At 38.2% G+C, this 89,947-nt stretch carries 68 protein-coding genes and 1 riboswitch (1 of these 69 running past the window's edge); of the genes, 43 read left to right on the top strand and 25 right to left on the bottom strand.

Features of this window, described 5'->3' with window-relative positions; translation table 11 throughout:
- Window positions 1-303, top strand: a 303-nt coding sequence (gene tnpA / locus GWJ01_RS08365) for an IS200/IS605 family transposase (RefSeq protein ID WP_161710604.1), incomplete at its 5' end; no start/stop codon positions are given.
- A gap of 117 nt (window positions 304-420) precedes the next feature.
- On the opposite strand, the gene GWJ01_RS08360 is transcribed toward tnpA, so the two are convergent.
- The 4 genes from GWJ01_RS08360 to GWJ01_RS08345 all read right to left on the bottom strand — a co-directional run bounded on the left by GWJ01_RS08360 (window position 421) and on the right by GWJ01_RS08345 (window position 4,844).
- A complete protein-coding gene (locus tag GWJ01_RS08360) occupies window positions 421-1,980 on the bottom strand; it encodes a sulfatase-like hydrolase/transferase (RefSeq protein WP_109401518.1) in 1,560 nt (519 codons plus the stop codon).
- Between the two features lie 326 nt (window positions 1,981-2,306).
- The gene (locus GWJ01_RS08355) at window positions 2,307-2,798 is read right to left on the bottom strand and encodes an N-acetyltransferase (RefSeq protein WP_161710958.1); all 492 of its coding nucleotides are present in this window, start codon (window positions 2,796-2,798) and stop codon (window positions 2,307-2,309) included.
- 234 nt (window positions 2,799-3,032) lie between these two features.
- The gene (locus tag GWJ01_RS08350; protein ID WP_109392828.1) at window positions 3,033-3,782 is read right to left on the bottom strand and encodes a YadA-like family protein; all 750 of its coding nucleotides are present in this window, start codon (window positions 3,780-3,782) and stop codon (window positions 3,033-3,035) included.
- 234 nt (window positions 3,783-4,016) lie between these two features.
- Window positions 4,017-4,844 (bottom strand): MurR/RpiR family transcriptional regulator, encoded by an 828-nt coding sequence (locus tag GWJ01_RS08345; RefSeq protein WP_109392829.1) that lies wholly within the window; start codon window positions 4,842-4,844, stop codon window positions 4,017-4,019.
- Window positions 4,845-5,858: 1,014 nt separating this feature from the next.
- Between GWJ01_RS08345 and GWJ01_RS08340 the strand changes: the two genes are divergently transcribed.
- The 5 genes from GWJ01_RS08340 to tehB all read left to right on the top strand — a co-directional run bounded on the left by GWJ01_RS08340 (window position 5,859) and on the right by tehB (window position 10,470).
- The gene (locus tag GWJ01_RS08340; RefSeq protein ID WP_109401519.1) at window positions 5,859-6,413 is read left to right on the top strand and encodes a cytochrome b; all 555 of its coding nucleotides are present in this window, start codon (window positions 5,859-5,861) and stop codon (window positions 6,411-6,413) included.
- 33 nt (window positions 6,414-6,446) lie between these two features.
- Complete coding sequence (locus GWJ01_RS08335) at window positions 6,447-7,025, top strand: YceI family protein (RefSeq protein ID WP_109401520.1); 579 nt, start codon at window positions 6,447-6,449, stop codon at window positions 7,023-7,025.
- Window positions 7,026-7,256: 231 nt separating this feature from the next.
- Window positions 7,257-8,342, top strand: coding sequence for a linear amide C-N hydrolase (locus GWJ01_RS08330; protein ID WP_109401521.1), 1,086 nt, complete (start codon window positions 7,257-7,259; stop codon window positions 8,340-8,342).
- 22 nt (window positions 8,343-8,364) lie between these two features.
- Complete coding sequence (locus GWJ01_RS08325) at window positions 8,365-9,537, top strand: NAD-binding protein (protein ID WP_109401522.1); 1,173 nt, start codon at window positions 8,365-8,367, stop codon at window positions 9,535-9,537.
- A 78-nt stretch (window positions 9,538-9,615) separates the two neighbouring features.
- Window positions 9,616-10,470, top strand: coding sequence for an SAM-dependent methyltransferase TehB (tehB, locus tag GWJ01_RS08320; protein WP_161710957.1), 855 nt, complete (start codon window positions 9,616-9,618; stop codon window positions 10,468-10,470).
- Between the two features lie 69 nt (window positions 10,471-10,539).
- Here tehB and clcA read toward each other — a convergent pair whose 3' ends face one another.
- On the bottom strand, window positions 10,540-11,961 hold the full coding sequence (clcA, locus tag GWJ01_RS08315) for a H(+)/Cl(-) exchange transporter ClcA (RefSeq protein WP_109401524.1): 1,422 nt from the start codon (window positions 11,959-11,961) through the stop codon (window positions 10,540-10,542).
- Between the two features lie 195 nt (window positions 11,962-12,156).
- Here clcA and GWJ01_RS08310 point away from each other — a divergent pair, with 195 nt between their 5' ends.
- Window positions 12,157-13,557, top strand: coding sequence for an alanine/glycine:cation symporter family protein (locus GWJ01_RS08310; protein WP_109392837.1), 1,401 nt, complete (start codon window positions 12,157-12,159; stop codon window positions 13,555-13,557).
- Window positions 13,558-13,746: 189 nt separating this feature from the next.
- Here the strand turns inward: GWJ01_RS08310 and GWJ01_RS08305 are convergent, their stop codons facing one another.
- Window positions 13,747-15,228, bottom strand: coding sequence for an aldehyde dehydrogenase family protein (locus GWJ01_RS08305; protein WP_109392838.1), 1,482 nt, complete (start codon window positions 15,226-15,228; stop codon window positions 13,747-13,749).
- Between the two features lie 494 nt (window positions 15,229-15,722).
- Between GWJ01_RS08305 and hcp the strand changes: the two genes are divergently transcribed.
- The 4 genes from hcp to mgtE all read left to right on the top strand — a co-directional run bounded on the left by hcp (window position 15,723) and on the right by mgtE (window position 20,580).
- Entirely contained in the window at window positions 15,723-17,375 is a 1,653-nt protein-coding gene (gene hcp, locus GWJ01_RS08300; protein ID WP_098942158.1) for a hydroxylamine reductase, read from the top strand.
- 58 nt (window positions 17,376-17,433) lie between these two features.
- A complete protein-coding gene (gene hcr, locus GWJ01_RS08295; RefSeq protein WP_109392839.1) occupies window positions 17,434-18,438 on the top strand; it encodes an NADH oxidoreductase in 1,005 nt (334 codons plus the stop codon).
- 269 nt (window positions 18,439-18,707) lie between these two features.
- A complete protein-coding gene (locus GWJ01_RS08290) occupies window positions 18,708-19,043 on the top strand; it encodes a DUF6694 family lipoprotein (protein ID WP_109392840.1) in 336 nt (111 codons plus the stop codon).
- A 215-nt stretch (window positions 19,044-19,258) separates the two neighbouring features.
- A riboswitch (M-box (ykoK) riboswitch) is annotated at window positions 19,259-19,430 on the top strand.
- A gap of 76 nt (window positions 19,431-19,506) precedes the next feature.
- Window positions 19,507-20,580, top strand: coding sequence for a magnesium transporter (gene mgtE / locus GWJ01_RS08285; protein WP_109392841.1), 1,074 nt, complete (start codon window positions 19,507-19,509; stop codon window positions 20,578-20,580).
- 70 nt (window positions 20,581-20,650) lie between these two features.
- Here the strand turns inward: mgtE and GWJ01_RS08280 are convergent, their stop codons facing one another.
- Window positions 20,651-21,166: a SprT family zinc-dependent metalloprotease gene (locus GWJ01_RS08280; protein WP_138158011.1), complete on the bottom strand. Its 516-nt coding sequence runs from the start codon at window positions 21,164-21,166 to the stop codon at window positions 20,651-20,653.
- Window positions 21,167-21,271: 105 nt separating this feature from the next.
- Here GWJ01_RS08280 and GWJ01_RS08275 point away from each other — a divergent pair, with 105 nt between their 5' ends.
- Genes GWJ01_RS08275 through GWJ01_RS08265 form a run of 3 tightly spaced genes read left to right on the top strand, consistent with a single transcriptional unit; the run spans window position 21,272 to window position 22,457 of the window.
- Window positions 21,272-21,595 carry an ArsR/SmtB family transcription factor gene (locus GWJ01_RS08275; RefSeq protein WP_036912417.1) on the top strand — a complete coding sequence of 108 codons (324 nt, stop codon included), beginning with the start codon at window positions 21,272-21,274 and terminating at the stop codon, window positions 21,593-21,595.
- 3 nt (window positions 21,596-21,598) lie between these two features.
- Complete coding sequence (locus GWJ01_RS08270; RefSeq protein WP_109392842.1) at window positions 21,599-22,039, top strand: YeeE/YedE family protein; 441 nt, start codon at window positions 21,599-21,601, stop codon at window positions 22,037-22,039.
- Window positions 22,040-22,043: 4 nt separating this feature from the next.
- The gene (locus tag GWJ01_RS08265) at window positions 22,044-22,457 is read left to right on the top strand and encodes a YeeE/YedE family protein (RefSeq protein ID WP_109392843.1); all 414 of its coding nucleotides are present in this window, start codon (window positions 22,044-22,046) and stop codon (window positions 22,455-22,457) included.
- Window positions 22,458-22,540: 83 nt separating this feature from the next.
- On the opposite strand, the gene bcsC is transcribed toward GWJ01_RS08265, so the two are convergent.
- Genes bcsC through bcsR form a run of 5 tightly spaced genes read right to left on the bottom strand, consistent with a single transcriptional unit; the run spans window position 22,541 to window position 31,738 of the window.
- Entirely contained in the window at window positions 22,541-25,861 is a 3,321-nt protein-coding gene (bcsC, locus tag GWJ01_RS08260; RefSeq protein ID WP_161710956.1) for a cellulose synthase complex outer membrane protein BcsC, read from the bottom strand.
- 3 nt (window positions 25,862-25,864) lie between these two features.
- Window positions 25,865-28,186: a cellulose biosynthesis cyclic di-GMP-binding regulatory protein BcsB gene (gene bcsB, locus GWJ01_RS08255; protein ID WP_161710955.1), complete on the bottom strand. Its 2,322-nt coding sequence runs from the start codon at window positions 28,184-28,186 to the stop codon at window positions 25,865-25,867.
- A 59-nt stretch (window positions 28,187-28,245) separates the two neighbouring features.
- Window positions 28,246-30,831: a UDP-forming cellulose synthase catalytic subunit gene (gene bcsA / locus GWJ01_RS08250; protein ID WP_109401527.1), complete on the bottom strand. Its 2,586-nt coding sequence runs from the start codon at window positions 30,829-30,831 to the stop codon at window positions 28,246-28,248.
- Complete coding sequence (locus GWJ01_RS08245) at window positions 30,831-31,568, bottom strand: cellulose synthase operon protein YhjQ/BcsQ (RefSeq protein ID WP_109392847.1); 738 nt, start codon at window positions 31,566-31,568, stop codon at window positions 30,831-30,833. The genes bcsA and GWJ01_RS08245 overlap by 1 nt, the downstream gene beginning before the upstream one ends.
- Window positions 31,569-31,576: 8 nt before the next feature.
- Window positions 31,577-31,738: a cellulose biosynthesis protein BcsR gene (gene bcsR / locus GWJ01_RS08240; protein WP_227003111.1), complete on the bottom strand. Its 162-nt coding sequence runs from the start codon at window positions 31,736-31,738 to the stop codon at window positions 31,577-31,579.
- An 890-nt stretch (window positions 31,739-32,628) separates the two neighbouring features.
- Here bcsR and bcsG point away from each other — a divergent pair.
- Window positions 32,629-34,374 carry a cellulose biosynthesis protein BcsG gene (gene bcsG / locus GWJ01_RS08235; protein ID WP_161710954.1) on the top strand — a complete coding sequence of 582 codons (1,746 nt, stop codon included), beginning with the start codon at window positions 32,629-32,631 and terminating at the stop codon, window positions 34,372-34,374.
- A gap of 170 nt (window positions 34,375-34,544) precedes the next feature.
- Here bcsG and metK read toward each other — a convergent pair whose 3' ends face one another.
- Window positions 34,545-35,699 carry a methionine adenosyltransferase gene (gene metK / locus GWJ01_RS08230; protein WP_075670747.1) on the bottom strand — a complete coding sequence of 385 codons (1,155 nt, stop codon included), beginning with the start codon at window positions 35,697-35,699 and terminating at the stop codon, window positions 34,545-34,547.
- 689 nt (window positions 35,700-36,388) lie between these two features.
- On the opposite strand from metK, the gene speA reads away from it, so the two are divergent.
- From speA to GWJ01_RS08215, 3 genes are all read left to right on the top strand, one after another.
- Window positions 36,389-38,296: a biosynthetic arginine decarboxylase gene (speA, locus tag GWJ01_RS08225; RefSeq protein WP_109392850.1), complete on the top strand. Its 1,908-nt coding sequence runs from the start codon at window positions 36,389-36,391 to the stop codon at window positions 38,294-38,296.
- Window positions 38,297-38,399: 103 nt separating this feature from the next.
- Entirely contained in the window at window positions 38,400-39,320 is a 921-nt protein-coding gene (gene speB / locus GWJ01_RS08220) for an agmatinase (RefSeq protein WP_036912424.1), read from the top strand.
- 333 nt (window positions 39,321-39,653) lie between these two features.
- Complete coding sequence (locus GWJ01_RS08215) at window positions 39,654-40,433, top strand: acetoin reductase (protein ID WP_109401529.1); 780 nt, start codon at window positions 39,654-39,656, stop codon at window positions 40,431-40,433.
- An 88-nt stretch (window positions 40,434-40,521) separates the two neighbouring features.
- On the opposite strand, the gene mutH is transcribed toward GWJ01_RS08215, so the two are convergent.
- From mutH to leuA, 6 genes are all read right to left on the bottom strand, one after another.
- Window positions 40,522-41,199, bottom strand: a complete 678-nt coding sequence (gene mutH / locus GWJ01_RS08210; RefSeq protein WP_161710953.1) for a DNA mismatch repair endonuclease MutH — start codon at window positions 41,197-41,199, stop codon at window positions 40,522-40,524.
- A 623-nt stretch (window positions 41,200-41,822) separates the two neighbouring features.
- Window positions 41,823-43,502 carry an HTH-type transcriptional regulator SgrR gene (gene sgrR / locus GWJ01_RS08205; RefSeq protein ID WP_161710952.1) on the bottom strand — a complete coding sequence of 560 codons (1,680 nt, stop codon included), beginning with the start codon at window positions 43,500-43,502 and terminating at the stop codon, window positions 41,823-41,825.
- A 291-nt stretch (window positions 43,503-43,793) separates the two neighbouring features.
- On the bottom strand, window positions 43,794-44,399 hold the full coding sequence (gene leuD / locus GWJ01_RS08200; protein WP_088494910.1) for a 3-isopropylmalate dehydratase small subunit: 606 nt from the start codon (window positions 44,397-44,399) through the stop codon (window positions 43,794-43,796).
- A gap of 8 nt (window positions 44,400-44,407) precedes the next feature.
- Window positions 44,408-45,817: a 3-isopropylmalate dehydratase large subunit gene (gene leuC / locus GWJ01_RS08195; protein WP_109401532.1), complete on the bottom strand. Its 1,410-nt coding sequence runs from the start codon at window positions 45,815-45,817 to the stop codon at window positions 44,408-44,410.
- Between the two features lies 1 nt (window position 45,818).
- Complete coding sequence (leuB, locus tag GWJ01_RS08190; protein ID WP_109401533.1) at window positions 45,819-46,910, bottom strand: 3-isopropylmalate dehydrogenase; 1,092 nt, start codon at window positions 46,908-46,910, stop codon at window positions 45,819-45,821.
- Window positions 46,911-46,912: 2 nt separating this feature from the next.
- Entirely contained in the window at window positions 46,913-48,472 is a 1,560-nt protein-coding gene (gene leuA, locus GWJ01_RS08185; RefSeq protein ID WP_161710951.1) for a 2-isopropylmalate synthase, read from the bottom strand.
- A gap of 869 nt (window positions 48,473-49,341) precedes the next feature.
- Here leuA and leuO point away from each other — a divergent pair.
- From leuO to lpxC, 19 genes are all read left to right on the top strand, one after another.
- A complete protein-coding gene (gene leuO / locus GWJ01_RS08180; protein ID WP_109392856.1) occupies window positions 49,342-50,286 on the top strand; it encodes a transcriptional regulator LeuO in 945 nt (314 codons plus the stop codon).
- 519 nt (window positions 50,287-50,805) lie between these two features.
- On the top strand, window positions 50,806-52,611 hold the full coding sequence (locus GWJ01_RS08175; protein ID WP_109401534.1) for an AMP-dependent synthetase/ligase: 1,806 nt from the start codon (window positions 50,806-50,808) through the stop codon (window positions 52,609-52,611).
- Window positions 52,612-52,834: 223 nt separating this feature from the next.
- Window positions 52,835-53,842, top strand: a complete 1,008-nt coding sequence (cra, locus tag GWJ01_RS08170; protein ID WP_075670767.1) for a catabolite repressor/activator — start codon at window positions 52,835-52,837, stop codon at window positions 53,840-53,842.
- Window positions 53,843-54,526: 684 nt separating this feature from the next.
- Window positions 54,527-54,985 (top strand): division/cell wall cluster transcriptional repressor MraZ, encoded by a 459-nt coding sequence (gene mraZ / locus GWJ01_RS08165; protein ID WP_075670769.1) that lies wholly within the window; start codon window positions 54,527-54,529, stop codon window positions 54,983-54,985.
- A gap of 3 nt (window positions 54,986-54,988) precedes the next feature.
- Window positions 54,989-55,936, top strand: a complete 948-nt coding sequence (gene rsmH, locus GWJ01_RS08160) for a 16S rRNA (cytosine(1402)-N(4))-methyltransferase RsmH (protein ID WP_098942181.1) — start codon at window positions 54,989-54,991, stop codon at window positions 55,934-55,936.
- A complete protein-coding gene (gene ftsL / locus GWJ01_RS08155) occupies window positions 55,937-56,254 on the top strand; it encodes a cell division protein FtsL (RefSeq protein WP_023581490.1) in 318 nt (105 codons plus the stop codon).
- A gap of 11 nt (window positions 56,255-56,265) precedes the next feature.
- A complete protein-coding gene (gene ftsI, locus GWJ01_RS08150) occupies window positions 56,266-58,062 on the top strand; it encodes a peptidoglycan glycosyltransferase FtsI (RefSeq protein ID WP_109392858.1) in 1,797 nt (598 codons plus the stop codon).
- A complete protein-coding gene (gene murE, locus GWJ01_RS08145; RefSeq protein ID WP_109392859.1) occupies window positions 58,049-59,536 on the top strand; it encodes a UDP-N-acetylmuramoyl-L-alanyl-D-glutamate--2,6-diaminopimelate ligase in 1,488 nt (495 codons plus the stop codon). The genes ftsI and murE overlap by 14 nt, the downstream gene beginning before the upstream one ends.
- Window positions 59,533-60,915: a UDP-N-acetylmuramoyl-tripeptide--D-alanyl-D-alanine ligase gene (gene murF, locus GWJ01_RS08140; RefSeq protein ID WP_109392860.1), complete on the top strand. Its 1,383-nt coding sequence runs from the start codon at window positions 59,533-59,535 to the stop codon at window positions 60,913-60,915. The genes murE and murF overlap by 4 nt, the downstream gene beginning before the upstream one ends.
- The gene (gene mraY / locus GWJ01_RS08135) at window positions 60,909-61,991 is read left to right on the top strand and encodes a phospho-N-acetylmuramoyl-pentapeptide-transferase (protein WP_023581493.1); all 1,083 of its coding nucleotides are present in this window, start codon (window positions 60,909-60,911) and stop codon (window positions 61,989-61,991) included. Before murF ends, mraY begins: the two co-directional genes overlap by 7 nt.
- A gap of 1 nt (window position 61,992) precedes the next feature.
- On the top strand, window positions 61,993-63,303 hold the full coding sequence (murD, locus tag GWJ01_RS08130; RefSeq protein ID WP_161710950.1) for a UDP-N-acetylmuramoyl-L-alanine--D-glutamate ligase: 1,311 nt from the start codon (window positions 61,993-61,995) through the stop codon (window positions 63,301-63,303).
- Complete coding sequence (gene ftsW, locus GWJ01_RS08125) at window positions 63,303-64,496, top strand: cell division protein FtsW (protein ID WP_109392862.1); 1,194 nt, start codon at window positions 63,303-63,305, stop codon at window positions 64,494-64,496. Before murD ends, ftsW begins: the two co-directional genes overlap by 1 nt.
- Complete coding sequence (gene murG, locus GWJ01_RS08120; RefSeq protein ID WP_109401537.1) at window positions 64,493-65,575, top strand: undecaprenyldiphospho-muramoylpentapeptide beta-N-acetylglucosaminyltransferase; 1,083 nt, start codon at window positions 64,493-64,495, stop codon at window positions 65,573-65,575. Before ftsW ends, murG begins: the two co-directional genes overlap by 4 nt.
- A gap of 41 nt (window positions 65,576-65,616) precedes the next feature.
- Entirely contained in the window at window positions 65,617-67,080 is a 1,464-nt protein-coding gene (gene murC / locus GWJ01_RS08115) for a UDP-N-acetylmuramate--L-alanine ligase (RefSeq protein WP_109401538.1), read from the top strand.
- A 5-nt stretch (window positions 67,081-67,085) separates the two neighbouring features.
- Complete coding sequence (locus tag GWJ01_RS08110; RefSeq protein ID WP_109401539.1) at window positions 67,086-67,442, top strand: hypothetical protein; 357 nt, start codon at window positions 67,086-67,088, stop codon at window positions 67,440-67,442.
- Window position 67,443: 1 nt separating this feature from the next.
- On the top strand, window positions 67,444-68,229 hold the full coding sequence (gene ftsQ / locus GWJ01_RS08105; protein ID WP_109401540.1) for a cell division protein FtsQ: 786 nt from the start codon (window positions 67,444-67,446) through the stop codon (window positions 68,227-68,229).
- 45 nt (window positions 68,230-68,274) lie between these two features.
- Window positions 68,275-69,531, top strand: coding sequence for a cell division protein FtsA (ftsA, locus tag GWJ01_RS08100; protein WP_098942190.1), 1,257 nt, complete (start codon window positions 68,275-68,277; stop codon window positions 69,529-69,531).
- Between the two features lie 70 nt (window positions 69,532-69,601).
- Window positions 69,602-70,768: a cell division protein FtsZ gene (ftsZ, locus tag GWJ01_RS08095; RefSeq protein ID WP_023581499.1), complete on the top strand. Its 1,167-nt coding sequence runs from the start codon at window positions 69,602-69,604 to the stop codon at window positions 70,766-70,768.
- 98 nt (window positions 70,769-70,866) lie between these two features.
- Window positions 70,867-71,784 (top strand): UDP-3-O-acyl-N-acetylglucosamine deacetylase, encoded by a 918-nt coding sequence (gene lpxC, locus GWJ01_RS08090; protein WP_036913397.1) that lies wholly within the window; start codon window positions 70,867-70,869, stop codon window positions 71,782-71,784.
- Between the two features lie 34 nt (window positions 71,785-71,818).
- Here the strand turns inward: lpxC and GWJ01_RS08085 are convergent, their stop codons facing one another.
- Window positions 71,819-72,334, bottom strand: coding sequence for a DUF721 domain-containing protein (locus GWJ01_RS08085; RefSeq protein WP_161710949.1), 516 nt, complete (start codon window positions 72,332-72,334; stop codon window positions 71,819-71,821).
- A gap of 45 nt (window positions 72,335-72,379) precedes the next feature.
- On the opposite strand from GWJ01_RS08085, the gene secM reads away from it, so the two are divergent.
- Together secM and secA are read left to right on the top strand one after the other, a co-directional pair.
- Window positions 72,380-72,907 carry a secA translation cis-regulator SecM gene (gene secM, locus GWJ01_RS08080; protein ID WP_075670795.1) on the top strand — a complete coding sequence of 176 codons (528 nt, stop codon included), beginning with the start codon at window positions 72,380-72,382 and terminating at the stop codon, window positions 72,905-72,907.
- A gap of 98 nt (window positions 72,908-73,005) precedes the next feature.
- A complete protein-coding gene (gene secA / locus GWJ01_RS08075) occupies window positions 73,006-75,714 on the top strand; it encodes a preprotein translocase subunit SecA (RefSeq protein ID WP_098942193.1) in 2,709 nt (902 codons plus the stop codon).
- Window positions 75,715-75,808: 94 nt separating this feature from the next.
- On the opposite strand, the gene cueR is transcribed toward secA, so the two are convergent.
- The 4 genes from cueR to GWJ01_RS08055 form a co-directional block, all read right to left on the bottom strand.
- Window positions 75,809-76,258, bottom strand: coding sequence for a Cu(I)-responsive transcriptional regulator (gene cueR / locus GWJ01_RS08070; protein ID WP_109392868.1), 450 nt, complete (start codon window positions 76,256-76,258; stop codon window positions 75,809-75,811).
- 107 nt (window positions 76,259-76,365) lie between these two features.
- Window positions 76,366-78,855 carry a heavy metal translocating P-type ATPase gene (locus GWJ01_RS08065; protein ID WP_109401542.1) on the bottom strand — a complete coding sequence of 830 codons (2,490 nt, stop codon included), beginning with the start codon at window positions 78,853-78,855 and terminating at the stop codon, window positions 76,366-76,368.
- A gap of 291 nt (window positions 78,856-79,146) precedes the next feature.
- Window positions 79,147-83,880 (bottom strand): calcium-independent hemolysin HpmA, encoded by a 4,734-nt coding sequence (hpmA, locus tag GWJ01_RS08060; protein ID WP_109401543.1) that lies wholly within the window; start codon window positions 83,878-83,880, stop codon window positions 79,147-79,149.
- 33 nt (window positions 83,881-83,913) lie between these two features.
- Window positions 83,914-85,599: a ShlB/FhaC/HecB family hemolysin secretion/activation protein gene (locus GWJ01_RS08055; RefSeq protein ID WP_109401544.1), complete on the bottom strand. Its 1,686-nt coding sequence runs from the start codon at window positions 85,597-85,599 to the stop codon at window positions 83,914-83,916.
- An 828-nt stretch (window positions 85,600-86,427) separates the two neighbouring features.
- Between GWJ01_RS08055 and tnaC the strand changes: the two genes are divergently transcribed.
- The 4 genes from tnaC to mutT all read left to right on the top strand — a co-directional run bounded on the left by tnaC (window position 86,428) and on the right by mutT (window position 89,873).
- Window positions 86,428-86,532 carry a tryptophanase leader peptide gene (tnaC, locus tag GWJ01_RS19040; protein WP_088494935.1) on the top strand — a complete coding sequence of 35 codons (105 nt, stop codon included), beginning with the start codon at window positions 86,428-86,430 and terminating at the stop codon, window positions 86,530-86,532.
- Between the two features lie 115 nt (window positions 86,533-86,647).
- Window positions 86,648-88,051: a tryptophanase gene (locus GWJ01_RS08045; protein WP_109392872.1), complete on the top strand. Its 1,404-nt coding sequence runs from the start codon at window positions 86,648-86,650 to the stop codon at window positions 88,049-88,051.
- A 72-nt stretch (window positions 88,052-88,123) separates the two neighbouring features.
- Window positions 88,124-89,374, top strand: a complete 1,251-nt coding sequence (locus tag GWJ01_RS08040) for an aromatic amino acid transporter (RefSeq protein ID WP_109401545.1) — start codon at window positions 88,124-88,126, stop codon at window positions 89,372-89,374.
- A 106-nt stretch (window positions 89,375-89,480) separates the two neighbouring features.
- Window positions 89,481-89,873 (top strand): 8-oxo-dGTP diphosphatase MutT, encoded by a 393-nt coding sequence (gene mutT, locus GWJ01_RS08035; RefSeq protein WP_109392874.1) that lies wholly within the window; start codon window positions 89,481-89,483, stop codon window positions 89,871-89,873.
- A gap of 61 nt (window positions 89,874-89,934) precedes the next feature.
- Here the strand turns inward: mutT and yacG are convergent, their stop codons facing one another.
- Window positions 89,935-89,947 carry the 3' portion of a DNA gyrase inhibitor YacG gene (yacG, locus tag GWJ01_RS08030; protein WP_088494938.1) on the bottom strand. Its footprint extends 200 nt past the window's final position, so 13 of the gene's 213 nt are visible here — the last part of the coding sequence; its start codon lies off the right edge, out of view — the gene reads right to left on this strand; it ends in the stop codon at window positions 89,935-89,937.

Genomic DNA, 89,947 nt, shown 5'->3' with positions numbered 1-89,947 from the left:
GAAATAATCGAAGGGCACCTTATGCCAGATCATGTTCATATGTTAGTGAGTATTCCACCGAAGATATGCGTATCAAGCTTCATGGGATATTTGAAAGATAAAAGTTCGTTGATGATCTTTGATAGACATGCCAATCTCAAATATAAATTTGGCAACAGAAAGTTTTGGGCGGAAGGGTTCTATGTCACAACAGTTGGACTCAATGAAGCCACAATTCAAAAGTATATCAGAGAGCAAGAAAAGTCGAATTTAATCTCGGATAAATTGAGCAATAAAGAATATGAAAACCCCTTCAAGGGGTAAGCCAAAGTAGCAAAGACACTGAGCTTGAACGAAGAGAAAGCAGCGTCATTTAGGCGCAGTCGGTAACAAGCCCTTATAGGGCAAGAGCAAACCACCCGTTTTACGGGTGGTTATGATTTATTTTTCTTTACATGTCGATATTGTTTTATTTAATTTATTGGTTGTTGCCGTAATAAATTCAGTGGCGCGCCAAGAATCTCCTGTTTTTTCCAACCAAGGGGTTAATTCTTCTTTAATTAATTTCTCAATTAAAGGCATATTATCTTTGGCAATATTTTTCATTTGATATGGATCGTTCACATTGTCATATAAAGTATATTTCAATGGTTGCCCATCTTGTCTATCTATAACCAAAGTATGAGTTTTGGTTCTTACACCTCGTTTACCAAATGAAGGTTCACCATAAGGAATAAAGAGATAAAGCTGAGAGTTTGCTGTGTCGCCTTTGCCTGTGACTACTCTATCTGCAAGATCAGTACCTTCTACTGAATCAGGGATCCATTCTGATAAACCAAGTAGCCCTAAGATTGTCGGATAAATATCAGGTGCTGACATTAATGCATCGTCAGTACCTGGTTTAATTTTACCTGGTAAACGAAACATCATAGGAACACGCATGGATTCTTCATAAGGATTATTTTTTGTTGCTTGTCCATTTGCCCCTAAGCAACTACCATGATCAGAGAAGAAAACAACGAGAGTATTATCAGCAAGGCCTTGTTTTTCTAATTCATCTACGATGCGACCAAATTGCTCATCAACACCGTTGACCATTGCCATATATTCTTTGAAATATTGAGGGCCATAGCCTTCTTGATATTCAGTATCCCACTGTACATTAGGGCGTGTATTGAGCTCTTTTGATGTCTTACCTTGATAAGCATCGAGGTATTTTTTCGGTACTTGATCATAAGGTGAATGAGGTGGATTCATTGAAACCACTAATGCAAATGGTTTTGAATTATCTCTAAATTGATTGTTTTCATTTTTGAGGAACTTGATTGCCATATCAGCTTCATGTTCAGGCCCCCATTGATCAATGTAAATTGGTTTATCACGAGGTGTATCGTTTGCCCAATACATTGGTTTTAAATGTAAATCGTAAGTACCATAAGAATACCAAAAATCAAAACCATGGCGTCTATCTGGTGCAGCCCATTCATTCCAATAACGACCTTCCATTGGGTTGTTGTAACTTTCAATAAATGGTTCGTAAGGTGCATCAAGGTGCCATTTTCCGATATAGCCTGTGCTGTAGTCGAGTGATTTTAAAACATCAGACCAACATTTTGCATAAGGAGATAAATCAATACCTACTTTGCCACCATAATCGTGAGCATTTCCTGTAATACCATTACGAACAGGGTATTGACCTGTCATAAACATGCCTCGGAATGGAGAACAAAGAGGGTAGTTTGAAGCCATCTGCGTCATTACTTTGGCTTGCTTCGCAAATTTATTCAAATTAGGTGTAATTGAAGGGTCTTCCCCCATAAACTGTAATGCGTGAGCACGCATTTCATCTGGGAAAACAATTAATAGATTAGGGGCATTCTCTGGACGCGATCGCGTGTTAGAAGCTGAATTTCCTGAATTAGCAATAACAGGGGTAGAAACAGTCATTGCTGCACCGCTGGCTGCGAGTCCTTTGATAAAAGTTCTGCGGGAAACAGTCATTGCTTCCTCCTATTTTACGTTTACTTTCGAAATGGTGTCTTTTATCTTATTTATACTTTTGTATAAGATCAAAAAGTAAGTTAACGAAAGATCAAGAATTGAAAGGGAGATCACAGAATGATGTCAAATTGTAAGCAATTTGACAGCCAAAATAGGAGTTGGAATATTGTTAAGAATAGATTAACTTTTTATTGTTTTATGTATCGTACTGATTTATATGGTTATTGTTTGTTTTGTGATGGCGATAGCAAAAATACTTAAAAGCCTCCATTTTTAGCTAGAAAACTGAATAAAAGAAAGTGTAAGTATTTTTCTTTCGTTTGTTTTCATTGTCCTTTAATGACCCACCAAGATGTGCCTTTAAACTCAAAATTTTTAATGATCTCCATACCTAGTTTTTGATGTGCTTTTAGTGATCGAATATTTTCACTATTCACAAATGCAATAGGATGCCCGCCATGTAAAGAAGAGATTTGCTGGTAGAGATCTTTTAATAGAGATTTTCCACGATGCAATTTATCTATACAAACAGGACCGTAAAACCAATTATTTTGTGTTATTTCTGGAAAGTGTTGATTAATAGCTTGAGCAATTGGAGGGATCGAAAAAGAGGTAACAGGAAAGCTAAAAACAACAGCCACAATATTTGCTTGATAAAGTGCAATGATGGCGTTAGTGCTACTTTGATACATCGCCTCAACTTTATTTAGAGGGTATTCGCCATATAATCCACCTTGCTGAGATTCAGAATTTGCCTGTAATAATAGTGCGACTGCATTAATATCTTTAGCGGTCATTTTTTGAAATATATAATTCATTTTTTATTCCTTTTTTCTCTAGCTTATAATCCTAGTATATAAAAAATAGTCTATATTACAAAAAATATATTAGAGATACTAAAGTTAAACTTATCGATCTCTCTTTAAATGGCTCATTTTTATTAAATTGCTAATTACGTTTTTTATAAACAAGCGGTAATATTACTTAGATATTACCGCTTTAATTATAAAGTTATTTTTTAATAATATTCTGATTATAGAAAAGAAAATCGATTACCAACCATAAGCTAATCCACCACCAATAATAATTTCCTTTTCACTATTAATGGAGGAGTTTAATCGAAATGCAATATCATTATTCGGTTTATATTGTACACCTCCAGCAAATGCTGTGCCTGTTCGATAATTACTAATACCGATTCCGCCACTTAAGGTGTGATGAGTAAGATAAGGAATGCTAGTCATTGCAACAGATGAAGCAATGCCAGCAAATACTTTCTTCTCTAACGCGATAATTTCTTTATCTAAATTTGCAATTGAATCTGTGATTTCAGCTTGTCTTTTTCTATAATAATTATCAAAATCATTAACATGGGTTTTAAGATCACTGATATCTGTACTGACAGTTCTTTTTAATTGATTAATGGCGTTAGTTGTTGTTATTCTATTTTTATCTACCAATTTCTTAGTTTGAATAAGATTTACTGCATCTGTATTATTTTTACCATCACTAATATTGACTAATCGAGAAGTATGATTATTTTCAATATTACCAAATGACACTGTGTTTTCTTCAGTTGCTAATGAATTAGCTCCTATAGCAACTGAATGTGTATTTTTAGCTTGGCTATTTGTTCCTATTGCAATTGAACCGTTACCAGATGCTTTACTTTTTTCGCCTAATGAAATACTGGGAATATTTACGATTATTGGTTCTTCTTTATTTTCTTTTATTGAATGCGTATTTGAATAGGAGAAAGCTGGAAATAAGAAAACAATTAAAAATAATTTTTTAAATAGCATTTAATTTAATCCTTTAATGATCTTTGGTGGTATGAATTAATGCTAAATGATTGCTTTTCTCATCACAAATGAAACATTCTGGATTTACTCTTAAAAATAGTTTTCAATAAGATACTAAGCTATTTAATATTTGATTAATAGTTGAGATAATATTCAATTAAATAGCATTTTAAAAATTATTTATTTTATGAAAAACTGCACCTTAATTAAGGTGCAGTTTGGGGTAAAATATCATTAACGTTTTTTTCTAAAAGCAAAAGCGACGGAAATTGCTTGTAGTAAACACATTGTTGACGTTTGAGAACGAAAGGTTTTTATTTGAGCTTCTTTAACTGTTAAACAAACATCGCTTAGACTCGCTAATGGGCTAATTGGACTATCAGTAACAATAATCTGTTTTGCTTCTTTGTAAGTCGCCATTTCACACATTTTTTGCATTTCATCTGAATACGGGTGGAAGTGAATGCCAAAGAGCACATCACGATGTGTAATATTTCTCAATTGCTCTTTGTACATCCCTCCTAAACTGTTAACAAAAACAGTCTCACAAGAGATATGCGAGAGAGCATGAAAAAAATAACTTGCAGCACTGAATGAGTGATGAAAGCCACAAATATAAATTGTTTCAGCGTGTTCCAGTAATTGTAATGTTTTATTTAACATTTCTCTGTGAGTCTGATTTGCCAATTGTTGCAATGAATGGCTATTTGCTTGCGCAAATTCTTGCAAAATATAGGCAGGCTCATTCAGATTAGGAGGCTCCTCTTTATATTTTTGTTTATAAGTTAAATTTTCATTTTCGTTTACCATTTCATTCATCAGATGATTTTGAAATAATTGTTTCATTTCATTAAAGCCATTGAAATGAAAAGCATTGGCAAAACGAATTAATGTCGATGGAGGAACATTTGCTTTATCTGCAAGGATCGCAATTGTATCAAATGCCACACTGTTTTTATTATCAAGTAGATAATGTGCAACCTGCTGTAGCCTTTTACTTAATCCATTATAGCGGGAGCGAACTTGTTCCTGTAGTTCATTCAGATTTGTTGCAGTAGACATGGTGCCCTCAATAAAAATACTATTGTAATTGTAGTGTTTTTTGCTTGGGATTTGAATGTTTTTAGCTAATAGTAATTAAAATGAAATATAGAGTTAATTCCAATTAAATGAATGACCTAAAGGTAATTATTTGATGTTTAAAACTCTATTTTATTTATTCTTTATTGCTTTTATTATCACTTTGTGAAATTAATTTTCTTTATTTGAAATTAAATGAAATTATTATTTCGTTCGTCTAAGGTGATATTAATAAGGATATTGTATTTAGTTGAATGGATTATACGTATTTGACATTATTCATTTTATATTATTGGGAATTTAACTTAAATTTTTATTTTTATTTGGTAATGTTGTCTCTATTTAAAATGTGAAGTGTTTTAATATCTTTGTGCGCGATGATTGATATTTATAATACGACGCTTGTTTTATTTGTTAATGATAGTAATTTATCACTATCTTAATTTAAATTTATTTTTATTGGTTGAAATTTTTATATGCAAAACGATCACTCGTGGATTAATTTATTAATGCACTATTGTCATGATCACTACTCAGAAATGATGCCTGTTATATTTTTTGTTTGTATTGTTGGTATTATTTTTGGTGTTGTACGTGAAATGCGCTGGTTATCCGTTTTTTTTACGGTCCCTCTCATTATTATCGTATTTTGTTTAATAAGTTCTAATTTAGAATAAGTGAAAAATACAATTGTTTTTATGGTTGGACAATTGTTGTATTGATCTTATTTAGCTTCTTATTTTTACTTCTCTATTTATTCTTTTTATTATGTATATAAACACCTGCTAATACACCTATCTTATTGTGAAAAAAACTGATCCAACAATGTCATTGATTAGATAATCAACAGAGTGACTAATAAGAGCTCATTACTTATTGATTATTATTGATAATGATAAGCAAATTATTTGTTGAATTATGGGCTAACAATTTATTCTCAATACACTAAACTAGATAACATTATTTTAATGAATTAGAAACTATTGGGTTTTTATTATGCAATGGCGAAATAATGTGTCTCGCTATGGTCACTTATCACTCCTTTTACACTGGGGGTCTGCGCTGACTGTCTATGGCATGTTTGCTTTAGGGCTGTGGATGGTGACGTTAGGATATTATGATAGCTGGTATCATTCTGCACCTGAAATACATAAGAGCATTGGTATTCTTTTATTTATTATTCTGATAGTACGTGTGATTTGGCGTTGGGTCTCACCACCTCCTAAAGCTTTATCAAGTTACAGTCAATTGACACGCATTAGCGCTCATATTGCACATATGCTTCTATATTTAATCTTATTTTCTATTCTGATTAGTGGTTATTTAATTTCAACCGCAGATGGACAAGCTATATCTGTATTTGATTGGTTTTCTGTACCTGCCATTTTTACAGGGGAAGCCGAACAAGCGGATTTAGCTGGTGATATTCATCTTTATCTAGCTTGGGCAGTGGTTTTGTTATCGCTGTTACATGCGGCTGGTGCTTTAAAACATCATTTTATTGATAAAGATGTCACGTTAAAACGCATGTTAGGAATGCGAACTAAATAATTAAACTTATAAAACGAAATTATGGAGATAACAATGTTTAAGAAAGCTTTATTAGGTTTAACCGCAAGTGCGTTGTTATTTAATGCAAGTACTGCTTTAGCAGCAGATTATGCTATTGATAAACAAGGCCAACACGCATTTGTACAGTTTCGTATCCAACATTTAGGCTATAGCTGGTTATACGGCACTTTTAAAGATTTCGATGGTACATTTAGTTACGATAAAGAAGATCCATCGAAAGACAAAGTTGATGTTGTGATTAAAACAGGAAGCTTAGATACTAATCATGCAGAACGTGATAAGCACTTACGTAGCGCTGATTTCTTTAATGTAAGCAAATATCCTGAAGCTCGATTTGTTTCAACTCAAGTCATTCGTGATGGCGAAAACTATGTAGTTACAGGTGATTTAACATTAAATGGTGTGACTAAACCTGTTTCATTAAATGCAAAATTAATTGGCGAAGGAACTGATCCTTGGAAAGGTTATCGCGCTGGTTTTGAAGCAACAGGTAAAGTGAATCTGAAAGAGTTTAATTTTAAATCAGATTTAGGACCAAAATCACAAGAAGCAGAATTAATTATCTCTGTTGAAGGTGTAAAAAAAGCGTAATTAAATGCTTTTTTAAGGCAATAAAGCCTCTTATTGCCTAGATGATTTATAAACCGATACTTTAACGTATCGGTTTTTTTATGCACAATTATGATGAATGATCTTATACTTAAATAATAATTCTTATTTTTTAATAGGATTAATATTTATGTTGAGGCTTTATCTATTCTAAGTCGGTGCAAAGAAAGGTCATAACAAAGAAGCCATCCATTCGTTTAACAGGAAAGAATCATAATGAAAAAATTACGCCATACTTTTTTGGGTACTCTACTTATCTCTGGTTTTTTCACAGTAGGTATTACTGATGTTGATGCATGTACTCGGCTTGTTTATTTAGGCGACAATAATCAAATTATTACAGCTCGCTCGATGGACTGGAAATATGATATAGGAACAAATTTATGGGTATTTCCACAAGGAATGCAACGCTCTGGAGAAGCTGGCGATAACTCGATAAAATGGACATCTAAATATGGAAGTGTGATTGCATCAGGTTATGATATTTCTACGACCGATGGTATGAATGAAAAAGGTTTAGTGGCTAATTTATTGTGGTTGGCTGAATCAGATTATCCAGCGTATACCAAAGAAAAACCGGCGATTTCAATTTCTGCATGGGCGCAGTATGTATTAGATAATTTTGCTTCAGTTGAAGAAGCTGTCAATGCATTAGACAGTGAGCCTTTTATTGTATTAACAGATAAAGTTCCTGGACAAGATAGAATGGCAACGTTACATCTCTCGCTTTCAGATGCAACGGGAGATAGCGCTATTATTGAATATATTAATGGTAAGCAAGTGATTCATCATAGCAAAGAGTATCAAGTGATGACGAACTCTCCTATTTTTTCAGAACAATTAGCGTTGAACAGTTATTGGCAACAAATTGGTGGAACCGTGATGTTACCGGGGACTAATCGAGCCTCAGATCGTTTTGCTAGAGCTTCTTTTTATGTGAATGCCATTCCTAAAGCTCAATCGAGTAAAAAATCGCTTGCCAGTGTATTTGGTGTGATCAGAAATGTATCTGTACCTTATGGACTAAGTACGGCTGAATCACCAGAAATTTCATCCACACGCTGGAGAACTGTCGCTGATCATAAAAACCAATTATATTTTTTTGAATCAGCATTATCGCCAAATACCTTTTGGGTTAATTTAAAGGAAATTGATTTTTCAAAAGAGAGTGGGAAAGTGATGACATTACCATTAGGTGAAGAGCAGTCGATAATCTATTCTGCAAATGCGACAAGTCATTTTAAACCCGCAGAACCTTTTAAATTTCAAGGATTAGATAATATTCCTTTAAATAACTAGCTGAGTATTTACGATATCTAATATGAAATTATCCGCAATACTGAATGTAATAGAGACATCTAAAGTGACAAGAAAAATGATGTCTTTATTACTTATCTTAAATGGTACTTTTATCATTTACTCTATTTTGCTGTCTCGTGGTATTTATCTGGATTGGGAAATCCATGGGGTTTCAGCATGGCTTAAATCTTTAGGTGTATTAAAACTTCTTGATATACCCAAGGTCATGTTAGCTTGTGCCTTAATCTTGCTTTCAATATTTATGTATCTGGGCGCTAGAATTGCGTGGTGCGTCTCGTTGATTTTATTAGCCACCATTATTTTTCTTGATGTTGCTGTTTATCAGCAAATGGGTTTTCAATCCTATTTTTCTTTTATTTTAGCTATTGGGTTGCTGATGAGTTGGCGTGCATTTCCGCATCATAGTTTAACTAGTGCTGGCTTTGTGGCTTTTATCTGTATCCTTTCTTTGCTGTTATTCTCAATGCTGGGAAGTCTTTATATTGGTGATGAGTTTAAGCCACATATAACAACGCTGATGGATGCGTTCTATTTTTCTATTGTCTGTATGACGACGCTAGGATTTGGCGATATTGTGCCAGTTAGCACGAATGCACGTATTTTTACTCTTACTGTTGTTATCTTGGGAATAACTGTTTTTACCACGTCCATTGTGTATGTCATGGGATTTCTTGCGCGTGGTACTCGCGATATTGTTAAGAAGAGGATAGCTAAAATGCATAATCATTTTATTATTATTGGTTCATCGGTATTAGCTTCTCAATTAGAAAAAGGGTTAAGAGAGCAAGGGAAACAGGTTATTGCGATTTGTACCGATAAAAGCAAAGCTTCTTATGATGCGCAAGCCAATATTATTGAAGGCGATCCTACTAATCTTAAAACATTACTATCTGCCAATATTGCAAAAGCGAGTTGGGTGGCGACTTTATCTGAAAGTGATGCAGAAAATACCTTTATTTTACTGACTATCCAAGAATGTTCTAATGTTAATGCCAAATTGATCACTATTATTAATCAAGATGAGAATAGAGATAAAATCAGTCGGTTACGCCCAAATATGCTGTTTTCTTTAGCATCATTAGGTAAAGAAATTATGATGAAAGTTTTGTGTGGTGAATCTATTTCTTCATCAGATGTGACTGATTTGCTTTTAAATAAATATTTAAAATCATAATTTTGATAAAACCTTCTTTACGAAAGATAATGATTACCATAAGATGTATTTAGAATGCATCTTAATTGAGGTTGAATTATGGAACTTGTAAGTTATAAAACAATGCCTGAGTGGACTCGTACATCCATTCCTTTAGCGTTATTAGAACGTCACAATACAAAGGAAGGCACTTATGCCCAAATGCGGGTATTGCAAGGTAACATGACATTTGTTGTTTTTAATGATGATGGTTCACAGATTTCAGTGGAGTGTGATACTGACAATCAGCCACCTTTAATTCAACCTCAACAGTGGCATAAAATAGATAAAGCGAGCGATGATGTTCGTTGCCAACTCTCTTTTTTATGTGCTCCAGAAGATAAGCTATTTAAAGAAAATGACTTATCATTACCACATTCTGAAGTACGTTATATGGCAACATTTACCCAGCCTTGTAAGGTGTTAGATTTAGGTGCTGGTCGTGGTCGAAATAGTTTCTATTTGGCATCTCAAGGTTATGATGTAACAGCGTTAGATATTAATGCCTCGCATATTGATGCTATTGAAACTGTTAAAACCAAAACAGGGTTAGCGGTAAAAAGCGGCTTATATGATATTAATGAAGCTTCACTGACAGATAAATACGATATTATTCTTTCAACTGTTGTCTTGATGTTTTGTCAACGAGAACGTATTGAAAGTATTATTAAAAATATGCAGAAATGTACCAACTCTAATGGTATTAATGTGATTGTTTGCCCTGTTAAAACGCCAAATAGTGATCCTGCTGAAATTCCATTTAAAACCTTTTTACGTCCAAATGAATTAGCTGATTATTATAAAGAATGGGAGATTATTAAATATAATGAAAACCCAGGGCATTTACATAAAACAGATGCAAATGGCAATCGTATCGCCCTAAACTTTGCTACTTTAATCGCACGTAAAAAATAGTTAAGTACAATCATCTCTTTTTAAATACCCCAAATAATTGGGGTATTTTTTTATCTGTTTAAGCGAGTTTTATTGTTGTGGTAATTTATCGTTTTTAATGTCATTGGCTTTGTTTGTTTGCTCTTTTTCCTCAGATTTTTGCAATATTCGTTCTAATAAAACGGTATAAATAGGGCGACCACCTAATAGTTGTGCCAACATTGTTGCACCTAAGCAGGTAATGATCATCGGTAGGATAAGTTGATAATTATCAGTCATTTCTAATACGAGGACGATCCCTGTTAGAGGTGCTCTTACGGTTGCTGCAAATAAAGCTCCCATTCCAGCAATGGCAAATGTACCAATTTGAATTTGATAATCAGGGAAAAGTAAGGTTGCAGTTAATCCGAAGGCGCTACCAAATAACGTACCTAATGCCAGAGTTGGGGCGAATATACCGCCAGGAGCACCTGAAGCAAAACTGATAATGGATGTTATGGTTCGTAAAACAAAGAAAAGTAATAGGGCGATAAGAGAGTATTGTCCTGTGCTTAATGCTGGAATAATACTAAATCCACCACCGGTTATTTCAGGAATAATTAATGCTAATAAGCCACAAAGCCCGCCGATGATCCCACCTGTTAAAACAAAACGTGATGTTTTATCTTGATAAAAATGTTGAAACTGGGTTTGAATATAAAAAAGTAATTTACTGAAAATAACGCCAATAATGCCAAATAACATACCCAAAACTAAATATAACCAGAGTGTGTTTAGTGGTGCAGATGAAAACTTACCGATATGAATAATACCGCCTTCACCATTAAATAGGCGAAAAACAATGCAAGACATAATAACGCCAATAAAAACTGCTTTAATTGAAATAAGGCTGTATTTAAATTGAGGACGCATCTCTTCAATAATAAATAAAATACCAGCTAGAGGGGCATTAAAAGCTGCGGTTAATCCTGCTGCGGCTCCGGTAGCTAATAGAGTATGGCGTGACTCTTTATCTTTTACTTTAGAAATATCATTTACGAGCTGGCCGATATTGGCACCCAATTGTACTGTTGGGCCTTCTCGTCCTAATACCATACCAGAACCTAACGTCCCAATACTGGCAATAAATTTTACAGGCAATACTCGCCACCAACGAACTGGGCGAATATCTATCATGGCCCCTTCAATTTCAGGTATTCCGGATCCCCCTGATTCGGGTGAAAATTTCTTGACTAAATAATATCCAAGCATTGCCAGAATAGAGGAAAAAAGTAATGTACAGATTGCTAGGATATAAGGATTAGTAAAGGTTTTAATAAATTCTTCTTGTCGAAAATGAATCACCCAACTAACACTTTTTTCAAATAAAACACCCACTAGTCCAGCCAAAGAGCCAACTATAGCGGACAATAACAGGATTTTTAGTGGTGCAAGATTGGTTTCTTGCGCTTTTCTGAACAGATTAAAGCGTCGTTCATTTTGGCTGTTTTGTACTGATTTATGATTATGCATAACTTTGATTGAAGTATTGTAACGATGAACCTAATGATAGCGTAATTTAATAATGAAGTGATATTTCTCACATAACTAAGCCAATTTTAGAGTTAGTTGTTTTTTTTTCTAGCATATTTTCCTTTTTTCATCTTTAGTGTAATTGATAACAAAAAATACATATTTAGATAACATTTGGACGAGAAAGGGTAAATTATGGATTTCATCACAAATATATTAAGCGCTATAAATGGCGTGGTATGGGGAGTTCCGATGCTTGTCGGCATTCTCGGTATCGGCCTTTTTATGCAGTTTCGACTTGGCTTTTTACCTATTAGGAAGTTAGGAACAGGGTTTAAGCTTTTATTTGAAAAAAATGACAAAAGAGGTGAAGGGCAAATATCGCCATTTAATGCCTTAATGACCGCGCTTTCTGCCACTATTGGAACTGGTAATATTGCCGGTGTTGCAACAGCTGTTGTCTTAGGTGGCCCCGGTGCGTTGTTTTGGATGTGGATGACCGCATTAGTGGGAATGGCAACCAAATATTCAGAAGCCGTGCTTGCTGTACGTTTTCGTGAAGTTGATAAATACGGAAACTATGTCGGTGGCCCAATGTATTACATCAAAAATGGCTTAGGTAAAAATTGGGTTTGGTTAGGCACTGTTTTTGCTGTTTTTGGTAGTTTTGCAGGATTTGGTATTGGTAATACAGTGCAAGCAAACTCTGTCGCTGATGTACTGGAAAGTAACTTTGGTATTTCGACAACAATAACAGCTATTGTGCTCGTTGTTTTAGTCGGTGCTGTACTCATTGGAGGCATTAAGCGTATTGCTGATGTTGCCGGTAAATTAGTTCCTATTATGACCGTTGGCTATTTTGGTGCAGGTATTGTTGTCCTCGCACTGAATGCGACTGCGATCCCAGATGCAATTGTCCTTATTGTTAAATCTGCGTTTACACCTGTTGCTGCTCAAGGTGGTTTCGCGGGTGCAGCTGTTTGGGCTGCGATCCGCTTTGGTGTAGCGCGTGGTGTTTTCTCAAATGAAGCAGGATTGGGTAGTGCGCCAATTGCCCATGCGACAGCAAAAACACAAAACCCTGTTCGCCAAGGTTTGATTGCGATGTTGGGGACTTTTATTGATACCATCATCGTTTGTTCTGTTACAGGATTAACCATTATTATTACAGGACAATGGTTAACAGGGCAAAGTGGAGCAACATTAACCGCCGCATCATTCTCTACGGCTATTCCGGGTGGTAACTATATTGTGGCAATTGCATTAGCCATTTTTGCTTTTACCACCATTTTAGGCTGGAGTTTTTACGGTGAAAAATGTGTGCAATATCTTTTTGGACCTAAAGCGATTATGCCATTTAGGGTTGCATGGCTAATTGCGTTACCAATTGGTGCGACACAATCGTTAGAGTTTGTGTGGTTGTTAGCCGATACACTCAATGCAATGATGGCTATTCCTAACTTAATTGCATTGGCTTTATTAAGTCCTGTTGTTTATCGCTTAACAAGAGAGCATATAAAAGATGTTAACGCCGATAATATTGAATTAGATAAAGAAACTCACTCAGTGAGTAAAAAAGAAGCTGAAGTAGAGTAACTCGTTCTTACTTATGAGCTAACAACACAACATAAAACCGTATGCTTTATAGCGATAAGTATGCGGTTTTTTTTATGGTAATAACGTGGGGTTTGAGGAAATTACAGATAATAAAAAGCCTTCTGGGGAGAAGGCGAAGAGATGAGTATAGATATTATATTTATAAGAATTTAGAAAAGAGAGAAAATTTTATTCTTTCATACTGATAAAGATGTTTTTCACTTGGCTATAAGCATCTAACATCATTTTATGTGTTTCACGTCCTAAACCTGATTTCTTGTACCCCCCAAAAGGCGCGTGAGCAGGGAGTTCGTGATAAGTGTTAACCCACATACGACCGGTTCTTACTGCTTTTGCAACTCGTAAGGCACGGTTAATATCTTGAGTCCAAACACCACCGCCAAGGCCATATTCAGAGTCATTCGCCATTTCGATCACTTCATCTTCATTATCGAATGGAATAACACATAACACAGGCCCAAAAATTTCTTCTCGGGCAACACGCATTTGGTTTGTTGCGTTGATGATGATAGTTGGACGAACAAAGAAGCCGTCATCATAACCTTCACCAGTAATACGCTCACCACCGGTTAAAACAGTTGCACCTTCTTTTTTCGCGAGTTCAACGTAGCCTAAGATGGTATCCATTTGATCTTGGCTAACTTGTGTACCCATTTGTGTATTCGGATCAAGTGGATCGCCGACACGTATACTCTCAAATTCAGCTTTTAATGCTTTCAAAAATTCATCATGAATATCTTTATGTAAGAACAAACGTGAACCTGATTCACAGGCTTGTCCTTGGTTCATCAATATTGCCAATGCTGAATATTTGACTGCTTTTTTCATGTTCGCATCAGGGAACACGATATTGGCTGATTTACCGCCTAATTCCAATGTTGCTGGGACCATTTTTTTCGCAGCAGCTTCTGCTACGGTATAACCCACATTGGTAGAGCCAGTAAACGCAAGTTTATCAATATCTTCGTGTTCTAAAATAGCTTGTCCTACAACAGATCCGCGTCCGGTAACAATATTAATCACACCCGCGGGTAATATTTCATTTAAAATACGACCTAGCTCTAATAATGAAAGGGAAGTCAGTGTTGCTGGATTAATAACCACTGTGTCACCCGCTGCAATCGCCGGTGCTAATTTCCATGCTGCCATTAATAATGGGAAGTTCCATGGAATAATTTGCCCCACAACACCAATAGGTTCGCGAATAACAAGGCTAATGGTATTTTCGTCTAGGACGGCACTTTCATCGGTATGAGAGCGTATCACGCCTGCAAAATATCGAAAATGGTCAATAGAGGCAGGTAAATCTATGTTTTTCGACTCATTGAGTGGCTTACCATTATCTAATGACTCAATCCAAGCAAAGCGTTCTTGTTCTTGCTCTAAGCGATCTGCGATTTTTAATAAGAGGGCTTGACGCTCAGCAGGTGACGTTTTACTCCATGTTTTGAATGCCTTACGTGCAGCACTGACTGCGCGTTCAACATCTTCAGCACTACCCGATTGGTATTCACTTAATAATTCACCCGTAGCTGGGCTATAGGTTTTCGTTGTTTTTTGCGATGTACTAGATACCCATTCTCCTCCAATTAGCATTTTGTAGCTTTCTAGAGGGCGAAATTCTGATGGAACATTATTTAATTTAATCATTTTTAATCTCCAATGTAGGGATGAGTATCATCCAAATGTGTAGTTTCATTTCGTAATACTCGTGCTAATAACATATCTCAATTGAAATAATTTTATTAGCTATTGATGCAATAGGTGATATTAACTATAAAAAATAGTAATGAATATTGCTGTTCTAACAAAAATGAATAAACTTAATCGTTTCATCTCTGAGTCTTTATATGATTAGACAAAAAACAACCATCAATAATTGTTAAATATTCCTTCTCATTTGGTCATCATCGGCACAATGCAATAGCACTCTCTTTTTTGGAAAAATTATTTTGAGGCTTAAGCAAAATCAAAGGATAAAAAAAGAGATATTAAAAGATTTGCTAAAAATTGCGTTAGATCAAACAACATTCAAATTGTTCAATATTGCACTTTCTCTCTTATAAAAATGGCGTATTCTTATGTTGCATATAGAATGCAACTTATAAAAATAAAGCGTTATCTTTTATTAGAAGGAATACGATATGTATTGTGTGCAATGTGAACAAACAATGAAAACGCCTGTAGGTAATGGTTGTGCCTATGCGCAAGGTATGTGTGGTAAAACAGCAGAAACTTCAGATCTTCAAGATTTACTCGTTGCAGTATTAGAAGGACTTTCAGCGTGGGCTTTGGCTGCGCGTAGTGTCGGTATTATTGATCATGATGTAGATAGCTTTGCTCCTCGTGCTTTTTTCTCTACGTTAACTAACGTCAACTTTGATTCTGATCGTATTGTCGGTTATGCGAAAGAAGCTATCTATTTCCGTGAAAGCTTGAAATCTCGTACTTTAGCGAAAAATGCAGCAATTCAAGTCACTAATCCAAGAGCTGAAATTCAATTAGCCGGTAGCGATTTAGACAGCTTACAAAAACAAGCTCAGCTTTTTGCTTTAAATGCAGATAAAGCGCAAATCGGTGATGATCTTCATGGGTTACGTATGCTTTGCCTGTATGGCTTAAAAGGGGCTGCGGCTTATATGGAGCACGCGCATGTTTTAGGTCAGTATGACAATGAAATTTATGCAGAATATCATCGCTATATGGCGTGGTTAGGCACTGATCCTTCAGATATGAATGAGTTGTTAGAAAATGCGATGGGCATTGGTCAAATGAACTTCCGTATTATGGCTATTCTTGATAAAGGCGAAACTCAAGCTTACGGCAACCCTACACCCGTTACTGTTAACGTTCGCCCTGTTGCAGGTAAAGCTATTTTAATTTCAGGTCATGATCTGAAAGATCTGCAAATGCTTCTTGAGCAAACTGAAGGTAAAGGGATCAACATTTATACTCATGGTGAAATGTTACCTGCTCATGGTTACCCAGAACTTAAAAAATACAAACACTTAGTGGGTAACTACGGTAGTGGTTGGCAGAATCAGCAAATTGAGTTTGCAAAATTTCCTGGCCCTGTATTAATGACTTCAAACTGTATTATTGACCCAAATGTAGGTAATTACGGTGACCGTATTTGGACACGTAGTATTGTTGGTTGGCCGGGTGTGAAACATATTACTGGTGATGATTTCTCTGAAATGATTGAACAAGCACAATCATTAGAAGGTTTCCCATACAATGAAATTGAGCATTTAATTACTGTCGGTTTCGGTCGTGAAACACTATTAAATGCTGCTGATACTGTGATTGATTTAGTCTCACAGAAAAAATTACGTCATGTTTTCTTAGTGGGGGGGTGTGATGGTAGCCGTGGTGAACGTAGTTACTACACCGATCTTGCAAGAGAAATTCCACAAGATTGTTTAATTATGACCTTAGCGTGTGGTAAATACCGTTTCAATAAACTGGATTTCGGTACTTTAGAAGGCTTACCACGCTTACTTGATGTGGGTCAGTGTAACGATGCTTACTCAGCGATTATGCTAGCCGTTAACCTTGCTGAGAAATTAGGTTGTGGTGTGAATGACTTGCCACTGTCTTTAATTCTCTCTTGGTTCGAGCAAAAAGCGATTGTTATCTTATTGACTCTGCTTTCATTAGGCGTGAAAAACATTTATACCGGTCCAACAGCACCAGCGTTCTTAACTGACAATCTGCTGGCGGTATTAAATGAGAAATTTGGTATGCGCTCTATTACTACACCAGAACAAGATCTTAAAGATATTCTTTCTGCTTAATGTTTTAAATTCATTATCATTACCGAAGCCTGCGGGCTTCGGTGAAGGATCAATATCCATGACGATGCCTACTTCTCTTTGTCCTAATCGTATGCAAGTTCACTCTATTAATCAGGAAACACCTGAAGTGTGGACGCTAAATTTAATTAATCATGACTTTTATTCTTATAAACCGGGCCAATTTGCACTGGTGAGTATCAATAATAGTGATGAAACATTGCGCGCTTATACCATTTCATCTTCTCCGGGATTAAGCCCATTTATCACCTTAACCGTTCGTCGTTTAGAAAATGGCATAGGCTCAGGTTGGTTAACATCACAAGTAAAACCAGGTGATTATCTTTGGTTATCTGATGCTCAGGGTGAGTTTACTTGTGCGGGTAAAGAAGGTGCGCGCTATTTAATGTTGGCGGCCGGATGTGGTGTGACGCCGGTTATGTCGATGACACGTTGGTTGTTAAATAATCAACCTAAAGCGGATATCACGGTTATTTTTAATATTCGCGAGCAAAGTCAGTTTATTTTTGAGAAAGAGTGGATCGAATTAGCAAATGCATATCCATACAATCTCAATTTTATCATGATGCCAAAATTGCCTGATAATAAAGGGTTGTTTAGTGGACGCATTTCTCAAGAAAAATTAGCTGCATTAGTCCCTGATATTGCGAGTCGTACTGTCATGTGCTGTGGTCCAAATAGCTATATGGAAGACACAGGACGTTTTGCAAGAAATCTTGGTGTACCTGCTGAGAATATCTTTATGGAACGTTTTGGTGATGAGCCTGTTTGTGTTGATGAAAATGAACAATTAACCATGACTATTCGTCATCCATTATCACAAATTAAAGTTCCTGTTGGTGTAACTTTATTATCAGCAATGGAAGAAAATAAAGTTCCTGTCTTTGCAGCTTGTCGTGCAGGAGTTTGCGGTAGTTGCAAAACTCGCATTGCGAGTGGTGATTATGATGTCAGCAGTACCAGTACATTAACGGCTGAAGAGATAGCTCAAGGCTATGTCTTAGCATGTAGCTGTCGTTTAAAAGGAGATGTTGAGCTCGCTTAACCTCTTTTTATTAAGTATTCCCTTCTATTTTCCTGTTTTTTTGCCCTGTTAATTTATTAACAGGGTTTTTTATGTCTATTCCTCCCATTAAAAAAACGAATAATCTGGAAAATGCTTCCCTTTATTTTAAATTAAAGATGGTTTTTATTTATTCAGAATAATAAAAATATTGGAAATGATGACTCATTAAAAATATATTTTAGTTAGTGGGGAGTTTCCTTATAAACATTCTGCTATTATTTAAACTATTGACTGGGTAGGGGGGATATATGAAAAAATTGTTAGTTATTTGTTTGTTTAGTGTCATGTTATCTGGCTGTGAAAAACCTCAACAAACCCTTGATGGCTCTAATGTAGAATCGCTACGTATCTCAATTGTTGAAATGCGCAATTCACTCCCCCTTGATGAACAAACGCGTTTTGATGAAGCAATAGAATTAGCTATTCTTAATGATATTAATTTTAATGATTTAGTTATCGCAGGGCGTCATAAAAATGCGGATATTATCACTCGTAAAATGTGTCAATCATTAGATGGTAAAACGGTAAAAGAGATATTTTTGCAAGCAGAAGAAATAAGAGTACAAAAATTAGCATTTAAATAATCAATTAATAAACAAATTCCTTCTTAGTATACGATTTTAACTTTCGTAGGAAAGCTTCATTTCTTTTTTATATATTAATTTCTAATGGAATTATATTATTTAATTGTATGATGAATGTCGTGAACTATTTTTCAATAGAACTTAAACAAAATCGTTATCGGGCTTTTCATTATATTGTGAGTGGTTATAATGCGCGCCGCATTCGCAAGAAAAGTGCAGTATCTCGTTAGGCGAGGCTCCTATACAAACACAGGTTACTGATCTGACGACGTCGAGAGACGCCCAAGATTAGGACAGGATATATCGACCGAAGGTATATCCCCATGTAACTTCCAGTATTCATCGGATACGTTGTATAGTGCTAAAACCGAGACGTGTAGATAGCTTTTGCATTCTCGCTTCTGGTTTCGCCCCTATGGAGAACTGATTTGCTAAACACAAACAGTAATAGGGAACCACAAAAATGAAATTCAATACTCAAAACAAAATGGATGCTGTATTAGTTGCAGATGCATCCTTAAACACACCTAAAAACAACTCAACTCAAGACCAATACAATCGTTTAAAAGATGATGCAACTGTTAGCGCATATATGAGCCAGTCCTATATTGCCATTTCTGTCGCTGATTCTGTTGAAAATGTGAAAGCTCAATTGGTTAATGATTTAAAAGATGAATTAATTCCAACCTATTTATATGTAGTGGATAAAGATAACTATCTAAATGGGATTTTGCCCGTTAAATCATTATTAACAGCTGCGAATGATCTATTTGTTTCTGATGTGATGCGTCAAACCTTTTTTTCTGTTTCACCAGAACAGAATCGTCATGATGTTTATCAACTGATTAGCCATAGCGGTTTAGACAGCGTACCGGTGATGCATTTTGGAAAGTTAGTCGGTGTTTTACGTCCTCAAGATATTGCTGAATTAATTGAAGATGAAAATACATTGGATGCACAAATGCAGGGTGCAACCTCACCTTTAGAGCAGCCTTATTTAGAAACTAGTCCAGTGACATTATGGCGTAAACGTGTTGTGTGGTTATTGATGCTGTTTGTGGCAGAAGCGTATACTAGTACGGTATTACATGCCTTTGAAGACAGATTAGAAGCTGCGATTTCATTAGCTTTCTTTATTCCATTGCTAATTGGTACAGGCGGGAATAGTGGTACACAGATCACCTCAACATTAGTACGTGCTATGGCATTAGGGGAAGTGAGCTTACGTAATGTTTGGTCTGTATTAAGAAAAGAGATAACCACATCCATAATGGTCGCACTAACTATGGGTATTGCCGGTTTTGTGCGTGCTTGGTTTTTAGGTGTGGGTATGGAAGTGATGATTGTTGTTGGCTTAACTCTCATTTCAATCACTGTTTGGAGTGCGATTGTATCGTCTGTAATTCCAATGGTATTAAAGCGTTTAGGTATCGATCCTGCGGTTGTTTCAGCACCGTTTATCGCAACCTTAATTGATGGTACAGGTCTTATTATTTACTTTGAAATCGCATCTCATGTGATGAGCGAGTTTGCTTAATACAATCCCACATATTTATTATCAAGATAAAGCCGATGTGACTTAATCAATACATCGGCTTTATTTTTATCTACACGAGTTCGTGTTCTATAAATTGTAAAATTGACTGACAATGACGGCAACGATATTGAGTTTCACCACGTAATACCTTGTTATGACGCCGAATTGTAAGTTGATGTTCTTCTTCACATTGGCAAGCATAAGGAAAGGTCTTAGCTTTAACGGCGCTGACATCAAAATGATGAGTACGTTTAGCTGAAACTTGTAATACAGTTTCCATCATCCATTTCCACTCTTTCCCATGAGGTGCTACACGACCAAAATGGCGATTAACTAATAAATGCGCTAATTCATGAGGAATAACTTCTTCAATAAAATTCTGTTTATTTTCAATCAATAATGTAGGATTAATACGGATTTCCCAATTTGCATAATAGGCACTGCCTGCAATAGTTCCTCTCTGATTATAATGTAGAGTAGGTTCTGGGTAATTTGTATTAAGATAAAGATTAGCCTGCTGCAATTTTTCACGCAGTGTTCGCATAACGCTTTGCACTAAGGCAATGGGGACTCTTACCGTTTTCATGTTACAGAGCATATAGCGCCTTATACAAACACGCAATAAAAAGAAAACTTGCACAATATATAAATTAACATATTATTAAAAAGTATATTGATTATGGAGTTTACCATGACACAACGAGTTCAACCTGATTTATTAGATGCAATGAAATTGGCGGCTAATGAAGCGTCTAGTATGCTTAAGACGCTAGGAAATGGCGATCGCCTCTTATTATTGTGTCAGCTAAGTCAGGGCGAAAAAAGTGTGAGTGAATTAGAAGAGAGTTTAGGTATTCGTCAACCGACGCTTTCTCAACAGCTAACCGTTTTGCGTAATGAAGGGTTAGTGAATACTCGTCGTGATGGAAAACGTATCTTTTATTCTATTGCTGATGAAAAAGTTCTTGTGCTACTCAATACGCTTTATCAGCTTTATTGTCCGATAGCAGGTTAATGTATGAATATAGATTGGGTTCACTTTACGCCTTTAAGTGCGGCAATTGGTGGGCTTATGATAGGTGCAGCTGCCGCCATTTTACTGTTATTTAATGGCCGCATTGCAGGAATAAGCGGTATTTTAGGTGGTGTGTTATCAATAAAGCAGCAAGGAAATGGTTGGCGTTGGGCATTTTTACTTGGCATGCTAATCGCACCTACTTTGTTTTATTTTTTTGATAAACCTTTATCACCAGTAATTGAAACGTCGCCTTGGATGCTAATTATTGCCGGGGTGCTGGTGGGAGCAGGCACTCGTTTAGGTAATGGTTGTACTAGCGGTCATGGTATTTGTGGGTTAGCACGATTATCTCGTCGCTCGATGGTGGCAGTTTTAGTCTTTATGGTGACTGCATTTATTACCGTTTATATTCAGCGCCACGTAATAGGAATAGGAGGCTAAGAAAATGACTAAGTTTGTTGCTTTTCTTTGTGGTCTTCTATTTAGTGCAGGATTGATTGTTGGTGGAATGAGCAATCCGCAAAAAATTCTAGGCTTTTTGGATATTACAGGAAACTGGGATCCCTCTTTATTGATCATTATGGGGGCAGGATTGCTTGTCAGTGTGATTGGCTACCAATTAACACGCCGTAGACAGCAAAGTGTTTTAGCGTGTCCTCTAAATATTCCGACCAATAAAGTGATTGATAAACCACTCGTGTTGGGCAGTGTATTATTTGGTCTTGGTTGGGGATTAGCTGGAATTTGCCCAGGGCCTGGTTTGGTATTAGCAGGTGCTGGATTTTATCAAGGTATTTTATTTGTCCTTGCCATGATAGTGGGTTGGTTGCTCGTTGGGCTTTTTCGTAAAACGCAATAATGACAACTTGCTATCATAACTTTAGCGAATATGTTAAACGGGAAGCCTGTGCTTCCCGTTTGTGTATTTAATACATTTGAGCGTTATTTAAAATCTGCATAAGGAATAAGAGGATTTGGCGGTAAATCTAAATCACCATTCCAACCATCAAATGAATAACGTAAGTACATTAATGCATGGCTTGGGGTATAGTTTTTTGCTTGCTGAATATCAATAGCCGCACCAATAAACCAATGCGGTGTAACTCGATGTTCGACTAGTGCTCTTGCGGTATAACCAAAACCATTACTGGAGTCCCCTTCATCAACAGCATCACGCTCTTGATAATAAAGTCTCATCATCTCTTCTCGATCTTCAGGGCTAAATCCATTGATATAGCGATTGAATTTATCGGGCGAAATGAGATTTTGTAAAGGATAGCGCTTCCTGTCATCTGTTTGGGAGTAAGACCAAGAAAGAGAGCCTGATAATTCCCAAGACCAATTTTCAGTGCGTTCACGATAATTAATCGGGATCCCTAAAGAGGCATATTTTTGAGGGCTATAATAACCACCTTGACCTAAAGTGTATCCACTTAAGTCTTTATCATAATGCCAAAGCATTGTGCTTAATCCGACGGAAACGCGGCGATTGTTCTCATTGATAAGTTTGTAATAATAGCCACCCATTCCTCGAACACTGCTATTATCTTCAACGTTTTTACCCGTCAGTTTATCAACAGAAACCTCGCCCCAATAACCGTCTTTTCCGCCTAAGTCATAGCTTCCGCTTAAACGAATACCGGTTCTTCTCACTCCGCCCCATGTTTGGTTAGTCCAAATATCTCGTTGACCAGCAAAAGCCAGCTGAGAGCTATTTACTGGACGACGGTGAACATCAAATGTCCAGCCAACATTAAAAAGATCATGATTATAGGCGATTTTACCGACCCAATCAGTTACTTCGAAACCCAGTGGTGTTGTACCAAAATCCCATTGCCATTGACTATTTTCCCAGCCAATTGCGGGGCTCACACCAAAGGATTTTTGCTCTAACGGGAAACAGCCTGTACGATAACAAGTCCCAAATTTAGAGTCATAAGGTGATGTACCCAGTTTGCCACTGCTGAGATTAACTAAATCTGCCCGCCAAAAGAAACGACCATCATAAACAGGGTGATCGAGTTGTAACATCGTGGTGTGAGCGCGTAGTTTCGAATAACCTTTGCTACCACTAGAGCCCCAATAATCATGTTCAAGAGTAAAACGCCACTCTTGTTGACGATAAAGAGTGTGAGCATCAGCTCGTAGGCTTCGAGATAACCAGTTATCTTTTTCGTCATTATGCATTAATGTGGTGTACTCAATATTATCTTTTGGCAATCTATCTGTTATTCCATCCTTGATCATCGCTTGTTGATAATAATAGTGGGCTTGTTGACTATGTTGCTCATCACGCTGAAAACGAGCAATATCGCGCAATACTAAAGGATCAGCACTGTCCGGCTCTGTTTCGATTTTTTGCGTTAAATACGCAAAGTAATGTTGTGCTTTTTCTGTATTACCCACCTCTTTTTCTGCATTAGCAACGCGTCTAAGAGAATTGCTACTAAATTGATTGGGTGAAAGGGTTTCAATTTTAGCAAGATAATATTTTGCTTGTGTTTTTTGCCCTTGTTCTAAGACAATATCTGTTGCGCCTAATAATGCTGATTCATTGTTAGGCTCTAGATTTAGAACGGTATGATAATAACTTAAAGCTTGTTCAAGGTTATTTCGCTCTTGAGCCCAGTCTGCTAATAGCAAATAAGTCTGAATTTTCTGCTCTGGCGGAATATGAGCAAAAAGATAATCAACAGCTTGTTTTTCTTGTCCTTTTGCGCGTAGAGACTCTGCATGCGCTAATATTTCACCAAAACGTAATTGACTATCTAACGCTTTCATACTCTCACTACGTTGAGACAAAGGAATTGTTTTTAGTGTATTGAGTGCTTGAGGTTCTCGTCCTGTTTTATTGAGATATAGCGCATAGGCGTAAAGACGAGATGGATCATTAGGGAGACGGCGATTAAGTTGATTAAAATACTCTTCAGCTTCAGAGTCTTGTTGAGTTATTAATAAATCATCAGTAAGGCGATAAATATTCCAAACATCATTAGGATAATCTTTAGCAATTGCCTTACGTTTTTCAATCGCACTAAGGTATTGCTCTTTGTGTTCATCATCAGAGGCTAAATCTTGTCTTATGCCTGAGATAATATAGCCATAATCTTCAGCCAAATTTTTATATTGTCTTGGTGTTAAGCTATTAATAAATTGCTGAGCTTTATCATGTGACTGTTGGCGATAAAGTGCTGCGAGACTATGTAAAGTTGCGGGGTGATTAGGATGATATTTTAAGGCTTGTAAATAATGGCTTTCTGCAACATCCAATTGGTGCTGTGCAACGGCAATGTTACCTAAACCAATATAAGGCTCGCTTTCATAAGGACTTAACTTATTGAGTTGATTAAAATATCGTTCAGCTAATTTATAATCTTGCTTTAATAGCGCTTCATCGCCTTTTGAAAGCAAATGCCAATATTGATTAGCCTGAAACATGGATCGCCATTGACCGCTATTATCATGATTGGGTGATAATTTCAGCGCTTGTGAAAGATAATAAATAGCCGCACCACGTTGATTTGCGCGAGAATAACGCACTCCTAAAGCACCTACAACATCCGCATTATCAGGTTGTTGTCGTACTTTTTGTTTTAAAGTCGCAATAGGCAATGAGGCAACATCTGTTTTAGGTTTTACAGTGGAAGCCGTACTGGTTGTGCTTGTTGTAACTGTCGATTTTGATTGTTGCTGATAGAGATTGGCTATTTTCGCATTCTGAGGATATTGGCGATAAATATGATGAAGCCTATCTACCTTATCATCATGAGATGATTGCATAAGCACTTGAATATATTCCAGTGCTAAAGTCTCATCAGGTGGCACTCCGCGATAAATTTCATCGTATAAATTTAGTGCATCATCATATCGTCCAGCTGTACGGTAAAGTTGAGCTCGCTGTAATTTTTGCCTATTAACATCCGTTGTCAGTGATAAAGTTTTTATTGCACGTTGATATTGCTCTGATTGAGGAAACTGAGTACCTAATTGAGTAAATAACTGTTGTGCTTTTGCATTATCTTTCTGTTTAACGGCAAACTGAATTTGCATTAATAAGATATTAGGATCATTGGGTTTAATTAACGCTAAACGATGCAACGATTGAGCCACTAACGCTTCATTTCCCGTGGATGTTCCTAATCTTACTTGCTCTTGCAAAAAGACTTCCGTTGCCTCTTCGCTGGCTTGTGTGACAGGCAAAATGCCTGTCAGCAAAAAGAGAGCAATAACAGAGTGGCGATGTGTGTGACCAAATTGCCACATAGCTTAATCCTTAGCCGCTAAACGACGTTGGCTTCTTATTTTCATTGCTCGCCAAATAAGAAGAGAGACAAGAATAATGCCGATAATTGCCGCTAAACCAAGCCATATAGGGTGAGATGCAAACACATACCAAACTTCTTCCCACCAAGGTAAATAACCGACGAAATAAGTGTCACCCACACGTAAGCTATTTACACCAGACTCTCTGACTAATACCACTGAACCATGCATTGCATCGCGCTTACCGCTATCACTAATTGCCTCATTTAACAGTTTGTAACCTTGTGTACTATCAGCTAATAGAGCGACAACGCTACGTTGTGAAAAGAATGGGGATTGGAAACCAATAATTGCACCCATTGAGCCTTTAGACGTCAGGGAGATACGGCTATCAGGACGTTTATCAGTGGGTTGATAACTTGTGTGGCTAAAGATACTGATCTCACGAGAAGGCAGAGTAATTTCACTACGTGCTTTATCAATCAGTACATTCATCTGTTTATCATTATTTAATGCAGGTGGAATTGTGCCGATAAGTAGCAAATCTACATCCCTTTTTTGCACATCCTCTAATGAATCGGTTAATGAAACATTCAGTGCAGGATAACCTGTTTGAGCACCGATATTCCCGGTTGAAATTAATAGAGTAGACAACTGAGTTGGAGATGGTTGCTGATTAACAAAAATCAGAGTTTCGGACAGATCTGCATAACGGCTAAATGGGAAGCCTGCGTGGCTGTAAACCCGCAAGTCAGGCAATGCAATATAGTGTCGATAATCACCGGTGAAGTTAAAACTAGATAAATCATCAATTGCCACTGCATTTGGAACAGGTTGATAAGTAATACATTGATCTACTGATCCCCCCGGAATTGGATTGGTATAATCAAAGGCAAATGTAATTTGGTTACGTTCACCTAGTTTTACAGCAGGAATATTCAATAAATTCTTATGCTCAATCCAGCCCTGAATAAGCGGTAAATAAGCGATAACAAGATTATCTTTTTTATCTTTCTCAAGAGGATAAGCTTTAATGAAATGGTCGTTTACTGAGATAGACATACGAGAGGCATCTTGAAACGCAGGTGCGGTATAACGATAACGCAATTGCATTTGTAATCCCGTATTATTAAACATAAAGAGATCAGGCGGTAACGTCATATTCAACGTAATAGGATTCGGTTTTAATCCGCGAGATTGCAACTGGCCTTCGTAGTCTTGCAATGTATTAAAATAGATAGGTTTATTCAACTGTACCCATTTGGGCGCATCATAAGGCTCACGAGGGATCAATTTTTCTACTTCATTAATTGTAACGATATTTCCTCTGAAAATAACTTGTCCACGGGCTATTCCGTTTACGGCAGTGATCAAATCATTATCATCCCGTCCCATAATAAGAAGTAATTTAATATAAGGATTGGTTGGGTGTGTCAGTATTTCGATAGTTGGCGCTTTAACATCGGGATGCTGTTTTAAAAATACTGGTTTTTGTTTATTAGTTGCAAAAACAATACTGTGTTGATTTGGTAAAGCATCATAATAAACAGGGTAATTTTGCTTACGCCAATCAACTTGAGTACCAAACCAAGAAGAGAGTATAGCAGCCGCCTTTTGTTGAACTAAATTAGGTGATTGATTGAATACCATCGGCAGTGTTAATTCACCAAAATCACGGCTGTCAAAAAATGGCTCTGGGAAGTACGCTAATTCATTACCTAAACGGAGTGAATGAAAGGTCAAATTTAATTGACTACTTTTACTCACATCAAGCCAGAGTGTCGTATTTGCTTGGTTTTCACAAATTTCACGATAATGGCCAATAAAAGAGAGTTTTATATGATTAAAATCTTGAATAAATAAAGGATCAATTGGGATCGTAATTTGGTTTTTCTTACCTAAATCTTCCTGTTTTAAGGTAATAACTCCCATCAATTCATCATTCAAATAGACATTAAGATGAGATTCCACAGGAAGGAGTGACGGAGATGGTGTAAATTCTAAATCGAGAGTCGCTTTTGAAACATATTCATCACTACGTACACCAAATTCTAAATAGCCGTCAGGGCTAACGCCTGTTAAATGAAGAGCGCCATAACTAGGTGCTGTCTCTGCAAATTTTAATATCTTCTGACGAGTAGAAGGTATGACATCAGCAGAAGGCAGTTGTGTATTTCCAATACCTACTTGAGAAATAACTTCAGGAGATGCTTCAGTTAGTGTAACGGGGGGGGCTGAAATATTAGTTTGCGCCTCTTGCGTTTCATTTCCATGAACCGAAGAAGTGAGCATAAATAAGGCAAATATGAGAAAACGTTTTTTCATTATTGTTACCCATGATCTTATTGTTTATGAATAAATTCCCAGAAAACTGAGTTTTTCCTTCAAGACTGATGAAATATTTGTGAAACATTAACGCGTTGAGGGAGTAACGATGAAAGCCACAGCAAAAACAAACCGAGTAAGCGAAATGTGGCGTAAATAAAGTAAGGTGCACGCTTTAACAAGGTGTTATAACCTTGCATGCTGATAAAAATAATGTTCTTGAGACTGTTTAAAGGCCTGTCGGCTGGGAGTTCGTTTTGCCAATCAGCCCATGTATCGGCTCGCTCAAAAGTACAAGCGGTAAATTGGATAGCTTTTTGTGTTGTCATTTCAAGAAGTTGTAATCCAATAATTTGCCCATCAATACGTGAAATATTGGCATTAAAGGCATGTTCGCGCTGATTTTCACTGAGTAATAGAGTGATGTTTTCATTTGTAGAGAGTGAAAGAGTGACATTATCAGGCAATAGAATGGCACAGCTATTATCAGAAAAATCATAGAGATAACAGCGATAGAGAGAGCCATTATTTAACAGCAACATAGCAGGAACTTTAACGCGAACGCGAGGGAAACGGCGTTGTTGCTTTGTTTCGACAGAAACTGCAATTGCAACACCGAGTAAGATAAGGTTATAGCAAACCCACAATAAACACATCACAACAGCCCAAACTTCATCAGGATCGCCTGTTGCAATACGCCAAAAGGCAAACAAAATACCCAGTAAATTTAGGTTGAGAAAGAGTAAATAAGGGCGGTTAATTCGCCAATCGACAAAGCCTTTTTCCATCACGCCACCCTTGCCAGTAACGTTGAAAGTTCCTTTATGAGGAGAGAAAAGAGTACTCAACACTGGGCGGGTGGTGTACCACGCCAAAATCGTTTCATAAACTTCACCCCAAAATGAGTGGCGATAAGTACCTTGTAACTTCGCACTCGCGAGTGAAATATGGATCAAATACGGCACAACATAGAGGGCGATGGCAACTGCAGGCGCATAAATGATATAGGCATGGAAAAAAAGAAACGTCAGCGGTGCAAGTAAGAAAACCATCCGTGGAATGCCAGAGAAAAAGTGCAACATGGCATTTAAGTAACAAAGACGTTGTGGCAGGCTCAAGCCTTTACCAAAGAGTGGATTATCAAGTCGGAATATTTGCACCATTCCTCTCGCCCAACGAATGCGTTGACCTATATGAGCGGATAATGATTCTGTCGCTAAACCAGCGGCTTGTGGAATACGAATATAAGCTGATCTCCAGCCATGACGGTGTAAACGTAATGAGGTATGTGCATCTTCTGTAACTGTTTCAACAGCAATACCACCAATTTCATCCAATGCACTACGACGTAAAACGGCACATGAGCCACAGAAAAACGTTGCATTCCAAGTGTCATTACCATCTTGAACTAATCCGTAAAAGAGAGTGCCTTCATTCGGTGTTTCACGGAAATTACCTAAATTACGTTCAAAAGGATCGGGTGAGAAAAAATGGTGAGGTGTTTGTACTAAAGCCATTTTTTCATCTTTTAAAAACCATCCCATCGTAAATTGTAGAAATGAACGTGTTGGAATATGGTCGCAGTCAAAGATAGCGACAAATTCGCCAGAAGCGAGTGTTAAGGCATGATTGATATTACCTGCCTTAGCAAAATCGTGTTTTTCTCGTGCGATATAACGAATACCCAATTCTTGAGCAAATGCTTTAAATTCAGGACGATCACCATCATCAAGCAGATAAATAGTGAGCTTATCTTTAGGCCAATCTAAATTTAAGCTGGCATAGATTGTAGGTTTAACAACTTGTAAATCTTCGTTATAGGTAGGAATGAAAATATCAACGCTTTGCCATTGTGTAATGTCTTCAGGCATAGAAACGGGTTTTCGATGCAGTGGCCAAATACATTGCATAAAACTGAGGAATAACACACACCAGGCATAAGTTTCAGCCAATAAAAGCAGTAAACCGCAAAATAAGCTAAAATTATCAATCCAATAAAGGGTTGATTGATAACGCCACCAAATATATCGACATGCAATTGTTAGTGCCAACATAACCATTGCGATTGAAGAGAAACGTCCTGGAATATCACGGATAGCTAAGGCAACTAGCCAAAGGACAATCACAAAAACAAACTGGAACGTAAGATCAAACGGCTGAGTGATACTGAGCAAAATAAAGAAAATGGCAGAAATAGCGATGACGAAATAGAGAGCATACTGCCAAAATGGTGTGGCTTTTTTCTTATAGTCAATGATGTCAATTGCGATAGGAGTGATATGAATAAAGAGTTTTTTGTATGTCTTTCGAATATAGGAAATCAGTTGTGTGGGTTTTTTAATCAGCAAATGCGCGACATAATGACAAGCTAGCCAAATGCTTTGCAACAAATAGCGTAGAGGATCAAAAACTTTGGGGCAACGAGGATCAATATGAGGATATAACTCTCGTTGTTTTCTGGCAATTCTCCGCCAAAAAGGAGATTCCATCCGTAAAAAAAACCACATAATGCCCATAAATAGCTCGCTAATAATAGCCGCGCTACGAGATGCACCGTTATGGCGATAAAACTTGTAGTAACGAATAAGAATATGTTGTGTCATATTCTTTTCGACTTTTTTCGTGGCATCGTAAGATGATGGCATTATGGCTGTCCTTCTTTCCTCTCAAATAACGAAAAACACCATTGAGCGAGTTGCGATATTTCTTCTACTAACATGCAATTAGCTCGATAATCATATAAAGGTAAACGTGAGGCACAGGTTTCTAGCGAGGCTTCATCTCGATGAAGAACGACAGGGCATAATGGAAATGGTGTTGTTTGCCAAAATTGATAAAAATCTTGGTGAATTTGGCTGGTGGCACGAAATTGGTTAATCAGTACGTATTCAGTTTCAATAAATTCGTGCTGGTGAAGGCGAATATGGCAGTTGCTTTCTGCCATTGCTACAGTGAAAAAAATATCCGCTTTTTCTATCCAAGGTGTGAAAAGAGTGTCTTCTACATGCTGTAAATCCATTAAAATAATGGCATCAGGGTGTAACTGAATAAATGTCGTTAAAAAATGGGTAAGCTGTTGTTTTGCTGAAAATGACAATTGTAAGAGCAAATTATCCTTCATATTAACCAAACCAAAAGGTAACACTTGGTAGTGTGGTCGATAGTAAAAAATACTCTCCTCTATTGGTGTTTCTGCTAATAATGCCTGACTTAATGTGGTATTTTTTTGCTGTACAGGAAAATAAAAAGATAAAATATTCTCGGTACAATTATCAATAATAAGCACTTCTTTATTTTGTTGGTTAAATTGTCGAGCAAGGGCAATTGCTGTGGACGTTGTACCCACTCCACCTCTGAGTCCTTTTAATACAATAAGTGGCATAGTTAGCCTCATTTAGTCATGTAATGAAATGCATTAAGTAATGGCCATCGATAAATAAGCACACTATTTTGTTCTTCTTTATTGATATCCTGATAGTGATAATTATTTAATGAAAATAATTTTTTTAGTTTATCAATGTCCTTATTTAGATTATTTTTTTCTATTTTCATATTTGAGTTAATAAAACTTTCATTTTTCATTTTAATAACCTCTGGATAAAAGAAAAATAAATTTCTATCAAAATTAAAATCTCGATAAAATAGTGATTAATTAATGGTGTGTTATATTTATTTAAGCTTTCTATTTTAGAGTATGCTTTAAAATACATTATTTCAATTACGTAAAAACACATAAAATAGATATTTATTGTCTTATTTTCATAAATGATGACTATTGGTTTTATTTTTTATATTTTATTGGTTTTTTTTAATTACGCTCACTAAATAATAACTGAAAGAGTTTAGCTGCAAAATAAAGCAATAAAAAAGAAATGTAAATTAGCTGTTTATAACAATATATTAAATTATTCAAATCCGATAATCGTTATTATGTATTGATCTATATCATTTTTAATATAATAATCATTATTTTTAGTCTTTTAGTGATTGTTTATGTTCTTATATTTGGGTTTTTGTTTACTTGTTGATATTTATGTTTGTTGGTTGTTATGTGTTGTTATTAATGTGTACTTTGTTTTGTGTTTGTTTCGAAATATAAAAATAAGATAACTCTGTGTTTCATTATTTAATGTAAATAATTCATCACTTTTAAAAATAGACGCTATTATATAAATAGAACGTTGAGTGTTTTGTTTTTAAATCCAGCTTAAATAAGTTGGCTATCGCAATTGTCTTTCTTTTATATAAGAGGTCAGTATTTCCTGGCGAGATTTTCTTTTTTGTTGTTTTTTATTTAAGGGTTTTTACTTGGTTTTAAATAAATATTCTCTTATATGTTTATTTAGTAGTTAATTAAATATCAGAAGTAATAAAAAGACAGATGTGAGTAATCATATAACTGTCGAATTGGATTCATTTATACTAAAGAGTAGGAAATCAAAATGAACAAATCTAATACAACCCAGTTCGATTTTTTACATTACTGGCATGGGTTGGGAGCATGGAATTTCTATTTTTTATTAAAGTTTGTTTTACTTTGGTATGGTTATTTAAATTTTGATGCTTTTAGCAATTTACTTTTTCTAGCCTTTTTATTGTTCCCATTACCAAAAAATATTTGGCATAAAATGCGTAATTGGGTCGCTATCCCAATAGGGATAATATTATTTTACCACGATACTTGGTTACCCAGTTTTTCAACGGTTCTTGCACAAGGTGGACAGCTTAAACAGTTTTCCTTTGATTATCTTGTTGAGTTAACTGTTAACTTTATTAATATCAAAATGATAGGTGTCGCCTTTATTTTGTTAGTGGGCTACCTTTTTATTGAACAGTGGGTAAGGGTATCCGTTTTTATTATTGCGGGGGTGTTGTGGTTAAATCTTGGTGGGTTTACTCATTTTTCTCAAGGTGTGGTGCCTGCTGTTTCCGCTAATTCTTTTACGCAAGAAAGTAACATTAGTACAGAAAAAAACACGGTAGTAGCTAAAGATACTGAAGTATTACCAGCATCAGTTGAACCGCAAGTTTCCTCCGAAGTTGTACCAACTAAAGAAGTAGAGACTGTGTCTATTAATACCGTTTATCCACCACAAAAACTGAAGGCCACTAATAAGGTATTGGATGATTGGTTAACTCAGTTTTATGGTTATGAGAAAAAACGTATAACACCATTTCCTGCGCAATTAGCAGCCAATGCTCAGCCTTTTGATATCTTAATTATTAATATTTGTTCACTTTCTACTGCAGATGCGGCAGCTGTTGGACTACAAGAACACCCTATTTGGGGTAACTTTGATGTGTTATTTAGTCACTTTAATACCGTATCTTCTTATAGCGGTCCCGCATCATTAAGATTATTACGCGCGAGTTGTGGTCAGACTTACCACTCTGATTTATACGATCCCGCAGATGCACAATGTTTACTGATGAATAATCTGGCTTCGTTGGGATTTGCCAAGAAATTGGTTCTTGATCATAACGGGAAGTTTGGTAATTACCTCAAAGAAATTCAGCAACTCGGTGATCTTAATATCGCCTTACAAGATCAAGAAAATCTTTCTCATCAAATTACCGCATTTGATGGCACCAAAATTTACAACGATAAGGAAACATTACAACGTTGGTTGAAAGCGCGTGAAGAGTCTAATGAGAGTCGCTCTGTGACCTTTGTGAACTTGGTATCATTACATGATGGTAACCGTTATGTAGGCGAAAATAACACCGCTGATTATGGCAAACGCGCTTCTACATTACTTGATGACTTAGATGGCTTTATGAATGAGCTAGATAAGAAAGGAAGAAAAGTGATGGTGGTGATTGTGCCTGAACATGGTGCCGCGTTACAAGGCGATAAGACACAAATGTCAGGTTTAAGAGATATTCCAAGCCAAAGTATTACTACCGTTCCTGTTGGTATTCGTTTCACAGGAATAAAGGATAGAGCACAATTTTATCCTCCTGTGATTGTCGATGAACCTAGCAGCTATTTGGCTATCTCTGAACTTATTTCTCGTAATGTGAATGGTGATGTTTTTAACCAATCTGTTATTGATTGGAACGCCTTAGCCAGTGAGCTTCCTAAAACTGCCAATGTTGCGGAAAACCAAGCTACGGTTGTGGTTGATTATCAAGGACAGTCTTATATCAAGTTAAATGGAGGTGAGTGGATTAACTACCCTAACTAACTTTTTATAGGAAACAGTTTCATCATAAATCTATGTTCTCGTTTTCTCTTATTGAGATCCCCGTATGATTGCGGGTTTTTTTTTATGAGTTTGATAAATAGAAGCCAATAAAAAGACCACATCTATAAAGATGTGGTCTTATCAATAACGTGATGTTATTGGCAAAAGATTTATTTTAAGCCTGCTGCTTCACGTAAGATTTCAGCTTTGTCTGTTGCTTCCCAAGGGAATTCAGGGCGACCAAAGTGACCGTAAGCAGCCGTTTTTTGGTAGATTGGGTGCAGTAAATCTAACATTTGAATTAATCCGTAAGGACGTAAGTCAAAGAATTCACGCACTAACAGAATCAGTTGTGCTGTTGGAACTTTTTCAGTACCAAATGTTTCTACCATAATTGATGTTGGCTCTGCCACACCGATTGCGTAAGAAACTTGAATTTCACAACGATCTGCTAAACCTGCTGCCACGATATTTTTAGCAACGTAACGAGCTGCATAAGCTGCTGAACGGTCAACTTTCGATGGATCTTTACCAGAGAAAGCACCGCCACCGTGACGAGCCATACCGCCGTAAGTATCAACAATGATTTTACGACCGGTTAAACCACAGTCACCCATTGGTCCACCGATAACAAAACGGCCTGTTGGGTTGATGAAATACTTAGTTTGTTCATTTAACCATTCTGCTGGCAGAATAGGTTTAATGATCTCTTCCATCACAGCTTCATGCAGATCTTTTTGTGATATCTCTTCAGAATGCTGAGTTGATAATACAACAGCATCAATACCAACAACTTTATTGTTGTCGTATTGGAAGGTAATTTGGCTCTTCGCATCAGGACGTAACCAAGGTAAAGTGCCGCTTTTACGCACTTGTGCTTGGCGTTGAACTAAACGATGAGCATAAGTAATTGGTGCAGGCATTAATACGTCAGTTTCGTTGGTTGCATAACCAAACATTAAACCTTGGTCGCCAGCGCCTTGTTCTAATGGATTTGCACGGTCAACGCCTTGATTAATATCAGGTGATTGTTTACCAATCGCACTGATAACTGCGCAGGAATTAGCATCAAAGCCCATGTCGGAACTGGTATAGCCGATTTCACGAACAGTGTTACGTGTAATTTCTTCTATATCGACCCAAGCTTTGGTGGTAATTTCTCCGCCTACCATAACCATGCCTGTCTTAACGTAAGTTTCGCAGGCAACACGTGCTTTTGGATCTTGTTCTAAAATTGCATCCAGAACAGCATCAGAAATCTGATCTGCAATTTTATCTGGATGACCTTCTGAGACTGATTCAGAAGTAAAAAGGTGTGTAGTCATTATATCTCGTTACCTTAATACAAACGGTTTAAGGATGGATGTTTTAACATCTAGACGTCTATTTTATGACTCTTCTCTCTTTAATTCCAGTTTTTTTTAATCAAATATAGGGATAAAGCAGAATCAAACAGTTAATCTTATTTTTTATTGCTCACTATTTTTGTATCAAGAAAATAGGGGGAGAGAAAAAAAAGTTTTTTGTACTTTTTGCTTTGCATTTTTAACTAACTAAAGGTATAACCTCGCGGTTACTGTGAAATCTGAACACAGTGTAAACCGCAGGATTTCTGATCCTGTTTCTCTGTTAGGGAAATGGCTTATAGGTTTAAGCCATGTGTGGAGTGAATGGGTAATGATCCATTGTCTACAGGTTAGTCTTTTCAAAAACCAAAACAGTACTCGTCAATACTATACACGTAGTATATCTAGAGTGATTTCCTCTTTGAGCTCCTTCTCTTTAGAGCGAAGTTGTCTGTTACTTGCCAATAGGTGATTGTGTTAACTCGTTATAGGTTAACTCGAGAACTTTCTACTATTATGTCCTGCGTATAGCTGGATAATCATATAAAAAATATATAGTGAGTCATTACTTCCAACTGTTATTTATCAGTCGTTTCAGATTTTTGTCGGATAATTGACTACTATGATGACAGGCAAGGTATAAACTCATACTCCCTAAGGAGAATGTCATGAATGATAACATCGCTCGTAAGATGCAGCAGACCTATAACATTGCATATTGGGGGGGCGGTTACTATTTAGCGAATAATCGGGGAAATATTAGCGTTTGTCCTAATCCTGATGTTCCTGATGCAACTTTTGATTTAACCGAATTGGTTAAACGAGTTCAAGAAGAGCAATCGAACCTGCGTTTACCAGCGCTTTTTTGCTTCCCTCAAATACTACAACATCGTTTACGTTCGATTAATGCCGCGTTTCATCGTGCGCGTGAATCCTATGGTTATAAAGGTGACTATTTTTTAGTTTATCCAATTAAAGTTAACCAACAACGTCGTGTTATTGAGTCATTAGTAAATGCAGGAGAGCCTTTAGGTTTAGAGGCTGGCTCTAAAGCAGAATTAATGGCAGTACTTGCTCATGCCAATATGACAAGTTCTGTGATTGTTTGTAATGGTTATAAAGACCGTGAGTATATTCGTCTAGCACTCACTGGCGAAAAACTTGGGCATAAAGTTTTCTTAGTTATTGAGAAAATGTCTGAGATTAAAATGGTTCTTGAAGAAGCTGAACGTTTAGAAGTTATTCCACGTTTAGGTGTTCGCGCTCGTCTTGCTTCGCAAGGATCAGGAAAATGGCAGGCTAGTGGCGGTGAAAAATCAAAATTTGGTTTAGCCGCGACACAAGTTCTGCAATTAATTGATATGTTACGCCAAGCTGACCGCTTAGATAGCCTGCAATTACTGCATTTCCATTTGGGATCACAAATGGCGAATATCCGTGATATCGCAACCGGTGTTCGTGAATCTGCACGCTTCTATGTTGAACTGCATAAACTGGGCGTGAATATTCAGTATTTCGATGTGGGTGGCGGTTTAGGTGTGGACTATGAAGGTACACGATCACAATCTGATTGCTCTGTTAACTATGGCCTTAATGAATATGCGAATAACGTTATTTGGGCGATAGGTGACGCATGTGATGAAAATGATTTACCACATCCAACCGTTATTACTGAGTCAGGTCGTGCATTAACAGCACACCATACTGTATTAATTTCTAATGTGATCGGTGTTGAACGTAATGAATTTACGGCAATTACACCACCTGAAGATGATGCTGCAAGACCGATTGCAAGCCTTTGGGAAACATGGGAAGAGATGCAAACAAAGGGGCATAGCCGTTCATTACGTGAATGGTTACACGATAGCCAATTAGACTTACATGATGTGCATACTCAATATGTTCACGGTATGTTAAGCCTGACAGAGCGTGCATGGGCAGAAGAGCTGTATTTGAATATCTGTCGTCGTATTCAGTACGATTTAGATCCAAGCAATCGCGCCCATCGTCCTATTATTGATGAGTTACAAGAACGTATGTCAGATAAGTTCTATGTTAACTTCTCATTGTTCCAATCTTTACCTGATGCATGGGGTATTGACCAGTTATTCCCTGTATTACCTATTGAAGGGTTAGATAAACCACTTGATCGTCGGGCAGTTTTACTCGATATCACTTGTGACTCAGATGGTATTATTGACCATTATGTTGATGGTGATGGTGTTGAAACAACAATGCCAATGCCAGCTTATGATCCTGAATATCCACCAATGATCGGCTTCTTTATGGTAGGAGCTTATCAGGAAATTTTAGGCAATATGCATAACTTATTTGGTGATACGGCAGCTGTTGACGTTTACCTTGATGAGAAAGGCAATCTAACTTACGTGCAAAGTGAAGAGGGCGACACAGTTGCTGATATGCTTCAGTACGTTAAGTTAAATCCTACCGTGCTGTTAGAACGTTTCCGCACCCAAGTAAAAAATGCACAGTTAGATGAAGCGTTACAAGAGCAATTCCTAACTGAATTTGAAAGTGGTTTATACGGTTATACGTATCTGGAAGAAGAAGAGTAATTCTTCACTTTCCAATGCAAGAGTGATGTTATTAAACATCACTCTTTATCTATCATATTGATTTGTATGTTGCTTATTTTAAATAAGTAACAGAGGTAATAGCATGAAAAATAGTACGTTAGGTAATGAGACTGATAATTCATTGATCTCTAATGCATTTGGTTTTTTACGTTTTCCACTGAATTTTCAGCCTTATAGCAGTGATGCAGATTGGGTTATTACGGGTGTGCCTTTTGATATGGCAACATCAGGTCGTGCAGGAACTCGTCATGGACCTGGCGCTATTCGTCAAATTTCAACGAATTTAGCGTGGGAAGGTAATCGCTGGCCGTGGGATTTCGATATGCGTGAACGTTTAAGCGTTGTCGATTGTGGTGACTTAGTGTTTAACTTCGGTGATGCGCAAGATATGAGCGATAAATTACAAGCTCATACAGAGAAGTTATTAGCCGCAGGTAAAAAGTGCTTAACGTTTGGTGGTGACCATTTTGTCACATTGCCTTTATTACGTGCCCATGCAAAACACTTCGGTAAGATGGCATTAGTTCATTTTGATGCGCATACTGATACTTATGGTAATGGGAGTAAATTTGACCACGGTACAATGTTCTTCCATGCACCAAATGAAGGATTAATCGATCCTAACCACTCTGTTCAAATTGGTATTCGTACTGATCATGACAGTGATAATGGTTTCACTGTATTAGATGCTGCACAAGTTAACGATCGTGGTGTAACTGATCTTGTTGATCAGATCAAAGGTATTGTTGGTGATCTCCCTGTTTATCTGACTTTTGATATTGACTGTCTTGATCCTGCGTTTGCACCAGGAACAGGAACACCGGTTGTAGGCGGTTTAACAACAGATAAAGCACTGAAGATCCTACGTGCATTACAACCATTAAATATTGTCGGCATGGATTTAGTTGAAGTTTCTCCAGCTTACGATCAATCGGATATTACAGCACTTGCAGGTGCAACCATTGCTCTTGATATGTTATATCTGCAAGCCGCAAAAAAATAATTTCTGTTAATTTCAGAAAATAAAGACAAAGCGATATCTGTTAGGTATCGCTTTTTTATTTTCCTTCTATCTATGAATAAGTTAAGCATTTTTTGCTAATAAATAAACTTACTTCTCAAATGTCTTTTCTGCTCTTTTTAGTGCTTATTTTATCATTTATAGAGTACTTATTCTAAATGATAATTATTTATAGAGTGTTTAATCGCTATTATTGAGTTTACTAGCGAATGATCGTTATTTTGTCACCCGCCTGTTTAATTGTTACTGTTAATCTATTAACAAAATTCTTTTTTAGAAGAATTTTTTCATCTGTAAATATTCAGGAGAAAGACAATGGCTTTGAATGGTAAAGTAATTTTAGTTACGGGCGCTGCTCAGGGAATTGGCCGTGGCATTGCATTGCGTTTAGCAAAAGAAGGTGCTGATATTGCTCTGGTTGACTTGAAAGCAGATAAGTTAGCGGATGTTGCAAAAGAAATTGAAGCTCTCGGACGTAAAACAACAATTTTTGCTGCTGATATTAGTCATCGTGATGAAGTTTTTGCTGCTGTTGAACATGCTGAAAAGGCATTAGGTGGCTTTGATGTGATGATCAATAACGCAGGTATTGCCCAAGTTAAGCCTCTGGCTGACGTAACACCTGAAGATATGGATAGGATCTTCAAAATTAACGTAAATGGCACCATGTGGGGGATCCAAGCAGCATCAGAGAAATTTAAAGCATTAGGTCATAAAGGTAAAATTATTAATGCTTCTTCTATTGCAGGACACGATGGCTTTGCAATGTTAGGCGTTTATTCTGCAACTAAGTTTGCTGTACGTGCGCTGACACAAGCCGCAGCAAAAGAGTATGCTAGTGCTGGTATTACTGTGAATGCATACTGCCCTGGTATTGTAGGCACAGATATGTGGGTTGAAATTGATGAGCGATTTGCTGAGATAACTGGAGCACCAAAAGGCGAAACCTATAAGAAATATGTTGAAGGTATTGCATTGGGTCGTGCTCAAACCCCTGATGATGTTGCTGCCCTCGTTGCTTTCTTATCAAGTGATGATTCTGACTATATTACAGGCCAAGCAATTTTAACTGATGGCGGTATTGTTTATCGTTAATCAATAAAATAAAAAGTTATTTATCAATACCCTGTGTGATTTAAAATAATGACACAGGGTTATTTATTGCGGGCGATTTATAACGAAATTAAAGCTGAAAATAACGAGCAAGCAGAGGGGCGGTAAAATTCTTTTTTAAATAGAAGCCTCTGGGTAAGGTCATAATACGTTGCCCATCTTCACCAATAGCTTCTGTTAATGCTTTGCTGTTTGCGGCTTTGGGACGGATTTGTAAGACTTGCCCGTGACGTGCGGTAATGCTTTCTACTTTACCTAACACAATCATATCCATTAGCTCTTCCCAATCATGACGTAATAGTTCTTCTTCAGTACTATTAGGGCTCCAAAGTAACGGAGAGGCGACGCGACGTTGTGCTAATGGTATTTTCCTTTCTCCTTCAACAGGCACCCATAACACTTTTGAGAGCTTACGTTTTACATGGCTATTTTCCCATGTAATACCGCTGTTTCCAGTCAATGCTGCGACACAGACAAAAGTGGTTTCTAAAGGCATACCCAATCTATCAATTGGAATTGTTTTTAGTTCAATGCCCAATTCACTGAAATCTTGTTCAGGTTTGCTACCCGCACTTGCGCCTAAATAATATTCCAACAACATACCTACCCAACCTTTATCTCTTTTAAGATCGATTGGGATAGGGAGTTGTGCAAAAGTGGCAAGTTCACCAAAAGTATAACCCGCAAGCGCTTTAGCTCGTTCGAATAAAACCTGCTCATTTTCGGGGGCGACTGGTGGCTTAAACATAGTTATTATCTTCTTGTATAAATAATAGACAGAAAAAACGGGTTGTTGATAACGTATTTAGCTTTATTTTATTTAAATCATAATAGCATGATATATCATCATTTTTTTGAGTTAATTCGCTAATTGAAATTTATAATTCCAAGTTGTGCACGGTTATCCTGAAATCATAAACAGGCTTTTACACTAGGTTATCCACAGCTTTATGGGATAACTCATAGAAAGTGAGATCACTGTTCTGATTTACAGCCTTGACTTTTACAGATATTTGCCAAAATTATCCTATTTTGTCTAACTAATCGGCATAACCTGTGGATAAAACACCCTATGGTTATTTTTTGTACGATTTAAGCGAGAGGGTCTTTTAATTGTTTTATCCAATCGCTGAAATAGGCATTAAAATTTGGCTACTAATTTGAATTATAAGTGATATTTTAAAAATTGTATCAACAGCCTTTCTAACAATACAAAAACTATACCCTGATTATCTCACTCTTTTTCACATAGATATCCACAGAAAAAGTGAATAAATCCCCTAAGTGTTTATGTGGGTGTTTATAACTTTCAAGGTTTCTGTGAATTAACATAAATAATGGTTAATTTGAACACTGAAAAGAGACGATAACCTATTTTAGCTTTGGTGTATCGATATCAGGCGTAAACCATGCTGATTTAAAATCAAACCAGCCAAAGGTATTCATTTTGACACCTCGTATAGTTCTCTGCCCTTGTAGCTCTAATAAATGATGAAATAGAGGATACAGCCAAATATCTTGTGTTAATTGGCGACACCACTCTTCCAGTGGCAAGGATTTTTGGTGCCATAGTGTGAGCTCTTGTGAAAACGATGCTCCCAGACATTGGTGAAAGAGGGGTAATTCATAAAGTGCGGCAAAAATTGAGAACTCTAAAGGTTTATAAAAATTCACTGTCGCTAACCAAATATCACTGTCAGCTTGACCGTAATACCATTGTTCATAGTCAAGCACTTGAATGGTAAGTTCGATCTCATACTGAGATAAAATACTTTTTATTAAATCTGCAATAGTGCTGTATTCATGATGCTCTTTATAAAGAGTGACTGTCAGTTTTGTTAATGAAGCCGGTTTGGGATGTTGGCGGATTAATTTACTGTGATGCCAATGAAGTAATAACCCATAAGCAGGAGACCAATGGCGTTGATAGAAAGGATCACAATGCGTCAGCATATTAACAGGGGTTAACACACTGCTTAACCATTCCCTTATTTCAGTCTGTTGACACTGCTTTGAGCGACTATCATAGAGCAGAAAATAACACCCTTCCTCTTTACGGCTTTCTAGCGAATCTTTATTGGTATCATCATCTGTTAAATGAATAGTTGAACAGACCATTTTGTTATTCAGTTCTGGAACTACCCAAATATCAATTTCATCTAATAATGCCCGTAAGCCAAAATAGCGATTAAAAGCTTTGATTTGCAGTTTATGTTTATCATTAGCGATAACCTGATAAGCACCCGTACCAATAGGGCGTTGTGCAAAAGAAGGGAGTGATGCCCACTCTTGCGGTAAAATAACGGCTTGTGGACTCCCTAATAACGTTGCAAATTGCTTATCTGCTTCGCTTAAGAAAATATCCAGCACATAAGGCTGAGGCGAGGAAATTTGTTCTATATGTGCATAAAGAGGATTGCAGTGTTTCATTCTCATTAAAGAAGTGCTGATATCTTCAAGAGTGAGTTCACGACCATGATGGAAATAGATAGAAGGACGTAAATAAAATCGCCAATGTTGCTCTGTGATCATTTGCCAATGATGAGCTAACTCGGCTTCGACTTCCCCATTTTCCTCTTTTAGATGCACTAATGAGTTAAATATCTGGCTCATTAAATGCAATTCAGAACGTCTTAATGGTGTTCCCGGTAATAAATTTCTAAAAGGACGATAGTAAATAATGCGCAGTAATTGTTGACCAGGATGAAAGCTTTTTTCAATCTGTGAAAGCACCATTTGGCGCACTGAATCTTTATCACCCATTAACGCGACAAGCTTTTCAATATCATTCTCTGCTATCAGTCTTTCAGCGCGATTTTGTTGGATCTCAAGTGCATTAGAGTGAAAAATAAGCGTGGATTTTTTACCTCGACCAACTTCTGCTTGCCAATTTATCCAACCTATTTCTTGCATCTTATTTAATAAAGAGCGGACATGACGACGAGTGCAATGCAGGGTTTGTGCTAATTCTTGTAATGTTGTTTCGGTTGCTTTTCCCTGAAAGGCTTGCCATAAGCGAATAAATTGTAATTCTAAGCGGGGTGAGGTCATAAAAGAGGAAATCCCTTGATAAAGTGATCAATTTTAATTTCCTTATATTAGACCCATAATGATTGCGTTTAAAGTTAGCTCTCATGTTAGTTATCACAAATTACGAATACTGACAGACTCCCCCATTTGAGCATTCGGTGATTACCGGCCAGTGATGATTGATCACTGGCTTTTTTTATTGGTTATTTATAAGAAGGGTTTTGTTGGGACAAAAAAAGCCGTAAACGAATTTACGGCAAGAATGACAAAGTAAACATCACAGAAAGTAGAAGAAGGTGAAAATTGTTCTAATTAGCGCATAAAGGCAGGTTGTTTTGCCTCGTAAGCACTAATATCATCTTGGTGTTGCAGTGTTAATCCAATGCTGTCTAATCCTTCAATCATACAGTGACGGCGAAATGAGTCGATTTCAAAAGAGAAATGTAATTCACCCGCTCTGACCTCTTGTGCCACTAAATCTACGGTAATGGGGGTGCCTGCATGTTCTTTTACCCAATCAAATAATTGTGAGACTTCATCATCACTTAATTTGATTGGTAATAATTGATTGTTAAATGAATTCCCGTAAAAAATATCAGCAAAACTGGGTGCGATAACAGCGTGAAAACCATAATCAGTTAATGCCCAAGGTGCGTGTTCACGAGATGAGCCACAACCAAAGTTTTCTCGTGCCAATAAAATAGAAGCACCTTGGTAAATTGGCTGATTCAAAATAAACGCAGGATTAGGCTGAGTACCTTCATCATCCAAAAAACGCCAATCATGAAATAGATGCTTACCAAAGCCAGTACGCGTTACTTTCTGTAAAAATTGCTTAGGAATAATGGCGTCGGTATCCACATTTGCTGCATCTAAAGGAACCGCAATACCCGTGTGTTGAGTAAATTTATTCATCATGTTCTCCTTTAAGATGCCACTGCAAATGTACGAATATCTGCAAAATGACCATTAATCGCTGCTGCTGCCGCCATTGCAGGACTAACTAAGTGTGTTCGACCTCCACGACCTTGGCGGCCTTCAAAGTTACGATTGCTGGTGGATGCGCAACGTTCGCCCGGATTTAATCGGTCGTTATTCATCGCTAAACACATTGAACAGCCCGGTAAACGCCATTCAAAACCTGCTTCAATAAAGATTTTATCTAAGCCTTCTGCTTCAGCTTGTGCTTTAACAGGGCCTGAACCCGGAACTACAATCGCCTGAACATGAGAGGCAACTTTATGGCCTTTTGCGATTTCAGCGGCCGCTCGTAAATCTTCAATACGTGAGTTTGTACAAGAGCCAATAAAGACTTTATCGATAGCAACATCTGTTAAGTTGACACCTTCATTTAATCCCATATAAGCCAAGGCTTTTTCAGCAGAAGCGCGTTCTACAGGATCGTTAAAGCTATTTAATAACGGGACTATTTGGTCAATAGCAATAACTTGCCCAGGATTGGTACCCCATGTGACTTGTGGCGCAATATCAGCAGCATTAATAGTGACTGTGGCATCAAAAGTTGCATCATCGTCAGACTTTAAGGTTCTCCAATAAGCGACAGCTTCATCCCAAGATTGATCTTTAGGTGCAAATTGACGCCCTTTTAAGTAGTCAAAAGTGGTGTCATCAGGTGCGACTAAGCCTGCTTTAGCCCCCATTTCAATCGCCATATTGCATAAAGTCATTCGACCTTCCATGCTTAATGCTTCAATGGCTTCACCCGCAAATTCAACGATATAGCCCGTACCACCTGCACTACCTAATTTGCCGATAATGGCTAATACGATATCTTTCGCAGTGATCCCAATAGCGGTTTTACCCTGAACTTCAATTTTTAATGTTTTAGCGCGAGACTGTTTTAAGGTCTGAGTTGCTAAAACATGTTCGACTTCTGAAGTTCCGATCCCAAAAGCTAATGAACCAAAGGCACCATGAGTTGCAGTATGTGAGTCACCACAAACAATGGTCATTCCCGGTAAGGTTAAGCCTTGCTCTGGCCCCATTACGTGAACAATCCCTTGATAAGGATGATTTAAGTCATACAGCGTCACGCCAAATTCTTGGCAATTTTTCATCAACTCTTGCATTTGAATTCTCGCCATATCACCGCAAGCATTAATATCTTTAGTTTGTGTTGATACGTTGTGATCCATTGTTGCAAAGGTTTTATTCGGTTGACGAACAGGGCGACCTTTTGTTCTTAATCCATCAAAGGCTTGAGGTGATGTCACTTCATGCACTAAATGTCTATCGATATACAAAATGGGTGTTTCATCACTCACTTCTCTGACAACATGTGCATCATAAATTTTTTGATATAATGTTTTACCCATGTTATGCCCCTTCACGAATATACTGAGCGATACGATCACCCATTTCGGCAGTTGTGATTGCGTTGCCATCACCCGCTAAATCTGCAGTGCGATAGCCTTTTGCTAATACTTGTGTGATAGCATCTTCAATGGCTTGAGCTGCATTATCTTCATTAAAGCTATAGCGTAATAACAGTGCAGCAGACAGAATTTGTGCAATAGGATTAGCAATGTTTTTACCTGCTATATCAGGCGCAGAGCCTCCTGCGGGTTCATATAAACCAAAGTGCTCTTCGTTAACACTGGCAGATGGCAACATTCCCATTGAGCCTGTGATCATTGCGCATTCATCAGATAAAATATCGCCAAAAATATTAGAGCACAGCAATACATCAAACTGAGATGGATCTTTAATTAACTGCATTGTCGCGTTATCGATATACATATGTTGAATTTCAACATCGGGATATTCTTTTGCTATCCCAGTGACAACTTCACGCCATAAAATAGAGCTTTGTAATACGTTAGCTTTATCAATAGAGGTTACTTTATGACGGCGTTTACGTGCCGACTCAAACGCAAAGCGTGCAATACGTTCAATCTCATAACGATGATAAACTTCAGTATCAAAAGCACGCTCTTGTGCACCTTCACCTTCACGACCTTTAGGCTGACCGAAGTAGATACCGCCTGTTAATTCACGTACACATAAAATATCAAAACCACGCTGGGCGATATCAGCACGTAATGGGCAGTAGGCTTCTAAGCCTTCATATAAGCGTGCAGGGCGTAAATTACAGAACAATTTAAAATGCTTGCGTAATGGCAATAAAGCACCGCGTTCTGGCTGTTCATTTGCAGGTAAATGTTCCCATTTAGGGCCACCGACAGAACCAAATAAAATCGCATCAGCTTGTTCACAACCTGCTAAGGTATCTACTGGCAACGGTGTGCCATGATTATCAATGGCAATGCCACCGATATCGTATTCTTTTGTTGTGATATTAAGTGAGAAACGCTCACTGATCGCCTTCATCACTTTTTGTGCTTGAGCCATGACTTCAGGGCCAATACCATCTCCGGGTAATACTGCAATATGATAATTTTTTGACATAATTAAACCGCTTCTTGTGTTGTATGTTGTTTGCGTTTTTCTATTTCGACTTGCTCTGAGCGCCAAATGCTATTGATAACGTGGATCATGGCATTCGCGGATGAACCTACGATGTCAGTTTCTAAACCCATTCCATGAAATTTACGGCCTTGATATTCAACAACGATGTCAACTTGTCCTAAAGCGTCTCTACCTTCACCTTTAGCGGTTAATTGGTAAGTGACTAATTTTAATGGATAACCTGTTGCACGGGAGATGGCTTGATAAACTGCATCAACGGGACCATTACCGGTTGCTGCTTCAGTAATTTCTTTATTACCATGAGTAATACTGACACTTGCGGTAGCAACGGTTGATGAACCAGATTGAGTATTAAAATAGTTCATTACAAACTCATCAGGCTCTTGTTGCTGTTGTCCCATAAATGCTAAAGCTTCCAAATCGTAATCAAAGACTTGACCTTTTTTATCGGCTAAACGTAAGAAGGCCGAATATAAAGTATCCAAGTTATAATCTGTTTCGCGATAACCCATCTCTTCCATTCGGTGTTTAACTGCAGCACGGCCTGAGCGAGAAGTTAAATTCAATTGCACTTCTTTTAATCCGATAGATTCCGGTGTCATGATTTCGTAGGTTTCACGATTTTTCAAAACGCCATCTTGGTGAATACCTGATGAATGCGCGAATGCATTTGAGCCAACAACAGATTTATTAGCATGAATTGGCGTATTACATAATTGGCTGACTAATTGACTGGTACGATAAATTTCTTTGTGATTAATTCGTGTTTGAACATTCATCATTTGTTCACGGACTTTTATCGCCATAATGACTTCTTCTAATGCACAGTTGCCTGCGCGCTCGCCTAAGCCATTAATTGTCCCTTCTACTTGTCTTGCACCTGCTTGTACTGCGGTAATTGAGTTAGCAACTGCCATACCCAAATCGTCATGACAGTGAACAGAAATAATGGCTTTATCAATATTGGGAACACGCTCAAACAAGTTGGTGATAATGCCACCAAATTGATAAGGTGTTGTATAACCTACGGTATCTGGAATATTAATAGTGGTTGCGCCAGCATTAATTGCGCTTTCAACAATTCGACATAAATTATCGATATGAGTACGACCTGCATCTTCGCAAGAGAATTCCACGTCATCGGTGTAGCGACGTGCGCGCTTTATCGAATTCACGCCCATCTCAATAATATCTTCGAATGATTTTTTTAATTTGTGTTTCGCATGCAATGCCGAGGTTGCCAAGAATACGTGGATACGAAAAGCTTCAGCGACTTTTAAAGACTCTGCTGCAACATCAATATCGTTATCAACACAGCGTGCTAATCCACAAATACGGCTATTTTTGATTTCGCGTGCAATGGTTTGTACGGATTCAAAATCGCCAGGAGAAGAAACAGGAAAGCCCGCTTCAATGATATCCACACCTAAACGCTCTAAAGCGTAAGCAATTTGTAGCTTCTCTTTTACGCTTAAGCTCGCCTGCAATGCTTGTTCGCCATCTCTCAATGTGGTATCAAAAATAATCACGTCGTTGCTCATAATCTGTTCCTTTCTCTTTTTATTTGCTGTTTGCGCTCTCCCAGGTATAAAAAAACCCGCGACTAGCGCGGGTTTTCTCTCTAAGGGCAGGTGTGTTTCACTTTTTACCCATAAGCCGACCGCGCATAAAAGTTGCGAGTAGTAGTAGGCTTGATAGTAAAATTGCGTTTAACATGAAACATCCTTAGATAAGTTCTCAATAATCTGTATTTATTGATACCTAATACCAATAAAGATGTCAAGCGTTGGAATTTATTAATTTATTTATCAGTGTTATTTATAAAATTTATATAGTGATTCTGACTAATATCTAAATTTTTACTAATGATTATAACTATTAAGTATTCATTGATTGGGTTAATGTTCCATACGTTGTTTGAAAAAGAGTGAAATGAAAAATTAAACGATTGTTTGCTTTTTTTTTAACCAGCTAGTTGAGAGAGAGAAAAGAGCCAGTTAGAGAAGGGATGATTGAGGAATGTGAGCAACGTTTTGAATGTAAGAATAAAAATCATTGTATTATTAATGATGATGGCTATCAGATACCTATTTTAGGAATGAAAGTACATTATTTTATTATGATTTTTATCATACTTTGTTTTATTATTTGCAAGGCAGAAGGTAAAACAGGTTGTAATATATATTGATATAATCATTTTCTATACATGTAATTTTAATGTCAAATTTCATCACTTATATGAAATACGTTTTTTTATTGATATGAAACTTATGTGTTTAGTTATATTCATGGATGATTAATAATAAATTTTAATAAATAGTTTAAGTAATAGTTGAAGCCTATCTATTATTAATAATATCTCGGTTAATAATATTTATTTTGCTATTATGATAACATAGTGGAGTAAGAAATGACGGATTACACATCAGCAACAGTTACCAGCAGAGAATCAACAGATATGCATTTACGTAATGTTGATCTTAATTTATTAACGGTATTTGATGCTGTTATGCAAATGCAAAATGTCACCCGTGCAGCGCAAGTTTTGGGCATGTCACAACCTGCAGTAAGTAATGCAGTATCTCGCCTTAAAATTATGTTTAATGACGAATTATTTGTTCGTTATGGACGAGGGATTCAGCCTACGTTAAGAGCTAAACAACTTTTTGGTCCAGTGAGACAAGCCTTACAATTGGTTCATAACGAGCTTCCAGGAGCAGGATTTGAACCAGAACAAAGTGAGCGTATATTTAATTTATCTATTTGTAGCCCTCTCGATATAAAATTAGCACCAAAAATAGTTGAACAAATTAAAAATGAAACACCTAATATTAACGTTAATATTAAATCTTATTTAAATAGCAATATAGAACACCAATTAAAATATCAAGAAGTTGAATTTTTTATTAGCTATAAGGAATTTGAAAAGTCTGAATTTCATTCACAACCACTATTTAATGATGAAGTTGTTTTGGTCGTTTCTAATAAACATCCTCGTATTAAAGAGAGTGTAACCCAAGAGATGTTATTAAATGAGCAACATTCCATTGTTTCTTTAGATGATATTGGTTCATTTAGTACATCTTATTATAAAAATACTCAATTGGAAGATTTAATCACTTATCAAGGAACCGATTTAAATAGTGTATTAAATATTGTTTCTAGAACTTATTTGGTTGCCATTGCACCAAAATGGTTAGTTGAGAGTTATTCTGAACAATTAGATATTAAAGCCGTGTCATTACCTTGGGAAAAAACAGAGCGTCCATGTTACTTGATTTGGCATGAGTCAACAGCGCGTGATAAAGGCCACTTATGGATGAAGAATTTATTAAGTGAAGTTTGTCAAAACTAGAGTGTTTTCGCTCATAATTAGTATTTATTACTAATTATGCAGAAATAGTGGCAGATAACGTTAGTTACTCAGCTAATGACCAAAATGGCGTTTATGCAGTTAGATAAACTAAATTAGATTGCTGTCACTATTTTTGCCCTTTCTTTGTAATAATGACTCTTATTTGTATTATTACTATGTTAAACCTATTTTTTACAATAATATCCCTCTCATTCTATTGTCATTGATTAAGTTATGACCATTACCCATTGTTATTTATCAGCTTTTCTTTTTAGCTTTTCATAAAAAATAAGATCATAAAATTTAATTACCTCACGGTGATGAGATAGGCTTTACTGACAAAACTTTTCATAACTCACAATTTTACAAATTTATGTAAAATTGAATTCCTTTATTTTGGCGGATCACTTAGACTTTTATCCGACTCAGCGAACAAGTGTAAGCTGAAATTGTAAGAGAGAGATTTTCTCCATTTCAGTTTCATAACACGGTCGCTTTTCCATAAATAGCAGGAAAATTATGATAACTAATAATAATCTTCATGATTATCATATAATTAGAAGATTGCAGATGCAGTTTTTGCACAGCGGGAATAAAATTGCTTATCGTCAGTGGGATGCTAAGCGCAATATCGAAATGTCATGGGAGTTGGTTGAAAAGAAAACACATGCGCTCTCAAATGCATTGTTAGAAATGGGTGTAAATGTCCAAGAAAACATTGGGATCTTTTCTCAAAATACCATTGATTGGTCTTTGGCTGATATTGCTTCTTTACAACTACGTGCAGTAACCGTTCCTCTTTATGCAACAAGTAGTGTTGAACAAGCCGCTTATATTTTAAATGATGCGAATATTCGTATTCTTTTTGTTGGCGACCAAAAGCAATACGATATTGTTTCTGAATTATTAGCGTTATGCCCTCAGCTTGAACATATTATTGTGTTTAACTCCGATGTTGTGTTAAACGAAAATACACCTTCATGCTATCTGGAAGATTTAATTAACCAGACACAATTTCAGTATGACGAAGTGTTAAAACAACGTATTAATGAATGCAGTTTAGATGACCTGTTTACTTTGATTTATACATCAGGAACAACAGGTGAACCTAAAGGCGTTATGCTTGATTATACGAGTTTGGCATCACAGCTTTATCTTCATGATGAGCGTCTATCATTATCTGATAAAGATGTTTCGCTCTGTTTTTTACCTCTTTCTCACGTTTTTGAACGCGCGTGGAGCTTCTATGTGATGCACACCGGTGCGGTTAACGTGTATTTAACAGATACTCATGCTGTGAAAGAGGCTATGAGTGCGGTTAAACCAACAGTGATGTGTGCTGTTCCTCGCTTTTATGAAAAAGTGTATAGCGCTATTCAAGAGAAAGTGTCTCAAGCTTCTGTGTTTCGTCAATTTATCTTTAAATGGGCGATAAAGCAGGGCGAAAAACAGCGTGAAGCACAACTGAATCAGCGTCAGCAAGGGTTTATTTCCCGCTTATGTTATCGCTTTGCAGATAAAAAAGTATTAAATCCATTGCGTCAAATCCTAGGTGGGCGTGTTCGCTTTTTACCAGCGGCAGGGGCTCGTTTAGATGATGCAGTGATACGTTTCTTCTTGGCTACCGGTATTAATATTAAATACGGCTATGGTATGACAGAAACCTGTGCCACAGTTTCATGCTGGGAAGAGAATAAATATAAGTTAGGCTCTATTGGTACACCATTGCCGGGCGTTGAAGTGCGTATTGGTGCGGAAAATGAAATCCAAGTACGTGGCAGCATTGTCATGAAAGGGTATTTCAATAAACCTGAAGATACGGCGGCTGCCTTTACAGAAGATGGTTGGTTACGTACTGGAGACGCAGGCGCACTTGATAGTGATGGCATGTTATTTATCACGGAACGTTTGAAGGATTTAATGAAAACGTCAAATGGTAAATATATTGCACCACAAATGATCGAAGGAACATTAGGGCAAGACCGTTTTATCGAGCATATTGCGGTGATTGCTGATACGCGTAAATTTGTTTCTGCACTTATCGTGCCTTGTTTTGATGCATTAGAAGAACATGCGCGTGTATTAAATTTAAAATATCAAGATCGTATGGAATTATTACGCCATACCAAAATTAAAGAGCTATTTGATGAGCGTTTACGTGAAATGCAAAAAAACTTTGCAGGTTTTCATCAAGTTAAGCGCTTTACTCTTCTTGCTGAAGGCTTTTCAATGGAATCTGGTGAGTTAACACCAACATTGAAACTTCGCCGTAAAATTATTTCTGAACGCTATCGAAACGAAATCGAATTAATGTATCAAGATTAATTTTAATTGATGAAAAAGCATCTAAATGGTGCTTTTTTCTTTTGAAATTACTTATTGATAGATAACGATGATTGAAATAATTGATAAAAGACATAAACGGAAACGTTGACGCATACGGTTTTATCAGTAAATTGTGTTAAAATGCAAAATCAGATCAGCATGATGACTGAAATTCATAGCAATATGTAATAAATAACACATTTAATAATTAAAAGAGGCTAATGTGAAACTGGATGAAATCGCCCGCTTGGCTGGTGTTTCACGAACAACAGCAAGTTATGTCATTAATGGTAAAGCGAAACAGTACCGTGTAAGTGACAAGACTGTTGAAAAAGTGATGGCGGTGGTCAGAGAGCATAATTACCACCCGAACGCTGTTGCCGCGGGATTACGTGCTGGTCGTACGCGTTCTATTGGTTTGGTTATTCCTGATTTGGAAAATACCAGTTATACCAGGATCGCAAATTACCTTGAACGACAAGCGCGTCAACGCGGTTATCAATTATTGATTGCCTGTTCAGAAGACCAACCAGACAACGAAATTCGTTGTGTTGAGCACTTACTGCAACGTCAAGTTGATGCCATTATTGTTTCAACAGCTTTGCCACCAGAGCATCCTTTCTATCAGCGTTGGGCTAATCGCTCATTACCGATTATTGCATTAGACCGAGCATTAGAAAGTGAGCATTTTATCAGTGTTGTTGGTGATGACTTAGAAGACGCCAAAATGTTGGCAACAGAACTAAAAGCATTCCCTTCGCAATCTGTACTCTATTTAGGCGCACTTCCTGAACTCTCTGTGAGTTTTTTACGTGAACAAGGTTTCCGTAATGTATGGAAAGATGATCCTAGAGAAGTTACCTACCTATATGCAAATAGCTATGAACGAGAAGCTGCTGCAGCTGCTTTTTCTGAATGGTTAAATAATAATCCAATGCCTGATGCATTATTCACGACTTCTTTTGCTTTATTACAAGGGGTTATGGATGTGACACTACAACGTAGTGGTCGTTTACCAACACAATTGGTTATTGCGACTTTCGGTGATCATGAGTTATTGGATTTCCTTGAGTGTCCTGTTTTATCTGTCGCTCAACGACATCGTGATATTGCAGAGCGTGTATTAGAACTTGTTCTTGCAAGTCTTGAAGAAGAACAAAAACCACAAGCGGGTATTACACGTATTCGTCGTGATTTATGCCGTCGAGGCAGCTTGGGACGTGCACGTTAATTGATGTCACTCTGTTGATAATTATCTGCATTTATACTCATCCCTGTTTTATTAAATTAAAACGGGGATGTTTTATTTGATTTAAGAATGTCGAATAGCTTAGAGAATATTAAATTTGAGATTAATCTTAAGCCTTTTTTTACTATTTCTCTCATTTTACTAAGTTAATAGATTAAATTTTGATATATCCATAAGTGATATTGCTTAAGTTTAATAAGTAATTAATTTTATTTTGGGAAGCTTAAGAAAAAAATAAATAACTATCTTCATGATATTGAATTATTTTTTTTCGTCTTGCTATTTTTATTTATATAAAAGCAACCCCAAATTATTATGTTGGCTAAAGGTAAATGAACTGCAATAAATTAGTTTTTTATAATAAAAATCATGATTTACTGATTATGATTTCTTTATCTGTTTTTCCTCCTTGTAATCGTTATAAATAATTACTTTTCGTGATTAAAAATAGAATTGGCAAAATAATCTCTATTAATCATAGTGTTAATATTTCTCTTTTTATTTTTGTCGATAATTTAAACATTTCGGTGTGCCTATCAAATTACTGTAAATATAAATAAAGCTTCCTATATCTGGCTTGACAACGTTTTCATACCATCCGTAAACTCTATTTGTGGGGATTTGTGGGATAATGTGGTGTAAATTACAAAGCTGGGGGTAATGAGGATGTTTCGTGGAGCAACACTCGTTAATCTTGACAGCAAAGGGCGAATAACAGTTCCTTCCCGTTATCGAACAACGCTGAGTGAGATTTCTGAAGGTCAAATGGTTTGTACCATAGATCTCAATCAACCGTGTTTATTGCTTTATACCCTTCCTGAATGGGAAAAGATTGAGTTAAAATTAGCGGCTTTGTCCTCCATGAACCCTGCGGAACGTCGAGTTCAACGTTTGTTATTAGGTCACGCCAGCGAATGCCAAATGGATAGCGCAGGACGTCTTTTGTTAGCTAGCACGCTAAGACAGCATGCGGGGCTAACAAAAGAGGTCATGTTAGTCGGTCAATTCAATAAATTTGAATTGTGGGATGAACAGGTCTGGTACAAACAGATCGAAAAAGACATTGTAGCCGAGCAAACCTCACAGGAACCGTTATCGACACGACTATTGGATTTATCACTTTAAATAATGACAACAAATAATTTTAGTCATACCAGTGTATTACTGGATGAAGCTGTGAATGGCCTGAATATCAAACCTTCAGGTATCTATATCGACGGAACATTTGGCCGTGGGGGGCATTCCCGTTTAATTTTATCTCAATTAGGTGAACAAGGTCGCTTGATTGCGATAGACAGAGATCCGCAAGCCATCGCAGTTGCTAATGAAATTGATGATGCTCGATTTTCTATTGTTCATGGGCCTTTTTCAAATATTGAACAGTATGTTAATGAGCTCGATTTAGCTGGAAAAATTGACGGTGTATTACTGGATTTAGGAGTTTCTTCTCCTCAACTTGATGATCCTGAACGTGGTTTCTCATTTATGCGTGATGGGCCTCTTGATATGCGTATGGACCCAACATCAGGGCAATCAGCTGCACAATGGCTGATGACAGCAGAAGAAGACGACATTACATGGGTATTGAAAACATTTGGTGAAGAACGCTTTGCTAAACGTATTGCTCGCGCCATTGTTGCTCGTAACAAAACAGAAGAGCCCTTGACTCGAACCAAGCAATTGGCGGATTTAATTAGCGATGCAAGCCCAGTAAAAGAGCGACATAAGCACCCAGCAACACGCAGTTTTCAGGCAATTCGCATCTATATCAATAGCGAGTTAGATGAAATTGAAAAAGCACTAAAAGGTGCCGTTTCTGTTTTAGCCCCAGAAGGGCGTTTGTCGGTAATTAGTTTCCATTCGTTGGAAGACCGATTAGTGAAGCGCTTTATTCGAGATGAGAGCAAAGGACCTGTTGTTCCAGCTGGTATTCCTCTCACAGAAGCGCAGATAAAAGAGTTAGGAAGTGCTCGCTTATCGAGTATTCACAAGATGAAACCGACTGGCGTGGAAGTTGAAGAGAATCCACGGGCACGAAGCTCTGTATTGCGTGTAGCACAACGTATTGAGGAATAAATGTCTACTGAACGACACTCACTACCGGGAGTTATAGGGCAGGATTTACTGCGTCATGGCAAATTACCTGTATGTTTACTGATTGCTGTGATCATTTCTGCGGTGTATGTCGTGACGACAGCACATAAGACACGTTTATTGACAGCAGAGAAAGAGCGTTTAGTGCTGGAAAAAAACGTATTGGAGATCGAATGGCGCAATCTCATTCTTGAAGAAAACGCTCTGGCAGACCATAGCCGAGTAGAGCGTTTTTCAAGTGATAGTTTGGGCATGATCCATGTCGACCCAACAAAAGAGAACATCGTGGTTACTAAATAATTAAGGCAAGTATGAAATTTTCACGTTCGGCAAAAGCGAAAGCAAAGACAAAGTCAAATGCCAAACTACGCAAACCTGAAGAAAAAACAGGATTTGTGAGTTGGCGTTTTGCGTTGCTTTGCGGTGGCATTGGTATCGCTTTAGCTTCGCTATTAATTCGTGTTGCCTATTTACAGATTATTAATCCCGATCCCCTTATTCGTGAAGGGGATATGCGTTCTTTACGGGTGCAAAAAGTACCAACGGCAAGAGGCATGATCAGCGATAGAATGGGGCGACCTCTTGCTGTCAGTGTGCCTGTTTATGCTATTTGGGCTGATCCTAAAGTTGTATTAGATGCAAATCCTGATATGACGGATTCTCGTTGGTTAGCACTTGCTGATGCACTGAAAATGCCAGTGAATCAAATTGAGCAAAAAATTGTCACAACGCCTTCTGCTCGCTTTATCTATTTGGCTCGCCAGGTGAATCCTGAAATTAGTGATTACATTAGCAAACTAAAAATCACTGGGATTAATATGCGTCAAGAATCAAAACGCTATTATCCGTCAGGTGAAGTCACTGCTCACATCATCGGCGTAACAAATATTGATGGTGATGGCATTGAAGGTGTTGAAAAAAGCTTTAATCAGTGGCTGACAGGTGCTCCCGGTGAGCGTGTTGTTCGCAAAGATGGTTTTAACCGAGTTATCGAGAACATCGCTCAAACAGATAGCCAAGCTGCTCATAACCTGATGTTAAGTATCGATGAACGTTTACAATCTGTGGTTTATCGTGAATTAACTAATGCGGTTATTAAGAATAAAGCAGAGTCAGGAACCGCTGTTTTAGTTGATGTAAATACCGGTGAAGTGCTGGCGATGGCAAACAGCCCATCGTATAACCCAAATAATTTAACAGGTACACCTAAAGACGCGATGCGCAATCGTGCTATCACCGATATTTTTGAACCAGGTTCTACCGTAAAACCGATGGTTGTGATGAGTGCTCTTCACAATCATATTATTAAAGAAAATAGTGTTGTGAATACTGTTCCTTATCGTATTAATGGACATCAAATCAAAGATGTAGGGCGATATAGTGAGTTATCGATAACAGGAATATTACAGAAATCGAGTAACGTTGGTGTTTCACGACTGGCGTTAGCGATGCCTGCATCTGAACTTGTGGATGTATATTCACGATTTGGATTCGGGAAGCCAACCAACTTGGGGCTGGTTGGCGAAAGTAGTGGCATATTTCCAATAAAAAAACAACGGTGGTCCGATCTTGAAAGGGCCACCTTCTCATTCGGATATGGGCTAATGGTAACACCGTTACAGTTGGCGCGTGTCTATGCAACGATTGGTAGTTTTGGCATTTATCGTCCTCTCTCTATTACAAAAGTTGATCCTCCTGTACCAGGAACACGTGTCTTCCCAGAACCTGTGATGAAAACTGTCGTGCATATGATGGAAAGCGTTGCATTGCCCGGTGGTGGTGGTGTGAGTGCGGCAATTAAAGGTTATCGTGTTGCGATTAAAACAGGGACAGCGAAAAAAGTAGGGCCTGACGGAAAATATATCAATCAATATATTTCTTATGCGGCGGGTGTCGCACCTGCAAGTAGTCCTCGCTTTGCGTTGGTTGTGATAATCAATGAACCTAAAGCAGGTAAGTACTATGGAGGCGCAGTATCCGCACCGGTGTTTGGTACAATCATGGGCGCAGTTTTACGTACAATGAACGTAGAACCTGATGCATTGACGCCAGACGATAAAAATGAATTTGTAATTAAAAAAGAAGAGGATACAAGTGGCCGATCCTAATTTAAGTGACCTATTAGGGGCACTCGGGATACAAGCACCGTCATTGATGCTCAAAGACATGACACTCGACAGCCGAAAAGCGGCGAGCGGTGATCTTTTTATCGCCATTAAAGGTCATGAAACTGATGGTAGACGCTATATTCCTCAAGCAATTGCTCAGGGTGTTTCTGCGGTATTAGCGGAAGCACAAGATGTTGCAACGCATGGTGAAATCCGTGAAAGTCACGGTATTCCAGTTATTTATATTAATAATCTTAATGCAGAGCTATCAAAATTAGCTGGGCATTTCTATCATCAGCCTGCGGAAAAACTGAAACTGATTGGTGTTACTGGGACTAACGGAAAAACGACAACAACACAATTGTTAGCACAGTGGGCACAAGGTTTGGGTGAAACCAGTGCTGTGATGGGAACAGTAGGTAACGGACTTTTAGGCCATGTTGTTCCTGCGATGAACACCACCGGATCAGCGGTTGATATTCAATTAGAGTTACAACAATTATTAAATCAAGGTGCGACATTGACGGCTATGGAAGTTTCTTCTCATGGTTTAGTTCAAGGTCGTGTCAGTGCGTTGCCTTTTGTGGCGAGTGTATTTACGAATTTAAGCCGAGATCATCTTGATTATCATGGTGATATGGCAAATTACGAAGAAGCAAAATGGTTACTGTTTTCCACGCATCAAAGTGGTGAGAAAATCATCAATGCAGATGATGCTGTTGGTCTAAAATGGCTGTCTCGTTTACCTGATGCTGTTGCAGTAACAATGGAAAATAAATTGCCACAAAATTGGCAAGGCCGTTTTGTTAAAACAACCCATATTAATTATCACGACGCAGGCGCAACCATTCACTTTAGTTCTAGCTGGGGTGATGGTGAAATTGAAAGCCCACTAATGGGGGCTTTTAATGTCAGTAACCTCTTGTGTGCTTTAGCAACATTATTGGCATTAGGATACCCATTAAGTGCTGTGATTAATGCTTCATCTGCACTCACACCTGTTTGTGGTCGCATGGAAGTGTTTAGCGCGGATAATCGTCCTACAGTTATTGTCGATTATGCTCATACTCCAGATGCTTTAGAGAAGGCTCTTCAAGCTGCTCGTTTACACTGCACAGGTAAGCTTTGGTGTGTATTTGGTTGTGGCGGAGATAGAGATAAAGGTAAGCGCCCACTAATGGGTGCGGTCGCAGAAGAGCTGGCTGATAAAGTTATCATCACTGATGACAACCCGCGTAGCGAAGAGCCTCAAGAGATTATCCAAGATATTCTTTCAGGCTTAATGGATCCGGGGCGTGCGATTGCTATTGAAGGCCGTGCTGAAGCAGTCACTAACGTGATTATGCAAGCAGATGCCAATGATATGATTTTAGTCGCAGGTAAAGGGCATGAAGATTATCAGTTGGTTGGCTCTCGTCGTCTTGATTATTCAGATAGATTAACCGTTGCTCGGTTATTGGGGGTGATGGCATGATCCCTCTATCTTTAGAAAATATTGCACAAGTTACCAAAGGCACATTGAGCCATATCGCTCAAAGCCAAGTGGATCAACTTATCATCAAATCGATTTCAACGGATAGCCGTAAAATTGATGGAGATTGCCTGTTTATTGCATTAGCGGGTGAGCGTTTTGATGCTCATGATTTTATTGCTGATGTAAAAGAAAAGGGCGCTGTCGCAGTTTTAGTTAATCGTGAGATTGATGTTGATTGCCCGCAAATCATTGTGAAAGATACCCATCTCGCAATGGGGGAAATAGCAACACATATTCGCTCGCTAAGTCATGCTAAGATTGTTGCGCTGACAGGCTCTTCTGGAAAAACTTCCGTTAAAGAGATGACCGCTTCTATTTTGCGTCACTGCGGTGAAACCTTATATACGCATGGCAATTTAAATAACGATATTGGCGTACCTTTAACGCTTTTTCGTTTAACACCTGAACACCGTTTTGCAGTTATCGAATTGGGTGCAAACCATATCGGTGAAATCGCCTATACCGTAAATATGGTAAAACCAGATGCAGCATTGGTAAACAACCTCTTTTCTGCACATATTGAAGGTTTCGGCTCACTGGAAGGTATTGCTCAAGCTAAAGGCGAAATCTTTTCGCACTTAAAAGAGCAAGGTACAGCCATTATTAATCTTGATAGTAATGACTTACCTCTGTGGCAACATCATTTAAATGCGCGCCAAACACAATGGTCGTTCTCTTTATCCGCACAAAGCAACGCAGATTTTTATCCTACAGATATCGTTGTTAAGCAATTCATTACAAATTTCACCTTACACACACCAGAAGGTTGTGTTGATGTCACTCTTCCATTGCCGGGGCGCCATAATATTGCGAATGCGTTAGCTGCAAGTGCACTTGCGTTATCTGCTGGGGCAACGCTTGAAGATATTCGCCTTGGCTTATCGACATTAAAAGCGGTACCAGGAAGATTGTATCCTGTTGAGTTAACTTCAGGAAAGATGGTGTTAGATGACACTTACAATGCGAACGATGGTTCGATGATTGCGGGCTTACAAGTGCTCTCTCAATTACCGGGATATAAAATTTTTGTCGCTGGGGATATGGCTGAATTAGGTAAAGATTCAGAAAAATGCCATCGCGATGTTGGTCGTTTTGCTCACAGTGTTGGTATTGATAGTGTCTTTACTGTTGGGCATCACAGTCATTTTATTAGTGATGAAAATCAAGGTGGTCAGCATTTTGCATTTAAAGCCGACTTACTTGCTCAATTAATTCCATTATTACAGCAGCATGATGTTGTTTCAGTTTTAGTAAAAGGTTCACGAAGCTCCGCGATGGAAGATATCGTGAACGCATTAAAGGAGTGCTTTGAATGTTAGTTTGGCTAGCCGAATATTTGGTTAAATATCATACATTTTTTAATGTGTTTTCTTATCTGACATTCAGGGCGATTGTTGGTTTATTGACGGCATTAATTATTGCTTTGTGGATGGGGCCTCATCTCATCGCATGGTTACAAAAAATGCAGATTGGACAAGTGGTTCGTAGTGAAGGACCTGAGTCGCACTTTAGTAAACGTGGTACACCAACAATGGGCGGGATTATGATCCTGTTCTCTATCTCCATCTCTACACTATTATGGGCAAGATTAGATAACCCTTACGTTTGGTGTGTATTGCTGGTTTTAATTGGCTACGGCGTAATTGGGTTTGTTGATGATTATCGCAAAGTTGTTCGTAAAGATACCAAAGGCTTAATCGCACGTTGGAAATATTTCTGGCAATCCGTATTAGCACTTGTTGTGGCATTTAGTATGTATGCCATTGGCAAAGATACACCAGCAACACAGTTAGTCGTTCCATTCTTTAAAGATGTCATGCCTCAATTAGGCATGCTTTATATTTTACTGGCTTATTTCGTCATTGTGGGAACAAGTAACGCCGTTAACTTAACGGATGGTTTAGATGGTTTAGCCATTATGCCAACTGTTTTTGTTGCCGCTGGTTTTGCATTAGTCGCATGGGCGACAGGTAACGTTAATTTTGCAAGCTACTTAAAAATTCCTTACTTGATGCATGCGGGTGAATTAGTGATTGTCTGTACCGCTATCGTTGGTGCGGGCTTAGGCTTCCTTTGGTTTAATACTTACCCAGCTCAAGTATTTATGGGTGATGTAGGCTCTCTTGCCTTAGGTGGTGCATTAGGAACGATTGCGGTGTTATTACGCCAAGAATTCTTATTAGTCATTATGGGCGGTGTGTTCGTAGTTGAAACACTCTCCGTTATTTTACAAGTCGGCTCATTTAAGTTGCGTGGTCAGCGTATTTTCCGTATGGCTCCAATTCATCACCATTATGAATTAAAAGGCTGGCCTGAACCTCGTGTTATTGTCCGTTTCTGGATCATCTCACTGATGTTAGTGCTTATTGGTCTGGCGACATTAAAGGTACGTTAAGATGGCAAATTATCAGGGAAAAAAAGTGGTTGTTGTTGGGCTTGGAATAACAGGCCTTTCCTGCGTTGACTTTTTTATCCGCCAAGGTGTTACACCTAAGGTTATTGATACACGCCAAAAACCAGGAGGCTTAGATAAGCTTCCTGCTGACGTCGAATATCATACAGGCAGTTTTCATCAAGCATGGCTTAATGATGCAGATTTAATTATCTCAAGCCCTGGCATCGCACTTTCAACACCCGCGCTTGTTGAAGCGGCAAATCATGGTGTTGAAATTGTCGGTGATATCGAACTGTTTTGCCGTGAAGCCAAAGCACCTATTGTTGCGATTACTGGATCTAACGGTAAAAGCACTGTGACAACGCTAGTGGGTGAAATGGCAAGTGCGGATGGTATTCGCGTTGGAGTCGGTGGCAATATTGGTGTTCCAGCGCTGACCTTATTAACCGAGCCTTATGATTTATATGTATTAGAGCTATCAAGCTTTCAGTTGGAAACGACTTATAGCTTACAAGCCGCGGCTGCAACGGTATTAAATATTAGCGAAGATCATATGAATCGCTATCCGTTGGGATTAGAGCAATATCGTGAAGCAAAACTGCGTATCTACGATAACGCTAAAACCTGCGTTTATAACGAAGATGATGTATTAACGCTACCTTTAGCAGGTAAAGATAATCGCTGTGTTAGTTTTGGTGTTGGACAAGGTGATTATCAGCTTGATAACACAAATCGCATTTTAAAAGTGAAAGGTGAGAAAGTCCTTTCAATGGCTGAAATGTATCTGTCAGGACAGCATAACTATACGAATACATTAGCGGCATTAGCACTTACTGACGCAGTGGGTATTTCTCGTAAAGCAGCAACTGAGGTACTGAAAACGTATCACGGTCTTGCTCATCGTTTTCAATTAGTTTATTCACATCAAAATGTACGTTGGATAAATGACTCGAAAGCGACCAATGTGGGAAGCACAGAAGCAGCATTACGAGGGCTTGAAGTTGAAGGTACATTACACCTTTTATTAGGTGGTGACGGGAAATCGGCTGACTTCTCTTCTTTATTGCCTTATATCAGCGGTGACAATATTCGTCTGTACTGTTTTGGACAAGATGGACAAGCATTGGCAAATCTACGACCAGATGTCTCTTTATTAACAGTGACAATGGAAGAAGCCATGCGAGCCTTGGCACCGACTGTAAAATCAGGAGATATGGTGTTGCTCTCTCCTGCATGTGCAAGCTTAGATCAGTTTAAATGTTTTGAGCAGCGTGGTGATGAATTTGCACGTTTAGCAAGGGAGCTTGGCTGATGAGCATATTCGCAATGCGAAGATTAAAACAGTGGCTAGTGGGCAGTTATCAAACTGAGAATACGGCATTTGTGCCGTATGATCGCACTTTGCTCTGGTTTACTTTCGGATTAGCGGTTGTCGGCTTTGTTATGGTGACATCGGCTTCAATGCCAGTAGGTCAACGTCTTGCAGAAGATCCTTTCTTATTTGCGAAACGTGATGGTATCTATATCGTTGTCGCATTTTGTATTGCGTTAATCACCATGCGCATCCCTATGGCAATTTGGCAACGTTATAGCAGCTTAATGCTGTTTGGCTCGATACTCCTTTTATTGGTGGTATTAGGTGTCGGAAGTTCGGTTAATGGTGCTTCACGCTGGATTGCAGTGGGGCCATTTAATTTCCAGCCTGCTGAATTATCAAAACTCGCACTGTTTTGCTATCTATCGAGTTATTTAGTTCGAAAAGTTGAAGAAGTTAGAAACAACTTTTGGGGTTTCTGTAAGCCGATGGGGGTGATGTTAATACTGGCTGTTTTATTGTTATTACAGCCAGACTTAGGAACGGTTGTGGTTTTATTCGTCACAACATTAGCGTTGTTATTTTTAGCGGGCGCTAAAATTTGGCAATTCTTAGCTATCATCGGCTCAGGAATTGCAGCTGTTGTTATGTTGATTATCGTTGAACCTTACCGTGTTCGACGCATTACTTCTTTCTTAGAGCCTTGGGAAGATCCCTTTGGTAGCGGTTATCAGCTTACACAATCTCTAATGGCTTTTGGCCGTGGGGATTTACTGGGACAAGGTTTAGGAAACTCAGTACAAAAATTAGAATATTTACCTGAAGCGCATACCGACTTTATTTTCTCTATTCTTGCTGAAGAACTTGGTTATATCGGTGTGGTTTTAGTGCTTTTAATGGTATTCTTCATCGCTTTTCGTGCGATGCAAATTGGGCGACGTGCGCTGATCCTAGATCAACGTTTTTCAGGCTTTTTAGCTTGCTCTATCGGGATATGGTTTACATTCCAATCATTGGTCAATGTAGGCGCAGCGGCAGGCATGTTGCCAACAAAGGGATTAACCCTTCCTCTTATTAGTTACGGTGGTTCGAGCTTGATTATTATGTCAACCGCCATCGTGATGTTATTACGAATTGATTATGAAACACGTCTAGCACAAGCTCAGGCGTTTGTAAGGAGCCCGAAATGAGCGAGCGTAGACGCCGTTTAATGGTTATGGCTGGTGGTACTGGGGGGCATGTATTCCCAGGACTGGCTGTTGCTCATTATCTACAATCCCAAGGTTGGGAAATTCGATGGTTAGGAACGGCGGATAGAATGGAAGCCGATTTAGTACCTAAACATGGTATCGAAATTGAATTTATTCGTATCTCAGGCTTACGTGGTAAAGGGATTAAAGCGTTAATCGCAGCACCTATTCGTATTATTAAAGCGATTTTCCAAGCTCGTGCCATTATGAAGCGCTATCAGCCAGATGCTGTACTTGGTATGGGTGGCTATGTTTCAGGTCCGGGCGGTGTTGCTGCTTGGATGTGTGGGATCCCTGTTATTTTGCATGAGCAAAATGGTATCGCTGGATTAACCAATCGTTGGTTATCTAAAATTGCGAAACGTGTGTTACAGGCTTTTCCGGGGGCATTTCCTAAAGCACCTGTTGTTGGAAATCCTGTTCGTGAAGATGTATTGGCACTTGAAGCACCTTCAGTACGATTAAAAGAGAGAACAGGGTCTATCCGTGTACTGATTATTGGTGGTAGCCAAGGCGCTAGAATTTTAAATCACACCTTACCTGTAGTTGCAGGTTTGTTAGGTGAACATGTTACAATCTGGCATCAAGCAGGAAAAGGTGGCGAAAGTGATACAAAAACACGCTATCAGAACGAATTAGCAAAAAATTCAGTTAAATCTGAATATAAAGTTACTGAATTTATTGATGATATAGCGCAAGCTTACCAATGGGCTGATGTTGTGGTGTGTCGTTCAGGTGCATTAACCGTCAGTGAAATTGCCGCAGCGGGATTACCCGCTATTTTTGTTCCTTTCCAGCACAAAGATAGACAGCAATATTGGAATGCACTACCGCTAGAAAAAGCGGGTGCCGCACGAATTATCGAGCAAAATGATTTAACTCCAGAAGTCATTGCACAAACCCTGAAAAATTGGGATAGAGAAACTTTGTTAGCAATGGCAGAGAAAGCAAAAAGTGTTGCGATTACGGATGCCACAGAGCGCGTAGCAAATGTGATAATCGAAGTGGCAAAAAAATAAACGTAACTTGTAACCATTAACTTAGAGTGAAGAAGTAAATAGTGAATACACAACAACTGGCAAAATTAAGATCGTTTGTGCCTGAAATGAGAAAAGTTAAGCATATTCACTTTATCGGCATCGGTGGTGCGGGTATGGGGGGAATTGCTGAAGTGCTGGCTAACGAAGGTTATAAAATCAGCGGTTCTGATTTAGCACCAAATGTAGTCACACAACAGCTCGTTGCCTTAGGCGCAACAATCTATTTTAATCATCGCCCTGAAAATATTCGTGGCGCAAGTGTTGTTGTGGTTTCGACAGCAATCAGTGCTGAAAACCCTGAGATTATTGCAGCAAGAGAAGCGCGTATTCCCGTTATCCGTCGTGCTGAAATGCTGGCTGAATTGATGCGTTATCGTCATGGCGTTGCGATTGCTGGAACTCATGGTAAAACCACGACAACAGCGATGATTTCAAACATTTATGCGCAAGCGGGTTTGGATCCTACTTTTGTTAATGGTGGGCTTGTTAAATCGGCTGGTACGCATGCTCGTTTAGGTTGCAGTCGTTATTTAATTGCTGAAGCAGATGAAAGCGATGCATCGTTTTTACATTTACAACCAATGGTTGCTGTTGTTACGAATATCGAAGCAGACCATATGGACACATATCACGGTAATTTTGACAATCTAAAAGAGACGTTTATTACCTTTTTGCACAATTTACCATTCTATGGTCGTGCTGTGATGTGTCTGGATGATGATGTGATCCGTTCGATTATTCCTAAAGTGGGTCGTTACATTACAACTTATGGCTTTAGTGAAGATGCGGATGTTCGTATTACACATTATGAACAAAAAGGTGCTCAGGGCTTTTTCACTATTTCTCGTGAAGGTATGCCAGATTTACAAGTTGTCTTAAACGCACCTGGTCGCCATAACGCATTGAATGCGACGGCCGCGGTTGCTGTAGCCACAGAAGAAGGCATTGCTGACGAACATATTTTAGCCGCATTACTTAACTTCCAAGGTACTGGACGTCGTTTCGACTTCTTAGGTAACTATGGTCTTGAGCATGTTAATGGCCAAGAAGGTGAAGTCATGCTAGTGGATGATTATGGTCATCATCCAACAGAAGTTGATGCAACGATTAAAGCAGCGAGAGCAGGATGGCCAGACAAACGTCTAGTGATGATTTTCCAACCTCATCGCTATACACGTACTCGTGATTTATATGAAGATTTTGCCACTGTTCTCAATCAAGTTGATATTTTATTATTAACAGAAGTTTATTCTGCTGGGGAAGCGCCTATTGCTGGTGCTGACAGTCGCTCACTTTGTCGAACAATTCGCCAACGTGGGAAGCTAGATCCTATCTGGGTTTCTGATGTGGATAATATTTCATCAATATTAGCGGGTGTATTAACAGATAATGATCTTGTTTTAGTTCAAGGTGCTGGAAATATTGGTAAAATAGCGCGTCGCTTAGCAGATACGAAATTACAGCCATCTTTCAGCGAGGATTAAGACGGATGTTTGAGCAAGTGAACATCATTTATGGTGAAATAGTCAATAAACTAACTGTAATGATGGGGTGTTATGAAGAAAGTAACACTGTATTGGCGAAAAAAATGATCGGGAATTCGCTTGCTCAAATCTGTGTTGAGAAAAAATTTCAGTTAAAAAGTAAGAAAAATGCAGAAAAATTCGCTATTTCTTCTTTTAAAGTAAATAATTCTCAACAGATTGAACAATTTAGTGATTTAATTATCAAATCTAAAAGTGTTCATAAAGTATATATATGTAGGAAAAGTATTAATCGCTGGAATATCGGACAAAAGGATGGGCGATTCTCTTGTTTAAACGTTGCTCAGGAGTTAGTGGGTTAATATGTCACAAGCAGCGCTAAATATAAAAGAACATAAAGAGAAGCAACATTCTGACAGACCAAGTAATGGTACTTATTTATCAGGATTAATCTTTTTCTTATGTGTGATTGCCACCATCGTTTGGGGTGGAATACAAGTGGTTAATTGGATGAAAGACGCAAATCGTCTGCCAATATCAAAACTTGTATTAACAGGCGAGCGCCATTACACAACGAATGATGATGTGCGTCAGGCCATTTTGTCTTTAGGACAGCCGGGCACATTTATGACACAGGATGTGAATATTATTCAGCAACAAATTGAACGCATGCCATGGATTAGGCAAGTCACTGTTCGTAAACAGTGGCCTGATGAACTTAAAATCCATCTGGTAGAGTATGTTCCCTTTACTCGTTGGAATGATACTTACTTTCTTGATAAAGAAGGGCGTGTTTTCAGTCTGCCAACGCAGTTGGAAACCAAAGGAAGTTATCCTTTGTTATATGGCCCACAAGGAAGTGAAAAAATGGTGTTGTCAGGTTATATCACAATGAGAGATCAGCTTCTTGCAAGTAACCTGAATTTAAAAGCAGCGTCAATGTCTGCCCGTCAAGGATGGCAATTAGTTTTAGACAATGATGTCCGATTGGAGTTAGGTCGTAAGGATAACGAAAAACGGATCGCTCGCTTTATTGAGTTGTATCCGATACTGCAACAACAAACGGATAAACGAGTTGATTACGTGGATCTGCGTTATGACAGTGGTGGTGCAGTCGGATGGGCTCCTTTATTACTTGAGAATGAATAAACAAGACGTGGCAGATGACACGATGAAGGCGAAGGCAGAACAATAATGATCAAAGCGACGGACAGAAAATTAGTAGTTGGTCTTGAGATTGGTACGGCCAAAGTAGCCACCCTTGTCGGTGAGATCCTGCCTGATGGTGTAGTGAATATTATCGGGGTGGGAAGTTGTCCATCTCGGGGCATGGATAAAGGTGGCGTTAACGATCTCGAATCCGTCGTAAAATGCGTGCAACGGGCGGTAGATCAGGCTGAATTAATGGCTGACTGTCAAATATCTTCAGTATATTTGGCGTTATCAGGCAAGCATATCAGTTGCCAAAATGAGATTGGTATGGTGCCAATTTCAGAAGAAGAAGTAACTCAAGATGATGTTGATAGCGTGGTACATACCGCGAAATCCGTCAAAGTAAAAGATGAACACCGTGTTTTACACGTTATACCGCAAGAGTATGCCATTGATTATCAAGAAGGGATCAAAAACCCAGTTGGATTATCGGGCGTGCGTATGCAGGCTAAAGTTCATTTAATTACCTGCCATAACGATATGGCAAAGAATATTGTAAAAGCAGTTGAACGCTGTGGGTTAAAAGTGGATCAACTGATTTTTGCGGGGCTCGCTTCAAGTTTCGCTGTATTAACAGAAGATGAACGTGAATTAGGTGTGTGTGTTGTTGATATTGGTGGCGGTACAATGGATATCGCTATTTATACCGGTGGAGCATTAAGACATACCCGCGTTATTCCTTATGCAGGCAATGTTGTAACCAGCGATATCGCTTACGCTTTTGGCACACCGCCAAATGATGCAGAAGCTATCAAAGTTCGCCATGGTTGTGCATTAGGTTCTTTAGTTGGTAAAGATGAAAATGTTGAGGTTCCAAGTGTCGGAGGCAGGCCACCAAGAAGTCTGCAACGACAAACTCTTGCTGAGGTGATTGAGCCTCGTTATACCGAATTGCTCAATCTTGTTAATGAAGAGATTTTAAAAGTTCAAGAACAGTTACGTCAGCAAGGGATTAAGCATCATTTAGCCGCAGGTATCGTGCTAACAGGTGGTGCTGCACAGATTGATGGACTTGTTGAATGTGCTCAACGTGTTTTCCACACGCAAGTACGGATCGGTAAACCGTTAAATATTACCGGGCTAACAGATTATGCGCAGGATCCCTACTACTCAACAGCTGTTGGGCTCTTGCATTACGGTAAAGAATCTCACTTTGGTGAGGAAACTGAAACCGAGAAACGCTCTGCTGTCGGTGGTTTATTTAAGAAACTCACTGGTTGGCTAAAAAGAGAGTTTTAATAATCAGACAAATTTAAAAAGAGGTCGTTTGAGCAAGCGGCCCTGAGAAGGCACAAAACGGAGAGAAATTATGTTTGAACCTATGGAATTAACCAACGATGCGGTGATCAAAGTCATCGGCGTTGGTGGCGGCGGCGGTAATGCGGTTGAGCACATGGTTCGTGAACGTATTGAAGGTGTAGATTTCTTTGCAGTCAATACGGATGCTCAAGCGCTACGTAAAACAGCGGTCGGACAGACTATTCAAATTGGTAATGCCATTACGAAAGGCTTAGGTGCAGGTGCAAATCCTGAAGTGGGCCGTAATGCTGCTGAGGAAGACCGCGAAGGGTTACGTGCAGCACTTGAAGGTGCCGATATGGTCTTTATCGCAGCAGGTATGGGCGGTGGTACTGGTACTGGTGCTGCGCCTGTTGTTGCAGAAGTGGCTAAAGAATTAGGCATTTTGACCGTTGCTGTAGTAACTAAGCCTTTTAATTTTGAAGGCAAAAAACGTATGGCATTTGCGGAACAAGGTATTACTGAGTTATCAAAACATGTTGACTCATTAATCACTATTCCAAATGACAAATTATTAAAAGTACTTGGTCGTGGCATTTCATTATTAGATGCATTTGGTGCAGCTAATGATGTATTAAAAGGTGCAGTTCAAGGTATCGCTGAACTAATTACTCGCCCAGGTTTAATGAACGTTGACTTTGCTGACGTAAGAACTGTGATGTCTGAAATGGGTTATGCCATGATGGGCTCTGGTGCTGCGAAAGGCGAAGATCGTGCTGAAGAAGCAGCAGAGATGGCGATTTCAAGTCCATTATTGGAAGACATCGACTTATCTGGCGCTCGTGGTGTGTTAGTCAACATTACAGCAGGCTTTGACTTACGTCTTGATGAATTTGAAACAGTGGGTAATACCATTCGTGCATTTGCATCAGATAATGCGACAGTGGTTATCGGTACATCCCTTGACCCAGAAATGAATGATGAATTGCGTGTGACTGTGGTTGCAACAGGTATTGGTATGGACAAACGTCCAGAGATTACGCTGGTAACTAATAAACAGAATCAGCAAAGCGCAATGGAGAATCGTTACCAGCAAATGCAAAATAGCATGTCTTCTTTCTCTGCCGTAGAAGAAAGTAAGCCAGCTGCAAAAGCCGTTAACGAACAATCTACTCAGGCAAACAAAGAACCGGATTATTTAGATATCCCTGCATTCCTGAGAAAACAGGCTGATTAATCGCCAAAAAGATTGGCATCTCCGCTTTTTGTGCTAAACTGTCCTGCCAATTATAAGTATAATGATTGGTAGGACGGATAACATTGCGAGATAAAATGATGATCAAACAACGGACATTAAAACGAATTGTACAAGCAACTGGTGTGGGCCTTCACACGGGTAAAAAAGTTACGCTTACAATGCGTCCGGCGCCAGCAAACACTGGGGTCATCTACCGTCGTACTGACTTAAATCCACCGGTGGATTTTCCAGCAGACGCAAAATCAGTTCGTGATACTATGTTATGTACTTGCTTAGTTAACGAAGACGATGTGCGTATATCAACCGTTGAGCATTTAAACGCAGCACTGGCTGGTTTAGGCATTGATAATATCGTAATTGAAGTGAATGCACCTGAAATTCCAATTATGGATGGAAGTGCAGCACCTTTTGTTTTCTTGTTACTTGATGCAGGCATCGAAGAACTTCGTACTGCGAAGAAATTCATTCGCATCAAAGAAACAGTACGTGTAGAAGATGGCGACAAATGGGCAGAAATGCGTCCATACAACGGGTTTAAATTAGATTTTACTATCGATTTTAATCACCCTGCCATTGATGCAAGTACACAACGTTATAAATTAGATTTCTCCGCTGAGTCTTTTATGAGCCAAATCAGTCGTGCTCGTACTTTTGGATTTATGCGTGATATCGAATACCTGCAATCTAAAGGATTGTGTTTAGGCGGAAGCTTCGATTGCGCAATCGTAGTTGATGACTATCGTGTTCTCAACGACGATGGCCTGCGTTTTGAAGATGAATTCGTTCGTCACAAAATGTTGGATGCAATCGGTGATTTATTTATGTGTGGCTATAACATTATTGGTGAATTCACCGCGTTTAAATCAGGTCACGCACTGAACAATAAATTGCTCCAAGCTGTATTAGCAAAAGAATCTGCGTGGGAATTCGTCACATTTGAAGACGAAGCGCAAATGCCTGTGGCATTCAAAGCTCCCTCAATGGTCTTTGCTTAATTCCTGCGAAGGAAAGCGCGTTAATTATCTCTAATTAGCGTTCATCTTTGGTTGCATTTGTACTCTCTCCGGCAAGTGCAGCCAACCGCTCTAATCTCTCTCTTAATTTCTTCGGGCTTTTCTCTGCCAAATACTTCAATGATTGTGCGCTTTCTAAACTTAAGTGGCGTCTCTTTATAGGCTCTTGCTCTTTTAATGATGATATTAAAGATCTTTTTTCCTGTTTTATTCCCAAAGACGGATTTATTTTGATGTCTATTGAGGATAAGGATGGTAAAATTTCTTGTCTCAATGCAGAAAGTAATGATGGGGTTTCATAACGTAAACGCGTTAACCAACTTGCGTTTGCAACTTCAATAATTAAAATAGCACTGCGATAATTTGCGACACGGCACTTATCTCGTAAAGGAACGGGTAAAAGAGCCATGACGGCGCGATTTAATTTTAGTAAAATCGTTGCACGCTGTTGTATAAGTTGTAATGTACTTTTATTGGAACCTTCAAGTTCAATGAAGATTTTTTCCAATGATTGTGGGTAACTATCCCGCATAGATTTTGACTCCACAAAATAAAGATTAATGAGCAACGAAGGTTAATGAGCATTATAAGTTTTTGGCGACAGTTTGGCAGGCGATATTTTTGGTCGCATCTGCTTTTAGGGATGGTAGCAGCAGGTATTGGAATACCTTCGCTGTTGTCTGCTCATGCCGAAAATCCACAGCAAACTGATACCCCTTTATCTCAAAACCGTCAAAGTCAGGCACTTATTGCGTTTGATAACTTATTCTTACGTCAAAGTGTACAGAATCCTGCTTCATCCTTCACCTTTAATTACTGGCAGCAACACGCAGTAAAAAATGTGATTAAACAGCTCTCTTTTGCATTCACCATTAATTCGCCTGAATTGATGGTTAAAGCCAAAGATGAACCGTTACCTGTTTCTAATGTTGCAGAGGTTATGCTTGATACTCTGTATGCCTTATTAACAGAAACTCCATCATCAGCACTAAGCAACCTTCCTCTTTCTGGCTATGTTTTAGTACAGAATACAAATTCCTATCATACCGGATTATGGCTTGCACAAATCCGTGGCATTCGCGCAGGGCCTTACCTAACAGCTTAATGAGTCACTTAATCTAATAAGATTATGATTATCTCTGTTTATTGATAGATACAGAGGCTTTTTTCGGCGTTTCACGCCATAAATGAGAATAAAGATTTATGTTAGGTAAAATTGTAACCAAAATTTTTGGTAGTCGTAATGATCGTACAATCCGTCGTATGCGTAAAGTTGTTGGTGAAATTAATAAATTAGAACCAGAATTTGAAAAGCTGACTGATGATGAGCTAAAAGCGAAAACAAATGAATTTCGTGAGCGTTTAAAGAACGGTGAAAAAGAAGAAGATATTTTACCTGAAGCATTTGCAACCGTACGTGAAGCAAGTAAGCGTGTCTTTGGTATGCGCCACTTCGATGTGCAGTTAATCGGTGGTATGGTGCTAAATGAACGTTGTATTGCTGAGATGCGTACAGGTGAAGGTAAAACATTAACTGCAACATTACCAGCATATTTAAATGCGTTATCAGGTAAAGGGGTTCACGTTGTTACCGTCAATGACTATCTAGCACAACGTGATGCCGAAAATAACCGTCCTCTGTTTGAATTCTTGGGTTTAAGCGTTGGTATCAACTTGCCAAATATGGCGCCACCAGTAAAACGCGAAGCCTATAATGCTGATATCACTTATGGTACGAACAACGAATTTGGTTTCGACTACCTGCGTGACAACATGGCATTTAGCCCACAAGAACGTGTTCAACGTAAATTACACTATGCTTTAGTGGATGAGGTCGACTCAATCTTAATCGATGAAGCGCGTACTCCGCTGATCATTTCAGGTCCAGCAGAAGATAGTTCTGAGCTTTATATTCAAATGAATAAAGTGATCCCTCACTTGATTTCTCAAGAAAAAGAAGACTCAGATACTTTCCAAGGTGAAGGCGATTACTCTGTTGATGAAAAAACACGTCAAGTGAATATCACAGAACGCGGTTTGGTTAAAATTGAAGGATTATTAGCAGATGCTGGCATGATGAAAGAAGGAGAGTCTTTATACTCACCGGCTAACATTATGTTAATGCACCATGTGACAGCAGCATTACGTGCTCATGCGCTATTTACCAAAGACGTTGATTACATTGTCAAAGATGGCGAAGTTATCATTGTTGACGAACACACGGGTCGTACAATGCAAGGTCGTCGTTGGTCTGATGGTTTACACCAAGCGGTTGAAGCAAAAGAAGGTGTGAAGATCCAAAATGAGAACCAAACATTAGCGTCAATCACATTCCAAAACTATTTCCGTTTATACGAAAAATTAGCAGGGATGACCGGTACTGCGGATACTGAAGCGTTTGAATTTAACTCTATCTATCGCTTAGAAACCATTGTTATCCCAACTAACCGCCCAATGGTACGTAAAGATCTACCTGACTTAGTCTATATGAATGAGCAAGGTAAATTTGCCGCCATTATTGAAGATATTCGCGAGCGTACTCAAAATGGTCAGCCTGTTCTTGTGGGTACCATTTCAATTGAAAAATCAGAAGAAATTTCTAAAGCGCTGACTAAAGCGAATGTTCACCATAACGTGCTGAATGCGAAATTCCACGCAATGGAAGCGGACATCATTGCTAACGCAGGTTTACCTTCAGCGGTAACTATTGCAACTAACATGGCAGGTCGTGGTACTGATATCGTGTTAGGGGGTAGCTGGCAAACTGAAGTGGCTAAACTTGAAGAGCCAACAGAAGAGCAAATCGAAGAAATCAAAGCTAAATGGAAAGAGCGCCATGATGCAGTATTAGCATCAGGTGGTTTACATATCATTGGTACTGAACGTCACGAATCTCGTCGTATTGATAACCAGTTACGTGGTCGTGCGGGTCGTCAAGGTGATGAAGGTTCTTCTCGTTTCTATTTATCTATGGAAGACTCCTTAATGCGTATTTTTGCTTCAGACAAAGTGTCTGGCATGATGCGTAAATTAGGTATGAATGAAACCGAAGCGATTGAGCACCCTTGGGTAACCAAAGCGATTGCAAACGCACAGCGTAAAGTAGAAAACCGCAACTTTGATATTCGTAAGCAACTGCTTGAATATGATGACGTAGCAAATGACCAACGTCGTGCAATCTATACTCAGCGTAACGAATTACTGGATGTGGCAGACGTAAGCGAAACTATTGATAGCATTCGTCAAGACGTATTCACTTCAATGATTGATAACTATATTCCACCTCAATCATTGGAAGAAATGTGGGATATCGAAGGCTTAACGGCATGTCTACAAAAAGACTTTGATTTAAATTTACCAATCAAAGAGTGGTTAGATAAAGAGCCTGAATTACACGAAGAAACGTTACGTGAGCGTATTTTAGAAAAATCTATCGAAGTTTATAAAGCGAAAGAAGAGATCGTTAGCGCTGAAATGATGCGTAACTTTGAAAAAGGCGTGATGTTACAAACGCTGGATTCATTGTGGAAAGAGCACTTGGCTGCAATGGATTATTTACGTCAAGGTATCCACTTACGTGGTTATGCACAAAAAGATCCAAAACAAGAGTACAAACGTGAGTCGTTCGCTATGTTTGCTAATATGTTGGAATCACTGAAATATGAAGTGATTAGCACGCTAAGCAAAGTACAAGTTCGTTTACCAGAAGAAGTTGAAGAGTTAGAACGTCGCCGTCGTGAAGAAGCAGAACGTTTAGCTAAACAACAGCAATTAAGTCATGAAGTGACAAAAGAGTCTCAAATGTCAGCCGTAGATGGTCAAGTCGCCGCAGGTAAAAAAGTGGGTCGTAACGAACCATGCCCTTGTGGATCGGGTAAGAAATTTAAGCATTGTCATGGTCAGTTAGGTTAATTTATCCATTGATGACAATGGTTATTTAACCTTTCGTTGAACAAGAAAATCCCGCTTAGTAATAAGCGGGATTTTTTTATGGTTGATAGAAAAACTAAATTGAAGAGCGAAGGTGGGAAAGGTGACTTTTGGTTGTTTTACTTTGAGAGCCTGACTTGGGTTCAACTAATCCAGCAATAATCGGGCAATCAGGATTGTTGTCACCTTGGCAATCTTTCGCTAAATATTCTAGCGTTTTTGTCATTCGTTGTAGTTCAGCAATTTTATGATTGAGCTCTTCAATGTGGGAGAGTGCAATAGATTTCACATCAGCACTGGCGCGTTCTCTGTTATTCCATAAAACCAACAATGTTGATATCTGTTCTGTCGAAAAACCAAGCGCTCGAGAATGGCGAATAAAACGAAAGCAAGCTACGTCTGCATCCGTGTAATCGCGATAACCTGAATCAGTACGAATAGCCTTGGGAATTAAACCAATCTGCTCATAATAACGGATCATTTTGCTTGAAATACCGGACTTTTTTGCTGCTTGACCAATATTCATTATGTCCTCCTTATAGGATAATAAAGCACTCTCTATAAGTATAAAGTAGTCGCTTTATAATATTGAGCCAGATCCTTTGGAGTCTGGCTATAAAGAAAATCAATCTATTAATGTGTTTTCATTGGTGCTTGAAAACGTTTTAGTCGTAAGGCATTACCCAATACAAATACACTTGAAAGTGCCATTGCGGCGGCGGCAATAATGGGTGAAAGTAACATGCCATTAATTGGATAAAGCATGCCAGCCGCGACAGGAATTAATAAAGCGTTATAGGCAAAAGCCCAAAATAAGTTTTGTTTGATATTGCGAATAGTGGCTTGGCTTAAAGCTATTGCATCAACGACACCGCGCAGATCACCTGACATTAACACCACATCAGCAGCTTCAATAGCGACATCGGTTCCTGTACCAATCGCTAACCCAACATCAGCTTGTGCAAGTGCCGGAGCATCATTGATACCATCACCAACAAAAGCGACTTTGGCGCCTTTATGGCTAAATTGTTTTAAGGCTTCGATTTTTCCATCAGGAAGTACTTCAGCCGCAATTTCATCAATACCTAACTGTTTAGCAATCGCTTTTGCTGTGGCTTCGTTATCACCGGTGATCATGGCAACTCTCAAACCTAAATCATGTAAAGCTTTGATTGCTTCAGGGGTTGTTTCTTTAATCGGATCTGCAACTGCAATAATGGCAGCGAGACGCCCATCAATAGTGGCATAAAGAGGGCTTTTGCCTTGCTCACCGAGTTTCTGTGCTGAAGAGATAAAGTGACTGACATCTAATCCAAGTCGTTTCATAAAACGATCAGCACCAACAGATACGGCTCTTCCTCCCACTGTTGCACTTACGCCAAAACCCGGAACCGCTTCAAAATTTTCAACCATTGCAAGCGTTAATTTAGCCTCTTTAGCTGCATTGACAATAGCTTCTGCGATAGGGTGTTCCGAATAAGTTTCAATTGCTGCAACAAGGCGTAAGACTTCGTTATATTCAAAACCTTCTGCTGGAATTAAATCCGTTAATTCAGGACGACCTTTTGTTAATGTGCCTGTTTTATCAAGAGCAACAACATTGACATCACGTAAGGCTTGTAAGGCTTCACCTTTACGGAAAAGAATACCCAATTCTGCGGCACGACCTGTGCCTACCATAATGGATGTTGGCGTTGCTAATCCCATTGCACATGGACAGGCAATAATTAATACGGCAACGGCATTAATGAGCGCAAAGGTTAATGCAGGCTCAGGGCCAAAAGCTAACCAAATAAAGAAAGTGATAGTTGCGCCTAACATAACCGCAGGTACAAACCACATGGTGACTTTATCAACAAGTGCTTGAATAGGAAGTTTAGAGCCTTGAGCTTCTTCCACTAAGCGAATGATTTGTGCTAATACGGTATTGGAGCCAACTTTGGTGACTTTAAAACTAAAAGCACCTGTTTTATTGATGGTTCCACCCACAACATCAGAGCCAATCTCTTTCGATACAGGTACAGGCTCTCCGGTTATCATGCTCTCATCAACGTAAGAGTGACCGTCAATAATCTCTCCATCAACAGGTATTTTTTCACCGGGGCGAACAAAAACGATGTCTTCCATCACTACTTGATCCAGAGGGATTTCCAATGTCTCACCATGACGAGAAACTCGCGCTGTTTTGGCTTGTAAACCAATTAACCGTTTAATTGCTTGAGATGTATTTCCTTTCGCTTTGGCTTCAAGCGTTCTTCCTAACAAGATCAAGGTGACAATCACAACAGCGGCTTCAAAATAGATATTGGCTGTGCCCGCAGGTAAGACGTGAGGAATAAAGGTTGATACTACTGAATAGCCGTAAGCGGCGGCTGTACCAACAGACACTAATGAGTTCATATCAGGAGCACCGCGTAATAACGCTGGTATTCCTTTTTGGAAAAAGCGTAAACCAGGGCCAAACATCACAACAGTGGCGAGGATAAATTGAATATACCAGTTTAGTTGTTGCCCCAGTGTTTGAGTAACCCAACCATGTACGCCGGGAATAAAGTGTGAGCCCATTTCAATAACAAAAACGGGTAATGTGAAAATAGTGGCGATAAGTAATGCGCGGCGTAATGAACGTTCCTCTTTTTCACGACGCTCTTCACCTACATCACGTGTATTTGCTGGATCATCAGATAAACGACGGGGTTTATAGCCTGCGTGTACAACGGCGGCCTCTAAATCCGTGATCGATACTACGCCTGATAAATGGCGTACCCGAGCGCGTTCAGTTGCAAGGTTTACTGTGGCTTCTAATACACCGGGTACTTGAGCTAGTGCTTTTTCTACACGACCAACGCAAGATGCGCAGGTCATTTCTTCAATTGCCAGCTCGGTTATCTCTTCGGGTACTTTATAACCTGAACTTTCAATGGCGCTCACGGCAACTATTGGGTCGGGTGTATTTGTAAATGTAATATCTGCACGTTCAGTGGCTAGATTGACAACGGCATCTTGTATTTGTGGTACGGCTTTTAAGGCTCGTTCGACACGACCAACACATGATGCACATGTCATACCTTCAACAGGTAAACTCAACCGATTGGCAGAGGACAACGTAGTATTAGTGTTCATCAAAAATCCCCTCTTAAATATGGTATAAGATAAAGCTTAGGCTTTACCATTAGGGGAAGGTCAAGAAATCGATAGAGATTTAATTTCTACGATAAAATGTATTTTTCTATTTTTAATTCAATGCATTACCTTCTATTCCTCATTTTCTGCATTTAATTTAAATCTTAAAGAAGTGTAAATTTATTGGATGATCAGCGAAATCTAAGCAGATAAATAAAAAACCCGCTTATTGTGATAACAAGCGGGTTTGGCTTACAAAAGAATAGGCATTACTCTTTTATGAGGTATCTATTATTTTTCAGAAATAGACGATTTTGTATTTACAGTTTCATTAACTTTAACAGGTGATTTTAATGATAAGTCGCCACCTGTAAGTTGTTTCACTAAATCAACTGCAGATGATTTCAGATCAAGATCTGCACCGGCTTCATATTGATGACCTTCAATATTATTTAATTGAACGTTGCTACCACCTAAATCAACCTGACCTTGCTCACTTTTAATTTCAGCACCTGTAAGCTTAGTTGTACCACTTACATTTAATGAAATATCATTTTTGCTAGTTAAGGTTGTGGTTTGAGTCACCGCATCATTATCAATATGAGAAACTTTGATATCCGCATTGGCTGTATGACCTTCAGCACCGGTTACAATATTTTTGATACCGTTACCCACTGTGCCAACGCCTTTATCAATTTTGGCTTTTGTTTCGCCACTGATACCCGCTTTATCTGCGATAGTTGAAGAGAGTGAATTATATTTATCAGAGATAACATCTGTTGCAGATTTAATACCTGAATCAATGGTCTCTTTGATAGTGTCTTCTAATAGTGATCCACCTGCTTTAGCCGTTTTATCAACTTGGCTAGATTTAGGATCATTGTTGTGGTTATAACCGACATTTACATCAACATTAACGTGACGATCGCTGTCTTTTTGGCTAGTCACTGTAAAATCACCGCCCACATTACCCGTTACATTATCTGCAGAAACATTTGCACCAGAAAGCGCGAGGTTTTTGTCACTATTTACAGTTAATGTGCCTGTTTCTACAGAGGCATTTTGGTGTGTAGACTTTTGTTGATCTTCAACATTCACTAAAACTTTGCCACCAATATCATGGATAGAGGTTGCTGGGTTTTCTTCAGTCACTTCTTTTGGCGTTGTATTGGTTTGCTTGCCATTTAAAGAGATATCAGTACCCCAGTTATTTTTGTAATCAGTTGATTGTGCTGATATCAGCGTGGTATCACCAGATTGAGAAGTTAATTGCGTATCTTTGCTATTAACTTTAGTACCTTGAAGATTAACAGAGCTACCATTAACGGTTAAATTACCTTGGTTAGCAATGGTTCCACCTTCACGAGAAACACTCTTCTCATCTTGCTTACCAATAGCAAATTCAGCACCGCCTAAGCCATTGACAGAAGACGATTTATCACCTGTTTTTTGACCGAAGCCCGCTTGTAATCCACCCGATAAGTTCTTACCTGTTTCAGTACGTTGAGATTCTGTTGCTTGGAAATCAACTTTGTTAGTTGCAGTCAGAGCAACATCATTTTCGCTGGTTAAATGAGTGCCTTGTAAAGTCAGATTATGGCCTGAGTTTAACTCAATACCTTGAGAGCCATTCACTGAACCCGCTTTTGCTGTTGTCTGATCTTTTTGATGATTTGCACCACCTGCGTTAAAGCCACCACCGTAATCTTTACTGTCTGGTGTTGTACCTACTTTCAGGTTTGCACTGCCATTCATGTTATGTTGGCTTTCAGTGTGGGTATCTGCTACTTGTGCAAGTGTTAAATCACCACCAGCATTAATGACAGTTTTTCCATCTTGAGCATCAAACTTAGCGCCTTCATAATGAGCATCTTCACGTACATGAATATTGATATTACCGGCTGAATTAAATTGGCTACCTTCAGCTTTGGTTGTGGTTAGGCTTGTGTCAGTGGTTTTACCTTCACCTTTAATTGCTACGGTAATGTCGTTGCCTGTTTTGGTGCTGACACCTACTTGACCGCCACCAGTTGTTTCATGGAAGGACTCTTGGTGTTTGTTTTGGGCTGCTTCACTGGTATGAGTGTTAGCTGTTAGCGCAATATCACCTTGGGTCGATTGATAATGAGTACCTTGGTCATGTAGCGTTTTATTGCTGTCAGTATTAATTTTACCTGCAGTAATTGATGTTGAAACCGCTTGGCTATCACTTTGTGATTTCTGGCTACCGCCACCTTTAATACCAACTTCAACACCCACATTCGGCGCCTCTAAATTACTTAAGTTAGCAAGATTACTAATGGCATCTTTAAAGGTAACTTTTTTATCAATACCTTTATTGCTATCAGGATTAGCAACATCAACACCATCTTCAACGGCTTTCTTAATCGGCTGAGTAACGCCGCTGTAATCAAGATTAACACCCACATCGACACCGATATTTAAGGTATCTGTTTTAGATGTTGCACTATCATTTGCAGCAAGGTGATTGATATTTTCACCTGACTCTTTATACATACCATCAACTTTGTGTGATGCGCCTTGATGCGTCACATCATTGTTTGCAGTAATGGTTAAATCACCTGCAACTTGCGTTTCGCTACCTTTGTTTTTGGTGAGTTCAGTTGTTGTATGCTGTTTGTCATATTGGAAATCAGCTTTACTACCAATCTTATCAACACCACCGGTATAGCTAAAGCCACCTGAAATGGTTCTATCTGTACTGTCAGTCTCTTTTTTGTTTTCTGTTGAAACAAAAGCAACATTGTCACCAGAAACAGAGGCATTACCTGCGGTTGTTTTTAAGTCAGAGCCAGCAAAAGTGACATCTTTATCCGCTTGAACTTTAACACTGCCACCACTGAGAGTAGATCCTACTTGTTCAGTTTCAGTGCTATTGTTTTTGTTGGATGTATGAGTGATATGAAAACCTGCGCTATATTGCTTGTCTTCAACTTCTTTGGCATGACCAGTGATCTCTAATGATGTTTTTTCATCATTGATTTTTGTGGTTTGTTGTGCAGATCTAACGTTGATATCACCTAAAGATTCAATACCTAACTCATCAGCGCTTTTAATTAAGCTACCAATTACATTGACATCTTTGCCACTGACTACAGTTAACTCTGCATCAGAAACTAATTCACTACCCGTTGAATGCTGTTGGTTAGTTTCATTCTTGTGGGAGTTTTTAGTAATGTTAAATGCAGTACCTGTACGTTCATCTGTTTTAGTGATGGTTTCACTAATTGCATTATCAATAACAACGTCACCTTGAGTCGTTTTAACAAAGGCGCCTTGATTGCCTTTGACTTGACTACCTGTGATTTTGACACTGTTATCTGCTGCAAGTAACAGTTGTCCGTCAGCCGTTAATTGTGTTGAATGGCTGACTTCTTGTTTATTGTTATTGTTCTTATTATTACCACCGCCGATACCACCCCAAACAACATGATTGTCGGTTACTGTTTTATCATTGTTGGTATTTTGAACATTAAGATTGATGTTCTCTTTAGCGTTAACGACAACATTCTCATTAGAATGTAATTTTGCACCTTGAGCGACAACTGAGCCTTCAGCATTTAATCCCAGCGTTTTGCCTGCGGTTAATTCACTGGCTTTTAAGGTTTCTGTTTGATGGCTATTGCTCCAGCTACCAGTTTCTAAACGAGAAGTATGGTTACGCTTGTAGCCATTTTCACTGCGATTTTCTTTCTCAACTAATCCGTTGATATTGATATCTTGATTAGCATTAATTGCCAGTGTGTTACCCGCATTAATTTTGGCACCTTCAAGTGTTACATCACCTTTAGTTGCTGTTAATGTCGCACTGTTTTTGGCATCAATATGGCTACCAACTTGCTGTACTAGCTCTTTTTCTTTAGTAACATCATATTGCCAAGAATAGAACCAACGATTGTCAGTATCGGTATCTTTTTGCTGTAACTGTTTGCCATCAACTGTTAAATGAGCGCCTTGTAATAAAATATCATCACCCATTAAATCAGAGGCTTTAATTTGGTTTTTATTATCAGCAACTAATGTGATGTTTTTACCTTTTAATTCTGTTTTTGTCAGAGTTTGGCTTGAACCACTGTTATTAACAGCAATACCGCCACGGTAATTTTGATAGTTTTCACTACCATCTTTATCGTAGCTGTCATAGCGAACTTGGCTATCCGTTTGAATATTGTCCGCTCTGACACTTAATTCGTTATCAGAAACAAATTTACCTGTTAATTTAACACCACTACCTTCTGCAGTATTAATAATACGGATACGACCAGATTGCATACTACCAAAGAAATAGCTATCTAAGGCAGAAGCGGGTTTTTGTGATGAAAGAATATCAAAGCGTTGAGAGAACGTATTTTGACCAGTCAATGCAGAAATTTCTGCTGCAGTTATTTTGCCTCGGCTATCAATACGAGGCGCAATTAAATCTAAAAGGCCGGGAGCGTGTAATCCGTTTTTGCCAATAGAAAGTAAATTCGTATTGTTAAGCGTGCTATAACCTTTTAACTCACCATTTTCAAATAATGGGTTACCGACAACCAGGGAAGAGCGGCTGGTATTGATAAAACCGCATCCATCACAGGTAATACCATTTGGGTTAGAAAGTACATATTCTGCAGCGATACCAAAAACTTCTTGCTGACCTAATAAGAACGAAGGATTTCGGCTAACAACTTCATTTAAAATTAAAGAAGCTGCTTGTCCATTTAAATTGCTGTTGGCATTTAATTGTCCAGCAAGTTGTGATTGCCCCGCCTCTAAGGAGTTGTTAAAAACAGCGCCTGGTTTACCTACATTAAAATCTTGATATTGGTTATGAGAGATACCTTCGTTATTTGGTGTAACGATATTAATGACTTGAGTGCCACCATTGGCTGATGAAACATTCGGTCCTTGATTGCCCGCATCAGGAACAATACCGCCAGCATATGCATTTAGTGATACGAAAATAATCGCTAAAGATGCAGCAAGCCTACCCGAAGGAGAGAGCTTGAAGTTTTTTGATTTCATAGAGTTTTCTCCGTTTATTGCTATGAGTGTGAATCAAAATAAATATGAAAATCTAACTAACACTTGAGTAGGGTCTTTGGTTTTATTGGAATTCGTTTGGTTGTAAAGCAAATGCCCCTTGGCGACTTCAATATCGAATTGTGCTTTTTGATATTGGAGATTTAAGCCCGAACTTAGCCCATAGCCACTACGCCATCCTTCATAGTTACCATGTTGTTGAACTCGGCCTGCATCGAGGCCAATTCGAGGGGTGATTGAAAATGTGTTTATCCGATAAGGATAAGAAAGCGTATTACGTAAATAGCCGCCGTTATCGCCAGAAAGTGTACTTTGGTCAAAACCACGGATTGCGTTTTTATCCGTTAAACTAAGCCATTCCACACCCGGTAAGGTGTCGGGGCTATATTGACCAAAGAAGGCGCTATTGAATAAAAATGTAGAATTCGATAAGGCAAAACGATGTTGCCAATTGGCAAAAAGCTTAACTTTTGTAAAGCGATAGTCATTACCATTGCCATTAACAACACGAGGTGATTCATCTGCACCAAACCAACTAATGGCTTTCTCTGCACTTAAATTAATGCTGATGACACCATTTGGAACAATGTGTAAATGGTTGATACCTAACTCTACCGTTGTAAGTGCAGGGCTACTGAGCTCAAGGCGAATTTGGCTGAAATAGTTACGTATTCGCTTATGTGTTATCTGCATGTTTAAGGTATCAATCTGTTTTTGACTACGATAAAAAGCGTAATCTCCCCTTAAACCAACTTGTGTTGTATCACCGGATAAACGTACGGTACGTGTTTGTAGTGCTTGATGAAATTCATACTCCGAATAGCTACCAAAAGTGCTGAATGTCAATGCACCATAAGGTAAAGAATAGAGTAGGGTGTAAGCACGATTAAAACGTGTATTAGGGCTATCAGTGGTAATACTGGCATTTAAGCTAACAAAGTCAGATAACCCTAATGGGCTGTCTAAGCTCGCATTGGTTCGAACTAACCAGCGGCCTGAGTTTTTTTGTCCATAGTTATCACTTGAAATATTTAGATGCCACGGTGCTTGTTGCTGATTGGTGAGCTGAATAATAGAGCCACCTAATTGCGTACCAGGCAATATATCGAGTTTAACTTTATTCGACTGTAAGCGGTTTGCTTGATCTAGCCCTTGATCCAGTTTTGAAAGCTTAAGAGGCTCCCCTTCAACATGAGGGAAAAGTAGTGCTGTGTTAACACCTCGATCACCGCCTTCAATTTTTTCAATAAAGCCTTCAATAACATACAGCCCAAGCTGTTGCTCTTGATTTGGGCGTAAAAATTGAACTCTGGCAGTGATATAACCATGTTGGAGATAGCGTTGGGTTAACTCTTTGACTAAACGGTTAACGTCAGCACTTTTTATACATTGCTCTGGTAATGGTGTTAAGGAATCAAGATCTTTTTCATTAAGTAAAGTAATTCCTTGAACATATACACCATTAATAGGCAAACAATGCTCTGATTCAGTAATAAGTGTGGGGGTAGGTGAAACCTCTAATGCATTTTCTTGAAGTTGTTGATAGCGATTTTGTTCAATAAGTTGGTTTATTTCACGTTGGCTATCTTGTAATGCGCGCCGCGATTCTCCCATCGAGCCTAAATAGCCGGCGTCATTTGCTGTTAATCCACAGGTTGAAAATCCACTTAATAGTGTTAATAAAATAACTTTTTTTCTCATTTTACCTCAATATAAAGGTATTAATTCAAATATAAATAATATTGCTTAAATATATAAAGATAATAATTAATGTTTTTATATTATCGTTAATTTTAGAATAATAAATACCGGTCACTCTCAATATGAAAAGAAATTAAAAATCGATGAAATAAAGATAAATTTCCATCTCTTTCGATATTAAATAGTGACATAACTAAAATGATTGATATCTCAAATAGCATTATTTAAACAAATGATTCATTTAAGTGGATTATATAGTGTTGATTTTCATGGTTATAATCTTCCGTGTTATTTTTTCTTGCTTAAATTACCATCGATTTAGCTATGTTAATTGAAACCTTTTCATTTTTTATAAAGTGAAGATAAATAATGAGAGAGGATTCGAAGATATGAAAAAGAAGCAGATTAGTTAGCTTTTCATTTGTTATTTATAAATTTATTAATGTTGTATTCTGGAATAAATATTTCATGAATTATTATTTCATTTTAATGAATAAAACGAGCGCTAGAAAAGTAAAGAGATTAGGAGTTTATTGTTAAATTATTATTCATGGTAAAAAGTAAGGTTATTTAAATACAGCTTTCATTTTGTGAAAATGCAATATAAACACATGTATTACTACTTGATTTTATCAATAAAAATTTAAGTTATAAAAAAATATTTAATTAAAGATTAAAGTAAGTGATAGTGATCACGTTAATATATTATTTATTATAAATAGTGTGATTTTCGTCCAAAATATACTATTGTTATATTACTAATTATGTTTAACTGTTATATAAATTAGCGTGTAAATTGTACTATTTCCTGACTATAAGGGTTAAAGTATGTTCTCATCATTTAATGTTTTGATAATATTAAGAGGTTTCTTCAGATTGAAGAAATGGTTTAATATTGATTCTGAACTCGCCTTCTACTTTCCTGAAAAATAATCCTTTTTTATATCCATTCAAAATAATTTAATACTCTTTTTCCGTTTGATTTAAATGGGAAGATTATTTTATTTATTCTAATTTTATTATTTTAATTTATATTAAAGGTATTATCATGGCTAAAAGAATCGTAGAACCATTCCGTATTAAAATGGTAGAAAAAATCCGTGTTCCTTCAAGAGAAGAACGTGAAGCTGCATTAAAAGAAGCAGGATATAACCCATTCCTATTACCAAGTCATGCTGTTTATATTGATTTATTAACAGACTCTGGTACTAATGCAATGAGTGATCACCAGTGGGCAGCAATGATAACAGGTGATGAAGCTTATGCAGGTTCAAGAAACTATTATGATTTAAAAGATAAAGCCAAAGAGTTATTTAACTACGATTATATTATTCCTGCTCACCAAGGTCGTGGTGCTGAAAATATTCTTTTCCCAGTATTATTAAAATATAAACAAAAAGATGGAAAAGCGAAAAATCCTGTATTTATTTCTAACTTCCATTTCGACACAACAGCAGCACACGTTGAATTAAATGGCTGTAAAGCAATTAATATTGTTACTGAGAAAGCGTTTGATTCAGAAACCTATGATGATTGGAAGGGCAATTTTGATATTGCTAAATTAAAAGAAAATATTGCCAAACATGGTGCTGATAACGTTGTTGCCATTGTTTCAACAGTGACCTGTAATAGTGCTGGTGGTCAGCCTGTTTCAATGGACAATTTAAGAGAAGTTTACGAAATCGCAAAACAACACGGTATTTTTGTTGTTATGGACTCAGCGCGTTATTGTGAAAATGCGTACTTCATTAAACAGCGTGATCCTAAATATAAAAATGCAACCATTAAAGAAATTATTTTAGACATGTATAAATATGCTGACGCGTTAACAATGTCAGCGAAGAAAGATCCATTGTTAAATATTGGCGGTTTAGTCTCAATTCGTGATAATGAAGAAGTATTCACATTAGCAAGACAACGCTGTGTACCAATGGAAGGCTTTGTTACCTATGGTGGTTTAGCTGGCCGTGATATGGCTGCAATGGTACAAGGTTTAGAAGAAGGTACTGAGGAAGAATACCTGCACTATCGTATTGGTCAGGTTCAATATCTGGGTGACCGTTTACGTGAAGCGGGCATTCCGATTCAATATCCTACTGGTGGACATGCGGTTTTCGTTGACTGTAAAAAACTGGTACCGCATATCCCGGGCGATCAATTCCCAGCTCAAGCTGTCATTAACGCACTTTACTTAGAGTCAGGTGTTCGTGCTGTTGAAATCGGTTCGTTCTTATTAGGTCGTGATCCTGCAACAGGTAAGCAAAAACATGCAGATATGGAATTTATGCGTTTAACCATTGCACGTCGTGTCTACACTAACGACCATATGGATTATATTGCTGATGCACTTATCGGCTTAAAAGAGAAGTTTAAAACGCTTAAAGGTCTTGAGTTCGAATATGAGCCACCGGTATTAAGACACTTTACTGCTAGATTAAAACCTATCAAATAAATAATACTCCACAATAATAATGGCTCTCGTGCAATGCGAGAGCCCTATCCTTATTTCAGTAAGGACTAAAAAATGGAAAATAAGTCGGTAAACAAAGAACCCTCAATTATTGTAGGGGGGTTTGTGTTGGGCGGCGCCATGATTGGTGCGGGAATGTTTAGCCTACCAACAATAATGTCTGGTGCTTGGTTTGTTAACTCACTCTTTATATTATTTATTGTCTGTTTCTTTATGTTTCATTCTGGAATTTATATTCTTGAATGTATATCTAAATATGGCGCAGGGACAAACTACTTTCATATATCGAAAGAGTTATTACCTAAATGGGCGTGTTATCTTGCGAATGCGTCTTTGATATTCGTATTGTATATATTAATTTATGCTTATATCTCTGCTGCAGGTTCGATTATTTATGAAGCTTCATCTTTATATGGTCTTAATTTAAACCTTAGAGTGATATTCGTTGTATTTACTATAGTGCTCGGAGCAACAATATGGTGGGGAGGCGCTTGTGCCAGCCGTTTAACCTCAATATTTTTATTTATTAAGATTGTTCTATTCGTATTGGCATTTTCGGGATTATTCTTTAAAGCGAGAGGTGATCTATTATTTACTGCAACCTTTGAAGGTAAAAGCCAATTATATCTTTATCCTTTTATTTTTATTATTATTCCTTATGCTATCACCTCTTTTGGTTATCATGGTAATGTTTGTAGCCTTTATAAGCTCTATCATGAAAATGAAAAAAAGGTTGTAAAAAGTTGTGTTATTGGTTGTGTTTTAGCGCTGGTAATTTATTTACTTTGGATGATTGGCACGATGGGGAATTTACCTCGTGAGCAATTTATTACAATTATCCAAAAGGGTGGTAACTTAGATGCCTTTATTGATTCTTTATATACTGTATTAAATAGTAAATATATTGAAGGATTTTTATTATGGTTTTCTATTAGTGCCGTATTCTGTTCATTTTTAGGGGTAGCGATTGGTCTGTTCGACTATATTTTAGCATCACTAAAATTTGAAGATAACAAGACAGGGCGCTTAAAATCTGGCGTTTTATGTTTTACGCCGCCGTTACTATTATGTTTACTTTTCCCTAATGGGTTCTTAATTGCGATTGCTTATGCAGGAACCGCCGCGTGTGTATGGGCAATTATTTGTCCTGCGGTTATGGCACTGAAAGCACGCGAGAAATTTCCAAACTCTGGTTTTAAAGTGTGGGGTGGCAAAGGGTTAATTTATGCTGTTATCGCTTTTGGTGCAGTAGGGATTATTTGCCAAACATTAGCACAGTTCGGTTTCTTACCTATTTATCGTTAATTAATCGAGATAATCAGGGAAAGAAAACCAGAGTAGCGCTGTTGGATATACGTTATAATATCGTTAAGTTGTTATAATAACGTGACTATTCAATAGGTTGTCTATAATGGATAAAAAAAAGCTACATATTGCTGCGGGTATTATTTGTGATCAACACAATAATGTCTTTATCACCCAACGCCCTCTAAAATCGCATATGGGGGGATTTTGGGAATTTCCGGGGGGAAAATTAGAAGATAAAGAGACTCCAGAGCAGGCGCTAGTACGTGAGTTACAAGAAGAAATCGGTATTGATGTAACGCAATGCTCACTTTTTGAAACAGTAGAGCATGATTTTCCAGATAGACACATTACCTTATCCTTTTTCTTAGTCACGCAATGGGATAATGAGCCCTATGGTAAAGAGGGACAAAAATTCAAGTGGACATCAATTGGATCGTTAAATGCTGATGATTTTCCGCCTGCTAACCGTACTATTGTGGCGTTATTGCAAAAGTAAGCACCTATAAATAAAATAGCCACTCAGTCGAGTGGCTATTTTTTATGTTCAGATCGGCACATTAAAAGTCTTTA

It is taken from the genome of Proteus sp. G2618 (genome assembly GCF_009915995.1).
GTDB classification, from domain to species: domain Bacteria; phylum Pseudomonadota; class Gammaproteobacteria; order Enterobacterales; family Enterobacteriaceae; genus Proteus; species Proteus terrae.
This window is presented reverse-complemented; position numbering and strand designations above follow the sequence as displayed.

Excerpts from the sequence above, each read along its gene's own strand:
- GWJ01_RS08335 (WP_109401520.1), top strand. The coding sequence starts at position 6,447 with ATGTTTAAGAAAGCTTTATTAGGTTTAACCGCAAGTGCGTTGTTATTT.
- ftsL (WP_023581490.1), top strand. The coding sequence starts at position 55,937 with ATGTCTACTGAACGACACTCACTACCGGGAGTTATAGGGCAGGATTTA.
- hcp (WP_098942158.1), top strand. The coding sequence starts at position 15,723 with ATGTATTGTGTGCAATGTGAACAAACAATGAAAACGCCTGTAGGTAAT.
- mraZ (WP_075670769.1), top strand. The coding sequence starts at position 54,527 with ATGTTTCGTGGAGCAACACTCGTTAATCTTGACAGCAAAGGGCGAATA.
- GWJ01_RS08350 (WP_109392828.1), bottom strand. The coding sequence starts at position 3,782 with ATGCTATTTAAAAAATTATTTTTAATTGTTTTCTTATTTCCAGCTTTC.
- secA (WP_098942193.1), top strand. The coding sequence starts at position 73,006 with ATGTTAGGTAAAATTGTAACCAAAATTTTTGGTAGTCGTAATGATCGT.
- GWJ01_RS08245 (WP_109392847.1), bottom strand. The coding sequence starts at position 31,568 with ATGCCACTTATTGTATTAAAAGGACTCAGAGGTGGAGTGGGTACAACG.
- hpmA (WP_109401543.1), bottom strand. The coding sequence starts at position 83,880 with ATGAAATCAAAAAACTTCAAGCTCTCTCCTTCGGGTAGGCTTGCTGCA.
- leuC (WP_109401532.1), bottom strand. The coding sequence starts at position 45,817 with ATGGGTAAAACATTATATCAAAAAATTTATGATGCACATGTTGTCAGA.
- bcsC (WP_161710956.1), bottom strand. The coding sequence starts at position 25,861 with ATGTGGCAATTTGGTCACACACATCGCCACTCTGTTATTGCTCTCTTT.
- mraY (WP_023581493.1), top strand. The coding sequence starts at position 60,909 with ATGTTAGTTTGGCTAGCCGAATATTTGGTTAAATATCATACATTTTTT.
- GWJ01_RS08275 (WP_036912417.1), top strand. The coding sequence starts at position 21,272 with ATGACACAACGAGTTCAACCTGATTTATTAGATGCAATGAAATTGGCG.
- GWJ01_RS08360 (WP_109401518.1), bottom strand. The coding sequence starts at position 1,980 with ATGACTGTTTCCCGCAGAACTTTTATCAAAGGACTCGCAGCCAGCGGT.
- tehB (WP_161710957.1), top strand. The coding sequence starts at position 9,616 with ATGGAACTTGTAAGTTATAAAACAATGCCTGAGTGGACTCGTACATCC.
- GWJ01_RS08355 (WP_161710958.1), bottom strand. The coding sequence starts at position 2,798 with ATGAATTATATATTTCAAAAAATGACCGCTAAAGATATTAATGCAGTC.
- mgtE (WP_109392841.1), top strand. The coding sequence starts at position 19,507 with ATGAAATTCAATACTCAAAACAAAATGGATGCTGTATTAGTTGCAGAT.
- bcsB (WP_161710955.1), bottom strand. The coding sequence starts at position 28,186 with ATGAAAAAACGTTTTCTCATATTTGCCTTATTTATGCTCACTTCTTCG.
- GWJ01_RS08340 (WP_109401519.1), top strand. The coding sequence starts at position 5,859 with ATGCAATGGCGAAATAATGTGTCTCGCTATGGTCACTTATCACTCCTT.
- GWJ01_RS08085 (WP_161710949.1), bottom strand. The coding sequence starts at position 72,334 with ATGCGGGATAGTTACCCACAATCATTGGAAAAAATCTTCATTGAACTT.
- leuB (WP_109401533.1), bottom strand. The coding sequence starts at position 46,910 with ATGTCAAAAAATTATCATATTGCAGTATTACCCGGAGATGGTATTGGC.
- GWJ01_RS08055 (WP_109401544.1), bottom strand. The coding sequence starts at position 85,599 with ATGAGAAAAAAAGTTATTTTATTAACACTATTAAGTGGATTTTCAACC.
- GWJ01_RS08325 (WP_109401522.1), top strand. The coding sequence starts at position 8,365 with ATGAAATTATCCGCAATACTGAATGTAATAGAGACATCTAAAGTGACA.
- ftsA (WP_098942190.1), top strand. The coding sequence starts at position 68,275 with ATGATCAAAGCGACGGACAGAAAATTAGTAGTTGGTCTTGAGATTGGT.
- cueR (WP_109392868.1), bottom strand. The coding sequence starts at position 76,258 with ATGAATATTGGTCAAGCAGCAAAAAAGTCCGGTATTTCAAGCAAAATG.
- sgrR (WP_161710952.1), bottom strand. The coding sequence starts at position 43,502 with ATGACCTCACCCCGCTTAGAATTACAATTTATTCGCTTATGGCAAGCC.
- mutT (WP_109392874.1), top strand. The coding sequence starts at position 89,481 with ATGGATAAAAAAAAGCTACATATTGCTGCGGGTATTATTTGTGATCAA.
- speA (WP_109392850.1), top strand. The coding sequence starts at position 36,389 with ATGAATGATAACATCGCTCGTAAGATGCAGCAGACCTATAACATTGCA.
- GWJ01_RS08040 (WP_109401545.1), top strand. The coding sequence starts at position 88,124 with ATGGAAAATAAGTCGGTAAACAAAGAACCCTCAATTATTGTAGGGGGG.
- ftsW (WP_109392862.1), top strand. The coding sequence starts at position 63,303 with ATGAGCATATTCGCAATGCGAAGATTAAAACAGTGGCTAGTGGGCAGT.
- secM (WP_075670795.1), top strand. The coding sequence starts at position 72,380 with ATGAGCATTATAAGTTTTTGGCGACAGTTTGGCAGGCGATATTTTTGG.
- GWJ01_RS08215 (WP_109401529.1), top strand. The coding sequence starts at position 39,654 with ATGGCTTTGAATGGTAAAGTAATTTTAGTTACGGGCGCTGCTCAGGGA.
- ftsZ (WP_023581499.1), top strand. The coding sequence starts at position 69,602 with ATGTTTGAACCTATGGAATTAACCAACGATGCGGTGATCAAAGTCATC.
- GWJ01_RS08270 (WP_109392842.1), top strand. The coding sequence starts at position 21,599 with ATGAATATAGATTGGGTTCACTTTACGCCTTTAAGTGCGGCAATTGGT.
- GWJ01_RS08175 (WP_109401534.1), top strand. The coding sequence starts at position 50,806 with ATGATAACTAATAATAATCTTCATGATTATCATATAATTAGAAGATTG.
- leuA (WP_161710951.1), bottom strand. The coding sequence starts at position 48,472 with ATGAGCAACGACGTGATTATTTTTGATACCACATTGAGAGATGGCGAA.
- murG (WP_109401537.1), top strand. The coding sequence starts at position 64,493 with ATGAGCGAGCGTAGACGCCGTTTAATGGTTATGGCTGGTGGTACTGGG.
- GWJ01_RS08065 (WP_109401542.1), bottom strand. The coding sequence starts at position 78,855 with ATGAACACTAATACTACGTTGTCCTCTGCCAATCGGTTGAGTTTACCT.
- bcsG (WP_161710954.1), top strand. The coding sequence starts at position 32,629 with ATGAACAAATCTAATACAACCCAGTTCGATTTTTTACATTACTGGCAT.
- GWJ01_RS08290 (WP_109392840.1), top strand. The coding sequence starts at position 18,708 with ATGAAAAAATTGTTAGTTATTTGTTTGTTTAGTGTCATGTTATCTGGC.
- bcsR (WP_227003111.1), bottom strand. The coding sequence starts at position 31,738 with ATGAAAATAGAAAAAAATAATCTAAATAAGGACATTGATAAACTAAAA.
- GWJ01_RS08265 (WP_109392843.1), top strand. The coding sequence starts at position 22,044 with ATGACTAAGTTTGTTGCTTTTCTTTGTGGTCTTCTATTTAGTGCAGGA.
- GWJ01_RS08110 (WP_109401539.1), top strand. The coding sequence starts at position 67,086 with ATGTTTGAGCAAGTGAACATCATTTATGGTGAAATAGTCAATAAACTA.
- leuO (WP_109392856.1), top strand. The coding sequence starts at position 49,342 with ATGACGGATTACACATCAGCAACAGTTACCAGCAGAGAATCAACAGAT.
- murF (WP_109392860.1), top strand. The coding sequence starts at position 59,533 with ATGATCCCTCTATCTTTAGAAAATATTGCACAAGTTACCAAAGGCACA.
- GWJ01_RS08310 (WP_109392837.1), top strand. The coding sequence starts at position 12,157 with ATGGATTTCATCACAAATATATTAAGCGCTATAAATGGCGTGGTATGG.
- GWJ01_RS08345 (WP_109392829.1), bottom strand. The coding sequence starts at position 4,844 with ATGTCTACTGCAACAAATCTGAATGAACTACAGGAACAAGTTCGCTCC.
- metK (WP_075670747.1), bottom strand. The coding sequence starts at position 35,699 with ATGACTACACACCTTTTTACTTCTGAATCAGTCTCAGAAGGTCATCCA.
- leuD (WP_088494910.1), bottom strand. The coding sequence starts at position 44,399 with ATGATGAATAAATTTACTCAACACACGGGTATTGCGGTTCCTTTAGAT.
- GWJ01_RS08305 (WP_109392838.1), bottom strand. The coding sequence starts at position 15,228 with ATGATTAAATTAAATAATGTTCCATCAGAATTTCGCCCTCTAGAAAGC.
- ftsQ (WP_109401540.1), top strand. The coding sequence starts at position 67,444 with ATGTCACAAGCAGCGCTAAATATAAAAGAACATAAAGAGAAGCAACAT.
- clcA (WP_109401524.1), bottom strand. The coding sequence starts at position 11,961 with ATGCATAATCATAAATCAGTACAAAACAGCCAAAATGAACGACGCTTT.
- lpxC (WP_036913397.1), top strand. The coding sequence starts at position 70,867 with ATGATCAAACAACGGACATTAAAACGAATTGTACAAGCAACTGGTGTG.
- GWJ01_RS08280 (WP_138158011.1), bottom strand. The coding sequence starts at position 21,166 with ATGAAAACGGTAAGAGTCCCCATTGCCTTAGTGCAAAGCGTTATGCGA.
- bcsA (WP_109401527.1), bottom strand. The coding sequence starts at position 30,831 with ATGCCATCATCTTACGATGCCACGAAAAAAGTCGAAAAGAATATGACA.
- hcr (WP_109392839.1), top strand. The coding sequence starts at position 17,434 with ATGACGATGCCTACTTCTCTTTGTCCTAATCGTATGCAAGTTCACTCT.
- mutH (WP_161710953.1), bottom strand. The coding sequence starts at position 41,199 with ATGTTTAAGCCACCAGTCGCCCCCGAAAATGAGCAGGTTTTATTCGAA.
- murD (WP_161710950.1), top strand. The coding sequence starts at position 61,993 with ATGGCAAATTATCAGGGAAAAAAAGTGGTTGTTGTTGGGCTTGGAATA.
- speB (WP_036912424.1), top strand. The coding sequence starts at position 38,400 with ATGAAAAATAGTACGTTAGGTAATGAGACTGATAATTCATTGATCTCT.
- rsmH (WP_098942181.1), top strand. The coding sequence starts at position 54,989 with ATGACAACAAATAATTTTAGTCATACCAGTGTATTACTGGATGAAGCT.
- ftsI (WP_109392858.1), top strand. The coding sequence starts at position 56,266 with ATGAAATTTTCACGTTCGGCAAAAGCGAAAGCAAAGACAAAGTCAAAT.
- tnaC (WP_088494935.1), top strand. The coding sequence starts at position 86,428 with ATGTTCTCATCATTTAATGTTTTGATAATATTAAGAGGTTTCTTCAGA.
- GWJ01_RS08045 (WP_109392872.1), top strand. The coding sequence starts at position 86,648 with ATGGCTAAAAGAATCGTAGAACCATTCCGTATTAAAATGGTAGAAAAA.